Source organism: Mesorhizobium sp. LCM 4577 (assembly GCF_001854795.2).
Taxonomy (GTDB): Bacteria; Pseudomonadota; Alphaproteobacteria; order Rhizobiales; family Rhizobiaceae; genus Mesorhizobium; species Mesorhizobium plurifarium.
The window spans coordinates 170371-283514 of the sequence record NZ_MDDU01000001.1; the positions used below are offsets into that span (position 1 = coordinate 170371).

Consider the following 113144-nt stretch of genomic DNA (forward strand, 5'->3'; position numbering starts at 1 on the left):
GCGGTCGCTGATCAGGCGATCGACCTTGTCGAAGAAGCGACGATGGTTGCCGAGCCCGGTCAACGAATCCGTAAAGGCCAGATCCGTGTTTTCCTTGCCTGGCTGACCGGTGCCAAACGTCGTTTGCATCATGTCCCTGTTCTTACGGCGGTATTTCTCTTCACACTGGCAGCAAAGCGTTTAGGAAAAGTATCGAGAAAATCGATTTTCCGAAGGTCCCCAAAAAAGGTCGCGCTTCGAACCTCCTCACGCGGTTATTCGCGGAACCCGCCGCGCACTTTTCCTGGAATTGCTCTTAGCCGGCTTGCCTGACGCGATAGAGGGAGACCGGGCTCTCTTTCTCGCTGATCGGCTCGAGCCAGTCCGGCACCCTGCCGCGCAGCAGGTCGGCCAGGAAGCCCTGCGGCGCCTTTCGGGTCAGGATCACGGTCTCGACATTGCCGGGGCAGACGGCGACAAGGCCGACACGATGCGCCTCGACGATTGCGCGCGCGTCATCGGCCGAGCCGAGAAAGGCGTCCAGCGCCAGGAGATTGCCGGCGACATTGCGGTGATAGGGGCCGGCGAAGACGCGATGGCTGCTATAGGCCAGCACCGGCGCTCCGAGATTGGAGATCGCCAGCACGGTGGTATCGGCCATGCCGCCGAGCGGCGCGAAACTGGCCTTCTTCTCGCAGGTCGTGTCCGCGGCCCCGCCGTCGCCGACGGGTTTGCCTTTATCCAACGCCACAGAGGCGGCCGCGGCGACGCCTGTCCAGACCGGGTTGATCGAGACCAGCCAGACGGCTGCAAGGCGCAGCGCCACGCCGAGCGAGGAGCTGGTTTCGGCTCGCGCCCGCCATTTGGCGATCCAGGCCGACAGCGGGATGACCGCGAAGGCGATCGAGAAGGTAGTGGCGCGCACCTGCCAGGCGCCGACCGCGAAAGCGATGGCCAGCAGTGCCGTGACGAGGCTGTCCTGCCGCCGCCAGCCGCCGCGGCGCAGACGCAGCGCCATCAGGATGATCGCCACCAGCGGCGTCGCATAGCGCGCCGCGACGCGCGCCGGATCGCGGACGATGAGCGTGAGCAGCGACTGGGCCTCGTCGACATGGTCAAGCCACAGCTCCTTGAGGCGCGGGTCGAGGGAGCCATAGGGCGCGGAGAGGCATTGCGGGAAGAACACCGCAACGACCAGGCCGAGAACCGCCCCCAGCACGGCGAGCGACCCCAGCCGGCGCCGCCAGCTGCCTACGGCGGGCTCGATGGAGGCGATGGCTGCCAGCCCCGCGCCGGCAGTGGCCGCGACGATGAACTGCGCGACCGAGAAGGCATCGCACTGCGCCGCGCCCCATGCGGAAGGCGGAACCGTCGTGACGAAGACAACCGCCGCGATGCCGGCGAAACCGAGGCCGAAATCCCGGGCGATCGTCCGCTCGCCGTCCGGATCGGCGACGAACAGCAGCGCCACGCAAAGGCCGATGGTGGCGACATAAGGCACGGTTTCCATGCCGACGGCGAGCGTCAGCGCGGCGCAGAGGCCGGACAACAGCGCGGCCCGGCGCCGCGCGGGCGCTTCGAGCAGCAAAGCGAGGCTCGCCATGGTGAGCATCAGCTGGACGTTGTGGTGGTCGAGCGCGCCGGGGTCGTAGATGCCGATGAAGTAATAGCCGGCGGCGCCGACCAGGATGGCGGGCAGCACCGCGCCACCGCCGCCGAAGCTGCGCGCGGCGCGGGCGGTGAAGAACAAGGTCGACCAGAAGAGCAGCGCCGGCCACAGCACCTCCGCCACGTCCTCGCCGAGCGGCCTGCTGCCGGTGAGCGCCGAGGCGGCAAGCGCGATCACGGCGATCGGCGCGTCGACCAGCCGCGACCAGTGCATGACGAAGCCGCCTTCCATCCCCATCCGGTACTGGTGCAGGTCGAACCAGCCCTGGCCCGCCAGCAGGTCGCGGACCTCGACGAGGCGCAGCAGATTGTCGTTGTCGCCGCCTGCATCGGTCAATTGGCCGAAGCCTGTCCACGCGTCGAAGGCGAAGGCGAGCAGGGCCGCCAGCAGCGCCAGCGCCAGATCGGACTTCCAGGTGGCGGCGCCGTTCTCGGCTGTGCCCATTTGCCGTGGCCTTTGAAGGAGAGGATCGGTTTAAACCTAGCCTTAACGGCTTCAATAAATAGTAAAACGGCTCGACGGGGCCGGCATGAGAGACGGTCGGAGGCTGGGTCGGGCGCCCGGAGACAGACATGCCGCATGCAGTCCGCCACGAGCCGGTCATCGCCGTGCTCCTGCCTTGCTACAATGAGGAGCTGACGATCGGCGAGGTCGTGCGGCGCTTCCGTGAGACGCTGCCTTCGGCCGCGATCTATGTCTACGACAACAACTCCAAGGACCTCACGGCGCTGAAGGCCCGCGCCGCCGGCGCCATCGTCGTGCGCGAGCCGCGTCAGGGCAAAGGCAATGTGGTGCGGCGCATGTTCGCCGACATCGACGCCGACATCTATGTGATGGCCGACGGCGACGGCACCTACGCGCCGGAGGATGCGCCGCAGCTGATCAACGTCCTGCAGACCGAACGCTCCGACATGGTGGTGGGCACCAGGCGCGGCGTGACCGACGATGCCGGCCGCAACGGCCACGCCTTCGGCAACCGCGTCTTCAACCGCCTCTACAAGGGCCTGTTCGGGACCGACTTCACCGATATCTTCTCCGGCTACCGGGTGTTTTCGCGCCGCTTCGTCAAGAGTTTCCCAGCCGTTTCCGGCGGCTTCGAGATCGAGACCGAGATGTCGGTGCATGCCTCGCAGCTGAAACTGCCGGTGAGCGAGATGGCGCTCGATTACGGCCGCCGCCCGGAGGGCTCGTCGTCGAAACTGTCGACCTTCCGCGACGGCGCCAGGATCCTGTGGATGTTCGCCATGCTGGTGAAGGAGACGCAGCCGCTGCGCTTCTTCGGCACCTTTGCGCTGTTCTTCCTGGCCGCCAGCATCGGCCTGATGATCCCGGTGCTGGTCGAATTCGCCGAGACGGGGCTCGTGCCGCGCATGCCGACCTGGGTGCTGTCGATCGGCATGCTGCTTCTGGCCATGCTCTCGATGATGACCGGCTTCATCCTCGATTCGGTGTCGCGCGGCCGGGCCGAGCAGAAGCGCATCTTCTATTTGTCGATTTCCTCCGGCCGTGCCGAGCGCCAGGCAGCCGGGCAGGCCTTGCCGAAGAGCGAGCCGGGCAAGGCCCCACGGGCGGCTTAGAGCATGATCCCGAAAAGTGGGAACCGGTTTTCGGAGAAGATCATGCTCCAACAACGAGTTAGATCGTGAGGGCGATCCAAGGAAAACGCCATCACGATCTAGTGGGCCGCCTCTTCCGCTTCGCCGTCGCCGGCGGCATCGGTTTCGCCRCCGACGCGGCGGCGCTCTGGCTGCTGCTTGCCACCACGCCGCTCGGCCCGCTCTTGGCGCGCGTGCTGTCGATCGGCTTCGCGCTCTGCGTCACCTGGCAGATCAACCGCCACCTGACCTTCGCGCCGTCGAGCCGGGGCCTCGCGGAGGAAGGCGCCCGCTATGGCGGCGTCGGCATCGCCACCAGCATCGTCAATTACCTGGTCTATTGYGCCATCCTGCTCGCGCTGCCGGCGCTGCCGCCGCTGGCGGCGCTCGCCATCGCCTCGATCGTCGCGATGACGCTGTCCTTCCTGGGCTATTCCAGGCTGGTCTTCGACCGCTGAGACCGTTTGGAAATTCTACTCTGGCGGCCATCTGATGGCGTTTTCTGCGCTTCCGGTGCTCACGGACCAAAAGTCCGCTGCGCTCCGGTTCTCGAAACCACCACCATATGACTCGCCAGAGCGAATTTCGAAGCAGTCTCTGAGCGTCTGCACCAAGCGAGCACGATTGGCAGACGCCGCCAATTTCCTTATATCGGCGGCTGAGTTCGCCGGAGACCCGAGATGCCGCTGAAAATCGCTGTCCAGATGGACCATGTCTCCACCGTGTCGATCGCCGGCGACACGAGCTTCGCGCTGTCGCTGGAGGCCCAGCGGCGCGGCCACAAGCTCTTCCATTACACGCCCGACCGGCTGTCGATGYGGGACGGCAAGGTGTTCGCGCGCATCGAGGAGATGCAGGTGCGCGACGAGAAGGGCAACCACTATTCGCTCGGCGAGAAAGTGCGCACCGACCTTTCCGAGATGGACGTGGTGCTGCTGCGGCAGGACCCGCCCTTCGACATGAACTACATCACCACCACGCACATATTGGAGCGCATCCATCCCAAGACGCTGGTGGTCAACGATCCGGCCTGGGTGCGCAACAGTCCGGAAAAGATCTTCGTCACCGAGTTCCCGGACCTAATGCCGGAGACGCTGATCACCAAGGACCCTCAGGAGGTGGCCGCCTTCCGCAAGGAATTCGGCGACATCATCGTCAAGCCGCTCTACGGCAATGGCGGCGCCGGCATCTTCCATCTGCACGAGGCCGACCGCAACCTCGCCTCGCTGCTCGAGATGTTCGGCCAGCTGTTCCGCGAGCCCTATATCGTGCAGCGCTACCTCAAGGACGTGCGCAAGGGCGACAAGCGCATCATCCTGATCGACGGCGAGCCGGTGGGCGCCATCAACCGCGTGCCGGCCGAGCACGATTCCCGCTCCAACATGCATGTCGGCGGCCGCGCCGAGAAGACCGAGCTGACGGAGCGCGAGCGCGAGATCTGCGCCCGCATCGGACCGGCGCTGAAGGAACGCGGTTTCATCCTCGTCGGCATCGACGTGATCGGCGACTACATGACCGAGATCAACGTCACCTCGCCGACCGGCGTGCGCGAAGTGCAGCGCTTCGGCGGCGCGGATATCGCGGCCCTGTTCTGGGATTGCGTGGAAGGGAAGCGGGGGTAATTCTCGCCACGACGCCCGTTGCATGAGCGGGAACGATGTTCCCGTAATGTTCTTGCCTCGGCCGCAAAACTGTGGTTGTCTGGCGTGAGGTCTTGCGCGGGCTGATGGCAGCGTCGCGGGGAACTGCATCCGGGGGCGCGGGAAACATGGTGGCGCGGGTTCGCACGGTGGCTTTCCAGGGCATCGAGGCCTTGCCGGTCGATGTCCAGGTGATGGTCGGGCCGGGCAAGGTCGGCATGCAGATGGTAAGGCGGATTAATTTCTATTTGCCGACATAGCCCGTGATGCGGTCGAGTTGAGCTGAGAACTGAATCCACCTACATGAGGCGCGATGAATTCAGCCGCCCCAAAACCTCTCGCATATTCGTACATCCGGATGTCGACCGACATCCAATTGAAAGGCGACAGTCTTCGAAGGCAGGAACAAGCGTCCAAGAGATATGCCGAGCAGAATGATCTGCAACTCGTCGAAGACTTTAAGCTGGAAGATATCGGAGTCTCGGCGTTCAAAGGCGCCAACGTGGCATCCGGGGCATTGGGCAAATTCCTGGCGTTGGTCAAGAGCGGCGGGATAGCACAAGGGTCTTACCTGCTGGTCGAATCCCTTGATAGAATTAGCCGACAGCAGATTCTTGATTCCGTTCCCGTGTTCTTCGACATCATCAAGAACGGCATCAACGTCGTGACGCTGGCCGACAATCACGTTTATCGGGCAGGGGACACCAATCTAAACGACGTGATCTATTCGGTCATTGTTCTAGGCCGCGCCTACGAGGAATCCAAAACGAAAAGCATRCGCGTGGGGGAAGCGTGGAAGAATAAGCGGAACAACGCCGGTCACCGAAAACTGACAAAGGTCGCACCCGCATGGCTGGTGTTGCGAGAGGACCGGTCGAGCTTCGACGTGGTCCCGGAACGGGTGGACGTTGTTCGGCAAATTTTTCAGTTGGCGGATGCCGGCCACGGTTCATTTGTGATTGCACGTCGGCTTAACCAATCAAGCGTGCCGACATTCACGAAATCCAATGGTTGGCACGAGTCCTACGTTACCAAAATCCTGAATAATCGGGCCGTACTCGGTGAATTCCAACCGCACCGATACAATGAACATGGGGATCGCGTGCCGTCCGGAGACCCGGTACCCGGCTATTTTCCCGATATCATCGACGAGGATCAGTTTCTCCGAATACAGGCTTCTCGGCGAAGGAGGCTCGTGGAGGGTGCGGGTCGGAAAGGCCCGGAATATAGAAACCTGTTCACCAAAATCGCCAAGTGCCATTACTGCGGAGCACCGATGAGGTTCGTCCACAAAGGACGGCCCCCGAAGGGATCTCAAGGGCTTAAATGCACAAACGCCGTTCGGAACCTGGGTTGTGACAGCTCTAGCTGGAAATACTCCGATTTCGAGACGTCATTTCTGTTTTTCGTGAAGGAAATCGACCTTAGCGCTACTCTACAGGCGGCGGCCGAGAATTCCGAACGTTCATCAATCGAGCAGCAAATCATTGCCGCCGAGGAGAAGCTGCTGCAACTCAAAGAGAAGCAAGACGCAATCTTCGAGTTGGTGGCAACTCCGGGCTCTTCAGCCACATTCGTCAAGGCAAAGCTCGATCAGTGCGCGGACGAAATAGCGGCGGCTGACCGGCTGATAGGCGAACTACGAGAACGACTCGTCGCAATTCAGCCCCTGCCCTCGATTTCACCATCCGAGTTGCGGTCACAGATCGACGCGCTGCAGGATATGTCTGCTCCGGATATATTCGAGCGACGCGCAGTCGTCGCGAACCGGCTGAGATCGATCGTCAGTTCGCTGCGTGTAGCCGTCAGTGGCAATCAGCCTAACCTGCGGAAACTCGCACAGGCCTTGCAGGAGCAGGGCCTTGATCCGGAATATCAAGAACGGCTTCTCGCCCACATGGAAAGCACGGAGTTGGCGTCGCAGGGGTACAATCGCACCTTCAACGTCATGCTTGCAGATGGCGTTAGGCGCCTCGTTGTAGTCAAATCTGACGATCCATCCGACTTTGTCGCGGAGGTTGTAATCGACAAGACCGGCATGGTCTCCGGTAGTGATCACAGCGGGAGGTCATTGGACTTTTTCAATGAATGGCGCAGGGATTCGGCAGCTTGGGACGCTGTTTTTGACGAGCCTTCAGGGACACAGTAGGCAAGGTTTTCTCACCCAACCGCAGCAGGGTGGGATTTCGACGCTATAAATAGTCGGACCGGTTATCCGGCTATCTCAGTCAGAACCTTCAGAACCGCCCTTCTCCTTTTCCCCATTTTTTCATTTTTTCCCATCCGACAACGGTTTTTGAACCGTGCCGACGGCGATCCTCGCACGATTTCAAACGCCCAAACCCATTTCCCCGCCGATTTTCGGCGGGTTTATATCCTATTGAAAGAAGGCCAATCGCATGCACCAGACGTTCTCAACGCCCTCTCACACGACCATCACGAACCAGTACGCATCTTGGTTTGATGACACGATCAATCAGTTCGCAGAAACCCATAAAAGCAGGTTCGAATCGATCTCGATGTTCAAGAACCGGAACGGGCGATTCATCACGATCTCTTTCGACCACAACCGTCGCAATCAGCGGCAAGAAGATGCCGCGTTGTTCGACGGTCACGGTGTGAAATCCGAGCTGGACACGTTCACCGACGTATACAACGCGCTCTGTCGTGAGCTGATCAACCGCAATTACCATCGCCCTTCGTTCGATCGTCTAAAGCCGCTGGCAATCGGTTGCCTGGATATGAATGGTTCGAGATATTGGAGATCGATGGGAGCGCTAGAAAACCCACACATTCATTCGATCTGGGTTTTCACCGACGAGATCAGAGATCGGTTCGAAAAACTAGTAGCCGACTATTCCCGATTTCAAGGCATCAAAAATCGGTTTTCGATTAGGGAGATCGATATCCAGCCACTCAACCATGACCATCGAAATTCGACGGGTGAGGGTCGTGCAACCTCGTACATGGCAAAATTCATGGGGCACAATAATCGACAGCTTCTAGTAGGTGACGATTTCAGAATGTTGCCGATCAACCGAACTCAAGTGATTGTGCAATGACGTAGCCGTGATCGGTGACCTCAATCGTCGTCTTCGTCGTCCGGTTCATCATCTCCATCGTCGGGTTCTTCCTCCTCACCGTCGACGCTGACAATTTCGATCCAATCCCAATTTTTGGCCTTGATCTCTGCGGAGAGGCGTTCCGCCATCGGTATTGCAACTCGATATCCTGGCTTTAGCAGGTCAACGAGATCGCCAACCTTGGCTATTTCGGCCGTGAAGCCAAATTCGAACGTCCTGGTCTGAATTCCACGCATATTCGAAGCAGTTACCTGAATGTCGATAGCAAACGGGCCTTCGCTGTAAGGATCAATCGCCGCAATCCCTTCGAACTCCCAACTGCGACCATGCCTGAAATCAGCACAATGAAGCTCAATGACTGGGGATCGATTCGGACCGACGGCAAACTGCATCTCATGCCTACCAATAATCGATGGCCGAATGGAATTTGCATGAAACCCAATGCCACCGAGGATGCGCGATTTGGGCCTAGGAGCAGCTGGTCCAAAAATCGGGTAGTGCGTGAACCGATTGTGAAGGGTACCGCCTCTGCCAGAAAGAGTGAGAACCAAGCTCTCGGCCTGCAAGGTTCCGACATTCTTCAGGCAGAAAGAGAATGGGACCTGGCCGTAGTGGACTTCAAGAAGCCGATGGACCGAGGCGGCATATGCAGGAATAATCTTGGTCCGATAGTTGCGGTATCGATCACCATAGCTGTAGTCGCGGTGGAAGTTGAACGGCGAGTCGTCTTCTTGACTTGGGTTGTGCCGGATGACATGGGAGGCGATCGCCTTCCGGGCATCATTGGGCAGTGGTTCGATGCGGTAGATCGTCTGAGGCTGAGCCAGGCCAAATTGCAGGGAAACGTCGATCGACGGCTGAGATTGCTCCAACTCGCGCACTCGCGCCTTTAGCCGGACAACCTCTTTGTCGCTTGGGCTAGGCTCGGGCTCTAGCAACCAATGATCCGGCATCCTCCAGGATTTCAGTGCGTGGCGAGATGCGATCGCTATAGGGTTTGTGTCGTACGTCAGCAGCAGCTTGCGTTCGTCAGGTACGTCTCTGGCGTTAAGAACCTGGGCGACCACGCGATCGTCGCCCCCTTCTGGATCGAGATCGTCATATTGATCCCAATCGATCCGCTTATGACGGGCAATAGCAAGGTCGACCGCTGGAGAACTGTCGACGATCCTATGAGGTGCTGCGGTTTCAGCGGCAGGGGAAATTAGGCGATTAAATGCTCTGGCCCGCTTACCAAGTCGCCCATCACGTTTCCGCTTGTCGATCTCGGTATTAACCTGTGGAACGACCAGAACGAGGATAGGCCCTTGACCGTCCAACTCGCTCCACGGCAGCGTTTCCAGCGGTTTACCCTCAAGGGCAACCATGCTGTCGATGAAGACAACGGTGGAATACTTCGTGTGATCGAACGCTGATTCCATAACGAGGCAGGATAGCTGCCCACGAAACCCGTACCAACGCCCTTGGTCGTTACGCCGGCCGAAATTTTCGCCCCCAGGGGGCTTGCAACACGCCTTTACCGCACCCATTTGACCGCCACAGCGACAGAATGGCTCGTGGCAATGTATCAATGGGAGGACTTCAGCATATGGCGGCGTGCTGGCAAGGAAATCTGTCCAAGAGCCAAGTGCTCGCAGATCATCCTTCAAGCAATCAAGCCAAGCCATACTTGCCGAAGTCTCCCAATTTCATGACTCGCAATTCGATCGAAAACTTAGGGCGCCGCTTGTCCAGCGGCTCGTTATGTCGATCGAATTGGAGACATCATGGAAAATCTGGGCTCAGTCGCGCAGGTCGAGGCGGAAGCAGAACTTCAGCCTAACTACAACACCCACTATCAAGCTGCTCCTGATCAGAGGCGGACGGTCAGGCGAGGGACAGCGAACGAGCAAAGTTATTTCTCGACCATCGATCCTGACGATCAGCCCGTTACGGTCACAATCCGACCTGAAAACATCCAATTTCCACCCAAGCGCAAAGGCGGTCAGAAAAAGCCGCCCGTGACAGCGCATCTGATTATCGGGTTCGACACCGAATATCAGTCCCGAGAGCCCGTTGGTCCAACCAAGGACGAGGCGCGGGGTGCAAAGAACGAAATTCTCTCCTATCAGTTCTGCACCAGGCTGATCTCACAAGGCCATCAGGACGAAACACCGGTCCAATCGTGCGGGATTATTATTCCACAGGAGGGACAACGGTGGCTGCTGAGAAATTTCATTGCGGCAGCTATCGGTACGTTCATCACCGAACATCCTGATCAAAAGGTCCCGACCGACATCTATCTGGTGGGGCACTTCACCCGAGCCGACTTGCCGATGTTCGAGGAATTTGCCGATGAGGCAAAGCTCACGATGAGCAACGTGCGCAGCACGCTCGTCTCGATCGACCGCGCTATTCCAATGGAGTTGGTCGACGTGCAAGGTCAGGAGATCGCGGAATTCAAGATCAGGCTGAGGGACACGATCCTTCTGGCTCCTGCCAACGCGAAGCAGCTTGCAGATGTCGGCAAGATGCTCGGCTTCAACAAGATCGAGCTGGCAACCACTGCCGCACAAGAGCGAGAAATCAAGAAGCGGATGAAACAGTTCCGGTCAGAAAACTGGCCGATGTTTCGGGAATACGCGATTCGAGATGCGGAAATCTGCACGCAATACGCCGAACAGCTGATCCGCCAATATGACAATCTGTTCGGGAAGTTCGCGATGCCGCTAACACTGACCTCATTCGGTTCTAAGCTCGCGATCGCGCAGTGGGAGAACAAGGGGTGGAAGCCGGATGACGTGTTGGGCCGCGAAGAGAAAAAGATCCAGTCATTCAGCAAAAAGCTCGGCTATTCGGTCACCAAAACGATCCATCCTCATCAGGAACTCGTCCACTACGAACTGGACTTCGTGTCGGAGGCTTATCACGGCGGCCGTAACGAGCAGTTCATGTACGGGATCTGCGATGAGGGTATTTGGCGGGATCACGATCTAAGCTCGGCCTATCCAACGGCGATGACGCTTCTGTGCAAACCGATCTGGGAGAAGATCGAGGGGGACGTCGCAATCGATCAGATCGGTATGCTGGACCTTGCCTACRCATCGGTTGACTTCGAATTTCCACAATCCGTCCGGTTTCCCACCCTGCCAGTCAGGACAGCCAACGGCATCATTTTCCCGCGAAAGGGACGTGCATGTTGCGCGGCTCCTGAACTGGCTCTGGCGAGGCAGCTCGGGGCAAAGCTGGAACTTCGTCGTTCTGTCAGGGTGCCTGTCGAACAAGGTGTCGGGGTTTTTACCGACTTCATCAACGACTGCATCAGCCGCAGGAAGGAATTCGACAAGGGCACATTCGGCAACCTGTTCTGGAAGGAGGTCGGCAACAGCACCTATGGCAAGACGGCACAGGGGTTGCGGAAGAAGCGGGTCTACGACCTTCGCGGTGATGACATGGTCGAATTGCCAGAGAGCGAGCTAACGCAGCCGTTCTTCGCCGCGTTCATCACGTCATACACGCGGGCCGTGCTCGGCGAAGTCCTCAACAGGTTTCCTGACATCGTACAGGTTTTCAGCGTGACGACTGACGGTTTCCTGTCAAACGCCAACGACGCCGACCTGGAACACGCTACAGCAGGCCCGATCTTCAAGTCCTTTAGGCAAGCCAAGTTGAAGCTTGGACGCGACGACCCGCCAATGGAGGTTAAGCACACGATCCGCCAACCTATTGGCTGGAGAACCAGAGGGTCGGCTACGCTGAAGCTCGGTGAAGGGACCGAGAACAACATCGTCTTGCAGAAGGGTGGTATCAAGCTGGACACGCGGGACCTCAAGCAAGATGAGGAAAACGCACAGATTGTCGAACTATTTTTCAACCGGACGGCCGGTCAGCAACTGAGATACGAATCCGGCGTCGGCCTGAAGGAAATGATCCGGTTCGGCGCCGATTTCGTGATGAGGACAGTGACCAAACGCCTGTCGATGGAATTCGACTGGAAGCGAAGGCCAATCAACCTTCTGGACAGATCGGTCGAATTCCAGGGGCAGACTCACACCCACCTGTCGTTCTCTACGGTACCGCTCGAGGATTTCGACGAATTCCAGAACGTTCGGGAAGCGTGGAATAAATGGGCCACGAATCCTTTCAGGATTCTCAGGTCCGTTCCGGACCTGAGAGCTTTCCAGCATTTTCTGGAGACCAAGCGAAAGACCAGCGATTCGGTGATGCGGTATTCCGGCAAAACCGATGGAGACCTAAAGCGAGCAAAACGGGACCTGACGCGGGCGTTTAAACACTACCAGGCAGGATTCGACCTGGTATTGAAACGAATGGGCAAAATTCGGCACAACAGGTTCTGCGAAATCCTCAATGAGGTGGGAATTCCTTGTCAGCTATCCGACCTGGACAACGCAAAGCGGAACACATTCGAACCTCACCAATGGATCGAAAGTGATAGGTCGGTCGCAGCCTTGATCAGGTTGAAAGAGGAATATTTTTGGGAACTTGATATAGACATGTTTCTGGCCCGGAAAACCCCGGACGAAATTTCGAAGGCCATCACCGTCTCACAACACTTTCATCACAATCGACAGGCCATCGAAATTCCGCCCGGGCTTCCCCGGGCAATATGAATGGGTTTTAAAATATTTAAAAAAACGGACAAAAGCGGGAATGGGGGTAATGGGATTTAATTTTTTAAATTATTCATATATTCAAGACAGCATCCCTTCGGGATGACCATCGTTTTCCGTAATTGTTTCTTCTCCCACACCCATATAAATCTTTTACGGGATTCCCCTTTTCGGAAATCGCCAGTCTCTCGACAGTATCCCAACGCTGCATCGAATTTCGATAATTGCCGACGACGTAATCTACCGGAGCCAAGCTATCCCCACGTTGGGATCGCAGGATTTCGCTATAAAGGTATCTCAACGGGGTTGGGTTGCTTTCTCCGTAATTGTTACTTTCCTTACCCACACCCGCATAGGTCTCTTACGGAACTTTGTCGCTGACACAGGCAGCTCGCAATATATGAGGGACGGGTCGGAACCGTCATCTGATGTCTATATCCTAACTGACGTCGCATTTCCGTAATTGTTCAATGGGTTACATCATGCTTACTGCACTTCTTTGACGTACGGATGACGCTACTTCGTATCTTTTTAGCAACACCGAAGAATTTAGCGGAAATAATACTTGAACCATCGAAATGTAAAAGCCATCTCCAGCGCGGGCGGCGCATTGAGCGGCCGCGCGAGCGACGGAGATTACAATGACGGAAGCTGAACTGAGTGACATCCCATTGGACGATTTGGTGCACGAACTTGGCCGGCGGGTGGGAGAAGAGGAAAACGCGGATATCTATTTGTATTTCGGTGACATCGATGATGAAGGATTTCGCCAATTGCACTCCAAATCCCGGGAGGGCCGGCATTCTCGGGCTATTCTCATTCTGACCACAAATGGTGGAGATGCGTCGGTCGCCTATCGAATCGCGCGGCAGTTCCACCAACGTTATGAACGTTTCACCATCTACGTTCCAAACTATTGCAGGAGCGCAGGCACTATTCTGGCGCTTGGGGCGCACGACCTGATTATGAATTCCGATGCCCTTCTTGGTCCAATCGACCCCCAGCTGCGAAAGCGCGACGAGATTTGCACGACAGAGTCGGCTCTTTCTTCCCGAGCGACACTGAATGCCCTGGGCGAGATGGCCTACGGGGTCTTCGAGCCGATGGTCGTCAATCTAATCACCAAGAGCGAAGCAGGATTGAGTTTCGAGCTTAGCAGTCAGGTATGCGCGGATTTCACCTCCCGCCTGATGTCGGGTTTGGTTTCGAAACTGGACCCAACGGTGTTCGGTAGACACAAACGCGCTATTGATACGGCGATTGAATACGGGAAGCGTCTGGCTGAAGTCTCCGGCAACGCGCCCCAGGAAGCGGTGGAGCAACTGGCGACGGCCTACCCTGATTGTCGTTTTGCGATCGATTTCGCCGAGGCCGCTAAATTGTTCCGCAACGTGTCAGAGCCGTCGGAGCTTTTGAGGATGTTTGCTGCGGCCGAGCAAATCGAAGACGATGTAGATCCCCACGAGCAGGCTGCCGATGAAAGTTACGACGGCGCCCAATCCGATGATGAGGAGGATCAGCCTGCTGAGGACCAGGGCCCTACGTATCATTGACGTCCAAGGGCACAATCGCGTTGACCTGTCCAGCCATCTAAAGGGACGCCGTTGTCGATCATCAAAGAAAGGAGATCGCAATGGCATTCGAAGGACTGAAACTGGTCGCCGCCCCGAAGCAGCTTCCCAACGATCCGGCATCTAAGCGTCGGCAGCGATTGATCATGCAGATCGACCATCAGCTTTATATGGCTGAGCCGGAGAACGTCGGCCGGAAATTCCGTGGTCGTTGGTGGACTGTCGATCTCGATGGAAAGCCGATCCTCGCGATCAAGTACGGCAAGGTCCCTCTGGAACTTGCCAAGGGCAAGCACGCGATCGCATGCGCGGATATGCCGGCTGTCGTCGATGCGCTGAAGAAGGCACGCGAAGCCGCGATCGAGGGCACGTTCGACGGCCAACTGGCAACCGCGTCGGAACAGGTCCGAGCACGGTTCAAGAAGGGCCGCTGACTGAAATTTCCGAAGAGCGACACCCTATCCCGTCTGCAACGGCGGGATAGGGCCACCTAGCCCCTCTTTTTCCGACCTGCCTTCAACGTAGCGGGCATCTGCTCGCTGGGATCAGGCTCTCGGAACAGCTGCCCGATGTGAATCTCAAGCGCCGCCGCGATCTTTTCTAGTGTTATGATGGTCGGGTTACGCGCTCCGCGTTCCAAATACCCGACATAGGCCCGCTCAACGCCCGCTGTCAGGGCCAGGTCATCCTGTGAGATGCCTCGCTCAACCCTCAAGCGCCGTAGATTCCAGGCGACCAGTGACTGCACTTCCATTTTCAGGAAGCAATCAGTTGCCCTCGCCAGAAACCACGTAATATAAGACCATGATTAGGGTCGAGGAGCTTATCTCCTCGGGGTGCCAGACTTGTCGGGGGAATAATGGACGAGACCGCTTCGCCGGCTGCTACGATCGACTGCCCGTATTGCGCGGAGCCGATCAATCCGAAGTCCAAGAAGTGCAAGCATTGCGGAGAAATCCTCGATCCACAGATGCGCGAAATCGAGCTTCTGAAAACCCAGCGCAACAACCCCCAGGTGTTCATGAACGCCGGCGGTGCAGCAGCCGCGGCTGCAACCGGAATTAGCGGTCCGGTCAGACGGTTCCCGCACTGGATTCACATCCTTCTGGTTATCCTGTCCGGTGGGCTTTGGATACCGATCTACCTGTTGATGTACCTGTTTCGGAACAAGCGGTACTACTATTGAGGGGACGACCAATGAGCACTGTATCGCGAAAAGCCTTTAGTCGGCGCCTTCCTCAAATCGCCATGATCGCAATCGCAATCTCAATGCCGGCGCCTGCATTCGCGGATAGCAGTTTTCGTGGGTTCACGGTTTCAGACAGTCCTGACCAGGTGGATAAGATCGCGAAGGACGACGGGATGACCGTGAAATGGGGGGCTCCTGTGTTTGACCCTGATGGTAACGGGAGGCTCGCGACGCTCAAGGATGGCGACAATGCCTGCGGATGGATCACATTCAACGGCGATCAGAAGATCGAGTCGATGTTATTCGGAGAATGCTTCTTCGGCGGCGAGGGGTTGGGGCTGCGCACGGTTGCCCAGGAATTCGTCAATAAGTTCGGCGGTCCTGCTGAAATGGAGGTGATCTCCGACCCGATGTGCAAGGATGCCGAGCCATTTCGGTTTAAGGGTAGGACATCTGAAGGCGAGCAGTTCCGGATCGAACAGAGCTGCGGCAACTGGAAGCTTGAGGTCACCGTCGAAATCACGCCGGGACCGGGGAAGGGCCTTAAGTTCTAAGGACCCCGTACCGGAACACGAATACGGGCAATGCCCGGCACGGAGACTTCGGGCTGAGTTCACCAATTTCCCAACATTGAATCGACAGCCGTTCGCTATTCGCGCTAGACGTGTGGCCGGGGTTATTCTGGGGCCATGTTTCGCGTCTTTTCCGTCTGCGTATCGCTGTTTTTTGCATTGGCTGTGCTGGGTACATCGGCGGCCCGCGCTGGCCTGCAATTCGAGGGCGGGCAGGTCACCGGTGGCTTTCACTACGTTGTCGTCTCGGGTCAGTTCGCTTTTCAGGACGACCTGGCTGGTTTCGAAAACCTCGTCCGTGCCAACGGAGCAGTTGCCGTCACGTTCAAGTCTCCTGGCGGCAACATCTACAAGGCGATCGAGCTTGGCCGGCTTATCCGCCGATTGGGCCTTAGCACGATCCAGTTCAGAGCAGGCGAGTGTGCCTCGGCTTGCTCCCTCGCTTTCCTCGGGGGCGTGCTGCGTTATGCCGATCCCGGATCAATAGGCGTTCACAAATCGTCGTTTCAGGGCGATACTGCCCTAAGCACCCAGGATGCAGTCTCCGCCGTTCAGCAGATCACCGCCGACGTTATCACCTACATGATCGAAATGGGCGTTGATCCCGCCCTGCTTCAGCTGTCGCTGCAATACGACAGCAACGACATTCGCTATCTGTCGATGAGTGAGATGGTGAAGTACCGCGTTGTCACGTCCTCGCCCGGCGGCGATCAACCGGCTGTGGCGAGTCATGCACCGTCCTACACTCGACCTCCGCCTCAACCTGCCCCGCCGACCGTTGCCTCGCAACCTCCGCCAACAGCAAATCCGTCGCTGTCAATTCCGGATGCCCGTTCGGGTCGCATCGGTCATCCCAAGGGTTCTGCACCGCTAAAGGCACTACCAGAGCCGAGGTCAACGAATGTAGCCGTGCTGAGAAACGGCGCCGCAGTCTCGATCATCGGCAACACGGGCCGTTGGTATCGCGTTCAGGTCGGAAACAAGATCGGCTACATGCACGATACCTGGGTGCATGTCGATCAATATGACGGTGGCCCATTTGGTCGGCGGCACATCCAGGTCAAGAGCTTCGACAACTACGCCGAGGCCGAGGCCTACGTGCGCTCCGCATCAATTCCTCTGTCTGCCTACCTCGCCAACAATGGATGGTTTGCGATCACGCTGAGTGACACCTATGACGAGGCGATGGCTAAAGGCCTTGTCAGGGAGATGAAGGCGAGAGGCGCAATCCCAGATGACGCCTATTCGACGTTCGGCAATACCTACGTTCGCAAGGTATGCTGCCAATAGCTGAAGGCCGGCTACCTACCGACGGCTTGCGCTTTGCAGAAGTTCGCAAAGGCTGGTGACTGCCTCGTCAATGCCTCGCTCGTCGCGCTTGTAGAACACTCGGATTCCAACCCTCGTCGCCGAAACCAACTTGGCCTGTGTCAGCCACCGCATGTGCAGGCTGACTGACTCCTGCGTGAGGCCGAGACGCCCGCAGATCAGCTTGTTGGTTAGGCCGGTCTGTCGTGCGTCGGGAACATCGGGAAAATACAGCTCGGGCCAGTTGAGAAAGTCGAGGATCTTCAGCCTGCTTTCACAAGCCAACGCCTTGATGACACGAGCGTCCATTGCCGTTCTCCATCAGTTCATCCGATGGGCGGCGCTATCCTCAGGCTAGCGTTTATCGGCAACGGCATTCCTTTCCCGCATCGGCTAGCTCCCCGGGCGGTTAAGCAAATTTGATGTCGAAAGTGCCTTCACTTCTCATCGCGACCTTTGCGGGCAAACCCGGGATGCCCGCTGGAAATTGATAGTCGTAGTCAATCGCAAACGTGCCGCGAAAGTGATTGCCATCGATAAAACCGAGGGCTTCGGTGTAGCATAAAGTTGTCACATCAAAGGGCATCACCCCTGCCGGACTTAAGAGCGTTTTGGGAAACGTCGTCCCGGCCTTGAAGCTAACATTCAATAAGTTCTGCATTAGGGTCGGATTCTCGACGTCGGAGGATATGAACTCCTCAGACGTGTTGAACACCAATGGTGAGAATCCCATCGCTTTGTGAAGGTCATCCATCGCGGCAAAAGCGGACCTTACCTCCACCTCGGCAGAAATTAGCCCATCTTCCCTACGAAAAACCCTGTCTCCAACGACAGCATTTCGCAGGCCGTCCATGTTTATGTTCAAGGGGATGGTGGCGACGTTCTTTTCGTAGATCACCTCGCCACCTAAAATCACCGCACTTGACCCCATGCCGTGTGCTAGCGGTTTCCCGAGGTCAATCTCAACGTTTGCCTTCTTTTTCATCGCATCTGGGCCCAATAGATTGCGCAGCATGGGCAGCAACTGATCGGTTTCTTCCTTCAGCCATTTGACCACCGGCGTATCTGGTTTTCCCACTCGATATACCCGGAACTCTCGGCCGTTCGTCAGCATGTAGAACTCAGCGGCGATTTCTGGATGCGTAGCGTAGGTGTGGGCTTGCTGACTATCCTCAAGCGAAAGAGCAACAGACGGACGCTTAGCCTCAACAACCCAGCGAGCATAGGAAACGACTTCACATATAAAGTCGGGCCGCCCTCGCAGCAGCGGATCTTTCTTCGTATCTTTGTGACCCAGAAAGACCCGATCATACTGTAGTGGAATCTGGCTTCGCAAATTTGCGACTTCGCTACCTTGCCGATATCCTAATGCCCGACAAAGCGGACGAACAAGTTCGCCTGCTACGTCGTCTTCATTCATCGTGGCGATATCGTGCTCTGCGAAAATGCTTCCTTGCGGCACGGCTTCCATCGGCATTCCCAAAATGAGTCGTCCCACCCAACTTAAGACTAAGCTGTTACGGGAGCTACGCGTTCGTGTTGCACCCCACAGTTGGTTTTACGCCCTGCGTGATTCACCCGTCCCCATCGGCAGCGGTTGTCTAAGGCGATTTTTCTGACGAAGCCGGGCTATCAGGGGGTAGCCACTATGCATCACAGTCGAATCGACCCGCAGCTCAGCCGCAAGCGGTCGGTGAACTCGATCGTCGACTTGGTGGCGCGCCAAGACAGCATGCAAATTCAGTCAATTTGGYCGAAGGATCGCGTTTGCGAATACCTCCTCGCCTCTGACAGTCGGCGGCATACCTGGCATGCTTGGCTAGCCGTTCACGGCGCCGCCATTCGGGATGCAGCCGAAACGTACCGGCATCTCACCTTCACCAAGTCCCGACAGATTCTGGCGGATGCATTCGGCTCCTGCCCTGCTGGAATGGTCTCGGCACTCGGCAAATTCGGACCGTTTGCGAGGCAAAAACATGCTTACTTCGCACTCCACCAAGTGCTTTCGGCAGGTGGATCACTGGCAAATCACATGTATCAGTCGGCGAAAATCGACGATGAGGTCCTTGTCTCGCTCGCGTCAGCTACCGCTTTTTCGGCGTCGAACCGCGTCGTTCGGGCGCTACTGAAGCGCAGCATCCCCGCCCCGGTAATGGTCGAGCTGCTATGGGTGATCTCAAGATTGGCAACCATGTACGACGAACGGCAACTCGTCCGGTGTGTTGTTGAGGGTCGTCAACCGGCAGCTATCCTGGCGAATTTGTTCGGTTTGGCCCCATTTCCTGCGCCACCGTTTGGGCAAATCGGCGGATTGATCCCGATACTCACGGCTGAGGAGCTGCGGAAAACAGGAAAGCAATTTGGCAACTGCCTGAAAGGCGGAGAGGAACTAGCCTATGCGCTGACGTCCGTCCTTGCCGGCCAGCGCTATTTTTATCGCTGGGACGGTGATCACCCGACGCTCCTCTCGTTCTGCAGATGTGGGCCAGCAGGTTGGGTTTTGGCCGAACGTTCAGGTCTACGAAATGCCCGCGTAGCGGAAGCCACGATCAACCGAATTGCGGAAGTGCTGACCGGCGTCCCGAATGTCTTCGTCGGCAAGAGCGGCGCCGGGATGCTAGAGTGGATCTGCTCGCGGTAGGCACAACGGCCATTGCGTCCACTGTTGATTAGCTTTTCGCCAAAAGCTACGAAGGTCCGATTGCTTCGAAGGAGAACGCCTTGGCCGACGACACCTTGAATTTGATCGAGTTAACCGCAGAGATCGTGTCTGCCTACGTCGGCAACAACGCGGTGCCGGTTGCCTCACTACCGGACCTGATCCAGAGCGTGAATTCGTCTCTTTCGAAAATTGGCCAGCCTGCTGAGCCGGAGAAGGTGGCCCTTACGCCCGCAGTCAATCCGAAGCGGTCGGTCTTCCCCGACTACATCATCTGCCTCGAGGAGGGGAAGAAGTTCAAATCGCTGAAGCGCCACCTGACGACCCACTACAATCTGACGCCCGAACAGTACCGTGAGAAGTGGGGCTTGGCTCGCGACTATCCAATGGTGGCTCCAAACTACGCTGCTCAGCGATCCGCATTGGCAAAGGCGAGCGGGCTTGGGCGGAAGACGGCGGCTAAGCCGGTCAAGAAGGCCAGTGTGAAGCGCAAGGGCGGCTAATTTGGGAGGGGGCATCACCCGGCGGCGTCAGTACTGTTGAGACTGCACATCCTGATCAACCAGCCTCCGCCTGGCTGACGCTCAAAGACACTCAGGGACGTGCCGTTGCCGACTGCCTCCCCTTCTGAGTAGGCGGCCAGCGTCCAGTCAAGGTTTTCCGAACTGCCCGCTTCGATCGCTTGGAGGGTCTTGTTGGGTCCGGTTGCGAAACACTCCTGAGGAGCCTTGATTTCCGCCTGCCGGGCTCGTCGGAACAAAGGCCCATATGGGCGGTTAGGGGGCCTGCGGTCATCTCCGCTCTGGTTGTCTCGTTGCGCCAGTCCGTCGCCGTTCCCTTCCGGCGACGGACTGTGTTTTCCGTCTCGCATTCAGGCGCGGAAAGACGCATGGTTGCCATATCCGTTAACCATTGGCTTAGGGCGGCGACTGCACCGCAAGGGGGTCCGAGTATGTCCGAACTCCTGTACCCACGCACGTACCAATGCTGGTACCACGCGAAACTGATTGCTCAGGCCCACGTTACCATCCAGCTCTCCATCAAGAAGTTGCGAGAGACCGAGCAACTGGTCGATCCCTATCGATTGAGCCCATACCTGACGAAAAATGCAGTGGCTATGGAATGGACGGAGCGCGGTTGGCGCGTCACCGTAAGCGAGTACGGCGTGGGCACGGTGGCTCGCACATTCAGGGATCGCTTGTCAGCCTTCAACTTCGCCGAAAGCAATGTGATGCGGCTTGGTCTCGATAAGATGACTGCATCTGGACGGCAATAGGAGCCCGCACCGCGGGGATCGATGCGGGCTCCCGTCGGGGAAAATGCCAAACCCGACACGACGCGTACTGGGGTTTTGGGAGGGGAATGCGTCGCGGCGACCGAACCTGCTCCTTACGGACTTGTTCCAAGAAAAAACCCGGTCAGAAGCCGACGAGGCTCGCCAATTCATTCCCCTGGAACGAATCCGACCGGGACGTGGAACCAATTCCACACGCCAAAGTTAGGAAGCGCTACCGGGGATTCTGCCCATGCTTCTGGCTCTGGACGATGCGATCTCAACCGCCGTTTTGGCTGGTAGAGACGCGGACGCGGAAATCTTCGGCGTGATCGATCTCACCAGCAAAATCGAAAGCCGAATCGGCGCCATCAGCTTGGGGCGCGCTATCCAGTTCGTTGCCAACGCTTCGGTGCTTGGCTACGACGTTCGCGGCGCCATGGTTCTCTACGGGCCGCCAGGCACACCAAGCCTCCGGAAACGGGACTGCGACCGCCTGTGGGCGCAATACGGGGGCGCGTTGCTCCAAGCGTAGACAAACCGCTTCCTTGCTGAATCCATCCGCACATTAGCGCGTTTGCAAAATAAAGCCGGCCGTGTCATTTTCCCCTTGGGGAGTGGGGACAATGTACAGGCGAATTGTATTTTGCCTTTCGGCGTCGCTGGCAATATCCGGCTGCGCCGCTGACTATCTCAACAACTATGACACCATGATGTTGGCGTCGGGCGATGCCAACAATGCGAACCGCCTTTTGCAGACGGTCGATCCTTTCAACCCCAACAGTAACAACACCCACATCGAAGGGGACGGGCAGCGCAGCGCTGGTGTCGCAATGCGATATCTCGGAATTCCAAGGGCACCGTCGGCTCAGGCATCCGGTGCGAACTCTGGCGGCGGAGGCGGAGACTCAGGCAATCATCCGTGCGATCTGCGCACCCAGGTTGATAGCTTGGGGCGGCCCTGCGGTGGACGTGCCGCCGAAGCGAAACCAGGCGGCCGAACCGGACACGAGGCGGACTAGCGATGGTGTTCCGATTGGGTTCCCGTCATCGCCGGCCACGCAATGCGGTGCCGCGACGCCTGATCTTCTTCACCGTTGTCGCGGCCGCCGCGCTTGCTGCAGTGACTGCGATGAAGCACCCCGACGATCTACACGAGATCAATCTGCAGAACTTGGCCGGCACCAAGCCGGATGCGATCACCGGCGTCGCCTCCGTCATCGATGGCGATACGATCGAGGTGCACGGTCAGCGTATCCGCTTCAACGGCACCGATGCACCCGAGAGTCGCCAATATTGCGACGACGCCAAGGGTTTCGAATATCCCTGTGGCCGGCGATCGGCTGAAGCGCTGGACAAGTTCCTTGCCGCATCGAGGCCGGTGCAATGTACGTTCGTGACTTGGGATCGCTATCACCGCTTCGTCGGCGACTGCCGGCGAGCTGACGGCACCAGCGTGGCGGCGTGGATGGTCGAGCATGGCCAGGCACTGGATTGGCCCCGATACAGCAATGGTGCCTATGCTGCGCAGCAGGCCAAGGCAAAAGCAGCAAAGGTCGGTCTATGGGTCGGCCAATTCGACGCGCCGTGGGATTGGCGCACGTCGCATCCCGATGGAGCGGCGCCGTCGCGCCAGCCACTGGGGATGATCGGTCGTAAGCTGGTCGTGCAGAGCGGCGGCTATTCATGTGAGCCGCGGCGGTACTGCTCGCAAATCGGTTCGTGCGACGAAGCCCAATGGTATTTGCAAAACTGCTCTTGGGGCGGGAAGCTAGATCGGGATGGAGACGGGGTGGCATGCGAAAGACTGTGCTGAAATGTGCCTTGGCATGTTGCTTGGCATCTTCGCAGTGCCTTGCTGGCACGCCAAAAGGGGAATGTCCGAATCTCTGGAAAATGTATGGACTGTTTATGAGAGCCTCTTTGATCTGCAACTTCCCGGAATCTAATGCGATCAGAAAGACACTGGGTCTGTTGAAGAAGGATTGCCCCAATTCAACACAGGCACTCGCACGCCGCTACATGACTGATGGATTTCGCGAATTTGATAAAGACATGGCCGCCAAAGGTCACCCCAAAGCCTGCGGTGATATGTTCACTTTGATGGACACTGTTGGAGGCTGAGAAGCCAAGACCGATCCTGCAACTGCCGCGACCTTCGAGAGACAATCAGGTTAGATCGTTCGGACTTGAAGAGAGAGCCGTGACGAGGTTCTTGACAGATTGTGGGAAATACCTGTTGCCGCCTGGTGTGACGATACCGGCCTCATTCAGGTGGCGGGCCAGTTCTGAGTAAGACATAGACGCCCAGCTCTCAGGCAAGAGGCCTCGCATTTGGCTCGCAAAGTTCGCTGCCCTCGCCCTATTTACCATAGCCAGCACGCGCCCGTTCTTTCCAAGCACAACTCCCCTGCGCTTAGCTTGTGCCAATGCAGCCTTGGTTCGTTCTGAAATCAGCCGACGTTCTTCCTGGGCGAGAGCGGCAAAGATGTGCAACTGAAAGTCCGTCGCATTCGGCATTTCGACGATCACAAGGCGGACTCCCTTCTCCATCATCGCTGAAATGAAGCTTACGCGTCTCGAAAAGCGGTCCAAACGGGCGATTAGCAGGGAAGCTCCGGCCGTTTTCGCGGCATTTATCGCTTTTGCAAGTTCAATTCGTCGATCGTTTCTGCCTGATTCCACCTCAACAAATTCTCCGACCAGCTCGCCATGAGCACCGGCAAATTGCCGGACCATCTGCTGCTGAGCCTCTAATCCGAGACCGGATCGAGCCTGCTTTTTGGTCGAAACGCGATAATAGCCGACGTATTTCATGGGGCTCCGTCAAACATAAACGCTGGTTTATGTTTTAAGGGCTCCTCCCTAAATGCGGTCCGAGACAACGGCGCCTGGTCCCCTGGAGGAAAGCTGACGTGATATCGAGAGAAGTGCTGTACCAGCTGGTCTGGTCCGAGCCCATGACGAAAGTCGCCGAGCGATTCGAGGTTTCGGGCAGCTATCTGGCTCGTGTCTGCACAGCTCTGAACGTTCCTCGACCTGAGCGAGGATATTGGTCGAAGCTCGCCGTTGGAAAGGCTCCCAAGCCAGCACCATTGCCGGAAGCTCGACCCGGAGACCAGACATCCTGGTCGAAGGATGGCGAGCTTCAGGTGCCACCAAAGCCGCGGCTACCGCCTCGGCGCCGATTGGACACCCCGGTACGCATTTCCAGGACGAAGATTCATGGGCTGATCCGTGGGGTCAAAGAGCATTTTGAGAACAGCAGGCCTGTGGACGAAGGAGCTTATCTAAGGCCGTTCAAGAAGCTTCTGGTAGACGTCACAACATCCAAGGCCTGTCTCGATAAGGCACTCGACTTCGCCAATGACCTGTTCAATGCCTTCGAGTCTGTCGGACATAGGGTCGTAATTGCCCCACCGGACGAGCCTTTGCGCGGGGAAACTCCTGACGAACGCGAGGTCCGCAGCAAGGAGCGGAACCCCTACTACCATAGCCGTCTCTGGTCCCCTAACCGACCAACGGTCGTCTACATTGGCAGCATGGCCATCGGACTTTCGGTCGTTGAGATGTCAGAGGATGTCCTGATGCGCTACGTCAATGGCAGATACATTCGGGATGCCGATTACGTTCCGCCGATGCGTTCTCGCGACTACACGTGGACCACTACCAGGACCCTGCCCACTGGCAGGTTGAGATTGATCGCATACTCTCCCTATTGGCGGGTTACCTGGTCTGCAGACTGGCAGGAAACAAAACAGAAATCGCTTCGCCCATCGGTAAAGTCGATTGTGCAGTCAGTTGAGGAGGCTGCGGTCGATTTAGTTGGCAAGCTGGAGGAGGCTGATCGACAGGCCAAAATCGAACGCATCGAAAGAGAGGCCGCTGAAGAACGGCGACGCCGAGAGGAGGATCGCCGTCGCGTCGAACAGTCAATTCAGGACAGCCAAGACCATCTGGGCAAGGTCATCCAGCAATGGTCACACGTGATGAGCATTGAACGCTTCCTTGCGGGCGTGGAACAGCGCGCACACGAACTACCTGGCGATGATCGAGGTGCCGTGCTGGAACGGTTGAGGCTTGCGCGCAACTTCCTGGGAACCCAGGATCCCCTTGATTTCTTCCGATCCTGGAAGACGCCGCAGGAGCGGTATCGGCCGAAGTATCCGAGTGTGGGTTCGGACGAGACCTAGCGCACGCGCGGCGTCGATTCTCGACCTTCATGCCAAAGAACTTAGATTCGTGCCTGACTGCGCAAGGATTCGACTGCCGATCGGATGGCGTCATCTTTCGGCTGCACGCTACCCCATTCTTTCCAGAAATCACGTGTGGCGCTATCTGGTGTGACCTTGGGCACGTCTAGTTTAATGCGCGTTGGCAGAAGCACGGCATCGCCCAACAGCAAGGCTTCGCCGGTGTCTAGAAGTGGCATTATGCTGGTTAATCCCGCCAGGGAATCAGGCATGAGCCGCTTTATCACGCCTTGGTCCGTCTCGTTCGTCAATCGCAAAGCTAGGAAGTTATTGCACTGGCTAAGGATCGTACGGCTTACATCCGAGGGTCGCTGGCTGACAACGAGCAGCGAGAAGCCGTATTTTCGACCTTCTTTTGCAATCCGTTCGAATGAACCGAGCGCTTGCCGCTGCACCGCATCCGCATCATCTCGGACAGGCAGATAAAGATGAGCCTCATCACACAGTAGCGTGACTGGCGTGCGGTTGTTGGGACTCATCCAGAACTGAACGTCGTATAGCAGTCGAGCCAAAGTTCCTGTCACAACAGGAAGCACGTCCGCCGGGACCTCGGAGAAATCAATTACCTTGATACCGGCCCCACCGTTGGAAGTGAGGAGTTTAAGCGCTTGGTCTGCCAGCCAGTCATATGACATCGCCTCGGCGGGTGGAGCGAACATGAACCCATATCGTCTATCATCTAGCTTCGCTTCCAGCCTTGACAGGAAACGAGTGAGTTTGTCCTCCCACTCCCCTTTGACGGGGCCATTCTTACCCATGCCCTTCGTAGTGTTGTCGTTTTCGAGGAGCTTTACGAGCTTTCGCACGTCGTAGGGTATGGGCGAGTCAACTGTGAAGGTCTTTTTTACTGCGTCTCGCTTCTCCATCTCCAACGTTGCACCCTTCAGGTTTCTCACGTGCAACGTGAATCGAGAAGCTTGATTTGGCGCGTTCTGGTCGCTTCGGTCCAGAATCATTGACAGCATTTCATCGCGATTCAGCAGCCAATATGGGAGGAAAAGCACCTCATCTCCGGGTTTCTCCAGGTCGCCAGGTCCGGCGATGCGGAATTGCTGCGCAAATCCGCCCACCTTCTTGTCGGCCAATGGGGCGTACTCACCATGCATATCGAACACGATGATGTTCGGATATTTCAGTTTGGCGGCTCGCTCCAGAATTAGAGCGACAGCCCAACTCTTGCCTGACCCGGTGCTACCCAAAATGGCCGCATGGCGCTGAAAGAATTTGTCGCCGCTCGCGATAGCGTCCGCTGATCGATCCGCGACAAACGTCCCAAGCTTCAAGCGCTCGTCTTCTGAAAATCCCGCACCAAGGATGCCCATAAATCGTTGAAGGTTCACCCCTTCGATCACGAAGGCGTCACGATCGATCTGAGGGAAGCTATCAGCCCCGCGTTTAAAGGTGTTGGTTTTTGCTCCTTCGACGGTACGAAACGTGCCAATGAGCACCGCTTGAATGAGATCTGTCGGTACTGCAGCCAGTAACACACCATCTTCACCTGCATCGTCGAGGTCCGGAAGTTCATCTCGCACAGTTCGAGTGACGCGCTCCGTTATCGCGATAAGATATTCCCGCTCGGTTGCGCCTCGAATTGCCACGAGTTGACCGATACCGATCCGAGTAAGGAGCACAGAGTTGGTCACATCGATCGCAACCCGGCTGGTGTCGACCGACGCCACGCGACCGACCTTGTCGTCGTCAGAGAACTGCAGTGCGGCTTCCGTCATGGTTCGAGCACCTCTGAAATAAAAGCAGTGAGATCCCACAGTTCTAAATCCGGAATGAAGTGCTTCGTCTTGTTGACGAAGACCGATGAGCCGTCCTTGCCGGCAACGGACCCGTGCTGGATAGCGATGACGTTGGCACAGTCTTGCGCCAGCTTCCGGGCGTTATCCGAGAGGGTATGGGTGAGGAGGAGTGTGGGAAGGCCACCTCTGATCCGAGGCGTCAGATGGGTCTCGAGATGATCATCGTTGAACCCATAGCCCAGGACGAGAAAGCGACTAGCTTTGTCGATCGCACCGTTCGCGCGCTCTCGATGCCGGTCAAATGGGCTCTCGTACCCATTACGGAATTTGTTTAATCCCGGCGTTATGATCAGGCGTGGCAGTGGCAGATCGCCTGCATAGCTAACTGGCTTTCCTTCGCGACTGTACCAGTCCAAGCTTCCATGCGGTTTGAAAACGTTGACTCGCTGCCGATACCGATACTGGACGCTTTTACCCTTAAGCGTCACTTCTCTACAAAAGCTTAGCCGGCTTTCTTGCTCGTTTAGATGGCCGGCAAACTGTCCGACAAAGAGCGTATCGACGCCGAGACCAGCCTCCTCAGAAGCGATCTCTATTAGCCGGTCATAGTTCGTGGTAATGACCGGAACACCAGTCGCAGGCTTCAGCAGATGTTTCAGGAGTCTCGTAAATCGCAACGTCCGCGTTCTATCAAAAACTTCGGTAACAATCTCACGCTCCCTAAGTGCGATTAGCTCCGCCGTTTTCGCGACAATCGCAGCCTCCAGGGTGGCGCTGGGAGGCTTAGCAATGAGAGCGGCCTCCAAACCATTCGCTGCAATCATCGGCGACAAGTCCGCCCACAACGCCTTGTCGTCGTCCAAGAGACTAGCCTCGATCGTCGCTTGAAGATGGTCCGCTAAGGCACCCATGCCTGGAAGGCCCTCTGCACACGAGAGGCCCGATCCCACAACAGTTACCAGCCCGTCAGTGAAATGGCGCTGAAGCAGCGATTTTAACTCGTCCAGTTCCAAATGCCCCCCGACTACGTTCCCATCCCAAATAAACCCATCACTACTTGGGAGTGGAAGTTCCGCTATTCAAGGTTAAAAGTAAGCGCAAGCTTGGTCTGGCGCGGGCCAGTGACCTTTTTTTTGGGGGGCATACGAGAACACGCGCTGATGGCAGGCCAAGGGGTAGGCTTCTGGGGTAAAGCCGTCGAGGCGTTGCACTTACCCCAAGCAGGGATTGCCGAACTGCGGCTGCTGGCCTGTACTGGGGCGTCAAGCCGGTGTCATGAGCGTCTCGGCCCGGCGAGTGTAGTTCACCCCTAACGACGGGTGATTCTATCAGGAGCGGTGAGCCCGGCCACGGGGTATGACTACGCAGGGCTGCCTCTGGATGGGGGCGACGGTTTCGCTATGTGTGCGGCGCTCCCTGGGGTACTTGTGGGTTGGGGATCGAATCGTCCTGATTGGATACGACGCAACTAATAGCCTCGCGCTTGAAGCGATATAAGTACGAGGAATATTTGGGGGGCAATTTTGACTTCGAAGACCGATAAACTGGAGGCCTTTCAGAAATACGTTTCCCTTCTGAAAGGGGACGAAAAGGGGGAGGCGCAGGTATTCTGCGACCGCCTTTTCCAAGGCTTCGGGCACGAAGGCTATAAGGAAGCCGGGGCCGAGCTTGAGTACCGCATCAAGAAGAATTCCAGCGGTGGCAGAAGCTTCGCCGATCTCGTCTGGAAGCCCCGCGTCCTGATTGAGATGAAGAAGCGCGGCGAGAACCTATACGCGCACTACAAGCAGGCCTTCGAATACTGGATTCACGCTGTCCCGAACCGGCCGCGATATGTCGTCCTGTGCAACTTCGATGAGTTCTGGATATACGATTTCGACAAGCAGATCGACGAACCTGTCGATATCGTAAAAGTCGCCGACCTGGCCTTGCGGCACACCGCGCTTAATTTCCTGTTTCCGGACGGCCCGCCGCCAATCTTCAAAAACGACTTGGAGGAGGTTTCACGCGAGGCTGCGGACAAAGTCGCAGGATTGTTCAACCGGCTTGTAGCAAGGGGCATTGAGCGCGGCAAGGCGCAGCGCTTCGTCCTTCAGCTGGTTGTCGCGATGTTCAGCGAAGACATTGGCCTTCTACCTGCGGGAACGGTGCTGCGTCTCGCCGATGACTGCCTGAACAAAGGCCAAAGCTCCTACGATTTGTTCGGCGGCTTATTCACCCAGATGAACACGTCAAAGCCGGCTACCGGTGGCCGCTTTAAGGACGTACCGTATTTCAACGGGGGTGTCTTCCAGAACGTGGAGCCGATCGAACTGACGCCCGACGAGCTACTGTTGATCGCCAGCGATAAGAAGGGCGACGAGGGGGCTGCACGGAAAAACTGGTCGAAGGTTAATCCAGCGATCTTCGGAACAATCTTCCAGCAAAGCATGGACGCCAAGGAACGCCATGCTTACGGCGCCCATTTTACGTCCGAAGCCGACATAATGCGCATCGTCATTCCGACGATCACAAGGCCGTGGCAGGAAAAGATCGAAGCGGCCGGCAACATGAAAGACCTTCTCGCCCTGCGCGGCGAACTCATGAAATTCAGGATTCTGGATCCCGCCTGCGGCAGCGGCAATTTTCTCTATGTGGCCTATCGCGAACTGGTGCGCATCGAAATCGCGCTGATGACCAAGCTCAAAGCGACCGTCAGCGACAAGAGCTTCGCGGAACACGCGAAGACTGTCTCCCTAATCAGCCCGCGCCAATTCTATGGGCTTGACCGTGACTCCTTCGGCGTCGAGCTGGCGAAAGTCACTCTGATGCTGGCTAAGAAACTCGCGCTGGACGAGGCGATAGAGGTCATGGAACGTGACCAAATCGAGTTGTCGCTTCACGGCGACGACGCCCTGCCCCTAGACAACCTCGACGCCAACGTTGTGTGCGACGACGCGCTCTTCTGTGATTGGCCGGAAGTCGATGCAATCATCGGAAACCCGCCGTATCAGTCAAAGAACAAGATCATCGACGAATTAGGGCGGGCTTACGTGAACCGCGTGCGCCGTGCCTACCCAGGCGTTCCCGGTCGCGCCGACTACTGTGTGTACTGGTTCAGGAAAGCGCACGATCACCTCAAGCCAGGGCAGCGAGCGGGCCTTGTGGGGACCAACACTATACGGCAGAACTACTCTCGTATCGGGGGGTTGGACTACGTCGTGTATAATGGCGGCACGATTGTCGAGGCGGTTTCAACCCAGGTCTGGTCAGGCGACGCTGTCGTTCACGTGTCGATCGCCAATTGGTTGAAGGGACCGCTAAAGGGTAAAAAGACGATATTCCGGCAGGTTGGCGACAGGCTAGATTCCCCGTGGGAGATGAAGGCTCTGGACAAGATAGGTCCTTCGCTATCCTTCGAGCTTGATGTCAGCATCGCCCAACCGATCAAGGCGAACTCGTCATCGACAGCCTGCTACCAGGGGCAGACGCATGGACATGAAGGATTCCTGCTGAGCGCAGCAGAGGCGGCAAACCTCGCCAAGCGTGACACCGGTGTCGCGAAATACATCCACCCTTTCCTAATAACCGACGATCTGATCGGTACACTCGACGGCTTGCCATCCCGTTACGTGATCGACTTCGAAGAAATGGAGCTGATAGAGGTCCAGAAGAAATACAGCCATGCGGCAAAGCTGCTCGAAACCCGGGTGCTGGCTGATCGCATGAAGGCGGCCGCGAAAGAGAAGGAGCGAAACGACGAAGCGCTTGCTGACGACGAAGACGCCAAAACGGCCAAGGATCATGAGAACGCGCTAAAATACTGGTGGCGCCTGTTTAGGCGCCGTAGTGAGTTACTGTCACACATTGAAACTTTGGACCGCTATATCGTTTGCGGCCGGGTGACCAAGCGCCCGATATTCGCGTTCATCGATCCGCGCATACGGCCTAATGACTCTTTGACCGCCTTTCCCCTCGACGACGATTACTCGTTCGGAATCTTGCAATCGAGTATCCATTGGCGGTGGTTCGTAGCCCGGTGCTCTACTTTGAAGAGTGACCCCCGCTATACTTCGAATACGGTATTCGACTCTTTCCCCTGGCCGCAGAAGCCGACGACGGCAACCGTCAAAGCCGTCGCCCAGGCCGCCAAGGCGTTACGAGAATGCCGGCTGAAGCAGCAGGCCAGTCATGAGCTTACACTGCGCGAACTCTACCGAAGCCTTGACCTACCCGGCGCGTCAGCCCTGAAAGACAGTCTGACGAAGCTTGATGACGCCGTCCGGAAAGCCTTCGGCATGACGAAATCCGAAGACCCACTTGGTTTCCTCCTCGACCTGAATGGCACATTGGTGAAGCGCGAGGCCGCGGGCGAAGCGGTAATCGGCCCTGGCATCCCGCCCGGTATCTCAAGGAAAGTCGCCCGTCTGAGCAGCGATTTTATCAGCCTGCCGTGACTTCCGGGGCGGCTAGGCCGCGCTGGTTCCGATCATTGAAGAGTAACCTGCCCACCTTCGGATTGACCAGTTTTCGAAGGATCGTCGGCGCAAAGCCACTCGGTTTTGATACAGGCGATCGCGGGACTGGAGCATGACGCGACGCCCTGGCTGATTTTGCAGATGCTGCATCCGTCGTTGAATTGTTGGCAGGTCGGATTTTCCCGAATCTTCTCCGCAAGCGTGCCCGTGGCAGAAGCCTGTCCCGCGAAAAGCACCGAAACCGCCATTGCTGCCAGTAATATTCGCATGGGTTCTCCAAGCTCCAGGTGTCCATTTGGCGCACAGTATCGTTCCAACTGTATGCCCTGTCGACGTGGTCCAAGATGATAAACCTTACCCCGATCGACCTGCCGGCAATTGAAGCTTATCGGACAGTTTTGGCAGTGATCATTGTATCAAGGTCCGGTACCAAGCCAGTGCGGCGCCTGCGTGGGCCGGCTATCCAGGCATTGGATCAAGACCCCGACATCAATTGATCGTATGCGCGGTGTCGTCGCCGATGAGGTTCGACGGCAAGCAAGGCCGGGGAACTTCCTGAACACCCGGAGCCAGTAGGCAACACGATTGCGTCAGTTCACCGTGCTAAATTCGGACTATTGGTTCAACGTGCGTGGTGCGCAGATGCTCTATTACGTCATTTGCAACGATGAGGATTGGCGACATTCTTTTGCCAATCCCGTCCTAGCAGAAGCTGAAAGCGAGGCCGCACGGCGCGCGTTGGACGGGCATAGAGTCAAGATCGAGACTTGGCCCGTAGGCGTTCTCGTATCGCAGCCCAATGTGATTCGGGAATTCAACGCAGAATGAGCTTCCGTAAAGCAACAATGCCCTTGTAAAAGAAAAAGCGGCACCGTATTTGTGTGTTGCTGTCGGCGATAGCCCGCAACTCATCTTGCATGTTACCCTGATTAATCCTTCGGGACGACCTTGTGTGACCTGTATCGAGACCCATCGGGTTCTCTCAGTTGACAACTCCAACGCGACGGAGTTGCTGGTTGCCGGCGGCTAGCAATGGAGGTGAGCATGCGGAAAAAATCCACACTCGCTGACCTTGCTTGCAAGTATCTGCCGCTGGTAATCGGGCTCGTTGAGCTCGCGAACCATGTGTTGGAACTTGTGAGCAAGGTCGTCAACTATGTCCGTTCGGTTCCACAGTTTCGACTATTCCTATCTCCGAAAAGGGAAGCCGGTCTTTGTGCCTAGCCCTCGCGGCAAGGAAATCGGCTACGACATCAAGGGCAAGGTCGAAGAAGCGTTTTCGTTCGACCCTTTCGTTTATCACTTTCGGCCCGGTGGACATGTTGGGGCGCTTCACGCGCATCGGAACCGGGCGATCTTCTCCCGCGTCGATATAGAAACGTTCTTCTACGGCATCGGAAGAAATCGCGTCGTCCGCGCTTTGCGTGACATTGGGATTGAGCGTGCGAACCACTATGCGCGGTGGTCTACGGTCAAAAGTCCTTACGGGGAACCGAACTATGCCTTGCCCTACGGCTTCGTCCAGTCGCCGATCCTTGCAAGCCTTGTTTTGATGACATCGCCCGTCGGCAACTACCTTCGCGACCTGCCGAACGATCTAACGAAGTCGGTCTACATGGACGACATAGCGCTGTCCGGGGACAGCCTTGAGGCCGTCACTGTTGCGTTCAATGGACTGCTAGCGGTGCTTGAGCAGTCCGGTTTCCAGATCAATTCGGAAAAGACGCGCCAACCCGGCCCGGCGATGGACATTTTTAATTGCGATCTAGCACCCGGCGAGGCCGTGGTGCGCGAGGATCGAAAGGCCGAGTTTTATGACGGCGATCCGTCCGCTGCGAGCGCAGCGGCGTTCGAGAGATATTGCGGCACCGTCGARCAAGGCAATGCGCCGCCTCCGGTCGTCTCCAATGATCCGGTTTTATGACCCGGAAAAGTGTTTCGGTTGCGATTTCTGCGTTTCATCTAAGCTATTGTGTTTTTGTATAAAATAGATTCGGCTGTGCGCCATTGAACCCCAGCGTCTCGATTGGGAATCTCCCTGCTGGGACCGATCGTGTTGCCGAGGCTTCGAAGGCCTGGGACGGAAGCTGGCGGTGCGCGATGGTAAGGACATCGATCAGCCTCGACTCGAAGTGTAATTATTCCACTTCATGATCCAGATCGTCGGCCTGCCGGACAAGGCGGTGGCCGAAAGCCGCGAGCGCGTGCAGGCAGCGCTCCATGCATCCGGCCTGTCGATGCCGTCGAAGAAGGTGACGGTGAACCTCGCGCCGGCCGATCTCCCCAAGGAAGGCAGCCATTACGACCTGCCGATCGCGCTCGGCCTGATGGCGGCGCTTGGCGCCATTCCGGGCGACATGCTGGCCGGCTATGTGGTGCTTGGCGAATTGTCGCTCGACGGCACGATCGCGGGCGTGGCCGGCGCGCTGCCGGCGGCCATCGGCGCCAATGCGGAGAACAAGGGCCTGATCTGCCCCTTCGCCTGCGGGCCGGAGGCGGCCTGGGCCGGCAAGGATTTCGACATCCTTGCGCCGCGCAGCCTGATCGCCATCGCCAACCATTTTCGCGGCACGCAGGTGCTGTCGCGGCCCGAGGCCGGCATCCAGCTGGCGGCGCGCGATCTTCCCGACCTCGCCGACATCAAGGGCCAGGAAAGCGCCAAGCGGGCGCTGGAGGTGGCGGCCGCCGGCGGGCACAATCTCCTGATGGTCGGGCCGCCCGGCGCCGGCAAGTCGATGCTGGCGCAGCGGCTGCCCTCGATCCTGCCGCCGCTGGCGCCCAAGGAGCTGCTCGAAGTCTCGATGATCGCGTCCGTCGCCGGCGAGCTCGGCGAAGGCAAGCTCACCGACCGGCGGCCGTTCCGCGCCCCGCATCACTCCGCTTCGATGGCGGCGATGGTCGGCGGCGGCCTGCGCGCGCGTCCAGGCGAAGCCTCGCTCGCCCATCACGGCGTGCTGTTCCTCGACGAATTGCCGGAATTTTCACCGCAGACGCTGGACGCGTTGCGCCAGCCGCTGGAGACGGGCGACTGCATGATCGCGCGCGCCAACCACCGCGTCACCTATCCGGCGCGCATCCAACTGGTGGCCGCGATGAATCCGTGCCGCTGCGGCATGTCGGGCGAGCCCGGCTATCGCTGCCTGCGCGGCGACCGTTGCCGCACCGAGTACCAGGCGCGCATTTCCGGTCCGATGCTCGACCGCATCGACCTTCGGATCGAGGTGCCGGCGGTCTCGGCAAGCGACCTGATCCGGCCGGACAAGGCCGAGACGAGCGCCGCGGTGGCGCAGCGCGTGGCGCGTGCGCGCACCATCCAGCGCGAACGGCTGGAACGGCTGGGGGCTGCCGCCACCACCAACGCGCATTGCCCGCCTTCGATCATCGAGGAGGTCGCCAAGCCCGATGCCGCCGGCCTGACGCTGCTCAAGGACGCCAGCGAAAAGCTCGGCTTCTCGGCGCGGGCCTATCACCGCGTCTTGAAGGTGGCGCGCACGCTGGCCGACCTCGACGCCAGCGAAACCGTCGGCCGCATCCATCTCGCCGAGGCGATTTCCTATCGCATGAGCGCGGAGCGGATGGCGCAGGCGGCTTGATCGCGCAATCACCCAGGCGCTGTCAGAGTGACGAGCCTCACGCTCCCGTCAGCGCACCATGGACGAGCGCGCGCAGCTCCTTGCGCACCGGAATAGCGCTCGAAGGCAGCAGTTGCGTGAAGAGAATGACCACCATGTCGTCGACCGGACTCACCCAGAAGAAGGTGCCTGCCGCCCCGCCCCAGCCATAATCGCCCGCTTGCGCCGAAATTTGCGCCTTGGCCGGATCGAGGACGACGGAGCCCAACAGACCGAACCCGACGCCGTCAAACTGAGTCTCGGCCCAAACCTCGGTTGCCAACGAAGCAAGATCGCCCGGCAGATGATTGCATGCCGCCAATCTCAGAGTGCGGGAACTGAGGATGCGCTCGCCGTTCAGCTCACCTCCAGCACGCAGCATTTCGGCAAACCGCCAGTAATCGTCGATGGTTCCGACGAGCCCACCGCCGCCGCAAAACGTATCAACCTTGCCTTGCCGCCATGCCGAAACCTCTGGCGCTTCGTTCAAGGCCATGCCGGCCGCGGTCACCTCATACATCGGGGGAAAGCGGCCGATCCCGGTGTCCGGTACGGAGAAGCCGGTGTCGGCCATGCCGAGGGGCTCAAAAATGCGCTTCGCAAAGTACTTGTCGAGCGTCAGTCCGGAAACGACTTCCACGATGCGGCCGATGACATCGGACCCCGCGCTGTATTGCCACCGCGTGCCGGGCTCCCATTCCAATGGTAGCTCGGCGATCCTGCGCACCATCTTGTCGAGCCCGCCATAGTCCTTGGCGAGGCCGAGCGCTTCCTTGGCATAGGCCTCACCAAGCAGGCGCGGGCCGGTAAAGAGGCTCAGGCCCGATGTGTGGGTCAGCAGATGATGGATCGTCGGCCTCGTTTTGACGGGCACCGTCTGGTCGAGCGAGGTTGCGCCCGGTATCAAAAGCTGCATGTCCTTGAATTCCGGCAGGTAGACTTCGACCGGATCGTCGAGATGCACGCGCGCCTCCTCGTACAGCATCAACAGCGCGACGGCGGTGACCGCTTTGGTCATCGAGTAGATGCGGGCGATGAGGTCACGTTGCCAAGGCCGCCTGGCTTCGACGTCGGCGTATCCGGCGCAGTCGAAAAAGGCGAGCTTTCCGTGGCGGGCGATGAGCACGGCGCCACCAGGCCAGCGCCCGGTGTCGGCATAGCGCTGCATCCACCGCTTCAGTCGCTTCAGCCGCGTCGTGTCGAAGCCGAGATCCGCGGGGTCGCGAACTGGTTCGCCGCCAAATTGACTCATCGCACCAATGTCCCCTCGCAATGGAAGGCCTTTTGTGAAGCGCCTCAGTTTGAAAGCGATGCGGTGGTTCGCGGCGCGAAGAAACATGTCCATCGCATCCGCAATTTGCCGACGCGGTACGTCGGATAGAGATTTTCACAGATATGGTACTTGTCGTCGGGAGCCGATTGGACGCGATCTCGTGGGACAAACCATTCGCCCGTCGGCGGGTCATTGCGGGCATAGGGCTGCGGTTGCCTGACGTAATAGCCCTCCGGCGTCGATCTGACATCGCTTGACGTGACAGGATGACAATCGTGACCGCCGCAGCATTCGAGATGGAGAACCGGGTCGGTTTTGCCCGAATACCAGCTGTGGGCGTTGGCGTGGCTGGCCGAAACAAGACATACCCAGGCTAGATGCCCCAGAAACCGGCCCATGGATTTGCGCCCTCTCGCCTTTGCTTATATCATATTAGCATAATCTAATCTATTGGCTGAGGTCGCATAACTTGGCGCATAGGTCTGACTGAAACCGAGTCCGATCAGGCCGCGCGCGTCGCCTGTGCAATCAACGGCGGTCGCGGCGTAATCCATCTTAGGTCGCGGTCGAACCGTCCCGCACCAATCCTTCCATTGTTCACGTCAGTCGGTTGCGGGGATCAGCTTCTGCAATGTCGGCGCCAGGATCATGCCGAAGGTCAGGACATCGCCATAGGCCCGCGCGGAAATCATCGCCCCGTGCACGGTCGCCATGAAGGCTTCCGCTTCGGCGCGCGGCGCGGCGGCGATCGTCAATGTCCCCTGCGCGGCGCCGCGCTCGAAGACGCGGGTCAGCCACCCCGAGAGAAACTGAAAATAGGCCCGGACCTCCACGGCCACCTCAGGCGGAAGGGCCGGAAGTTCGCTGGCGAGCAAGGCGCAGACGCAGATCGGCCTGCTCGCGTCCTTGATGCACTGCGCCCAGAAGCCGGTATAGGTTCGCAGCAACTCGGCCGGCCCGGGCACATTGCGTTCCAGTTCCGTCATGCCCGTGACGGCGTCCTCGAGATAGCGCCTGACCAGGGTCTGCACGAGGTCGACCTTGCTCGGAAAATGATGATGGATGCTGGCCTTGCGGATACCGACCACCTCGGCGATATCGGCGTAGCTGAAGCCGTTATAGCCGCCGGCGACGATGAAGCGTCGCGCGGCGGCCAGTATGTCATCGGCGGTATTCGAAGGGGCAGTGTTCGAGGGCTTATCCATGGACATGCCTAACCTCCAGCGTCGGAAATCTCAACGCGCGGCTTGCGGCGACTTGGCGAGGATATCGCTGACCGAAAGCCACACGGCGGACACCAGGAAGTAGAAGGCGCCGAAAGCGGCATAGGGCGCCACGTTGGCGATGCCGATTGCCTCCGTGCCGCCCGCCATCCTGACGAAGAATAGGCCGGCCAGCGCCGACTGGGCGCCGCTCAGGATCATCGCCCACTGAGCGCCATTGGTCTTCCAGCGACGCAGCGCGGTGAGCAGCTGAAACGCTCCGGAGATCGCGGCCCAGACGCCATAGACCGCGAGCACCGCGTTCATGCTGTGGCCAAGCGCGATGGCGACCGCGATCGCGGTGAGGATGCTGACGACGAAATTGAGCAGCTGCGACCGGTTGCGGCCGAGACCGCCGCTGCGCTTCGCGTCGACATAGTTGGCGAGCGCGTCCCAGGCGGGGTAAGCCACCAGCATGACCGCGGCGAGCGTCGGAACCGTCCCGGCGACGGTGAAGGTCGCTAGGACCCAGGCCGCCGATACGGCAAAGCGCAGATAATAGTAGCTTTTGAGCCAAGCGTTCGAAGACGGGGCGCGGCTGTGATCGTTCATTTGTCCAGACATGGTCGGATCTCTCGTTTAGTTTGCCTACCAACTAGTAGGTAGATTTCTAACTGTCAAGGCATCCTGGGCCGGCCGGCGATCACCTTGACATCTCATCTATGTGATCGGCGCACTTGCCGGCTGGCGACGGCCGTTTTCCCCGCCTGGCGCGCGGGCGCGAACCGCCATAGGCTTGTGTCGAAGTGAATTAATAGAGGAGGCGAAGGGTATGTTCAGGAAAGGGATCGTCGTGGCTGCCGCGGCGTTGATATTGGGCAGTGTTTTGCACGCTTCAGCCGCAGGTCAAGGAGGGCATGGCGCACGGAACCATGTTGTAAAACATGGCTCCGGAACCCATAAGGTCAAACAAGGCATACGAAAGCCTGCCGTAAAAGCTGGCGGCAAGAGTCGGAAGTTGACTGCATCTCACCTAGCGCAGCCCAACAACAACGTTGCCGTGGGCGGGCCTTATGTCGGTTTGAAATACATCGGAAACGTTCCATGACGAGCCGCTGCCGTTCAGGCGATCGGCCGCCGGCGCCTACCGCAGGCGCTCCCGTGCCTTCAGCTCCAGCCGCCGCGCGTGCAGCACCGGCTCCGTATAGCCGTTGGGTTGGCTGGTCCCCTTGAACACCAGGTCGCAGGCGGCCTGGAAGGCGATGGAATTGTCGAAGTCCGGCGCCATCGGGCGGTAGAGCGGGTCGCCGACATTCTGGCGGTCGACGATCGCCGCCATGCGCTGCAGCGAATCCCGGACCTGGATTTCCGAGCACACCTTGTGGCGCAGCCAGTTGGCGATGTGCTGCGAGGAGATGCGCAGCGTGGCGCGGTCCTCCATCAGGCCGACATCGTTGATGTCGGGCACTTTCGAGCAGCCGACGCCCTGGTCGATCCAGCGCACGACATAGCCGAGGATGCCTTGCGCGTTGTTGTCGAGCTCGCGCTGGATCTCGTCCGGCGTCCAGTTCGGCCGCCTTGCTACCGGCACCGACAGAATGTCGTCGAGCTTGGCCTTCGGCCGGCTCTTCAGCGCCGCTTGGACTGCGTGCACGTCGACCTTGTGATAATGCGTGGCGTGCAGCGTCGCGGCCGTCGGCGAGGGCACCCAGGCGGTGTTGGCGCCGGCCTTGGGATGCGCGATCTTCTCAGCCAGCATCGCCGCCATCAGGTCCGGCATCGCCCACATGCCCTTGCCGATCTGGGCATGGCCGGCGAGCCCGCATTCGAGCCCCGTGTCGACGTTCCACGCCTCATAGGCGGAAATCCAGGCGGCCTGCTTCATGTCGCCCTTGCGGATCATCGGGCCGGCTTCCATCGAGGTGTGGATCTCGTCGCCGGTGCGGTCGAGGAAGCCGGTGTTGATGAACACGACGCGCTCGCGCGCCGCGCGGATCGCCTCCTTGAGGTTGACGGTGGTGCGCCGCTCCTCGTCCATGATACCCATCTTGATGGTGTTCCTGGCCATGCCGAGCAGCGCTTCGACGCGGTCGAAGATCTCGACGGCGAAGGCGACCTCTTCGGGCCCGTGCATCTTCGGTTTCACCACATACATCGAGCCGGCGCGGGAATTGGCGCGGCGGCCATTCTCGCCGACATCGTGCAGCGCGATCAGCGCGGTGACCGCGGCATCCATGATGCCCTCCGGCACCTCGTTGCCGTCGCGATCGACAATCGCCGGATTGGTCATCAGGTGGCCGACATTGCGCACCAGCATCAACGAGCGCCCCGGCAAAAGCAGCTGGCCGCCGTTCGGCGCCGTGTAGCGGCGGTCGGGATTGAGCTTGCGGACAAAAGTCTTGCCACCCTTGGTGATCTCTTCGGCGAGATCGCCCTTCATCAGGCCGAGCCAGTTGCGGTAGACGACGACCTTGTCCTCGGCATCGACGGCTGCGACCGAATCCTCGCAGTCCTGGATGGTGGTCAAGGCCGATTCCAGGATGACCTCGGCGATGCCGGCCGGATCGGTCTTGCCGATCTGGTTGGCGCGGTCGATCACGATCTCGATATGCAGGCCGTTCTTCACCAGAAGCACGGCTTCCGGCGTGGCGGCATCGCCGCGATAGCCGGCGAACTGTTTTGGGTCGGCCAGCGTCGTGGCGCCGGCGCCCTCGCCGGCTTTCAGCGCGCCGTTCGCCACCGAGAGCCCGTTGACGCCGGCCCATTTGCCGGTGGTCAGCGGCACCGATTGGTCGAAGAAATCCTTCGCCCAGGCGATCACCCTGGCGCCGCGCGCCGGATTGAAACCCTTGCCCTTCTCAGCGCCGCCGGTCTCGGGAATGGCGTCGGTGCCGTAGAGCGCGTCATAGAGCGAGCCCCAACGGGCGTTGGCGGCATTGAGCGCATAGCGCGCATTCATCACCGGTACGACCAGCTGCGGCCCCGCGACGACGGCGATCTCGGGATCGACATTGACCGTCGAGACGCTGAAGGCCGGGCCTTCCGGCACCAGATAGCCGATCTCTTTCAGGAAGCCTTTGTAAGCCTCCATGTCGATCGGCGCGCCGTTCTCGCGGTACCAGCCGTCGAGCTTTTCCTGCATGGCGTCGCGCCTGGCGAGCAGCGCGCGGTTCTTCGGCGCGAGGTCGTGGACGATCGCCGAAAAGCCTTCCCAGAATTTTTCCGGGTCGATGCCGGTGCCGGGCGTGGCTTCTTCGGCCACGAAGTCATGGAGCTCCCGGGCAATCCGCAACCCGGCGATCTCGATGCGGTCGGTCATCTGCACGTCTCCAGATATAGCTTTGCCGGGGCCTTTGGCATGTTTGGGGTTGCGGGGTCAATTCGGCTTAGGGTGTAGGAGGCGCGGCCTTCCCCTTCTCCCCTTGTGGGAGAAGGTGTCGCCGAAGGCGACGGATGAGGGATGCTCCAGGGAAAACCAACGCCTCACTCCGCTGGAACACCCCTCATCCGTCTCGGCGCTGCGCGCCGATCCACCTTCTCCCACAAGGGGAGAAGGGGGAAGCCGCCCTCACACCGCGATCCTTGGCCGTCCCGACGCCACGGCCACCACATGCGCCTCGATGAACATGCGCTGGCCCTCGATGGTCGAGACCTTGAACTCGGTGGCGACGTCGATCTCGGCGCTGTCGGTGCCCGCATCTTTCGCGCGTTCGGCCGCGATCTGCCGCACATCGGCTTCGGCCGCTTCGATTGCCTTCTCCTCCTCGGTGAAGTCGCGCACCGTCTGGCCGGAGGCGAGGCGGAACAGGCCTTCCTTGGGCTGGCTGACGCGGGCTTCGGCCGAGACGCGCACCTGGCCGACCACGGCGCCGAGCGCGTTGGCGACGTCGGTGTCCTCCGGCACGATGCAGCCATTGCCGACCAGCGGCGGCAGGCCGGCATAGTGCAGCGGCGCCGAAGCGCCGAGGCCGATGACCGGGCGGTCGAGCGCAACGGTGAAGCGGGCGATGCCGGGATGCGCGTCGACCGCGCGCTGCACCAGCGCATGCGCGACGGTGGCCGCGCCGTCCAGCCCGTCCTCGGCGAAGGCGGTTTCGAGGATATATTCGGCCGACCAGCGGGTCAGCGTCGTCAGCACGCGCTGCGAAATCTCCTCCGGCGTCGCCGCGATCGTCTGGCCGCGGCCGTCGCGCCGTCGGGCGAAAAGCTCGGCGCCGAGGCGCGCGGTGGCGGCATCCCAGTTCGACTGCTTGCCCARCACATGGGCGGCATCCGACGGCGTGAAGCCCGAGATATGCACCAGGCCCCGCGCCACCAGCCGGTTCAGCGTGGCGTTCTGCGCGTTCGACGACAGCAGCCGGTCGAGCGCCAGTGGGGTGGCGCCGATCGTCTCGTAGAGTTTCGCTTCCGGCCCGGTGAGGCCGGCGGCGAGCCGGTCCGGAACGCCAGTGCGCAAGGCGAAGCGCCCGTCCATGCGGCCTGGGTTCGGCGCACGCAACTGCCGCTCCAACTCGGATGTCACCGCCTCGCCATGCACCAGGCCGGACAGCGCCAGCGGCACCAGGCGGCGCGGCCCGAGCAGGATCTTCGGGTCGAGCGCGCCGTCTTCCAGCGTGACTTCCGAGTCGCCGCCGAGGCCGAAGGTGCGCATCGCGACCGCCTCCACCATGGTGCGGAAGCCGCCGACGGTGGCGCCTTCCGGATCGAGGCGCGGGCGGCCGCCGTCGAGCACGGCGACGTCGGTGGTGGTGCCGCCGATGTCCGAGACCATGGCGTCGTCCAGCCCGGTCATGTGGCGGGCGCCGACGAGAGAGGCGGCGGGGCCGGACAAAATGGTCTCGATCGGCCGCTGGCGGGCGAAGGCCGCCGAGACCAGGGCGCCGTCGCCGCGCACCACCATCAGCGGTGCCGCGATGCCGCGCTTGGCGAGGAACCCTTCGGTCGCGGCGACCAGCCGGTCGATCATCGAGATCAGCCTTGCGTTGAGCAGCGTGGTGAGCGCGCGGCGCGGGCCGCCGAGCTTGGCCGAAAGCTCGTGGCTGGCGGTGACCGGCAGGCCCGTGATGTCGCGAATTAGGTTTCGCGCGGCCAGCTCATGCGCCGGGTTGCGGGTGGCGAAATAGGCGCAGACGGCGAAGCCCGACACCGAGCCGCCCAGCTCGGGGAGCGCCGCCTCCAGGCCGGAAAGGTCGAGCTTCGCCGAATTGCCATGCACGTCATGGCCGCCGGGGCAGAACACCACCGGGTCGGTGCCGAGCGCGATCTTGAGGCCATCGCGGGCAAGGTCGGCCTCGGAAAAGCCGATCATGACCAGCGCCACGCGCCCACCCTGGCCCTCGACCAGCGCGTTGGTGGCGAGCGTCGTCGACATCGAGACGAGTTTTATCGAGGCAGGATCGCTCCGTGATTTCTCCAGCACCGCATCCACCGCGCCGGATATGCCGCCGGCGAGATCGTGGCGCGTGGTCAGCGACTTCGCCTTGGCCAGCACCTTGCCTTTAGGCCCGCCCTCCTCGGACCACAGCACCGCATCGGTGTAGGTGCCGCCGGTGTCGATGCCGAGGAAGAGAGGGTGAGGCTTGGCGGTCATTTTTGCGGGCAGTCCGGGTCGAGGGCTTGTTGCGAAGCCCTTAGCCGATACCGGCTGGCGGATAAAGGCGGGAGGGGTAGGCCAGGGAGGTTAGCCAATCTCCCCCCTCGTGGGGGAGATGCCCGGCAGGGCAGAGGGGGGCGCTGTCCCGCCGACCTAATCGCGCTATTCGGATGGACTTCCGAGCCCGGTCACGATCACGATATGCTGGCAAACATTATCGATGTCCCGAATGACATCGTCGTTCCAGAATCGCAAAACGGTCCAGCCATCTTTCTCCAGCCGCGCTGTCCGCGCCTCATCGCCTGCAACGGCATCAGCTTCTCCGTGCTGAGATCCGTCGACCTCAACGACGAGCTTCTTCTGCGGACAAGCGAAGTCTACGATATATCCGGCGATCGGAAACTGGCGCCGGAAGCCTAGGCCCATCAACCGATGGGCACGAAGCTCGTTCCAAAGCTTCAACTCGGCTGCTGTCATTACCTTGCGCATTGATCTGGCGTTGGCGCGGTGTTTTGGGGGCAGCGGTGTATGGGGCATTTGTATCGCTCGGTGATTGTTAAGGTTCGCGCTCTACGGCGCCCCCCTCTGTCCTGCCGGACATCTCCCCCACGAGGGGGGAGATTGGCAGCTTCGACGCCTACCCCTCGAACCCCACCCGCTTATGGCTCCCATCGCAAAACGGCTTGTTCGCCGAATGCCCGCAGCGGCACAGGAACACCTTGGTCGTGCGCGCGATCGTATGCCCCGTGCCGGTGACGATCTCGGCATTGCCTTCGACCTTCAGCGGGCCGTTGACCGTGGGCGTGACCTTGAGCGGGCCGTCCCGCGCTTCCAGCACCTGCGCTTCCTTCAGCGGCGGCTCGCCGGTGGCGGTGAAGCCTCCCTTGATGTGGCTGTTGTCGCAGAACGGCTTGTTCTGCGACAGGCCGCAGCGGCAGAGCGTGGCGCGGAACAAGGTTTCGTCACCCAGCACGATCTCGGCATGCACCGCCAGCGGGCCGTTCTCGCGCACCCGCACAGTGTTGACCACCGGCGGCTTCTCCTGTGGCCCGCCATCCTTGCGGTTGTAGGTGATGGCGCCCGACGGGCAATTCTGCGCCAGCGCCACCACCTGCTCGACGCTGGCCGCCTCCGGATGGATCCACTCGCCCGGCGCGTTGGGCACGAAGACATGCGGGTTGCCGAGCACGCAATTGCGCGAATGGATGCAGCGCTTGCCGCTGAAGGAAACGTCGATCTTCTCGCCTTCGACCGTGCCTGCCATTTGGGTGGGGTCTCCTGTTGCTGGGTGACGCAAGGCTAGGGCGGCGGCGCGAAGGGCGTCAAGCTGGCTGCAAGCGCAGCCTTGGGAGACAGGGGTTCCTCGCCCCACAAAGTGGGTACAAAGTGGGGAGAGGTGGCTCGGCGAAGCCGAGCCGGAGAGGGGAGCACCCTACGAAGGCCCCCTCTCCGTCCGCTTCGCGGCCACCTCTCCCCCATTTCATGGGGGCGAGGAACCCAAGCACGCAGAAGTCGCTGGAAGAAGCGCTCACTCCGCCAGGTCCACCGTCTCGGTCGAATGCTCGGTGCAGATGAAGCAGCAGGTGTCGCAGGGCTGGTCGTTGTCGGGGCCGACGCCGGCGGTGACGGAATCGTCGCCGTTCACCCAGGCGCCCCAGCAGATGCGCTCGCCGGGCTCGCAGGAGATCGGCACGGATTTTCGCGCCTTCGGCCGGATGAGGAACACCTTGTCGCCGCCCGGCCAGACTTTCTGGCTGTCGCGGCTGAACAGCTCCAGCGCCACGCCGTCGGAACGCTGGTTGCGCACGAACACCGACATGTCGGCGGCGAAGGCCGGCGTGGTGAGGAGAAGGAAGGCGAGCAGAGCGCGAATCATGGCGAGGTCCCCCGGGGGAGTAGAGCACGGGAGGCATCTGGAAGCACCCTCACCCGGATTGCCAGCCGAATTGCGAAGGGCAATTCGGGGCAATCCGACCTCTCCCCAAGGGGAGAGGAGGGCGCCGGCGCCTCCGCTGTCCTCTTCTCCCCTCGGGGAGAAGGTGGCCGCGAAGCGGCCGGATGAGGGGGCCTCGCTACCGCCTCACCACCACATGCGGCGCGAATGTCTTCACCGCATCCACCAGGTCCTGCCCCCGCGCATCCAGCGAGGAGATCTCCATATGCACGATGTTCCGGCCGAAAGGCATCAGGCCGAAGGCGTTTGCGGAGGAGTAGCGGATCGCGTCGGGCGGCTCCTCGGTGAGCTCGAAATTGAGCATCGCCGCGCCCTTGCCGCCGGCGGCAAGCCGCACGCTGCGCACCGTGCTCCACGGCACCAGCACGTCGCCGGCGCGAGTATCGCGGAAACCTTGGCTGTCCAGCACCACCTTGACCGACGTGTCGAAGGCGCCGCGCGCGATGAAAGCGCCGAGCGCGAGACAGGCGGCGGCGAGCAGCGCGATCCACAGCACATGCCCGCCATCCGCGCCCGAGGCCACGCCCTGCAGCGCGCCGAAGCCGAAGATGCCGCCGATCAGGAACGGTCCGACGGCGGGCAGGATCTTTCCCGACGGGCTGTTGCGGAGTTCGAGCGGCGCGGCCATGGCCTTGCCACTCAACGCTCCGCCTTCAGAAGAGTCCAGATCCAGCCGATGAAGGTCAGCACCAGGAACGGATAGCCGAGCGCAGGCAAGGGCGACGACGTGGGCAGCAGCGGCGCGCCCCACAGGATCATCAGGACCGAGACGGCGAAGAGCGCGGTGGCGACGAAGGCCGTGAACCGCATCCAGAGCGCGAAAGTGGCCGGCGCGCTGACCATCACCAGCCCCGCCGCCCACAGCGCAATGCCGCCGGCATAGGAAGGCACGGAGGCCTGCAAGCCCGCCGCGTTGCCGGCCAGAAGCAGGCTTTCGCGGGCGAGGAAAGTCAGGAACCCGGCCGCGACGAGATCATTGCCGAGCCGCTGGTATTTCATGGTGAGCAGCGCCGCCGCGACGACGACGCCCACGCCGTCGATGGTCCACAGCGTCTCGCGCAGCGCGTCGCTGGCAACGAAAGTGCCCGCCATGCCCAAAGCGCCGCCGATGGCGAGGCCGATCGCGGCGACGGTATCCGAGGTGGAGCGCATGTGGTGTCTCCCCAAGCCGGGGAGAGGATACAACGCGGTGGTCCAATCTAGAAGGGACAAGCCAACTTGCCGGGACGGCCGGGGTTTGCGCGTTGAACACCTTACCGCCTCTATCGGGCGTCCGCAGTGCAGCTCTCTCCAAATCCGCCCGCACTTGCTCTCCAAAAGCAGAGCCGACATACTTCTCGACTACCATTCACGCCTGCTTGTCGAAGGAGCTCTGCCTCGTGGATTTAATACTCGCACCTCTGACGATGCTGAACAAAATCGGCGAAGACATATATTCTGCCTTAAAGGGCACCGTGTCTTATGGTGTCTCAAGGCTAATTTCGGAGCTAGAACTCGGACTCACCCGTTATCTCACTGACAAATACGCCAGGCTCTCAAAGACCAAAACCCTTCTTTCACCACTGACCCCAATTTTCCTTGAGGATATCTTCGTCGAGYCATCTTTTAGTTCTCGCGACAACAAGTTTGAGTTTCGGTCAATATATGAGTTACTTAACAGAGAGCGGCTCATTTGCTTTAGTGCGATTGCCGGGCAGGGTAAATCGTCGCTGGCGAAGTATCTTTTTTGCTCATTCTGCAGAGTGAACCACGGCCTTATCCCTGTTTTTGTCGAGCTACGGGACTTGGACGGACCACAACCTGACCTAGAAGCATTCGCGCTTTCGGAGCTGCGGTCTTCTTCCGCCTTCATTACAGCCGACGTTTTTGCAAACCTCCAAAAGAGTGGTCGATTTGTCTACATCCTCGATGGGTACGACGAAATAAAGCCGGACCTGCGAAGCCTTATTGCGCGCAATATCGTTGGACTTTCCAGAAAATATGATCAGCTAAAAATGATACTTACCAGCCGACCTACCCCTGACTTTACGGGATGGCACGACCTTTTCAACTATACGATTGACCCTTTTGACGAAAGAAAGATGCGATCGTTGATCGATCGATCACCTATAAGCGACACAATTAAAACTCAGTTTCTTGAAAAGCTAAATGACCTCCTAGAAACCCATCTTCCTTTTCTTGAGAACCCTTTGCTCCTAAATATGACCATACGCACGTTTATGAGCGGCGGGGAAATACCGGAGAAGATGCATCTCTTCTATCGTAAGGCCTTTGAAACCTTACGAAAGGATCATGATGACATGAAGTTTATGTACACAAGATCCTATCATTCGGGTCTCGCGGAAGACGACTTCATTCGACTTTGGCGAGCATTCTGCTTCTTTTCATACAATGAAAATACCTACAAATTCAGCAACGACGAAATCAGGAACTTTATCGCTAAATCGGTTAGTTTCTGTGACTTTTCGTGTTCGGTTGACAAGATCCTAATGGATTTCGTTGAGTCAGTGTCTCTAATTATCAAGGACGGTGACGAATATTATTTTTTACATCGCTCGTTCCAAGAGTATTTTTCTGCGGTTTTTCTTCGAAGTGAGGAGCTAAATGATAAGTGGTCATTGGTCGAGCATTTCGTTTACAGAGATGATGATGAAGAAGTAATCCCGCTGATGTTCTCAATCGACCCGATTTACTTGGAGGAAACATACCTAGAGAAAAAGCTGCATGAGGTTATCGACGAGATAGCGGCTATCTCGAACGTATATGACGCACTTTCGCTATTCTATCTCGGGCTGACGCTTACGCCAATAGGTAGTGAAGGCGCCCTTGATATTTCCTTCTTAATTAACAAGGGGGATGGGACGCCAAAACATTGGGCTTTTTGGTACCTGCTTCGTAGAATCTACAAGAGATGGCATGAGCCCGATCTAATAGCCGACTTGCAGAAAATAAGCCCTAACGTTAAGAAGCGCTACACCTTTGAGTTCGGTGAAAGAGACGGTGGTAGTAAGCAGAAATTGGCTATTTTCACAAGACTTAGGGATGACATAGTGTCATTCATGACTAGGACCAAGAATGACATCTCGCAGAGAAGAGAGAGAAGAAACGCGGTTCTCTCTCTTGTGAGGTAGTCAACCCACCCCTCAATCCCCCATCTTAAGCGCCTGGATAAACGCCTCCTGCGGGATATCCACCTTGCCGAACTGGCGCATCCGCTTCTTGCCCTCTTTCTGCTTGTCGAGCAGCTTGCGCTTGCGGGTCACGTCGCCGCCGTAGCATTTGGCGGTGACGTCCTTGCGCAGCGCCGAGACGGTCTCGCGGGCGATGATGCGGCCGCCGATGGCGGCCTGGATCGGGATCTTGAAGAGATGCTGCGGGATCAGCTCCTTCAGCTTCTCGCACATGGCGCGGCCGCGCTTTTCGGCGGCCGAGCGGTGCACCAGCATCGAGAGCGCGTCGACCGGCTCGTCATTGACCAGGATCGACATCTTCACCAGGTCGCCCTCGCGATAGTCGGTCAAATGATAGTCGAAGGAGGCGTAGCCCTTGGAGATCGACTTCAGCCGGTCGTAGAAATCGAACACCACTTCGTTGAGCGGCAGGTCGTAGGTCAGCATGGCGCGTTTGCCGACATAGGAGAGATCGGCCTGGATGCCGCGCCTGTCCTGGCAAAGCTTCAGGATGCCGCCGAGATAGTCGTCGGGCGTCAGGATCGTGGCGCGGATCCACGGCTCCTCGATCGAGGCGATCTTGACCACGTCGGGCATGTCGGCCGGGTTGTGCAGCTCCTTCACCGTGCCGTCGATGAGGTTCATGCGGTAGACGACGGATGGCGCCGTGGCGATGAGGTCGAGGTTGAACTCGCGCTCCAGCCGCTCCTGGATGATCTCCAGATGCAAAAGCCCGAGAAAGCCGCAGCGGAAGCCGAAGCCGAGCGCGGCGGAGGTTTCCATCTCGAAGGAGAAGCTGGCGTCGTTGAGGCGCAATTTRCCGACGGCGGCGCGCAGGTCCTCGAAATCGGCGGCGTCGACCGGGAACAGGCCGCAGAACACAACCGGCTGCGCCGGCTTGAAGCCGGGCAGCGCCTTTTGCGTCGGGCGGCGGTCCTCGGTGATGGTGTCGCCGACGCGGGTGTCGGCCACTTCCTTGATCGAGCCGGTGAAGAAGCCGAACTCGCCGGGGCCGAGCTCGTCGACATTGACGCGGGCCGGCTTGAAGACGCCGGTACGCTCGACGAGATATTTCGCGCCGGTGCCCATCATGCGGATGGTCTGGCCCTTCTTCATCACGCCGTCGATGATGCGCACCAGCACGATGACGCCGAGATAGGCGTCGTACCAGCTGTCGACCAGCATGGCCTTCAAGGGCGCGTTGATGTCGCCCTCGCGCGGCGGCGGCAGCTGGTGGACGATCRCCTCCAGCACGTCCGGTACGCCAAGCCCGGTCTTGGCCGAGATCAGCACGGCGTTGGAGGCGTCGAGGCCGATCACCTCCTCCACCTGCTCGCGGATGCGCTCGGGCTCGGCCGCCGGCAGGTCGACCTTGTTCAGCACCACGACGATCTCGTGGTTGTTGTCGATGGCCTGGTAGACATTGGCGAGCGTCTGCGCCTCGACGCCCTGGGAAGCGTCGACCACCAGCAGCGAGCCCTCGCAGGCGGCGAGCGAACGCGACACCTCATAGGCGAAGTCGACATGCCCGGGCGTGTCGATGAGGTTCAGCACGTAATCCTCGCCGTTCTTGGCGCGGTAGTTGAGCCTCACCGTCTGGGCCTTGATGGTGATGCCGCGCTCGCGCTCGATATCCATCGAGTCCAGCACCTGCTCCTTCATGTCGCGCTCCTCCAGCGCGCCGGTGAGCTGGATCAGCCGGTCGGCAAGCGTGGATTTGCCATGGTCGATATGGGCGACGATGGAGAAATTGCGGATGTGGTCGAGCGGCGTCGTCATGCGGCGCGCTTTAGCAGGGGCGGGGGAAGCGGGCAAGCGGCGGGGGTTAGCTGATCTCCCCCCTTGCGGGGGAGATGGCCGGCAGGCCAGAGGGGGTGTGACGGATCGCGGCGTTGATTCCATGGTTTTCGAGCTTTTCAGGGCCAGGGGAATGTCCGGGCGTGGGTGCTCGTGTCGGTTGAATGTCGGCGGGACAGCACCCCCCTCTGCCCTGCCGGGCGTCTCCCCCGCAAGGGGGGAGATCGGCTGTACTTCACGTCCCGCTCACGAAATATTCAAAACCGCTTAAATATTCATGCACCGCTTTGGCGCATGCTTCGCGCCCGACCAACTTGCTGCCCAAGACGACGAAGGCCTGAAATGTCCCGTTCCGCTCGAAAGTTCAGCCTGGCCGCGGTGGCCAGCCCGTTGAGGCGATTTCTCGCCCGCCGCGACGGCTCGATGATGCCGATGATGGTGCTGCTGACGATCCCCCTGGTGGCGGCAGTCGGCTTTTCGGTCGACTACACCTCGGCGGTGACGACGCGAAGCGACATGCAGAACGCGCTCGATGCCGCGATCATCTCGATCACCACGCTGCCGACCACGACATCGCTGTCCGACCGCCAGACGGCGCTGCAGCAGGCCTATGCGGCCAATAGCGGGCAGGGCACGGCGACGCTGACCGGCGTCAATGTCGATGCTGCYGGCACGGCGACCTTCACCGCCAAGGCGGGCTACCTGATGCCGACCGACTTTATGCAGGTCGCCCGTATCGACACGGTGCCGGTCGGCGTCGGCTCGTCGGTGCGCAAGACGCCGGCGCTGGTGCAGACCACCTTCAGGGTGACGAAGGTGTCGGGCTACTGGGCAAAGACCATGATCCTGTGGGGCACCAAGTTCGGCGATACCACCGCCCAGAAGCTGATGACGATCACCTATGCCTATAATGGCTATGGCGATCCGAAGGGCTACGGCACCACGACCGTGAACACGGTCAACGGCTCCACCTCCACCACGGTGCAGAAGCAGGCCTGCACCACCGGCACGCGGAAGAGCCTGCAGAAATCCGTGCCGGCCGGAACGGCGATCCAGACCGACCAGTACGGCACGACCTATTACTGCGTCGATACCTTCTATCCCGCCAATGGCGCCGGCGCGGTGATCGACGTCAGCCAGATGGATCAGCTCTATCTCGAGATGGACGTGCCGTCGGGCAAACCAGCCGTGCTCAAATCGAACGATCCCACCACCTCGAACCGCCTCTTCATCGGCACCAGCCCGACCAACCTGGCCGAAGTGGCGACCGGCCAGAAGGTCGACATCTTCACCGCCGTCCCCTGCGGCCAGGCCGGCTACCAGGGCTGGGAAGACGGCGGCTCGCCCGTGCCGGAAGCCTATACCGACGCCGACTTCTTCTACACCGTGCAAGGCAAATGCGACTACAACCAGCGCCCGTCGGAGACGGTGCTGACGCAGTGACGGCGCCTCTCCTTCCCCCCTTGTGGGGGGAAGGTGGCCGCGAAGCGGCCGGATGAGGGGTGTTCCAGCGGAGTGAGGCGTTGGCGTTCCCTGGAGCACCCCTCATCCGTCTCGGCGCTGCGCGCCGAGCCACCTTCTCCCACAAGGGGAGAAGGGAGAACTCCCACATCACAAACCGGTGAAGCTGTAACGAACCCCTCCACCCCGGCGAAATCGGAGCATGACCCGCTACGGAGATTGCTTCCCATGACCGGATTGAAGACAAGCCTGCTCGCCGGCGCGATGTTTGCCGCCACGCTCGGCGCCGCGTTCGCACAGCCGCTGACCGTGGTCGAGCTGTTCACCAGCCAGGGCTGCTCGTCCTGCCCCCCGGCCAACGCCAACCTGATCAAGGTCAAGGACCAGCCGGGCGTCCTGGCGCTGTCGTTCAACGTCACCTATTGGGACTATCTCGGCTGGAAGGACACGTTCGGCCGCAAGGAATTCACCGACCGCCAGGTAACCTACGAGCCATCGCTCGGCCGTGACGGACCGTTCACGCCGCAAGTGGTGGTGAACGGCAGAAGCGACGGCGTGGGCGCGGCTCCCGGCGAGATCCAGAAGCTGATCGCCAAGAGTCTGATCAACAAGGGAGGCGGCCGCACCCAGGGGCCGGAGCTTTCGCTCGGCCACGGCAAGGTCAGCATCGGCGCCGGCAAGGCGCCGGGCGGCGGCGCCGACATCTGGCTGGTTCGCTACACGAGAGGCGTCGTCGAGGTGCCGGTGGCGCGCGGCGAAAACACCGGCCGCACGCTGCCGCACGCCAATGTCGTGCATGCGCTCACCAAGCTCGGCAGCTGGAACGGCGCGGCCACCACGCTGCCGCTGCCGGCGGCCTCGGGCGGCTTGAGCACTGCAGTGCTGGTGCAGGCGCCTGGCGGCGGACCGATCCTGGCCGCCGCCGCCAACTGATTTTTCACCCCTTTCGCGCGGCGCCGCAGAAGGCGGCAACGCATCACCTGGCTCGCAGTCGCGCGCCATAACCCAAGGAGTACGACCCATGACCAAGTTCCTCACGCTTCCGGCGCTGGCCTTCGCGCTTTCCGCCTCGGTCTTCGTTGCCGGCGCCCGCGCCGACGACGCGACCAACGCGATGAAGCCCGCCAACGCGATGGCGACCGACGCCATGAAGCCGGCGACGGACGCGATGAAGCCGGCCGACGCCATGAAGCCCGACGCGATGAGCACCGAGGCGATGAAGCCGGCAACGGATGCGATGAAGCCGGCGGATGCGATGAAGCCGGCAACCGACGCGATGAAGCCGGCGGATAGCACCGCTCAGTGAGGTGAGCTTGCGATCCGTCGCGTCGCCAGCCTGCGAGGCAATCGCATGGGGCGGCGCAGCCCCCTCTCCGTCTCGGCGCTGCGCGCCGATCCACCTCTCCCCCGCCTTTGGCGGGGGCGAGGAAACGCTCATCGCCGAGGGCGCGGCCTCCGCAAGCCTGGGTTCCTCGCCCCCGCAAAGCGGGGGAGAGGTGGCTCGGCGAAGCCGAGACGGAGAGGGGGAGCGCCGTCGGCGGTTACACGCCGCCGCACGGCAAAGTGAGAACCCCACCAGGGCTTCGATCGTATATATTGGAGCAACAACAGGAGATCAGGACATGAACGGCATCAAGACAAAAGCCGCGCGGCCATTCTTCACCCGCGGCGCGCTCGCAGCGCTTGGTCTCGCGGCGGTCGCCGCGGCCGTCTTCTGGCAGAGCCCGGCGCGCTCGGCCGAGGACGCGGTGGTGATCCCGCCGCCGGCTCTGGACGAGAAGGCGGCGGTCGGCACCGAGAAGGCGATCTTCGCCGGCGGCTGCTTCTGGGGCGTGCAGGGCGTATTCCAGCACGTCAAGGGCGTCAGCAAGGCGGTGTCCGGCTATACCGGCGGCAGCGCCGAGAACGCCGTCTACGAAGTGGTCGRCACCGGCCGCACCGGGCATGYCGAATCCGTCGAGATCACCTACGACCCGTCGAAGGTCACCTACGGCCAGCTGCTGCAGGTCTATTTCTCGGTCGCGCATAACCCCACGCAGCTCAACTACCAGGGGCCGGACCAGGGCACGCAGTACCGTTCGACGATCTTCGCCGAGAATGACGAGCAGAAGAAGGTGGCCGAGAGCTACATCGCCCAGCTCGACAAGGCCAAGGTGTTTTCCAAGCCGATCGTCACCACGCTCGAAACCGGCAAGACCTTTTATCCGGCCGAGGACTACCATCAGGATTTCCTGACGCTGAACCCGACCTATCCCTATATCGTCTACAACGACCTGCCCAAGATCGAGAATCTGAAGTCGCTGTTCCCCAAGCTGTACAGCGAGAAGCCGGTGCTTGTGCTGGCCTCCAGCAAGAGCTGAGAGACCGTTTGGAAATTCTACTCCGGCGGCCATCTGCTGGCGGTTTCTGCGCTTCCGGTGCTCACGGACTGATGTCCGCTCCGCTCCGGTTCTCGAAACCACCACCATATGACTCGCCGGAGCGAATTTCGAAACGTCTCCGGGCCCGGTGGCTTCGTCATCCACGGGCGGAGCAAGGAGCGAAGCGACGCGCGCAGACCCGAGGATCATGCCGTGACTTCGACGCGCCGCAACGGTGCAGAATTCTGCTCCGCTGCACGCTTTGGTCAGCGTCCTGGCATGGATTCCAGGGTCTCCGCGACGCCGCTTCCGCTCCTTGCTCCGCCCTGGAATGACGACGTTCGGGCGGCTTCAGCCAATCCCCGGCGTTTGCGCCGATTTCACGGACAGGAACGGTGAAAATCTGCCCACCGACAAACGGCGTCGCTCGCACTTTTCCTGGAGTGCTCCAGGCCCGTCTGCCGTTTGAACCCATGGCCCCCGAAACCATCCGCCTTTATTTTGCTGGCAAACAAAAACACAGTGTGAAGCAGTTCATAGAATTGTACTTGACACTGCAAAACATTGACACCCGATCTTCTGCCGCCACATAATCGTCGCCGTCACCCTTTTCGAAAATTTTCTTTCAACTGATCCGGGGTTTTGCTCCGGCGCGGTGTTTTGTTGGCTGCATCGATGGGCCCGACATGTCGGCGCCGTATCGGGAGGAACGACAGATGGGGAGGAACGACAGATGGCCGTCGCGATAAAGGTTTCCGTCTACACCAATGGCGACGACGCCTTCGTCGCCTGGGCGCCCAGCGACTTCATCGCCGGATGCCGCGGCTTCCTGCTCGAGCGCGGCCGCAAGGCCGGCGCGAGCGAGAAGATCGAGCCGGTGGAGAACCGCGTCGGCTTCACCAAGGACAAGCCGAAATCCGGCGATCACAGGCCGTCGGACGTCTGGCCGTTCCAGCGCTTCAACTGGACCGACCATGCCGCCGATGTCGGCAATGTCGTGCGCTACCGGGTCACCGCGATGATGAGCGCAGGTCCCGGCAAGCCGCTGACCAAGGGCGTTTCCAGCGACTGGACGGACTGGAAGACGCTTGCGACCGACGCCGGCGGCGGTTTCTCCTGCTACTTCAACCGCGGGCTGGTGCTGTCGCAGTTCGTCGCCCGCTACATGGCCAAGAACAAGCTCTCGCCGGCGGCCTTCAAGAAGAGCCTGCAGACCAATGGCGACGCGAAATTCCGCGCTTTCCTGGAAGGCGATCTCGGCCTGCGCATGGTCGGGCTGACGCAAGGCGCCGGCGACGAATTGCATGCCGCGCTCTACGAGCTCGGCGACGCGACGCTGGAGACGGCGCTGATCGGGCTCGGGCCGCGGCTCCATCTCATCCTCGCCAACGGCTCCGACAAAAAAGGCGACGGCAACAAGGACGCGCGTAAGAACCTCAACGACCATGGCGTCGCGACCATCGACCGGATGCTGAAATCGAAAGGCCTCGGCCACAACAAATTCGTCGTCGTGTCGGAAGACGGCGAGCCGAAGAAGGTGTGGACCGGCAGCACCAACTGGAGCACGACGGGCCTCTGCACGCAGGTCAACAACGGCCTGCTGATCGAGGACGCGGCGGTGGCGGCGCATTTCCGCAAGCATTGGGACCTGCTCAGGGACGCCTCGCCGCCGAAGACCGACCCGGCCAACTTCACGCCGGCGCTGATGGCGGACAACGATGCGCCGAAGACCTTCACGGTCGGCACCGCCAAGACGACCGTGTGGTTTACCCGCACCTCGGACGGCGCCGACATGACGGCGCTGCGCGACGTCATCACCTCGGCCAAGCAGGCGGTGCTGTTTTTGATGTTCACGCCGGGCAAGCAGGGGCTGCACACGCTGGCCGGCCAGCGCGCCCGGAAAAGGGCATGTATGTGCGCGGCGTGGTCTCGACGCTGAGCGCGGACGAGGGCGGCACCGAGCAGAACTTCCTCGACATCGACCTGGTGAGCAGCGACCGCAAATTCACGCCGGACCGCTATGCGGTGGCGCAGCCGCAAGGCCTCGACGCGCCGCTCGGGCCGTGGATCGCCGAGGTTAACCGCCGCACCTTCCTGTCGCAGATCGGCCACGCCATCGTGCACTCGAAGATCCTGGTGACCGACCCGCATTCAGCCGATTGCGTGGTGGTGACCGGCAGCCACAATTTCTCGGCGCCGGCGAGCGAGAAGAACGACGAGAACCTGGTGATCGTGCGCGGCCACGGCAAGCTCGCCGCCGCCTATGCCACCTATGCCATGTCGGTCTACAGCCACTACCGCTACCGCTCCTACATCCGCGAGATGCGAGCCCAGGGCAAGACGCCGTGGAGCTACCTCGACGACGACGATCAATGGCTGAAGACGGAGCTCGGGACCAAGGCGCAGGAGATCGCCTTCTGGACGGCTTGAGTCCCTTCTCCCCGTTTCAACGGGGAGAAGGTGCCCGAAGGGCGGATGAGGGGCAGCGCCGGCGTTTGCGGTTGGCGCGCCTAGGGGATGGATAATCGCATAGGGCGCTCCCCCTCTCCGTCTCGGCTTCGCCGAGCCACCTCTCCCCCGCCTTTGGCGGGGGCGAGGAACCCAAGCTTTCCGAGGCCGCGCCCTTCGCGATTGATATTTCCTCGCCCCACGAAAGTGGGGAGAGGTGGCTCGGCGAAGCCGAGACGGAGAGGGGGCTGGCGCTGACGTAAGCGATTGCACTGCTGCAACCGGGACCTTCAGTCAGGCTTCCACTGTCCAGAACTGTCAGCAGGGCGGCGATTCACGGTTGCACCTTGCGGCATCCGACCTATATCAGATCACCTTTTCCAGCCGGCCGTATTTCAGCATGTCATCCATCATCTCGATCTCCGGTGTCACGAAAACCTATGCCACCGGCTTCAAGGCGCTGAAGGAAATCAATCTCGACATCGAGCGCGGCGAGATATTCGCGCTGCTCGGGCCGAACGGCGCCGGCAAGACGACGCTGATCTCGATCGTTTGCGGCATCGTCAACCGCTCGTCGGGCACGGTCACGGTGGATGGCCACGACATCGGCCGGGATTACCGCGCGGCGCGCAGCCTGATCGGGCTGGTGCCGCAGGAACTGACCATCGACGCCTTCGAGACCGTCTGGGCGACGGTGAACTACAGCCGCGGCCTGTTCGGCAAGGCGCCCAACAAGGACTTCGTCGAGAAGGTGCTGCGCGACCTCTCGCTGTGGGACAAGAAGGATTCCAAGGCGATCACGCTGTCCGGCGGCATGAAACGCCGGCTGATGATCGCCAAGGCGCTGTCGCACGAGCCGCGCGTTTTGTTCCTCGACGAGCCGACGGCCGGCGTCGACGTCGAGCTGCGCCAGGACATGTGGGCGATGGTCAGGCGCCTGCGCGAGGACGGCGTCACCATCATCCTCACCACGCATTACATCGAGGAAGCCGAGGCGATGGCCGACCGTGTCGGCGTCATCAACAAGGGCGAGATCATCCTGGTCGAAGGCAAGGCAGAGCTGATGCGCAAGCTCGGCCGCAAGCAGATGACGCTGGAGCTGCGCGCGCCGCTGTCGGCCGTTCCGGACGGGCTTTCCCGCTATGCATTGGAGCTGTCCGCCGACGGCAACCAGCTCACCTACATCTATGACAACCAGAGCGACCGTCCGGGCGTCGCTTCGCTGATCCGCGACCTCGAGGCCGCCGGAATCCAGTTCCGCGATCTCGACACCAAGAACAGCTCGCTCGAAGAGATCTTCGTCAATCTCCTGAGGCAAGAGCCATGAACCTGCGCGCTGCCCCTAATTTTCGTGCGGCCCCTAATTTTCGCGCAGTATGGGCGATCTACCGGGTGGAGATGGCGCGCGCCTTCCGCACGGTGCTGCAGAGCATCATCTCGCCGGTCATCTCGACCTCGCTTTATTTCGTCGTCTTCGGCTCGGCCATCGGCTCGCGCATCAACGAGATCGACGGCATCGCCTATGGCGCCTTCATCGTGCCGGGCCTGATGATGCTGTCGCTGTTGACGCAGTCGATCTCCAACGCCTCCTTCGCCATCTACTTCCCGAAATTCGTTGGCTCGATCTATGAGCTTCTGTCGGCGCCGGTCTCTTATCTCGAGATCATCATCGCCTATGTCGGCGGTGCCGCGACCAAGTCGATCATGCTCGGCCTGATCATCCTCGCCACCGCGGCGCTGTTCGTGCCGCTGAGGATCGAGCACCCGTTCTGGATGATCGCCTTCCTGGTGCTGACGGCGGTGACCTTCAGCCTGTTCGGCTTCATCATCGGCATCTGGGCGAAGACCTTCGAGCAGCTGCAGCTGGTGCCGCTCCTGATCGTCACGCCGCTCACCTTCCTCGGCGGCAGCTTCTATTCGATCCACATGCTGCCCGGCATTTGGAAGACGGTCACCCTGTTCAACCCGGTCGTCTACCTGATCAGCGGGTTCCGCTGGAGTTTTTACGGCAAGGCCGACGTCTCGGTCGGCGTCAGCCTCGGCATGACGCTGGTGTTTTTGGCGATCTGCATCGCCATCGTCGCCTGGATCTTCAGGACCGGGTATCGGTTGAGGAACTGACGGGACCGACGCTCGTCGTCGCTGTGGTTCCAGGAAAATCCGAAATGCTGGCGGGACAGCACCCCCCTCTGCCCTGCCGGGCATCTCCCCCGCAAGGGGGGAGATCGGATGTTGCCCCGCTTTCGCCAATCGCCGGTGTTGCAGGAAGAGCACGGCCGCCGAAGCTGCCAATCTCCCCCCTTGCGGGGGAGATGTCCGGCAGGACAGAGGGGGGTGTGAAGGATCGCGGCGCCTAGTGATCTTCTCTTGGTAGCTCCGCTCAAATCGCCTTCAGCAGGCGCAGCAGCCCCAGCATCTCCGCGAAAGTCCCTTTGCGGAAGGCGATATAGGTCGGCTCCTCGACCCCGTGGAAGCGGCGTTTGAAGGCTGCCTGGCCCTGCAGGTTGAAGCGCGAGCGGTTGACCCAGGGCGAGTTGTAGGCGCGCTGGAAGGCGCCGCGCCAGAAGCCCGATTCGGCAAAGCCGCTGGGCTCGATGCCGAACAGCGGCGAGAGGCCGAGCGTCACCTCGGAGATGCCTTCCTCGCGAAAACGGTCGACGGCGAATTTGGTCAGGCCGATCTCGGCGTGCGGCGTCGCATCGACCTGCTTGCGCTTGAAGGATGTGGTGTAGCCGATGACCTTGCCGTCCCGGAACAGCGGGTCGAAGTCGAGGATGGCGAGAAGCCGGCCTTCGGGGCTGTGCAGGAGGAAGCGGCGCATGTCGGCGCCGAGCTCTTCGGAAAAGCGGCGGTTGAGGAAGCCCATCTCCCAGCGCTTGATGATGCGCTCCTTGCGCCAGTCGGCGGAAAGCTGGATGATCTCCTCTTGCAGTCCGTCGCCTCTGTCCTCGGCGATGACAAAACCCTTCTTCGTCAGCCAGCGTTCGGAATAGCGCACGGTCTCGTTGCGCTTGCCGGAAAAATCATGTGCCGGCAAAAGCAGCCTGGTGTCGATGCCGAGGCGATTGACCATGTAGCCAAGGCCGGCGAGCACCTTGGCCGTCTCGGCGCCGATCTGGACGAACCATGGTCCGCCGGCGGCTTCGACGAAGCGCTTGATGTAGAACGCGCGATCCGCCGGATCGACCACCGGATCGCCCAGCGCGAAATGGCGGCTCATCTTGGTGCCGAAGGCGATGTAGCCGTCGCCGTCGCTGAAATAGGACAGCTTCTGTTGCACGGCCGTTGAATAGGCGAGCGAGAAATCACCGTAATGGCGCACCAGCGCCAGGCGCTCGTCATCCGTCAACTCGCGCCGCGGCACCTTGGGTGCCACGGCGTCGAGAAGCCTGTCGAAATAGATGCGCAGGGGCGCCATGAGCTCCGCGTGCCAAGAAGTGATGACCTGCCGCCCTCAGGTCGCGAATCGCTGGCGACCGCTGCCGGCCACGTCGCGTCTGCGCGATATAGGGTGCAATTGGCGGCGAATGAAGGGCAAACGTCGCAAAGCGCCGCTATCGCCCATCGGCTGCCGCGACGGAGACGAAAAGATCGGCTTGATATTTCCATGCAATGTTATATATCAAGTTATAGATTTATGGCGGGCCAACCATGGAAGACATTCTTCGATCCCTCGGCTTTCTCTGCCTCGGCAGCCGGATGAAGCGCATAGGCGAGCAATTGCAGGCCGACACGCAGCGCGTGCTCGACCGCCTGGACATGCGCATCCAGTCGAGCCAATACCCGCTGCTCGCCGCGCTCGACAGGCTGGGCCCGCTGCCGGTCGGCGAGCTGGCGCAATCCTTGGGTGTCGCGCAACCGGGCGTGACGCGCAGCGTGGCGCTGCTTGTCGAGCTGGGGCTTGTCGAGGTCAATCCCTCGGAAGAAGACCAGCGGCGCAGGATCGTTTCGCTGAGCCGCGACGGCCGGCGGCTGGTCGACCAGGCGAAGCGCGACATCTGGCCAGGCATCGAAAATGCCGTGGCGGATTTGTGCGCAGATCTTTCCGGGCCGCTGCTCGGCCAGCTTGCGGCAATAGAGGACCGGCTGGCGGCGACGCCGCTCCATCGCCGCGCCGAAAACGCCAGGGTGGTCGCGCCGTGAGACATGTTCTCGACCGCCCTGTGTGGAGCGCGCTTACGACGCGGCAACGGACTTTCGCGGAGGGTGGCGATCTCGCGCGCCGATACCGGCCTTCGATCATCCCGTTCGCCGCCACGGCAACGGACGATTCGGAAAGCCTGCACGCGCTCGGAAGGCTGGTTTCCGCCGGCGAGACCGTCATCCTGGCTCAGGCCGAGAACATTGTCCTGCCGCCGGCGCTTGTGGCGACGATGACCGCTGATGCCGTGCAGATGATTGCCGGGCAAGGCTTGCGGACGGTCGCCGACCATCGGATCGAGCAACTGACGCGGCAGGACGCCGCCGAGATGCTTGCGCTTGCCTCGCTGACGAAGCCTGGCCCGTTCACGCTGGAGGCCTTGAGCCTCGGCGAATTCTGGGGCGTGAAGATCGACGGCAGGCTGGCCGCGATGGCCGGCGAGCGCATGAAGCAGCCCGGCTATTCGGAACTCAGCGGCGTCTGCTCGCATCCGGATTTTCGCGGCGGCGGTCTCGCCCGGTTATTGTCGCTGTTTGTGGCCAACCGCATCGTCGCGCGCGGCGAGGTGCCTTATCTGCACGCCTTTGCCAACAATGCCGCGGCGATAAAGCTCTACGAGTCGATCGGCTTCCGGCTGCGCAGCGGGATGAACATCGCGATGGTTCAGCGGGCGGGATGAGACGCGGGGTCGGGGAGGCTCCGCCAATCCCCGACGCCAAGTCCTTGTCCGCAGGCTAAACCGCGATCTTGCCGCCGCCCTGCTTCGTAATCGCAACCACCGACGGCCGCACCGGCATGTCCGGCTTGAAGTCCGGCCAGCGGGTCGAGGGATCCTCGTAATAGGACGGGCGGCCGAACCCTTCCCAGTCCTCGCCGCCGTCGCCCGGATGCTGGACGGCGACGAAAGCCGTCTGGTCGTCAGGCGAAAACAGCGGGCCGCACATTTCGGCACCGATCGGCACGCGGAAGAACAGTTTTGAGGTCGCCCGCGCCGCTCCTTCCGTATCGACCGCCCAGAGGCCGTCCGTGCGGCCGGTTGCCTTCGGCCCCTGACCGTCGGTGGCGACCCACAGGCGCCCGGCGGAATCGACGGCGCAATTGTCCGGCATGCCGAACCAGCCATGCGCGGTGGTCGCGGTCGAGAAGGTGGCGCCGACATCGGCAACGGAAGGATCGCCGCATTTCAACAGCACTTCCCACTTGCCCTTGGTGCCAGCGAAGTCGCCGCCGTCCTCGACGATCTCGATGATGTGGCCGAAGGCATTCTCGGCGCGCGGGTTGGCGGCGTCGACCTGATCGGCCTTGCGCTTGGAATTGTTGGTCAGCATGACATAGACCTTGCCGTTGCCGGCATTGGGCTGGATGTCCTCCGGCCGGTCCATCTTGGTCGCGCCGAGCAGGTCGGCGGCGCGCCGCGTCTCGATCAGCACATCGGCCTGGGACGCAAAGCCGTTCTCCGCCGTCAGCGGGCCTTGCCCGAACACGATCGGCATCCATTCGACCGAACCGTCCTCGGCGAACTTCGCCACATGAAGCGTGCCGTCGTCGAGCAGGTTCATGTTGGCCGCGCGGTCATCGGCATTGAACTTACCGGCGGTGACGAATTTGTAGACATAGTCGAAGCGCTCGTCGTCGCCGAGATAGAAGACGACGCGGCCGTCCTTGGCGACGATCGATTCCGCGCCCTCATGCTTGAAGCGGCCCATGGCGGTGCGCTTCCTCGGCACCGAAGCCGGATCGTTGACGTCGACCTCGACGATCCAGCCGAACCGGTTCGGCTCGTTCGGCTCCTTGGCGAGGTTGAAGCGATCGTAATGCGCGCCCCATTCATAGGCGCCTTCCGGGATGCCGAGGCGCTTGTAGTTGGCGGCTTCCTTGTGGCCCTCGGGCAATTCGCCCGAGAAATAGCCGTGGATGTTTTCCTCGGCCATCACATAGGTGCCCCAGGGCGTGACGCCGCCGGCGCAATTGTTGAGGGTGCCGATGACCTTGGCGCCGGACGGATCGGCATTGGTCTTGACGCGGTCGTGACCGGCAACCGGGCCGGAGAGCGCCATCTCCGTGGTCGACATGATGCGGCGGTTGAGCTTGCCGTCGCGCACCACCTGCCATTTGCCGTCCTGCTTGCGGATCTCGACGATGGTGCCGCCATGCGCGGCCATCTCGACATCGACCTGCTCCTTCGAGAGCGGCGCCACCTCGGCGGCCTTCTTGCCGTCCTTCTCGACGATCGAAACGATGCCCGGGAACATCAGATGCGGGTTGGTGTATTCGTGGTTGACGACCAAAAGGCCATGTTCGGCGGAGCCGTCGATCGGGATATAGCCGACATAGTCGTTGTTGTAGCCGAACTGCCTGGCCTGGGCCTCAGCCGACTGCTTCAGCGGATCGAACTCGGGTGAATCGGCAAACAGCGGATCGCCCCAGGGCAGCAGCACGTCGGCATCGTAGCCCGGCGCGACATGGTGCTTGTCGTCGATGCCGGCCTCGAGCTCGTCGAACTTGAAGGCCGAAGCCTCGGCGGCGCGCGCCTCGTCGGCGGCGATCAGCGCCAGCGGGCTGACGGTGGCGGCGATGGCCGAGACGGCCAGCGAACCCATGAGAAAACCACGGCGCGAGAAGCGCGCGGCGATGATCTCACCCATTGTGCGGTTGTCGGTCGGGTTGACGGGCGGGCCGTCATTGTCCTCGAGCTGGCTGCTGCGGAAACGGGTCTCAGGGGTCGCGGTCATGGTGTTCCTCTGGCTTCTTGAGGTGGCTGGGATTTGACCTTTCGACCCCTAAAGCGCGCCGATCACATTTTCGTGACATCGCTTCGGCATAGCCCTCGGCGGTTGGCGAAGCCGTCGATGTCGGCCCCTTTCTCCTCGTACCGTGGCCAACTATGCACACATCTTCTGTTAGTGGCGTGACTGATCGGGCCGCCGCTCGATTGCCACGTGGTTCCCCCAATCCGTCGCTGCTTCGCAGCGCCACCTTTCCCCCCTCCGGAGGGAAAGGAAGGGAGCCTTTCCTCTACCCCGTCGATCGGGGGAGAGGTGGCTCGGCGAAGCCGAGACGGAGTGGGGGTCGACGAGCGCTCCATTGGACAATGCATGCGCCAAGCTGCCATGCACGCTATAGTCAAAGACCAGTTGCTCGGGAGAAGGGGGCTTGCCGCAGCCTTCGCCCTTGTCCCCACACCGCCAGCTTGACGGCCTCGTCCGCTTCGGAAACAAGGGCTGCGGCCGGCGTGGCGAACGGCGCTTCCAAAAGGGGATGGCAAGTGAGTTTCTGGGGACTGGCGCAGCTCTGCATTTCGACCGTGATGTTCGTGCTGGCGGCGATGGCGGCCAAGCAATGGGGGTTGGCGCCGAGCCTCGCCAAGCTGCTTTTGACGTTGGCGCTCTATACGGCCGGCAATCTGGTCATGCTGAGGCTGGTGCGCGAATTCGGCATGTCGGTGTCGTTCAGCCTGTCGGCGGTGATCCAGCTTGTCGCGGTCAATGTCGTGGCGCTCGCTTTCTTCGGCGAACGGCTCAATGCCTTGCAGGCGACCGGCATGGTGCTGGCGATCGCCGCCGTCGCCCTGATCACGCTCGGGCCCTATATGCAGCGGCTGTAGCGGGATCAAAGGCTCGCATGAAACCGATCGCCAACGCGCTGCTCAACAAGTTGGAATTTCCGGTGCTGCTGGCCGGGCTGGTGATTGCGGGCGGGCTATGGGGCCTGGTGGAACTGATCGAGCTGGCCCGCGCCACGACCCCGCACGCCTTCGACACGGAAATCCTGCTCGCCTTCCGGCATGCCGGGCAGCCGGATAGTCCGATCGGCCCGTCCTGGCTGGAAGGCGCGGTGCGCGACGTCACCGCGCTCGGCAGCACCGTCGTGCTGGTGCTCATCACGACCGCGACCATCGTCTATCTCCTCTTGATCCGCAGACCTACGACGGCGCTGTTCATGTTCGCGGCGGTGGCGGGCGGGCAAGTGCTCTCCAGCCTGCTCAAGTTCGAGGTCGACCGGCCGCGGCCCGACCTCGTTTCGCATCTCGTCAACGAGACGTCGCTGTCCTTCCCAAGCGGCCACGCGATGCTCTCGGCCGTGACCTATCTGACGCTTGGCTCATTGGCCGCGCGCTTCCTGCCGGACCGCAGGACGAAGATCTTCGTGCTCGGCCTCGCCGTGCTCACCACCGTGCTGGTCGGCACCAGCCGCGTCTATCTCGGCGTGCACTGGCCCTCCGACGTGCTTGCCGGCTGGTGCGCGGGCTTTGCCTGGGCCATGCTGTGCTGGCTTGCGGCGCGCTTGCTGCAACGGCGCAAAGTGGTGGCCGACAGCGACTAGGTGATGGCAAAAGCGTATAAAATGATGCTTGAGGCATTGTAATATCTACAATACACATCTTTCGTGGATTCAGGGACAGGTTCTGGCCGATGATCACTGCCGCACAGATGCGCGCCGCGCGGGCGTTGACAGGCATCGACCAGAAGACGCTCGCCGAGCGCGCCGGGGTCTCGCTGCCGACGATCCAGCGCATGGAAGCGAGCGGCGGCGTCGTCCGGGGCGTGGTCGACACCCTGATGAAGGTCATCCAGGCGCTCGACGAGGCGGGTGTCGAGTTGATCGGCGAGAACCAGGCCAGCGAGCGCGGCGGCAGGGGCGTGCGCCTCAAGGCAACCCCGGCGCAGAACCCGCAAGGCTAGAGCGTTTTCGCCGTTTCACGGAAACGGTGAAACGCCCTATCTGGTTGTTTTTACGCAATTCCGGACGGAAAACCGCTCACGCTTTTCCTGGAATTGCTCTGAGCGGCGTCACTCACATCGCCGCTTCGATCGGTTCAGCAAGCTTTGGATTGGCGCGCGCGGCGATCAGGCATCCGGCGACGATAAGGCCTGCCCCCGCCAGCGTGGTCCAGGCCACCTTCTCGCCGAAGAAGAACCAGCCAAGCGCGATCGCCCAGATGAAGGCCGAGTATTCGGTCGGGATCAGATATTGCGCTTCGRCACGCGCATAGGACCAGCTCATCAGGAATTGTCCGGCRAGCGAAAGCAGCGCCACCCCGGCCAAGGGAAGCCAGAGATCGCTCGGCAGCGCGATCGCGAGCCACGGTGCTGCGAGGCCGAGGATGATCGCGACGAAGAGGTTCTGGAACAGCATGATCTCGACCGGCCTGGCCAGCAGCGCCTGTTGCCGGGAGAGGATCAGATTGTAGGCATAGAACACTGTCGATACGAGCACCGCGGCCGTGCCGAGCAGGGCATCCTGCGAATGGCTTGCCGCCCCGAACTGGCCGGCCAGGATGATCGCGACGCCCGCCATGCCGGCCAGCGACGCCCAGACCGCCTGCCGCCTTATGCGTTCGCCCAGCAGCAATGCGGCGAGGAAAAGCGCAAACAGCGGCGCGACGAAGCTCAACCCGATCGCCTCGGCGATCGGCAGCCTGGCCAGGCCCCAGAAGAACAAGACCAGGACGACGCCGACGATCCCGGCCCGCAGCGCATGCAGGCCCAGCACCGGAAGGGCGGGCTTCGAACGTGACCCCGCCGACCATGCCGCGCCCGCGACCAAGGTGGCAACCACGCTCCGCCACAACAGCGTGTTGTAGACGCCGACCGCGATGGCGAGCGACTTCATGGCCGCGTCCATCCCGGACAGCAGGAAGATCGCCAGCGCGCATATGAGCACGGGGATCGTCGGGGCGCCGGTCAGGTTTGGTGTCTTCGCGGCTTCGCTCATTGCGGCCGGATATCCCGGTGCGGACGGCGCAACCAGATGGCAGCGCCGCCGATGTGACGGTCCAAGCGCGATCGGGGGCGGCGACAAATTTCGCCTTGCCGCTGCAGTGCCGAGATCCGAGACGCTGGCGGGACAGCACCCCCTCYGTCCTGCCGGACATCTCCCCCGCAAGGGGGGAGATCAAATGTCGCGTAGGCTTTCGCCAATCGCCAACGTCGTAAAAGGGTGCCGTCGGCGAAACTGCCAATCTCCCCCCTTGCGGGGGAGATGCCCGGCAGGGCAGAGGGGGGTGTGAAGGATCGCGGCGCTATTCACTTCGGCCTGGCTCAATCCAGCGTCAGCGCCACGACCTCCCCTTCGCCCATCAGCGGCACGAAGATCTTTTCACCATCCGTGCCTATATCGGCGCTGCCCGGCTTGAACTGCGCCACGGCCGTCGGCGCGCCGCCGGGCTTGTAGCTGTAGAGCGTGCCGGTCATGTAGGCGGTGGCGTAGATGGTTTCGCCCATGGCGATGACGCCGTCGAGGTCGGCGAAGTTTTGAGCGCCCGGCAGCGGCGTGACCTTCTTCGTGGCAAGATCGACCGACAGCAGGCCGCCAGGTTTGGCGGTGCTGAAATCGGTCTTGTTGATGCCCGCGCCCCAGGAGGCGACGATCAGCCTGTCGCCATCGGCGAACACGCCGTTGGGCGAGGCGAGCAGCGCATCCTTGACGAACGGCTCCGGCCTGTCGCCGTCGATGCGGTAGATCGTGTCGGCCAGCATGTCGCTGACATAGACCTTGCCCGCGCTGTCCTCAGTCATATCGTTGAGGAACACCGCGCCGGGCACATCGATGGTCTCGACCAGTCTGCCGCTGGCAAGATCGACGACGCGGACCTTGGTGATGTCGGCGGCGTAGAGCCTATCTTCGGAAATTGCCATGCCCTTGGGCGCGTCCATGCCGTCTACCCAGTGGCGGGCGATGATCTTGCCGTCCATCGACAGGAGCGACAGGTAGCCATTGCCGTCCGCCGCGCCGGGATTGCCGACGATGTTCGAGACGACGATGCGGTTATGGGCGGCATCGACAAGCGCCGATTCCGGCTGCTCGAAACCGGTGGCGCGCCAGAGCTCGCCGGCCTGCGCGGCCGGAGCCGCCGCTATGCCGGCGACGGCGATGACGGTCGAAGCTATGAAGGTCTTCATGATGCTCTCCTGTGGTGATGGGGGAGAGCTAGATTTTTCGATACTTTTCGGAAAGATGGATCGACGCTAGTATCAAAAACCGATACGAATTCGCGCGAATGAGGTGCATTCCATGAACGGGCCGATCTTCGAGGCGCTGAAACGGACGCTGAAGGCCAAGGGCCTGACCTACCGGACGCTGGCCGAGCGCATGGGTGTTTCCGAGCCGACGGTGAAGCGCATCTTCCATGAGCGAAACTGCAAGCTCGACCGGCTGATGGAGATCTGCGCAGCGGCCGATGTCGAGCTGGAGAACGTGCTCGGCGCGATGAATCGCGGGCCGGGTCCCGCCAACCGCGTCTCGCCCGAGATCGAGCGCCGCTTGGCGGCGCGGCCGGCGCTGCTCTTCGTCTTCATCATGCTGTCGGAGAAATTCACGGCCGAAGGCATCATGCGCTCGCAAGGTCTGAGCGAGGCCTCGATGTTCCTCTATCTGCGCGACCTCGAGGAGCTGGGCCTTGTGGCGCTGGGGCGCGGCCTGTCGGCGAGGCTGCTGGTCGACACGCCGATCCAGTGGGATTTCGAGGGGCCGCTGAAGCCGCATTTCGAGATGACCAACAAGAACTTCGTCGGCTGGGCGCTCGGCCATATGGAAGAGGGCGCGACCTTCATCAGCTTTTCCAGGCGCATGCGGCCGCAAACCGCGGAGATGCTGCGCCGCGAAGCCGAGGACCTCGCCGAACGCGCCAGGCTGCTTGCGCATCACGACCAGCACACCACGCCCGAGGATCAGTTGGTCGGCTACAAATGGACCTTTGCCTTCGGCGCAACGCCGTTTCCGGCGATCATGCCGATCGGGCCGCACCCGAGGGATGCGGGTGCAAGGGCGGCGAAGGAAAGACGGGCGCTGCCGGCGTAGCTCCTCCTTCTCCCCTTGTTGTGGGAGAAGGTGGATCGGCGCGCAGCGCCGAGACGGATGAGGGGTGTTCCAGCTTGGCCGAAGCGCTCGTCCAAAACCGCAATCGCCAACGCCTCATTCCCTGGAGCACCCCTCATCCGGCCGCTTCGCGGCCACCTTCTCCCGCAAGGGGAGAAGGTAAGGCTGGCGTCACGCCGCTTTCGCTTCTTCCTGGGGTGCGGCGAGATCGCCGCGCGCCTTGCGGGCGAGCCTCTTGGCCGAGCGCTTGGGGCTGTCGCCGAACAGTTCGGCGGCATCGGCAAGGCAGGCCTTGGTCAGGCTCTTTTCTGAGCGCTTCAAGAGCTTGCGCAGAAGCTTCGTCTCGTCGGCGGGGCCGAGCGGCTCGCCTTCGGCGTCGAGCAGGGCGCGCATGACGAAGACGTCGTGCAGTTCGCCGAGCAGTTCGCCGAGCCTGTCGACCGCCTTGCGGCGCGCCTTGATCGGCGTCGGCCACAAGCGGCCGAGCAGCGACAGATGCATGGAATGCGTCTTGGCCGCCTTGCGCAGATCGTGAAAATCGTCGGCCTCGCCGCGCGCATCCGCCTTGTCCAGCGCCTTCTTCGCGCGGCGCAAGGTGGCGCGGGCGCCTTCGGCCAGGATATCGGCCGCCTGTTCCGGCTGATCGGGCAGGGCCAGCCTGTCGGTGCGCTCCAGGCCTTCGTGGCACGCGGCGATGGCCGCACTGATGGCGGCGTCGAGGCCGGGACCAGCATGGAGCTCGTGCTGGCGCAGCACCAGCCGCTCGCGTACGGCGTCCAGACCGCCGCCCGCGGATTGTTCCGGAAAGGCGTCAGCCAGGCGGTCGACAGTCTCGATCAAGGCAGTCGCCTCGCGCGGTCCGGCAAGCAGCGCCGACACCTGCTTGTAGCATTCGTTCTCGGTCTGGCAGAACGGTTCGTCCCCGGAACGAACCAGGCGCAGCAAGGCGCGCACACTCTTCAGACGCTTGCGGCATTTATGCAGCCCCTGCTCCGGCTTCTCGCGAGCCGCCTCAAGATGGCCGATTGCCTTGCCGATCTCGTCGGCCAATATGCGCCTGACCTCGCCGGTCAGCGGCAGGCGCGGATCGATGCGGAAGCTCATGCGGCGATCTCCGGAATCCCCCCGAGGGCCAGCGACGCGTTGTAGAATCTCGACTCGCCGGTGACCTCGCGACCGAGCCAGTCGGGCAGCATTTCGTCAGATACGTCCTCCGGCGTCTCCAGCTCCGCGATCACCAACCCCGCGAGCTTTCCGCCGAAAACATCGACTTCATAGAGATAGCCGCGGTGTCTAACATGGTGGCGTGTCTTCTCGATGACACGTCCGATGGCAAAGGCCATCAGTTCCTGGGCTTCGGCAAGCGGGATGGAATATTCGAATTCGTCGCGCTCGCGCGCCCTGACGCCGAACTTCAGCGTCAGCTTGGCGGAGCGCCCGTCGCTGATGCGCACACGCACCGTGCGGCCGGGCTGRGCGGCGACGTAGAACTGGCGAATGCGGATCTCCGCCTCGACCTCGTCGCGCCATGCCGGACCGGAGACCAGGAACTTACGCTCGACTTCCTTGCCCATGGCCGCGCACTAAAGCCTGTGGGGGTCGAGAAGGCAAGCCGACTCAGAGGTCAAATTTGACTTTAATCAATCGATTGATTAAAGTTTCTGATATGAAGAGGCAACCGGATCCAAAAAGGCAACAGCGCGAAGCGACCACCGCCGAGCAGACGCGAATGGCGTTGGTGCACGCGGCGCTCAAACTGTTCGGACGGCAGGGTTTCGACGGTACCTCGACGCGTGAGATCGCGGCGGAAGCCAAGGCCAATATCGGCTCGATCGCCTATCATTTCGGCGGCAAGGAGGGCCTGCGCGCCGCCGCCGCTGACTTTATCGTCGAAACCATCCAGGGCATCGCCGGCCAGGCGCTGGGCGCAACCCAGGCGGCCGCCCCGGCAACCCCCGAAGCCGCACGGGCCCAGCTTTTCGCCGCCCTCGAGCGGATGGTGGGTTTCGTCGTGGTCAGCCCGCAGGCCGGCGAGATCGTACAATTCGTACTCCGCGAGCTCTCGCATCCGACTGCCGCGCTCGACCGCATCTATGCCGGCGTGTTCGAGCCGACACACCGGCGGCTGTGCCAAATCTGGGAGCAGGCGACCGGCGAGCCGGCCGAGAGCGAGGCGACCAAGCTCACCGTCTTCACCATGATCGGCCAGGTCATCTATTTCCGCATCGGCCGCGAGGCGGTGATGCGCCGCATGGGCTGGCGCGAGATCGGCAATGAGGAGGCCGCCAAGGTGGTGGCGGCCACGACCGGCAATCTCAGGGCAATGCTGGCGTCACGCGATGCACGCGCCGGCAAGAAGGACAAATCATGAGCTTTCTCTGTTCGCTGCCGCTCGCGGCCCAGCTGTTCGGCGCCTGCGCGCCGGCGGCGCCCTTGGCTGTCGGCTATGTCGAGGGCGAATATGTGCTGATGGCGCCGATCGAAGTGGCCCAGGTGGCGACGGTGACGGTCAGGCGCGGCGACCGCGTCGAGACCGGCACGGCGGTGGCGACGCTGGAAGACGCCGACGCCAGGATCGAGGTGGCGCAGGCCGAGGCCGCGCTGGCGCAGGCCCAGGCGCAGCTTGCCGACCTGCAGGTCGGCAAGCGTCCCGAGGAGATCGCCGTGCTCAAGGCCGAGGTCGACATGGCCAAAGCCCAGGCCGCCGACGCCAAGCGCAAATATGACCGCGCCAGCGACCTCTATAAGCGCGGCACCGGCACCCAGGCCGATTACGACACTGCCTCGGCCTCACTGGAAACCGCCAATGCTCAGGTCGGCCAGGCGGAGGCCAATCTCGCCGTCGGCAATCTGCCGGCGCGGCCCGAAACCATCAAGGCCGCCGACAACCAGGTCAAGCAGGCGCAATCGAGCTTGCGGCAGGCCGAGTGGCGGCTGTCGAAGCGGGTGYTGACGGCGCCGTCGCCCGGCCGCGTCAACGACGTCATCCGCAATCCCGGCGACACCGCCGGACCGACCTCGCCGGTGATCTCGATGCTGCCGGACGGCGCCGTGAAGCTCAGCGTCTATGTGCCGGAAAGCGCGTTTTCGTCGGTCAAGGTCGGCACCGAGCTCAACGTCCATTGCGACGGCTGCGGGGCGGGGCTGAAGGCGCGCGTCAGCTATGTCTCGCCCGATCCGGAATTCACGCCGCCGGTGATCTACTCGCTCGAAAACCGGCAGAAGCTGGTCTATCTCGTCGAGGCCCGGCCGGAGGGCGATGCGGGACCCTTGCAGCCCGGCCAGATCGTCGATGTCGATCTCGCGGATATCGGGCAATGAACGTCATCGACGTCCGCGGCCTGGTCAAGCGCTTCGGCGACAAGACCGTCGTCGACCATGTGACGATGACGGTCGCCGAAGGCGAGATCGTCGGCTTCCTCGGGCCGAACGGCTCGGGCAAGACGACGACCATCCGCATCATGTGCGGACTGCTCACGCCGGACGAGGGCGAAGGCACGGTGCTTGGCTTCGACATCCTTACCGACGCGCTCAGGATCAAGCGCGAGGTCGGCTACATGACGCAGAAATTCTCGTTCTACGAGGATCTGACGATCGGCGAGAACCTCGAATTCGTGGCGCGGCTCTACCGGCTGAAGCCGGTAGAGCAACATGTGGCGAGGACGCTGGAAGAACTCGGCCTGGCCAGCCGCCGCAACCAGCTGGCCGGCACGCTTTCCGGCGGCTGGAAACAGCGGCTGGCCTTGGCCGCCTGCATCATGCACAAGCCGAAGCTGCTTCTGCTCGACGAGCCGACGGCGGGCGTCGATCCGAAGGCGCGGCGCGAGTTCTGGGACGAGATCCATCGGCTGGCCGGCGGCGGGCTGACCGTTCTCGTCTCCACCCATTACATGGACGAGGCCGAGCGCTGCCACCGCATCAGCTACATCTCCTACGGCAAGATGCTCGCCACCRGCACGGTGGACGAGGTGGTGAAGAATGCCGGGCTGACCACCTTCGTGCTGCAGGGGCCGAAGCTCGACCAGGTGGCCGAGGCGCTGCAGGGACGGCCGGGCGTCGACCAGGTGGCGCCGTTCGGCGCGACGCTGCATGTCGTCGGCTCCGACAACGCGGCGCTCGAGAAGGCGCTCGCCGATGTCGAGAAGGAGCACAAGGACGTGACGGTGACGCCGGGCGAGACCAGCCTGGAGGATGTGTTCATCCAGTTCATGTCCGGCTCGAAGGACAACATGGCATGAACGCGGTCTTCTCCTTCGCCAGGCTGGGCGCGCTGCTCATCAAGGAGTTCATCCAGATGCGGCGCGACCGCATCACCTTCGCCATGATGCTGGGTGTGCCGCTGATGCAGCTCGTGCTGTTCGGCTTTGCGATCAACAACGACCCGAAGAGCCTGCCGGCGGCGCTGGTGGCGACCAGCAGCGGTCCCTACACGCGGGCGATGGTCTCGGCGCTGCAGACCACCGGCTACTACCGCTTCGACCATGTGGCGCAAAGTGCGGCGGAAGCCGAATTCCTGATGGCKCGCGGCGATGTCTCCTTCGTCGTCACCATTCCCGCCGATTTCGCGCGCCGCGTCGAGCGCGGCGACAATCCGCAGATACTGATCGAGGCCGACGCCACCGACCCGTCCGTTGCCAGCGGCGCCATCTCGACGCTCGGCACCGTGGCCAGCCAGGCGCTGCTCAGGGCTCAGGGCACCCAGGACGCGGCCAGGGAAGCGGCGCGCGGCCAGCTCGATGTCGTCGTGCACCGGCGCTACAATCCGGAAGGCGTCTCGCAATACAACATCGTGCCCGGCCTGCTCGGCGTCATCCTGCAGATGACCATGGTGATGATGACGGCAATGGCGCTGACCCGGGAAACCGAGCGCGGCACGATGGAAAACCTGCTCGCGATGCCGTCAAGCCCGCTGGAGATCATGCTGGGCAAGGTGCTGCCTTACCTCGTGGTCGGCGCCGTGCAGGTGGTGGTGGTGCTGGTGGCGGCGAAGCTCCTGTTCGGCATCCCCTTCGTCGGCAGCCTGACGCTGCTGCTCTCCTCGGTGCTGGTCTTCGTGCTTTCGCTGGTGCTGCTCGGCTATACGATCTCGACCATGGCCCGCTCGCAGATGCAGGCGATGCAGCTCACCTTCTTCTTTTTCCTGCCATCGCTGCTGCTCTCCGGCTTCATGTTCCCCTATCGCGGCATGCCGGGCTGGGCGCAGACTTTCGGCGAGATTTTCCCGCTGACGCATTTTTTGCGCATCACGCGGGCGGTGATGCTGAAGGGCGCCGAGCTGCCCGCGGTGGCGACGGAAATCGGCTGGCTGGTGGTGTTCGTGGCGCTGTTTGCAGGTGTGGCGCTGGTGCGGTTCAGGCGCACGCTGGATTGAGCAAAGCATGGCGGAAAGTTTTTGACGCTGGCGGGACAGCACCCCCCTCTGCCCTGCCGGGCATCTCCCCCGCAAGGGGGGAGATTGGCAGCATCGGCCGCGCCGCTCTTTCTGCAACGTTGGTGATTGGCGAAATCGGGGGCGACAGCTGATCTCCCCCCTTGCGGGGGAGATGTCCGGCAGGACAGAGGGGGGTGTGAAGGATCGCGACGTTTTCTTGCTTGCGCCGCAGCGCCTACGCCGCCGCCATGATCTCCGCATAGGTCCCGAAATCGACGTTGCCGCCCGACAGCACCACGGCGACGCACTTGCCGGCGAGGTCGATCTCGCCGGATGAGAGCGCGGCCAGCGCGACGCAGCCGCCCGGCTCGACCACCAGCTTCAGATACGCCATGGCGTCGCGCATCGCCTGGGCGGCGGCCTTGTCGGAGACGGCAATGGCGCCGGCGAGATTGCGGCGGTTGATCTCGAAGGTGATGGCGCCGGGCTCGGTGGTGAGCAGCGCATCGCAGATCGAGGAGTGGCCGGGCTCGTTCGCGACCCGCTCGCCCTTGGCCAGCGAGCGGCGCGTGTCGTCGAAATGCTCGGGCTCGACCGCCCAGACGGCGGTGCGCGGCGAGGCGTCCTTGACCGCGACGGAGATGCCGCTCGACAGGCCGCCGCCGCCGCAAGGCACGACGACGGCGTCGAGCGCCGCGCCGAGCGCCTTCGCCTGCTTCATCAGCTCCAGGCCGATTGTGCCCTGGCCGGCGATGATAGCCGGATCGTCGAAGGGCGGCACCAGCACCATGCCCTTCTCGACATAGGGGCGCACGACCGCCATGCGGTCGTCCTTGAAGCGGTCGAACGGCACCACTTCCGCCCCCATCTTGCGGACATTGCCGACTTTCAGCGCTGGCGCGTCGGCCGGCATGGCGATCACCGCCTTGACGCCGAACATGGCGGCTGAGGCCGCTACGCCCTGCGCATGGTTGCCGGAAGAGAAGGCCACGACGCCACGGCCGCGCTCCTCCTCGCTGAGCGACGACAGCTTGTTATAGGCGCCGCGGATCTTGAAGGAGCCGGTGCGCTGCAGCGTCTCGGGCTTGAACAGGATGCGGCCGCCATGGCGCCTGTTGAGCTCCGGCGATTCGATCAGCGGCGTTTCGACGATCAGGCCGGAAAGCCGCTCGGCGGCGGCGCGGATGTCTGAGATGCCGGGCAGGGTGGTCATGGGCGAGGGCCTTGCGGGAACGGGATCGCCCATGGTGCACGCAAAAGACCGTGGCGCGCCAACGAAAAAATGTCATGGAGACAAGGTTGGCGACGGTGACGCCGTCGGCTACTCGTCGCCTTCGACGACCCGCAGCCTGAGTTGGCCGGTCTTCGAATCGGCCACCCGCGCGCCGGCATCGGCCTTTGGCGCCGCACTTCGCGCGGCCTCGGTTTCGCCCTCGGCGAATTCCAGCGCCTCGATCTTCTGGCCGCGTTTGGTCACCTTCGATGTCGACACCAGGATGTCGTCTATGTCCCGCGCCGCCTGGCCGAAATGCGTCTGCAGCCGCCGCACCCGTTCGTCGACCCGCGCCACATCCTCCATCAGCCGGATGACCTCGCCCTGGATCAGATGCGCCTGCTCGCGCATGCGGGCATCCTTGAGGATCGCCTGGATCACCTGGATCGACAGCATCAGCAGCGACGGCGAGACGATGACGACGCGGGCGCGATGCGCCTTCTGCACCACTGTCTCGAAATTCTCGTGGATCTCGGCGAACACCGATTCCGACGGCACGAACATGAAGGCGGTGTCCTGCGTCTCGCCCTGGATCAGGTATTTTTCGGCGATATCGCGGATGTGCACCTCGATGTCGCGCCGGAACGCCTGCGCCGCAACCTTCTGCATGTCGGCGCCTTCGGCGGCGCGGATGGCGTTCCAGGCTTCCAGCGGGAACTTGGCGTCGATGGCCAGCATCGGCGCGCCGTTCGGCATCCGCACCAGGCAGTCGGGCCGGCTGCCGTTGGAAAGGCTTGCCTGGAATTCATAGGTGCCGTGCGGCAGGCCATCGGCGACGATCGCCTCCATGCGCGATTGGCCGAAGGCGCCGCGCGTCTGCTTGTTGGAGAGGATCGCCTGCAACTGCACGACCTGGCCGGCCAGGGACTGGATATTGCCCTGCGCGGTGTCGATCACCGCCAGCCGCTCCTGCAGCTTGGCCAGGCTCTCATGCGTCGACTTGGTCTGTTCGGCCATGGTCTGGCCGAGGCGCCCGGTCATGGCGTCGAGCCGTTGTCCGAGCGACTGGGTGAGCTCGGCCTGCCGCGCCCCGAACACCTCGGCGATGGCGCCCATGCGCCCCTGCATCTCGGCCTGCGCCTGCAGGACGTCGGCGATGCGCGCCTCGGTGTCGCGGGCGTGGTCGGCCGCTTCCGCCGCGGCAGCCGCGCGCGCTGTGGCCGCGCGCCACAAGGCGATGACCAGCGCCGCGAAGAGAACGACGAACAGGACGAGGGTGAAAGCGAGCGCGTGGCCGAGCGTGATCGTGGAGGCGCCGAGCCGCGCGACCGGTTGCGAAAGGATGGAGGTCATGTCGTTCATATGCGCAGCATAACCGATTCGGCCTCCTGGCACAGATCAAAACGTGAACAGGTCGAAGCTGTCCCGGTTGACGCTAGTCAAGCGAGGTCTTAGGTGAGACGCCATGTCGATCAAGCCGCTCATCATCCTTCCCGATCCCGTCCTGCGCCAGGTTTCCAAGCCGGTGGAACGCGTCGATGCCGATCTGCGCAAGCTAGCCGACGACATGCTGGAGACCATGTATGACGCCCCGGGCATCGGGCTGGCGGCGATCCAGGTCGGCGAACCCCGGCGGCTGCTGGTCATCGACCTCGCCAAGGAAGGCGAGGAGCCTCAGCCGCATGTCTTCATCAATCCGGAGGTGCTGGAGAGTTCCGACCAGCGTTCCGTCTACGAGGAAGGCTGCCTTTCGATCCCCGACTATTACGCCGAGGTCGAGCGCCCGGCCTCGGTGCGGGTGAAATATCTCGACCGCGACGGCAAGCTGCAGGAAATGCGGGCGGAAGGCCTGATGGCCACCTGCCTGCAGCACGAGATCGACCATCTCAACGGCGTGCTGTTCATCGACCACATCTCGAAGCTGAAGCGCGACATGGTGGTGCGGAAATTCAAGAAGCTCGCCAAGGACAAGGCGCCGGGCAAGATGGTGGGTTAGGGGCCGTTTCGGCCACGCGAGCACCTGACCCTAGCCGCAAAACAGGATCGCAGCACCTCATGCCGCTTCGCGTCATCTTCATGGGCACGCCGGATTTCTCCGTGCCGACCTTGCGCGCCATCGCCGAGGCCGGCCACGAGATCGCGGCCGTCTACACGCAGCCCCCGCGCGCAGCCGGTCGGCGCGGGCTGGAATTGACGCCGTCCCCGGTGCAGCGCGAAGCCGAGCGGCTGGGGCTCGAGGTGCGCACGCCGACATCGCTGAAAAGCGAGGCCGAGCAGCAGGCTTTTGCCGGCTTGCAGGCCGATGTCGCGGTCGTCGTCGCCTATGGATTGCTGCTGCCGAAAGCGGTCCTGGAGGCGACAAGGCTCGGCTGTCTCAATGGCCACGCCTCGCTTTTGCCACGCTGGCGTGGTGCTGCTCCCATCCAGCGCGCGATCATGGCCGGCGATAGCGAAACCGGTATGATGGTCATGAAGATGGAAGAGGGTTTGGACACCGGACCGGTGGCATTGGTTGAAAAATGCGCCATCGCACCCGATATGACGGCCGGCGAATTGCATGACCGCCTGATGGCTCAGGGCGCATCGTTGATGGTCGAGGCGCTCGCGCAGCTGGGGATAAATTGTCTGACATTTACCCCGCAGGCGGCGGAAGGGGTGACCTACGCCCGAAAGATCGATAAATCGGAGACACGCGTAGACTGGACGCGGCCTTCTGGCGAAGTCCACAATCACATTCGCGGCCTCTCGCCCTTCCCGGGCGCGTGGTGCGAGGTCGAAATTGGCGGCCGCATGGAGCGGCTGAAACTGCTTCGCTCGACGCTCTCGGATGGCGTCGGCGAGTCGGGAGGAATTCTCGATGACCGGCTGACGGTCGCCTGCGGGTCGGGCGCGGTCAGGCTGGTCGAAGTTCAACGGGCGGGCGGAAAGCCTGCCGCCGCGCAGGAGTTTCTGCGCGGAGCCAAGATCGAAAAAGGAACGAAACTCACATGAGCATGATGTCGATACGCGCGGCGACGCCGCGGGATCGCGAGGCGATCCGCCTCGTCGAAGAGCATGCCTTTGGCCAGCAGGCGGAAGCCGGCCTGGTCGACGCATTGGTTACCGGCGGCGACGCCGTTGTCGAGCTGGTGGCGGAAGAAGACGGCCAGGTCGTCGGCCACATCCTGTTCTCCAGGCTTTACGTGCAGAATGGCGGCAAGCGTTTCGCGGCCGTCGCGCTGGCGCCGCTGGCGGTCGAGCCCTCCTTCCACGGCACCGGCATCGGCGGCGCGCTGATCCGCGAGGCGCATATCCGCCTCAAGGAGGCCGGCGAGACGCTGGCCGTGGTCCTGGGCGATCCGGTCTATTACGGCCGCTTCGGTTATACCCATGCCCGCGCTGCCGGATTCGAGAGCGAGTATCAGGGCGAAGCGCTGCAGGCCCTGGCCTGGGCCGACGCGCCCGAGACCGGCAGGCTTGTCTACGCTTCGGCCTTCACCGCGCTCGCTGCTTAGGCGAGCGCGGATCGACCGCAGAACATGCCGCGTTTTCGGCTCGATATCGAATATGACGGCAGCCAGTTCGCGGGCTGGCAGCATCAGGCCGACCAGCCCTCGGTGCAGCAGGCGATCGAGCAGGCGATCGAGAAGTTCTGCGGTGAAGGCCTAAGGATACGTGCCGCCGGCCGCACCGATGCCGGCGTGCACGCCACCGCCCAGGTGGCGCATGTCGATCTCGCCAAGGCGTGGCCGGGCGACAAGGTGCGCGATGCGGTGAATGCCCATCTGCAGGCGACCGGCGCGCGCGTCGCCATCCTGAAAGCGGCTGTCGTCGCCGACGATTTCGACGCGCGCTTTTCCGCCACCGGCCGCCACTATCTCTATCGCATCTTGAACCGTCGCGCGCCTCCGGCGCTGGAAAAGGGCAAGGTCTGGTGGGTGCCGAAGCGGCTCGATGCCGAGGCCATGCATGAGGCGGCCAAGGTGCTGCTTGGAAAGCATGACTTCACCACCTTCCGCTCCACCCAGTGCCAGGCCGAAAGCCCGGTCCGCACGCTCGACCGCCTCGACGTCGGCCGCGATGGCGATTTCATCGAGGTGCGGACCTCGGCGCGCTCCTTCCTGCACAACCAGGTTCGCTCGATGGTCGGCTCGCTGAGGCGCGTCGGCGACGGCTCCTGGGGCGCCGCCGATCTCAGGGCGGCGCTCGAAGCGCGCGACCGCGCCGCCTGCGGCCAGGTGGCGCCGCCGGACGGGCTTTTTCTCGTCGGAGTGGACTATCCCGAGGCGTCCGGCAAATCCGCTACCGACACCTAACCCGTCGGGCTGTCCGGTATGTCTATGCCGAGCAGCGCCTGCAGGCCGAACAGGACGAGCAGCGAGGCGATGAACATGCCGACGAACACGGCCGTGCCCACCGCGGCGCCCTTGCCGATGGTTGCGTTGGTCATGCGCCAGGTCAACACCATCGACAGGGCGAACAGAACCAGCGACACCAGGCTGGTGATCTCGCTGCTGGAGGGGAGGAAGAGCCTGAGCAGCGCGGAGGGCAGCATCAGCCAGGCGATGATCGCCGACGTCCAGTTGGAGGCGACGACATAATGGACGAAGYGGCCGCCGATGCCGGCACGCGGCGCGACCAGCGCCAGCGCCACCAGCGGCAGCACCCAGGAGCCGAGATCGACCGTCGCCAGCCGGATCAGCATGCCGAGGCGTCCAGCGAAGGCGTCCGGGTCGCCGATCTCGTTGGCGATCCCGACCCAGCCGACGATCAGCGCCGGGGCCGCCACGATGATGGCGAAAAAGGAATTCCAGAAACCGTCCGCCGAAAGGTCGAGCAGGCGCAACCCGTCGGCCTTACCGAACATCAGCCGCCAGGCGCCGGCCAGCGAAGCGTAGGTTTCGTCCGCCGAAAGCATGGTCACGAAAGGCCCTGTCCGAACCAGTCTTCGATGAAGCGTTCGTAGATTTGCGTCAGCGTCTCTAGATCGGCAAGGGCGACGCGCTCGTCGACCATATGCATGGTCTTGCCGACCAGGCCGAACTCGACCACCGGGCAATAATCCTTGATGAAGCGCGCGTCAGACGTGCCGCCGGAGGTGGAGAGCGCCGGCGTCTTGCCGACCACCGCCTTGACCGAGCTGCTCAGCGTGTCGATCAGCCTGTCGTCGCGGGTCAGGAAGACATGGCTCGGCCGGTCGCGCCAGACGAGCTCGTAGTCGACCGGCGTCTTCTTGCCCGGCCGGTACTTCTTGCGTCCGGCGGCCTGGTCGAGCCGGTTGTGGATCTCGGCCTGCACCGATTCGGCGTCCCAGGTGTCGTTGAAGCGGATGTTGAAGGTGGCGGTCGCCTTGGCCGGGATGACGTTGGTCGCCGGATTGCCGACATCGATCGACGTCACTTCCAGATTGGTCGGCTGGAAATCCCTGGTTCCCTTGTCGAACACCGGATGGAGCAGCGCGTCGACGAGGCTCATCAGCCCGCGCACCGGGTTGTCGGCAAGCTGCGGATAGGCGGCATGGCCCTGGCGCCCGTTCACGGTCACGCTCCCCGACAGCGAACCGCGCCGGCCGATCTTGATCATGTCGCCGAGCGCGTCCGGATTGGTCGGCTCGCCGACGATCGAGGCGTCCCACTTCTCGCCCTTGGCCGCCGCCCAGTCGAGCAGCTTGGTGGTGCCGTTGATGGCCGGTCCTTCCTCGTCGCCGGTGATGAGCAGCGAGACGGAGCCTTTCGGGCCGCCATTTTTCTCGACATGGCGCGCCACCGCGGCGACGAAGCAGGCGATGCCGCCCTTCATGTCGACGGCGCCCCGGCCATACATCTCGCCATTGGCGATTTCGGCGGCGAAGGGCGGGTGCGTCCAGGCCGCCTCGTCGCCCACCGGCACGACGTCGGTATGGCCGGCAAACATCAGATGCGGGCCGTTGCCCGAGCGCCGCGCATAGAGGTTTTCGATGTCCGGCGTGCCGTCTTCCGAGAAGACCGGGCGTTCGACCGAGAAGCCGAGGGGCGTCAGCATGCCTTCCAGCGCGGCAAGCGCGCCGCCTTCGGCGGGCGTCACGGAAGGACAGTGGATCAGGGCGGCAAGATTCGCGGCGGGATCGGTCGGCAATGTCATGGGCAAAGCGATAGTCGAAAGCGTCTGTCGTGTCACGGTGGCAGATGATCGCCGGTCATGCCGCCGACAATATGGTTTTCATGGCGTATAAATGCATGTCGCCCAGAAGTGTGCGGCGGTTCTGGGAGAACGACATGCATCATCATAGCAAGTCGTGGGCCAAGCGAGGACGAATGCATGGCCAGTGAAACAAGCGTCATTGCGATAGCCGGCGCCGGCAGTATTGGATGCTATGTCGGCGGCTGCCTGGCTCTCGCCGGACGCGAAGTGGTTTTCCTCGGTCGCGGCCGCATCGTCGAGGCGCTGCGCGAAAGCGGGTTGCGCATCAGCGATCTCGATGGCCGCGACCGTCGCCCCGCGGCGCAGGCGACTGCCGTCACCGACGATCCGGCGGCGGCGCTGCCCGACGCGGATGTCATCCTGGTGACGGTCAAGAGCGGCGCGACCGCGGAGATGGGCAGGCTGATCGGCGCCCATGGGCGCCCGGATGCGGTGGTGGTCAGCCTGCAGAATGGTGTCGACAATGCCGACAGGTTGYGCGCCGCGCTCCCGGGACGGCGGGTGCTGACCGGCATGGTGATGTTCAACGTCGTCCAATCTGCGGACGGCGAGCCGCCGTTCCACGTGCATCGCGCCAGCCAGGGCGAGGTGATGATCGATGCCGGCGTCGACGGGCTCGTCGATCTGCTCGACGTCGATGGGCTCGCCGTCGAAGCGCGCGCCGACATGAAGGCGGTGCAGTGGGGCAAATTGCTGATGAACCTCAACAATGCGCTGGTGGCGCTCTCCGACCTGCCGCTGGCAAGGCAATTGGCCGACCGAAGCTGGCGCGGCATCCTCGCCGCTGAGATCGACGAGGCGCTCGCCGCGATGAAGGCCGCAGGCATCGCGCCGGCGCGCATCACCGGCCTGCCGCCGGCGCTGCTGCCGAAAGTGCTGCGGCTTCCCGACTGGCTGTTCGGCCTCCTGGCGCGCCGCATGCTGGCGATCGACCCTCAGGCGCGCTCGTCGATGTGGGACGATCTCAAGCGCGGCCGCCCGACCGAGATCGAGGAATTGCAGGGCGCCATCATTCGACTGGCCAGGCAAACCGGCACTCCGACGCCGGTCAACGAACGCGTCGCCGCGCTTATACGTCAGGCGGAAGCGGAAAAGCGCGGTCCGCCGAAGCTGATGGCGCGGAACGTCAACGGCGGTCCTTGATCAGCGTGATCTTCTGCCAGATCTTGCGCGACAGGTTGGAGCTCAGATTCTCGATATCGTTGACACCGTCGATGACGACGTCGTCATTGACCGATTGCGCGAACAGCGCCGCGATCTTGCCGGCGATCGACAGCATCTCCGAGCAATAGTCGAGATAGCGCGCAAGGTCGGCGGCATTGGTGATGCGCTGCGGCGAGTGCGCGGTCGGCTTGAAGTCGGCCGCCAGCGCCGCCGGGTCCTTGGTCAGCTGGTGCATGTCGATGACATGGATCAGCGAGCGCAGTCCGTGCAACTGGCGGAACACCTTCTTGCGCTTGATGCGCTCCTCGGTGCGGACCAGCGCCAGCAACCCGAGCACGGCAAGGATGACGGTGGTGATCGTCGCCTCGATGCCTTGCATCGACTGCGCGGCGTCGTCGGCGCCGGAGATGCGGTCGAGCGGCAGGATCGTGCCGACGAACAGGAACACCGCCACGCCGGCGACGAAGGCGGCGATGATGACGCCGCGCAGCCACCAGATCGGCGCCTCCAGTTCCTTGGCAGCCCTGGCCAGGTCCCGCGACAGCGACACCAGCTCGGCCGAGACGCCGCGCAGGCCGGCTTCCGGAAAGCGTTCGCCGATCCGCCCCTCCAGCCTTTCGGCCGTCTCGATGATCAGTTGCGGATCGAGCGTGCGGTAGCGCATGGCCGTGTCAGCTATCGCCCGGCGCGTTGGTGCGCCTGCCGTAGCGATTCGGCCCGGGATCGCTGCGGAAACAGGCGAGGATGACGAGCAGGATGGGCCCGATGATGAGCGAGATCAGCGCAAAATAGGTCGGCTTGCCGAAATCATGGAAGCGCTTTGCCGTTACGGCGAAGGTGGCCCAGGCCGAGATCAGCAGCACCCCCCAGCAGACCATGGCCCAGTTCTGGCTGGCGGCGGTGTTCAGCTCAACCCGCGCGAACTGGTAGAACGGGAAAAACTGGACAAGCACCAGCAAGACCCCGGCCAGCGCATAGGCGACCGGGCTCAGCCGCCCCGAAAGACTGAAGAACACCCAGAGGAATTGCGATCTTTCAGACAATCGCGCCCGCTCCGTCAAAGCATGACTCCCGAAAGTGGGAACCGGTTTCGGGACAAAGACATGCGCAAGATCAAAACCTAAAGCGCAGGGGGCGAATCTGAAAGATCGCGACGCGCTTTAGGCAGGATCAATCGCGCAGCAATTCGTTGATCGAGGTCTTGGAACGGGTCTTGGCGTCGACGCGCTTGACGATCACGGCGCAGTAGAGGCTCGGACCCGGTTCGCCATTCGGCAGCGGCTTGCCCGGCAGYGATCCGGCGACCACCACCGAGTTTGCCGGCACTTCGCCGTAGAAAACCTCGCCGGTGGCGCGGTCGACGATCTTGGTCGACTGGCCGATGAACACGCCCATGCCGAGCACCGAGCCTTCGCGCACGATGCAGCCTTCGACCACTTCGGAGCGCGCGCCGATGAAGCAATTGTCCTCGATGATGGTCGGGCCGGCCTGCATCGGCTCCAGCACGCCGCCGATGCCGACGCCGCCGGAAAGATGCACGTTCTTGCCGATCTGGGCGCAGGAGCCGACCGAGGCCCAGGTGTCGACCATGGTGCCCGAATCGACATAGGCGCCGACATTGACGAAGGACGGCATCAGCACGGCGCCCGGCGCGACATAGGCCGAGCGGCGCACCACCGAGGACGGCACGGCGCGGAAGCCGGCCTTCTCGAAATCGACCGCGCTCCAGCCGTCGAACTTGGACGGCACCTTGTCCCACCACACGGCCTCGCCCGGGCCGCCCTTGATGATCTCCATCGGGTTCAGCCGGAACGAGAGCAGCACCGCCTTCTTCAGCCACTGGTTGACATGCCACTTGCCGTCGTCCCGCCGTTCGGCGACGCGGGCGACGCCGCGATCGAGAAGGTCGAGCGCCTCCTGGATGGCGACGCGCGTCTCGCCGCGCGTCGCGGTCGAAATCGCGTCGCGCCCCTCGAAGGCCTTTTCGATGGTCTCCTCGAGGCTCGCCAGATCGGGCTTCGACATGATTTCGCTCCATTACCAAGCTGTTAAGGCGCTCAGCCTTAACCTGTTTAAAAGTCGCGCGGACCCTATGTTAAGGCTTAATGGGGGTCAATCGCGCCAGCGTCACGGGACGGCGCAAGTAAGGGAATTGGACGGGTGGATTCGATGACTCCCATGGAAAAGGCAGGGTGGACGCCGCTGCCGCATTCGGACGAGGACCTGGAGCGCTCGAAAAGCGTGCCGGATACCCCGCAGACACGTGCCGAAACCTACCGGCTGGCCTGGAACGATCCCGACTTCATGACGCGGCGCGAATTGCGCGCCGTGCGGCTCCAGCTCGAGCTGCTGAAGCCGGAGATGATCCTGGCCGAACGCGGCATCCGCTCGACCGTCATCCTGTTCGGCGGCGCCCGCCTGCCGGAGCCGGGCGGCGAGGCCTGGGCGGCGAAGAACGAGACGCAGAAGAAGAACCTCGAGGCCAACAGCAAATATTACGAGGAAGCGCGCAAATTCGCCCGTCTGTGCTCGCGCCAGTCGGCCACCTCCTATTATCGCGAGTATGTCGTCGTCACCGGCGGTGGGCCTGGCGTCATGGAGGCCGGCAACCGCGGCGCCGACGACGTCGGCGCCCCGTCCATCGGCTTGAACATCGTGCTGCCGCACGAGCAGGCGCCCAACGCCTATGTCACGCCGGAGCTCTGCTTCAACTTCCACTACTTCGCCATCCGCAAGATGCATTTCGTCATGCGCGCCAAGGCGGTCGCGGTGTTCCCGGGCGGCTTCGGCACGATGGACGAGTTCTTCGAGACGCTGACGCTCATCCAGACCGGGCGCATGGAGCGCGTGCCGGTCATCCTGTTCGGCAAGGCGTTCTGGCAAAGGGCGATCGATCTCGATTTCCTCGCCGAGCAGGGCACGATCTCGCCTGGAGATCAGGACATCATCGATTTCGTCGACACGGCGGACGAGGCCTGGGACATCATCCGCCGCTTCTACAAGTTGGGGGAGTAGGAACTGAGGAACTGAAGAACTGAGGAACTGAAGAAATGAAGAAATGAAGAACGATTCGGACGCCCTTTTTCTTCAATTCTCCAATTCCTCAATTCTTCAATTCCTCAGTTCCTCAGTTCTTCAGTTCCCGGGACGGCACGGCCCGCCTATATCGGCAGCTCAGCCAGCCAGCCGTTCAGATGCGCGAAGCGCACGATGGCCGCCCGCGAGTGCAGCTCGWGCTTCTCGGTTGCCCTGGTGCGATAGGTCTCGATCGTCTTTATGCTGAGGTTGAGCCGGGACGAGATTTCCTTGTTGCTATAGCCGAGCGCCACCAGCTGGATGACCGACCGTTCCCGTTCGCTGAGATTGCCGGGATCGCCCTGCGGGGCGCTGCGCGGGCTCAATATGCGCGCCGCAAGCGCCGGATCGACATAATTGTCGCCGGCCAATACGCAGCGAATGGCCTGCAGCAGGTCCGTCGCGGTCGACCGCTTGACCACGAAGCCGCGTCCGCCGGCCGCCAGCACCTGGCGCAGGCAGCCGGGGTCCTCATGCGCCGTCAGCGCTATGCAGCTGATCTCGGGAAAGCGCTCGCCGAGCTGCTCGATCAGCGTGACCCCGTTGACGCCCGGAAGCGAAATGTCGACCACGGCGACATCGGGCAGCGTCTTGCCGATCCCCTCAAGGGCATCTTCGGCATTCCTGGCAAGCCCGACGATCGTCAGGTCGTCCTGGCTGTTGATCATTGCCCCTACCCCGGACAGGATGATCGGGTGGTCGTCGACCACGAATATCCGCCTGCAGTGCACCTTAACCTCCATCAGTCTGTCAAAGGCCCTGTCACGCGGAAAGGGTCCCTCTTGTCCTTGATGGTCTAGGCAACTGCCCCGCCTGGCGCGGGACGCCCGTATGTCTCAACAAGCCTTAACGGCCGCAACGGGTAAGCCATCCCCCGCCTAACCCAATGATGCCGGATTGTAAGCCGTGGCGTAATGTCCGGGATGTGCAGCGCTTCACTTAGATGAATTTCTGCGAAAACTGCACGGCAGTTTTCCATCCGGAACCACGCAAAAACAAACACTTGCCGGAAGCTCGAACAGGCCAATGGCCGCCGCCRCCATTTCCCCGCCTGATCGCATTGTCGCTGAAAAGCGCTGCCGTTCATCCCCCCTTCAACCTGCCAAAGGCACGTCCGCGTAAACGGTGGTCCCCTTCGTCATGGCGGTTTCGATGGTCAATTCGCCTCCCACCAGCGCGAGGCGCTCCCGCATCCCGGCAAGCCCCAGATGGCCCGGGCCAGGTTCGGCGCCGCCGTCAAAGCCGCGGCCATCATCCTCGATCGTCAGGCGCATCCGGTCGTCGTGGATGTGCGCCGTCACGCTGACGCGGCTCGGCTGGGCATGCTTGCCGACATTGGTGAGGGCCTCTTGCGCAATGCGGTAAAGAGTCAGGGCGATTTCACGAGGAAGCGGACTCGAAAGGGCTTCGAGATCCACGTCGCAGGAAATGCCAAGCTGCGCGCAAAGCATGGTGGCCAGATCCTCGACCGAGGCGCGAAGTCCAAGCCGGTCAAGATCCGCGGGCCGCAGACTCCAGGCCGCGTCATGCACCTTGGCGCTCAACTGGTCGACGAGCACGGTGGCGCGCGCGAGGCGATCGTCCAGTTCCCGGGAGCCTGCACGGACGTTGTGCAACTCCAGCGCGATGCTGGCCAGCATCTGGCCCAGATCGTCATGCAGCTCGCGCGACAGACGCAGGCGCTGTTCTTCTTGCACGGCGATCAAACGCCGCGCCAGTTTACGGCGCAGGGCCTTGTCGTCCTTGCCTATGGTCATACCCGCCCACATCAACCCTTCTCTTCCCATTGCCGTCGCGGGGGTCGCAAGCCACCCGCCGGTCGGCGAGAAAAGGCATGAATGTGCGCGCAATATACACCCGGCATATGCCTTTATGCCTGTCAGTTTTTTCCCCATCCCTTCAACTTTTCCTGACACCGGGATCAGAAGAAAAACCGACGGCACCTGCCGATCAGCCCGAATTCATCGGCGCTGTTTCAGCGTGCATCCTTGAAGCGTCCTCCCGGTCATCTTGAATTGGCCGGGAAGCTCAACGCAAACCAAGGAGAACGTCATGAGAAAGATCATCCTGGCCGCGGCCGTCCTGTCGGCTCTGACCGGTTCGGCATCCGCATTTTCGGTCGGTAGCGGCAACGGTAACGGCAACGGCAATGTCGGCGTCGGYAACGGCAATGGCAACGGCAATGCCAACACCGGCGCCKTCAACGGCAACTTCAACGGCAACGGCAATTTCGGCCTCGGCAACGGCAACGGCAACGGCAACGCCAATATGGGCGCCTTCAACGGCAACTATAACGGCAACCTCAATGCCGGCGCCGCCAACGGCAATGGCAACGGCAACGGCAATTTCGGCCTCGGAAACGGCAACATCAACGGCAACGGCAACTTCGGCATCAGCAACGGCAATGCCAACGGCAATGGCAACTGGGGCGCCGGCAACGGCAACGGAAACGGCAACGGCAATCACTAGCGCCGTCCAACCGCCAGCGTCGCCAAGCTTCGGTTTGGCAAGACGCTGATGGCTCTGGGACCGCCGAGCCAAGCGCCCGTCCCCCGCGCAAGGCTATCGCGAATATCGCCGGCGGTCCCAGTCCTTTTCGAAGCCCAATCTTTTTTGAAGCAGGTCCCGATTTCAAGCCCAATTCAAAAACCAAGCCATGGAAGGAGTCCGCAGATGAAACGCTACGTCATACCGGTGCTAAGCCTGGGGCCGGCGCTATGCCTGGGATTGTTGAGCGCAACCGCGGCGAAGGCTGACACCGCGACGGGCAGCCAGGCCTTCGGCATGTCGGCCGTCCAGGGAGCGGTCGGCAAATACGGCCAGGCCATCGGCGCCAACGTCAGGAGCATGGACCCGCTCGGAAATTTCGGCGRCAATGTCGGCTACAAGAACAGCGGCACCGGCAACGTCGGCGCCTTCAACAGCGGAACCGGCAATGTCGGCGCCTTCAACGGCAACAACAACACCTCGCCGACAAGCGGCAACGGCAACATCGGCGCCTTCAACGGCAACTCCAACACCGGCCAATACAACGGCAACAGCAACATCGGCGCCGGCAACGGCAACTTCAACGGCGGCTCGTTCAACGGCAACGGCAATGTCGGCGCCTTCAACGGCAACCACAACGGCCGGGGAAACCACTGATGACCGGCTTGAGATCACCTGCGTCCGTTCGGCCTCGCAAGCGCCGGGTTGCGGCGAGGCTGCTTGATGGCAACGGCCTTGCGCTCGGCACGCTGCTTGCCGCGTTCTTGGCCGCCGATGCCTCGACGCTGGTCAGGATTTCCGACCTTCCGATCGGCGCAGGCGTCACCAACGGCCTTGGCAATACCGGGAATTTCAACGGCAGCGGGAATACCGGCAACTTCAACGGCAACGGCAACAGCGGCAATTTCAACGGCAATGGCAATGCCGGGAGCTTCAGCGGCAATTTCAACGGCGGCAGCTTCAACGGCAACGCCAATTGCGGCAATGGCCATGGCAACGGCTATTCGTCCGACGGCAATGGCAACGGCCAGGCAGCCGCAGGCAATCCGGGCCTGTGCCGGTTTTTGAAGGAGCTGAACGGCCGGCTGGGACTGCCGCCCGGCACGATTCCGGATTTCGACTAGTCTAGCGCGTGTCGCCCAGGCTTCCGCCAAGGCATGCCGCCAGCCAACGCAAACAGAACTCAGGCCACCACGTCGACGATCGCGGTCAGGAAGGCAGCGAGGTCGTCGGTGACGAAATCGACGTCGTCCTCGTTTGCCGGGTCGCGTTCCCAGATCTCCGAGAAGGTCGGCTCGAAATTGCGCGGCACCACCAGCACGGTCGTCATGCCAAGCGTTTTCGGCACGGCCAGATTGCGCGCCAGATCCTCGAACATCACCGCATTGTGTCCGGTCACCGAGTGCAATTCGGCAAAACGCTCATAGGTCTGGCGCTCCGGCTTGGGGTTCAGCCCGGCCGCGACGATGTCGAAGATGTCGTCGAAATGTTCCAGTATGCCGAGCTGGCGCGCGGTGCGCTCGGCATKCCTGCGGTCGCCATTGGTGAAGAYGAATTTGCGCCCGGGAAGCTGGCGGATCGCCGCGCCCAGCACCGGATCCGGCACCAGCCGCGAATAGTCGATGTCGTGAACCCTCTCGAGGAAATCGTCGGGGTCGATGCCGTGCCGCTTCATCAGCCCGTTCAGCGTCGTGCCGTATTCCAGGTAAAGCTCCTTCTGCAGCTTGCGCGCCTCCTCGCGCGAAAGCGTCAGCAGCTCGCCGACATAGGCGGTCATCTTCACGTCGATCTGCGCGAACAGGTTCGAGTGATGCGGATAGAGCGTGTTGTCGAGGTCGAACACCCAGTCCGTGACATGGGCGAAGCGGGCGGGATCGGGTGTCGTTGTCATGGGTTTCTTATGGCATGCCGGGGCTGATTTTATCCACAACTTATGCGCGTCACGAAGTGTGAAAATGGCGTCTCATTTCAAATTTTAAAAGTCTCGGAAAGGTCGCCTTTAACGCTTGCTGGCACAGAAGCTCTCCGTTGGGAGCAAATGATGAGTCGCATATTTCTGAAGGCCGCTGCCGTGGCGTTCGCCTCGGTCGCTGTCTCGCTGTTGTTGACGATGATTGTGGTTCCGGCAATGGGCTTTCCGATGAGCCGCACCGTCTGGCTGGCTTCGACGGTCTGCCCGCTCGTGCTCGCCTGGGCCGCCAGCGCCGGCAGCTTCTGGCACAGCGACCGGTTGCAGAACGCCCATCGCGAGCTTGCCCGGGCCCATGCGCAGCTCGCGGCGGCGCACCGGCGCCTGTCGGAAAAGGCAAGCCGCGACGACATGACCGGCATGCTCAACCGGGAAACCTTCTTTGCCGCGCTCGACGGGTCGCGGCGCAAGAGCGATCGCGGCGCGCTGCTGATCATCGACGCCGATCACTTCAAGAGGATCAATGACAGCTACGGTCATCTGACGGGGGACGAAGCGCTGCTTCTGATCGCCGGCGCTATCGAACGCGGCATCCGCAGCGGCGACGTGCTCGGCCGCATCGGCGGCGAGGAGTTCGCGGCTTTCCTGGTCGGCGCCAGCGAAGCGGAAGCCAAGCATGTCGCCGAGCGCATCCGCCGCGAGGTCGAGCTGATCCGTTTCCGCCCCGTCGATGAACGCACCGTGCCGCTCACCGTCTCGATCGGCGGCATAAGCTGCGGCGAGAGCGCGACCGTTTCCGATCTGATGCGCGCCGCCGATCGCAGGCTTTACGAGGCCAAGAACCGCGGCCGCAATCTTTCGATCCTCGACCGCGAGCTTCCGGAAGCGGCTTGAAGCTTCGCCGCAGGCGTCACGCATGTCGCCAAAAGTGCGCAGCGGTTTTGGGACAATGACATGCGTCAAAACAAGGACTCAAAAGCGTGGCGCCTGAGTCGGGTCCAGCGCGACCCGCTTTAGGAAAGCCCTAACCATGTCCAGATTCAACCGCACTAAACTTCCTCGTGTAACGCGGTTTTCGCCTGGCTTTGGCACGAAACTGGCCTCCTCGGCGGCATGTGTGCCGTTCAGGAACGGCATGCGTGGATCGAGGCCCTATCGAGAGGCGTGTCATGAGCAGGTTCATAAGCAAAATGTCGCGCCGCGCGATCGTTCAGGCGCTGATCGCGCTGCCCGCGCTGTCGCTGTTCCGCAACCAGGCGGCCTCTGCCAACCCTGGCGAGATCGACCCCGATGAAATCGTCGAGATCAATGGCTGGATCCTGCGGCGGAGCGACCTCGCATGATCTTCGACAGCCACGAAGCCTATAGGCAGGCCGGCTTCAAACCCAAGGCCTGCATCCTCGGCTCCGGTCCCGCCGGCACGACGATCGCCAGGAAACTCGGCGCCGCCGGCATCCCGGTCGTCGTGCTGGAGGCGGGCTCGCGCGAATTCAGCGACGAGTCGCAGGATTTCTACCGCGGCAAGACGGTCGGCGATTTCTACTTCGACCTCGACATCACCAGGCTGCGCTTCATGGGCGGCTCGTCCAACCACTGGGCCGGCTGGTGCCGCGTGCTCGACAGCCAAGATTTCGAGCCCAAGGCTTKGGCGCCGGACACCGGCTGGCCGATCAGCCGCGCCGACATCGAGCCCTATCTTGGCGAAGTCCATGACATCCTCGAGCTTCCCGACTTCCGCCCCGATGTGCCGATTTCGGACGACATACGCTGGGTGCAGTTGATCAAGAGCCCCGCGGTTCGTTTCGGCGAGAAATTCGCCGACGAGCTCGACAAGAACAAAAACATTGCCGTCGTGCTCAACACTTATGCCACCGAGCTTATCGGCGACGGCAGGCGCGTCACCGGCGCAAAGCTGTGGTCGAACGGACAGGACGCCGGCACCTTTACGGCGGACTATTTCGTCACCTGCACCGGCGGGCTGGAGAACTCACGGCTGCTGTTGTGGTCCAACGAGCGCTCGAATGGCGGCGTGGTTCCGAATGCGGCAGCGCTCGGTCGCTACTGGATGGAACATCCGACCTTCCAGGGCGGCAACGCCATTCTTGCCAACTATTCGGAGTTCGAGGTCGACGCGTCGAACGAAGCCTTCTTCTCGCCGACGCTTGCCGCGATGGAGCGGCTGCAGATCATGAATTTCGGCGTCCGCCTGATCGAGAGCCCCTATCCCAATGTCAAGAAGCTGATCGCCGATCTTGCCTGCACCGCGCCGAACATGGCGGAGTGGATGTCGACCCAGCTGGACCAGAGGCTGCGTTGCGCCGCCCAGCTCTACGTTGCCTGGGAGCAGGCGCCGCTCGCCTCGAACCAGATCGAGCTGTCGAAGACCGACGTCGATCACGCCGGCGTGCCGCGCATCGAACTGCGCTGGAAGAAGTCGCCGCTCGAGCGCCGCACCCTGCTGGAGGGCCTCAGGCTGTTCGGCACCACCTTGGCTCAGAAGAATCTCGGCCGTGTCCGCATCGACGAGTGGATCAGCAATGGCGGCGATTATCCGACCAACGAGGAGACGGCGGGCCACCATCATATGGGCGGCACCCGTATGGGCTCCGATGTCTTGAAGAGCGTCGTCGACGCCAATTGCAAGGTGCATGGCATGGACAATCTCTATGTCGGCGGCTCCTCGGTGTTCTGCACGTCGGGTCAGTGCAACCCAACCACCACCATCACCGCGCTCGCCTGCCGCCTGGGCGAGCATCTGAGCAAGGTGATCGCCGTCTGATCTCAAAAACGCCGGCGGCGCCGGCGCCTAGAGCCGGATGATTTCAGGTCTGTTCGACCTGAAATCTGAATCCGGCTCTAAATCAAAAGGATAGAGCATGATGTCGCCCGAAAACCGTCTCACACTTTTCGGCATCATGCTCTGGAGTGGCAACCGGCGCCGCCCTGGCGCGCCTTTTGCGGGAAATTGCGAGCTCGCTTACAGTCCGTAGACGGCGACGCGCACCAGCACGGCCGCGGCGGCAAGCGCCACCAGCAGGATGCCGAGGCCGATGGGCGAGCCCCAGCCATACCATTCCATCGCCAGCTTGGCGTATTTGTATTCCTCCTCGTTCGAGAGAGGGGTGCGCTGTTGAATCAGGCTCATTGTTCACTCCTTGTCGGCGACTTTGCCCTTGTCTTGCAAAAGGCGTCATCRCATATTGATACGATAATCTGAATGTTCGACAAATTGATAGTTAGATGATCGAAATAAATTCGTCAAGCACCAAGCGCGATGAAATGATCCGGGACGTCGGGCTCGCTGTCATGCGCTGGCAGGACGCCACCCAGGCTTATGACGAAGCGGTGGGCGCGCGGCTCGGGCTGATCGCGGCCGAGCGGCATTGCCTCAGCCTGCTTTATGCCGGACCGCAATCGGCGGGCGCCGTGGCGGCGGCGWCGGGACTGACGCCGGCGGCGGTGACGGCCCTGATCGACCGGCTGGAGGCGCGCGGCTABGTTACCCGGACCCGCAGCCTGGAGGACAGGCGCAAGGTGGTGATCGAGGCGACCGACCTGACCAGGGAATTGTCGGAGCGCTACTACGGCGCGATCGCGCGGGAGGGCGAGAAGGTGGTGGCGAGCTTCAGCGATGCGGAGCTCGCGACCGTGCTGCGCTTCATCAACGCCGCGCTCGACCTGCAGAGCGAGCAGCTGACCAGGATCAAGGCCGAGCCCGATAAGGCATAACGAGAGGTTTTAGCGCAGGATTTTGAAAGGTTGCCGTTTGTCGACGGGCACGATTTTCACCGTTCCGTGAAATCGCTGCAAACACTGGGGGATGGCTAAAGCCTTCCAACGTCGTCATTCCAGGGCGGAGCAGCCGCGAAGCGGCGTCGCGGAGACCCTGGAATCCATTCCGTGACTTTGATCGAAGAACGTTGCGGAGCAGAATTCTGCACCGCAGCAGCGCTCACGCGTCACGGAATGGATCCTCGGGTCTGCGCGCGTCGCTTCGCTCCTTGCTCCGCCCGTGGATGACGATCGCGATGGGTGTTTCGGCCAACCGTCAAGGCATGCCGCCCGCCGACGCAAAACATAGCCAACCGTCAAAATCCCAGTGCTGGGGAGCTAATTGCAAAAGGTCAAAGCGGTCCAGTTACCTTCCGGCAACTGAACCGCCCTGATTGTCGGTTGGRCGAAAACCGACTTCACACCGTTGCCGGGTCGAGCGCCGGCTGACCCTTGAACCGTGAGACGATGCCGGCGAGGTCGCCCTTGGCGAAAGCATCGCGCAGCGCATCGAAGGACGGCAGCACGAAATAGGCGCGCTGGAACTTGTCGATCTCATAGCCGGTGCGCATCACCGTCTCGAGGTCGAACGGCACATGGTGGGCGTCCTTGCTCTCGACCGCGAATTGCAGCTCGGTGAAGGACGACATCAGCCCGGCGCCGAAGGCTTTCACAGGCTGGCCGGGCTCCTGGATGAGGCCGTATTCGGCGCTGTACCAGTAGAGCCTCGTGATCATCTCGTCGCCGCCGAGCGCGATCATGTCCTCGGCCTTCTGGCCATACATCTGCATGAAATCGGCGAACACCGGCTGGGTCAGGATCGGCACATGGCCGAAGAAGTCGTGGAACATGTCCGGCTCGACGATGTAGTCGAGCTCTTTTTTCGTCCGCAGCCAGTTGGTGACCGGAAAGCGCCGGTTGGCGAGATGGTCGAAGAACGGGCCGGCTGGGATCAGGCCCGGCACCGCGACGATCTCCCATCCGGTCAGCCTGGTGAGCTTCTCGCTGACCTCGTCGAAATCGGGAATCCGGTCGAGCAGGCCGAGTGCGGCGACGCCATCCAGATAGGAATGGTGCGCGAGCTTCTTGGTCAGTTTCGTCTGGCGGTCGCATAGCGTGCGCCACACCGCCTGTTCCTCGGCCGAATAATCGTAGCCTTGCGCTACGGTGAAGTYGCTGCGGCACACCGAATAGTCGCCRCGAAGGCCCTGCGCCGCGCATTCGGCGGCGTAATCGGCAACGCTGATCGTCATCGTATCCTCCTCAAGATCATGATCCGCGGATTGTGGAAGTGAGTGTAGGAGCGATCGCTGAGGCAAATCAGCCTGATTTGTAGCTTGTCTGCTGATTTTGAGGTAAAATCACTCAGACCCATGCGAGACCGAGAAAATATGCCTCAATTCGACGATTTCGAGATCAAGATGCTCGACATCCTGCAGCGCGACGGCCGCAAGCCCGTCTCGGAGCTGGCCCAGGAGATCGGCCTGTCGACCACGCCTTGCGCGCGCCGCTTCGAGGCCTTGCAGGAAACCGGCATCATCAAGGGCTTTGCCGCCGTGCTCAGCCGCCGCGCCGTGGGCCTCACCGTCGAGGTGTTCATCCAGGTGCGGCTGGTCAGCCACAGCGACGGCTCGCCGGAAAGCTTCATCGCCGCCGTGCAGCGCATGGACGAGGTCTCGTCCTGCTGGACGATGACCGGCGATCACGATTTCCTGCTGCATGTCATGGTGCCGTCGGTGGACGATTTGAACGCCTTCGTCATGCATCGGCTGATGCGGCTGCCCGGCGTGCGCGACGTCCACACGCAACTCGTGCTGCAGAACATCAAGGGCCCCGGCCACGTGCCGCTGAGCCATCTGCGGCGCTAGCTACGGACCCTATCGGGCGATTTCTCCGGAAAAGCTGCGGGGAAACTGCTGAACCGCGCCAAGGCGGCTTCGACATCGGTGGCTAGCACAAGCGGACCAACATGGAGGTCCGCCTTGAACATCGTGCTGATCAATCCGCCGCATACCGCCATCGGCAGCCGTGTGCCCGACGATCATTTGCCGCCGCTTGGGCTGCTGTCGATCGGCGGTCCGCTGATCGATTCCGGCCATCGGGTGCGCCTCGTCGACGCCGAATTCGGGCCGATGCCGCTTGGCACGCTGGTAGGTGAGGCCCTGAGCGGCGATCCGGACTTCATCCTGATCGGCCATTCCGGGTCGAACTCGGCGCATCCGACGTCCTTGCGGATCGCCGAAATGATCAAGGCCCGCGCACCACGCGTCATCGCCATCTATGGCGGCGTCTTCCCGACCTATCATTGGCGCGACATCCTGGCGGCGACCGACGTCTTCGATTTCATCGTGCGCGGCGAGGGCGAGGCGACCGCGACGGCGCTGGTCGAGGCGATCGAGATGCGCCAGCCGGTGGCAAGCGTCGCCGGCATCGCCTATCGCGACGACCTCGGCCACCCGGTCGCGACGCAGCCGGCCATGACGCTCGCCGATCTCGACGCCTGGCGCGTCGGCTGGGAGCTGATCGACCATCGCCGCTATTCCTATTGGGGCGGCAAGCGGGCCGTGGTCATGCAGTTCTCGCGCGGCTGCCCGCATCTGTGCAACTACTGCGGCCAGCGCGGCTTCTGGACCCGCTGGCGCCATCGCGACCCGGTCAGCTTCGCCAAGGAGATCGCCTGGCTGCATCGCGAGCATGGCGTCGAGCTGATCAACCTCGCGGACGAGAACCCGACCTCCTCGAAGAAGGCCTGGCGCGCCTTTCTCGACGCCATGATCGCCGAGAACGTGCCGGTTCTGATCGTTGGCTCGACCCGCGCCGACGACATCGTGCGCGACGCCGATATCCTGCACCTCTACCGCAAGGCCGGCGTTATCCGCTGGCTGCTCGGCATGGAGAACACCGACGAGGAGACGCTGTCGCTGATCCGCAAGGGCGGCAGCACCAAATCCGACCGCGAAGCGATCCGGCTGCTCAGGCGGCACGGCATCCTGTCGATGGCGACCTGGGTGGCCGGCTTCGAGGACGAGACCCTGCGCGATCTCTGGCGCGGCTTCCGCCAGCTCATCGCCTATGATCCCGACCAGATCCAGGCGCTCTATGTCACGCCGCATCGCTGGACGCCGTTCTTCCGCATCGCTGCCGACCGCAAGGTGATCCAGAAGGACGTGCGCCTCTGGGACTACAAGCACCAGGTTCTGGCGATGACCCGGCTGAAGCCGTGGGTGCTGTTCTTCGCCGTCAAGCTGATCGAGGTCGCCGTGCAGTCGCGGCCGAAGGCGCTGGCGCGCATCCTGTTCCATCCCGATCCGCAGCAGCGCCATTCGATGCGCTGGTACACGAAGATGGGTCGCCGCGTCTGGTTCCGCGAAGTCTGGGGTTTTCTCGCCCGCGACCGGCGCGTCACGGATGGCCCGACGCTCGCCGAGTTCTGGGGCGCGCCGCAGGACGCCGAGGAGGAATCGATGATCGCTAGGCGCCCGGCGCGAAAGCCGGTCGTGATCGTTGAAGATCAGAGAAGATTAGCCGGCTGAATATGGCAGGTCGCCGAAACGGTGAACTGCCCTTTCTACGGCACGATCAATGTGCCGGCGCCGTGCTCGGTGAAGAGCTCGAGCAGCACCGAATGCGGCGTCTTGCCGTTGAGGATGACGACGCCCTCGACGCCGCGCTCGATCGCCTCGATGCAGGTCTCGACCTTCGGGATCATGCCGCCCGACACGGTGCCGTCCTTGATCAGCGCCTTGGCCTCGGCGACGGTCAGCTCGTCGATCAGCTTCTTGTTCTTGTCGAGCACGCCGGGCACGTCGGTGAGGAAGAGCAGGCGCGAGGCGCGGCAGGCGCCGGCAATCGCCCCGGCAAACGTGTCGGCGTTGATGTTGTAGGTGTGACCATCGCGGCCCGGCGCGACCGGCGCCAGCACCGGGATCATCTCCGAGCGGGCGAGAAGGTCGAGCAGCGTGCGGTCGACCTCGACCGGCTCGCCGACGAAACCCAGATCGAGCACCCGCTCGATGTTGGAATCCGGGTCGATCATGGTCTTGCGCGCCTTCTCGGCGAACACCATGTTGCCGTCCTTGCCGCAGAGTCCGATCGCCCATTCGCCCTCGGCGTTGATCAGCGCCACGATCTCCTTGTTGATCGAGCCGRCCAGCACCATCTCGACAATCTCGACCGTCTTCTGGTCGGTGACGCGCAAGCCGCCCTCGAACTTGGATTCGATGCCCATCTTGGTGAGCATCGCGCCGATCTGCGGCCCGCCGCCATGCACGACGATGGGGTTGACGCCGGACTGTTTCAGCAGCGCGATGTCGCGGGCGAAGGCCTTGCCGAGCTCGGTGTCGCCCATGGCATGGCCGCCATATTTCACCACCACCGTCTTGTTCTCGTAGCGCTGCATGTAAGGCAGCGCGCGCGAGAGCAGCGCGGCCTGCATTTCGGCGTTGGCGGCGACGTCCGTCATCGATGTGATCCCAGCTAGCGTGAATGGCGGCCTCTTAGCGGGAATTGCCGCAGGCCGCAAACGGCTTTGCGGTCACAAAGATGAAATCATGCGCTGACCAAGCCATGTAACCACATATGGCAGCGCTAGCCCCCTCTCCGGCCGCTTCGCGGCTCACTTTGTGGGCCCCGGCATGCACACATTTCCAAGCGGCTGGTCTTTGGCGATAGCGTGCATGGCTGCTTGGCGCATGCATTGTCCCATGTAGCGCTGGTCGACCCCCACTCCGTCTCGGCTTCGCCGAGCCACCTCTCCCCCGATCGACGGGGTAGAGGAAGGGCGCCAAGCTTTTTGCCGCCAACGCTCCTCCAGCAAGGCTCCCTTCCTTTCCCTCCGGAGGGCGGGAAAGGTGGCGCTGCGAAGCAGCGACGGATTGGGGGAACCACGTGGCAATCAAGCCGAGGCCCGATCAGGCGCGCCAGTCACAGAAGATGTGGGCGTGGGGGAGAGGTGGCTCGGCGAAGCCGAGACGGAGAGGGGAACGCCCTATGCGATTTAAGCCGGCACTTTGAGCGGTGCCCGCCGTCCCAGCCATCCCGAAAGCTTCTCCATCTGCGCGGCGAAGGACAGCAGCGTCTCCTCGTCGCCGGGGCGTCCCGCCGCCTGGATGCCGAGCGGCAGGCCGGTTTCGGTGACATGCACCGGCAGCGCGATCGACGGCTGGCCGCTGACATTCTGGATCGCCGGCCAGTGGGTGAACCACAGGCTCTTGTCCATCAGCTGGCCGAAGAACGACTTGACCTTGAGCAGGCTCGTCAGATGCAATTTGTCGAGCACGTTCTCGAGGAACTCGTCGGCGCCCTTGGGGTCCATCGAGCCGCAGGCCAAAGGCGGATGCGCGATGATCGGCATCAGCACGGCGTCGAAACGCGCCGTCTCCTCGATCAGTTGCCGTGCCGTGGCGTTGAGCCGCTGCACGCTCTCATAGACTTCGCCGGCGGACAGCATTTCACCGAGGCGGGTCAGCACACGGGTCGCGCGCTCGACGTCGCCGGTCACCGGCCGGCCGACACGCTGCGCTTCGGCCCGCATCGTGCCGGCGACGGCCGAGGCGACACTCCGGCAGAAATCGGCGATGAAGTCGCGGCCGATGAAAGGCAGCTCAATCTCCTCCACCGTGTGGCCGCCTTCGCGCGCCAACGCCACCGCGGTGTCGAGCGCCGCGAGCGTCTCGGCCGAGATCGGCAGGCCGAGCGGCGACTTGCGGTAGACGGCGAGGCTGAGCTTGCCCGGGTCTCGCGCCGCGGCGACCGCGAAGAAACCTTGCGGGGCGCGCGCCGCGTAGGGCGAGAGCGGATCGGCGCCATGGGTGAGGTCGAGCAGCAGCGCGGTATCGCGCACCGAGCGGCTGACGGCGTGATCGACGACCATGCCATACCAGCTTTCGCTGACGAGCGGCGTCAGCGGCACGCGGCCGCGCGAGGTCTTCAGGCCGACCAGCCCACTGCAGGCGGAGGGCACGCGGATCGAGCCGCCGCCGTCGGACGCATGCGCCGCCGGCACCACGCCCGCCGCCACCAGCGCGGCGGCGCCGCCGGACGAGCCGCCCGTGGTATGGCCGGTGTTCCAGGGATTGCGGGTGATGCCGAAGCGGGCCGACTCCGTCATCAGCCTCAGCCCATGCTCGGGCGAGGTGCTGGTGGCGATCGGGATCAGGCCGGCGGCGAGATAGCGCTCGACCATCACCGAGTTGAAATCGGCTGTGAACGGTGGGATGCGGCTGCCGCCATGGATCGGCACGCCCTTGAGGCCGATGCCGAGATCCTTGAGCGCGAAGGGCACGCCAGCCAGCGGCAGCGTGCGGTCGACGGTCTTGGCCCGCGCCCGCRCGGCGTCGTAAAGCGGCGTAGCGATGGCGTTGATGTCGGGCCTTGTCGCCTCGGCGCGCGCGATCGCCGCGTCGACCAGCTCCGGCGGCGCGATTTCCCCTTTGTGGACGAGCTCGGCAAGTCCGGTCGCATCCTGTTCCCAAAGCACGCGCTCGATCGACATCGCCGCCCCCCCCTCTTTTGCCAAAATCTATCGCATGAAGCTGCAAATCGAAATCGGGATTCGATAGAACTCACGGTACGGCAATCTTCGGCGGACTGGTCGGCCCGTTGCAATTAAATCGCAATCTTCTAATTTGCCGCCATGGGGCCTCAGGACATCAGCAAGCTGATCGTCCGGACTTCGATGAAGGACCGGGCTGCGTTCGATCTGCTCTACAAGCAGACCAGCGGGAAACTTTTCGGCGTTTGCCTTCGTGTCTTGAGGGACCGGGGTGATGCGGAAGAAGCGCTGCAGGAAGTCTTCGTCAAGATCTGGACGAAAGCGGACCGTTTCGCGGTTTCCGATCTGAGCCCGATTTCCTGGCTGGTGGCCATCGCGCGCAACCATGCGATCGATCGCATCAGGGCGCGGCGCAGTCCTTCCGCCAATATCGACGCAGCTCTCGACGTCGCCGATCCGACGCCGGGACCTGAGGCCATGGCTGTCGCGGGCGGCGAGACCGAACGCATCCACCATTGCCTTGACGAGTTGGAGAAAGACCGGGCGGCGGCCGTCCGGGGCGCCTATCTGAGCGGCGAAAGCTATGCCGAGCTGGCGGAGCGCTTCAAGGTTCCGCTGAACACGATGCGCACCTGGCTGCGGCGAAGCCTGCTCAAACTGAGGGAATGCCTGGAAAGATGACGCTGGCGGAAGACAACGGACCGGAACGCGGAGGCGACGACCTGCTCGCCGCCGAATACGTTCTCGGCGTCCTGCCAGCCGACGAGCGGCAGATCGCGTCCCGTCGCATCGACACCGAGACGGCCCTTGCCCGCCTGGTCGATGCCTGGGAGGTGCACTTTGCGCCGATGGCCGCTGCCTACGCCGCGGTCGAGCCGCCGGCTTCGGTCAAGGCGGCGATCGACCGCCGCCTGTTCGCATCGTCCGCTTCCACATCCGGCGCGCCGAGTGGTAGCCTGTGGACGAGCCTTGCCTTCTGGCGCGGCCTCGCCGCCGCCGCGATTGCGGCTTTGGCCGTCTATGTCGCCCTGCCTTACGTCAATCCGCCGGTCCGCCCGCCCGAGACCAGGCTGGTGGCGTCTTTGGCCGCCGACAACAGCAACGTCAAATACCTTGCCGTCTATGACGCCGCCCGCCATGAAGTCGGCCTGTCGCTGGTCTCCGGCGAGCGCGGCGCCGGCAAGGATTTCGAGCTGTGGATGATCGAAGGCAAAAACGCGCCGGTCTCGATGGGCGTCATCCCGGCCGGCCAGACCGCGCGCATGCCGGTCGCGCCCGCCGTCCAGCAGAAACTCGCGCAAGGCGCCGTGCTCGCCGTCAGCCTCGAGCCTTCGGGCGGTTCGCCGACCGGCCAGCCGACCGGTCCGGTCGTCGCCGCGGGTGACCTGAAGGGCATCTGATCCCAGGCGACGCGGTTCCAAAGAAGAAAAAAAGGGTTTTATCTCTCACCTATGGCGGATGAGAAAAGTCCTATGCCGTCACGGATAGCGCAGGTGAAATAAATCGAGCAAGAAAAAAATCTCGCAACGGTCGTGAAACTTACTTTTTTCGAGCCCGTATCTCCTCGCGTTCCCAAGGATGGGAAGAAAAACCCGAGGAGACTGACACCATGCGTAAACTCGCCACCCTTTTGCTTGCCTCCGCGCTCGGCTTTTCCGCGCTCGGCGCCGTCGCCTACGCCGCCAATCCGATGGTCGGCGGGGCACCGATGTATGCCAAGAAGAACATCATCGAGAACGCCGTCAATTCGAAGGACCACACCACGCTGGTCGCCGCGGTCAAGGCCGCCGGCCTTGTCGACACGCTCCAGGGCGCCGGCCCCTTCACTGTCTTCGCGCCGACCAATGAGGCCTTCGCGGCGCTGCCTGCCGGCACGGTCGACACTCTGCTCAAGCCCGAGAACAAGGACAAGCTGACCAAGGTGCTGACCTGCCACGTCATCGCCGCCAAGGCGCTGGCCGCCGATGTCGCCAAGATGGCCAAGGCCGATGGCGGCGCGCACCAGGTCAAGACCGTCGGCGGCTGCGAGCTGACGTTGAAAGCCGAGAAGGGCAAGGTCACCGTCACCGACGAGAACGGCAATGTCGCCCACGTCACAATCGCCGATGTCCGCCAGTCCAACGGCGTCATCCACGTCATCGACAAGGTTCTCTTGCCGAAGATGTAACAAAGCGGGCCGAAGATGTAACAAAGCGGACCTGGCCGGCGAAGACATGGCTGAGCGCCGGCCGCGACATCCAAGATCCGCGCCGCCGACAAGGGTGTGCTCCGCGCTGTCCCGTAAGGGCGGCGCGGAGCAGCATCCGAGCAAGAACGGACAGAGCGTCACCGGCTTTTGATTTCCGGGCGGCGCTCTATCTTGGCAAAATGCGTCAGGAGGAACGGCCATGAACCGTCGCGATTTTCTCTGGAGCGGGGCAGCCGCCACCGCTCTCATCGTCGGATCCGCAGCGATGCTGCGCGCCGGCGGGCCTAAGCCAGCCTTGGCCGCCGAGACCTTCGAGGTCACCAAGACCGATGCCGAGTGGCATGCCATCCTGTCGGACGAAGCCTTCGACGTGCTGCGCAAGCAGGGCACGGAATATCCAGGCACCAGCCCGCTGCTCAACGAGCATCGCAAGGGCATCTTCGCCTGCGCCGGCTGCGACCTGCCGGTCTATTCGTCGGAAACCAAGTTCGATTCCGGCACCGGCTGGCCGAGCTTCTATCAGGAGATCGCCAACTCCATCGGCAAGACCGTGGACAATTCGCTCGGCATGACTCGCACCGAGGTGCATTGCCGGCGCTGCGGCGGCCATCTCGGCCATGTCTTCGACGACGGCCCGCCGCCCACCGGCCTGCGCCATTGCATCAACGGCGTGGCGCTGAGCTTCAAGCCGGCCTCTGCTTAACCGATTTCTCTCCAAAAAGAATGACCCCGGAAATCGTCGCCGATTTCCGGGGTCACGCGTTGAGGAGGCCAGGCGGGGGTTCCGGCTCCTCAATGGCCTCCGCCGCCACCGCCGCCCTGCTGCGCCGGCTTGTTGATGAACAGCACGAAGAATCCGAGCGAGGCGAACAGCACCGTCAGCATCATGAACACGTCCATGAAGGACAAAAGCGCCGCCTGTTGATGAGCCATGCCGGACAGTTTCGAGATCGCGGCGCTCGTGGCGTCGAGGCCGGCGGTCTGCTCGAAGGTCAGCGTCATGTTCTGCAGCTTGGTCTGTGCGGCCTGGCTGCCCCACTGCACATGCTCGGAAAGCCGCGCATAGTGGAAGGCGTTGCGGTCGATCAGCACCGTGTTGATCAGCGCGAGGCCGACCGCGCCGCCGAGATTGCGGGTCAGGTTGAACAGGCCCGACGCGTTCTTCAGCCGTTCCGGCGGCAAGGTGCCGAGCGCAATGTTGTTGATCGGCACCATGCACAGCATCATCGAGCAGCCGCGCAGGATCTGCGGGATCAAGAGCTCATAGAAATCCCAGTCGGCGGTGAGATGCGTCATCCACCAGGTGCCGGTGGCGAAGCCGACGAAGCCGATCATCATCATCAGCCGGAGGTCGATCTTGTTCGACAGGATGCCGGCGACTGGCGCGGTGAAGAACATCGCCAGGCCGCTGACGAACAGCGCCTCGCCGATCATCATCGAATCGTAGCCGCGGATGCGCCCGAGGAACACCGGATAGAGATAGGTGAGCYCGTAAAGGCCGATGCCGACGACGAAGGAGAACAGCGAGCCGAAGGCGAAGTTCACGTTGCTGAAGGCCCTGAGGTCGACGATCGGCTCCTCGGCGGTGAAGACGCGCCAGAAGAAGATGACGGCGCCGATGGTCATGATGATGGCGCAGGCAAACACCGCCGGCTCCTGCAGCCAGTCATGGTTCGGACCTTCCTCCAGCACATATTCCATACAGCCGAGGAACGCGGCCATGCCGATCAGGCCCCACCAGTCGAACTTGGAGAACAGTTTCAGGTTGGGCTTGTCGAAATCGATCAGCGCCCAGGCGGCAGTCGCCACCAAAATGCCGGGCACGACATTGATCAGGAACAGCCAGTGCCAGGACATGGCGTGGCTGATATAGCCGCCCACCGTCGGGCCGATCGTCGGCGCCAGCGTCGCCACCAGGCCGATCATCGGCGAGACGACGGCGCGCTTGGAGGGCGGGAAGATGGTGAAGGCGGCCGCGAACACGCTGGGGATCATGCCGCCGCCGATGAAACCCTGGATGGCGCGGTAGACGATCATCTGGTCGATATTGGTGGCGGTGGCGGCGAGCGCGCTGGCGGCGGTGAAGCCGGCGGCCGCTGTGGTGAACAGCACGCGCGTCGACAGCATGCGGCTGAGGAAGCCCGACAGCGGGATCATCACCACCTCGGCGATCAGATAGGCGGTCTGCACCCACGGGATCTCGTCGGAGCTGGCGCTCAGGCCAGCCTGGATTTCCGACAGCGAGGCCGAGACGATCTGGATGTCGAGGATCGCCATGAACATGCCGAACACCATCGCCAGGAAGGCGACGACGCGGCGCACAGGCATATGGTCCGCGGGCAGGGCCGGCGCGGCGGCTGCCGGACGTCCGGGCATTGCCCCTGCTGTAATGGTTGCGGTTGCCATCTCATGGCCTCCCTAAGCAATTATCGAGAACAGGTGCGTGGCTGTCCCGAATTGCGGCGAAACAGATAGTCGGAGCGGGTCTGCCGCTCGGAAGCAGGCTGGGCGGYCCGGCGCTCGATTGGCCACCGAACCGCCCCCCGATCAGTTGGTCGTCGAGGCCGGCGCGGTGCGGCTGTCGACCGCGACGACGACGCTGAGGCCCGCGCGCAGCTTGCCGGTCTTCAAGACGTCGGCCGGCACGTCGATGCGCACGGGCACGCGCTGCACCACCTTGGTGAAGTTGCCGGTGGCGTTTTCCGGCGGCAGCAGCGAGAACACCGCGCCCGAAGCCGGCGCCAGCGAGGAGACCGTGCCTTCGAAGCTCTGGCCATCGATCGCATCGACGGTGATGCGGACCTTCTCGCCGGGCACCATGCGGCCGAGCTGCGTCTCCTTGAAGTTGCCGACGATGTAGAGCTTGTCCATCGGCACGACGACGGCGAGCTTCTGTCCAGGGCTGACGAGGTCGCCCTGCTCGACCGAGCGGTTGCCGACGACGCCGTCATAAGGCGCCTTCAGCACGGTGAAGGACAGGTCGCGCTGGGCCTTGTCGCGGGTGAGCTGCAGCGAGGCGAGCGTCGAGGCCGATTCCGCGCGCTGGGCTTCCAGCACGCCGATATTGGCCTGCGCCGCGGCGATCTGCGCATCGGCGCCGACAAGCGCCGCCTTGGCCTGGTCGAGCGCGGTCTGCGCGTCGTCGAGCTGCGCCTGCGTGCCGACATGGGTCTTGAGCAGCTGCGCGGCACGCAGCTGGGCGCGGCCGGCATTGTCGGCGGCGGCCTGGTCCGCGACCTTCTGGGCCTCGGCCTGCGAAAGCGAGGCCTGCGCCGCCTTGGTCTGCGCGTCGATGCGGTCGAGCGTCTTCGCCAACGTGGCGATCTGCGCCTCGGCCTGGGCGACCGCGATCTTGTAGTCGCCATTGTCGATGACGAACAGCGGATCGCCGGCCTTGACCCTTTGGTTCTCGCTCACCAGCACCTTGTCGATATAGCCGGATATTTTCGGCGACACGAACGACATATCGGCCTGGACATAGGCGTCGTCGGTGGAGATCATGAACCGGCCGTCGGTCCAGTAGTTATATCCATAGTAGGAACCGGCGCCGAGCAGGGCCAGGCCGATGATCGGCAAAAGGAAAGAGCGCACCGAACGCTTCTTCTTGGCGGGTGCTTCGGCCGCGGGCGCAGCAACCGGGGCGGCGGGCTGGACAGGGATTTCCGGCGCTTCGGTCGACGGTTGGGCCTTGGCGTTGGGAAAGGTGCGGACTTCGGCGGTGGCGGGCGCGTTGGAGGACATGGGTATCTCTCTGGATGTCAGTCAGACTGAACCGTTCGGTTCGAATTGGTGATTGACATAGCGCGGAAAGAGGACCATATCAAGAGGAAATCGAACCGAGTGGTTCGAAATATTTTCTAAGGAACGACTTCCATGGTCGAAACGACAGCCGATAGCGATCTGCTCGACTTACGCAAGGGCCGTCCGGCCGCCGGACAGGACCCGGTCAAGCGCGCCCAGATCATCGAAGGCGCGCGCCGCGTCTTCATAGACAAGGGTTTTGAAGCCGCCTCGATGAATGACATCACGCGCGAGGCCGGCGTCTCCAAGGGCACGATCTACGTCTATTTCGAAAACAAGGAAGAGCTGTTCGAAGCTCTCATCGAGGAAGAGCGCGGCACCATCTTCAAGAACTTGTATGAGGTGCTCGACCATTTCGATGACCTGCGCAAGACGCTGGTCAAGTTCGGCATGGGGCTCTCCGCCAAGATCACCTCGGCCAAGGTCATCCAGGCCCAGCGCACCGTGGTCGGCGCCGCCGACCGGATTCCCGAGCTTGGCGCGCGCTTCTACGAGCGCGGTCCGAAGCGCGGCCACGACAAGGTCATGGCCTTCCTCAACCAAGCCGTCGAGCGCGGCCTGCTCGAGATCGACGATGTCGACCTTGCCGCCTATCAGTTCACCGAACTCTGCCTCGCCGGCCTGTTTCGCCAGTGCATCTTTTCCTACCGCACCAAGGCGCCGACCCAGGCCGAGATCGAGCGTGTGGTGACGTCCGGCGTCGACGTGTTCCTCAAGGCCTACGCCACGGAAAAATTCCTCGCCGAGGAAAAGGCGTTGCAATCGGCCTGACCGTTCGCGCGCGCTGGCTCCCAAAGCGCGCGAAGCGCGGCTGAAGGCCGCGGCGCGTCTTTGAAGGCGCGGGCATGACGGCTGAACGCGACGTCGCCGAGGTCGGCCGCTGGCCTCCTCAAGACCTCCCTCCCAAAATGTCGATTGGCCTCGTCCGGCAGGCGCTGTCGGAAGGACCTGTTAACCATCGCTTCCTATGTCTCGGGAGACGTTCAATCGGCGAGTCTCGAGAATGACATCCATGCGTTTTCCCCGTGCCAACCTTTCCGGCGCTTCCGCCTATCAGGGCGACGACGATCACCGCGCGGAGGATGTCGGACGCCGGGGCGGGGTTCCGCAGCCGCAAACGGGGCAGGTCGTGACGTTGCGATCCTCGATTCAGGGCGAATCGAACGCCGCTCGCGGCGCATCGGCCGAATCGGCCGATGGCGGCGAGTTCAGCCGCCCGGCATGGCAGGATTATTTCTTCCTCGCGCCCAATGTGCGGTTCACCCGCACGCCGGACACCGACCTCGCCCGGCGAACCGCCCCGCAGGAAGACGCCGCGCCAGGCAAGGCGCCTGCGGTTCAGCCCGTCCGGCCCGCGCCTCCGGCTCCGGCGCCTGCCAATCCAGTTCGGGCTATTCCCGCTGCGACTGAGGCTCGCGCTGCGGCGCCGGCACGGATCAAACCGGTCCACGCACCTTCCACGGCGGCCCCAGCCACCGTCCCGGTTCCTCCGGCCGCGCCGACTCAGGCTGCCGCCGCTTCGACGCCAAAACCGCGCCCGAGCGGACTGCGCTGGTCCTATCTTTCCGATCATGCCTTCTTCGAATTCGGCATGCCTTTCCTCGCCGAGCGCCTGGCGCGGGCGCGTTTGAGCGAAACCGGTCAGGCGGCCGCCGTTCCGGCGCAACCATCGGTCAAACCGATGCCGGCGCAGCGTCCGGCGGCCCAGCCAAGTCAGTCCCATGTCCCCTTCATGAGCGAGGCGACGTCGTTTTACCGGGTCATCGAATGGCGCTCTAGCGCAACGAACGCCGGCCCTGCCCCGACGCCGGCCCCCGCGTCCGTCCAACTGACGCTTGTCGAGTCCGTGCCGGTTTCCGCGCCCTCAAGCGCAAGATCGCCGAGGCAGGCGCCTTCGCTGCCCATGGCCGGCGAAGTCGCGCCGCTGTCCGCGATGGCCGGCTACGAGCTTCCCTCCGAAGACCTTCTGCAGCTGCCGCCGGAGGGCCAGGGCTTCTACATGTCGCAGGAGCGCATGGAGCAGAATGCCGATCTGCTCGAAAGCGTGCTGGAGGATTTCGGCGTCAAGGGCGAGATCATCCATGTCCGGCCTGGGCCGGTCGTCACGCTCTACGAGTTCGAGCCGGCGCCGGGCGTCAAATCCAGCCGCGTCATCGGCCTGGCCGACGACATCGCCCGCTCGATGTCGGCTATCTCGGCGCGCGTCGCCGTGGTGCCGGGCCGCAATGTCATCGGCATCGAGCTGCCCAACGAGACGCGCGAGACGGTCTATTTCCGCGAGCTGATCGGATCGGCCGGCTTCCGCAACACGTCCTGCAAGCTGGCGCTCGGCCTCGGCAAGACGATCGGCGGCGAACCGGTCATCGCCGAGCTCGCCAAGATGCCGCATCTGCTGGTGGCGGGCACCACCGGTTCCGGCAAGTCGGTCGCCATCAACACCATGATCCTGTCGCTGCTCTACCGGATGAAGCCGGAGGAATGCCGCCTCATCATGGTCGATCCCAAGATGCTGGAGCTCTCCGTCTATGACGGCATCCCACATCTTTTGACGCCGGTCGTCACCGATCCCAAGAAGGCGGTCACAGCGCTCAAATGGGCGGTGCGCGAGATGGAGGACCGCTACCGCAAGATGGCGCGCCTCGGCGTGCGCAACATCGACGGCTACAACCAGCGCGCTGGCTGCGCCCGCGACAAGGGTGAGGTCGTGACCATGCAGGTGCAGGTGGGCTTCGAGAAGGGCACCGGCGAGCCGCTGTTCGAGGAACGCTCGATCGACCTCGCGCCCATGCCCTACATCGTCATCATCGTCGACGAGATGGCCGACCTGATGATGGTGGCCGGCAAGGAGATCGAAGGCGCCATCCAGCGCCTGGCGCAGATGGCGCGCGCCGCCGGCATCCATCTGATCATGGCCACCCAGCGCCCGTCGGTCGATGTCATCACCGGCACCATCAAGGCAAATTTCCCGACGCGCATCTCCTTCCAGGTAACGTCCAAGATCGACAGCCGCACCATCCTCGGCGAGCAGGGCGCGGAACAGCTGCTCGGCCAGGGCGACATGCTGCACATGGCCGGCGGCGGGCGCATTTCGCGCGTGCACGGCCCCTTCGTTTCCGACCTGGAGGTCGAGCACGTCGTGGCGCATCTGAAAGCGCAGGGACGTCCCGAATATCTCGATACCGTCACCGCCGACGAGGAAGAGGCAGAGGAAGCAGCCRACACCGGTCCGGTCTTCGACAAAAGCGCGATCGCCGAGGAGGACGGCGACGCCCTTTACGAGGAAGCCGTCAAGGTGGTCAAGCGCGACAAGAAATGCTCGACCTCCTACATCCAGCGCCGCCTCGGCGTCGGCTACAACCGCGCCGCTTCATTGGTCGAGCGCATGGAGAAGGAAGGTCTGGTCGGCGCGCCCAACCATGTCGGCAAGCGCGAGATCCTCACCGGCCGGCGCGACCGCGAGCCGGAGCGGGACGAGATGGACTGAGCGGGCCGCGCCAGGGCGACAACTGCCTCAACCGCCGTTCGCCACCAGGGCGATGGCCGCGCGCAGCTCGTCCAGGCCCGCCGCTTTCTCCGAAGATGTGGCCAGCACCACCGGAAACGCCGCCGGCCGCTTCTTGATCCTGGCCAGCGTCTCCTCGATCAGCCTCGGCACGCCGGCGGCCTTGATCTTGTCGGTCTTGGTCAGCACCACCTGGTAGGACACCGCCGCCTTGTCGAGCAGGGTCAGCACCTCCTCGTCCTTGGCCTTGATGCCGTGGCGCGCGTCGATCAGCACATAGACGCGCTTCAGCGTCACGCGGCCCTGCAGATATTCGTAGATGAGTTTCGTCCACTCATCGACCTTGTCCTTCGGCGCGCTGGCGTAGCCGTAGCCCGGCATGTCGACCAGCGCCATCGGCGGCAGGTCGGCGCCTTCGCCGGAAAATCCGTCGGGCACGAAATAGTTGAGCTCCTGCGTGCGGCCCGGTGTGTTCGAGGTCCGCGCCAGGCCCTTGTGCCCGACCAGCGCGTTGATCAGCGACGACTTGCCGACATTGGAACGGCCGGCGAAGGCGATCTCCGGCGGGCCTTCGGGCGGCAGGAACTTCATCGACGGCACGCCGCGGATGAAGACCCAGCCGCGGGTGAACAGCTCCGGGCTGATCGCCGTCTCGTTCGTGCTGTTGTTGGGCGCGTTCAAACCGCTGCCTCCAGTTTTGCAATGTCGGCGCCGCGAATGGCGTTGAGATTGCGGCTGATCTTGTCGACCGGCCAGTCCCACCACGCGGCCTTCAAAAGCCGCCGCACCGTGAATTCGTCGAAGCGCATCTTCACTATCCTTGCCGCATTGCCGGCCACGATCGCATAAGGCGGCACGTCGTGCGTGACAACCGATTTCGCCGCCACGATGGCCCCATTGCCGATCCTGACGCCCGGCATGATCACCGCATCCATGCCGATCCACACGTCATTTTCGACGACGGTGTCGCCGCGGATCTCCTTCGACCAGGTTTCAGGATCAAAACCGTCCTCCCAGCCATGGCCGAAGATGTTGAACGGATAGGTCGAGAAGCCGGACATCGCGTGGTTGGCGCCATTCATGATGAAGCGCGCGCCTTCGGCGATGGCGCAGAATTTGCCGATCACCAGCCGGTCACCGATGAAGTCGTAGTGATGCAGCACGCATTTTTCGGCGAATTTATCGGGACCCTCGGGGTCGTCATAATAGGTGAAGTCGCCGATCTCGATGTTGGGCGACGTCACCAGCCCTTTCAGGAAGCCGACGCGCGGATGCATCGCGATCGGATGCTTGATGTTGGGATTGGGCCCGGTCATCGCCCCCCTCCATGGTTCACAGGCATGTTCGGGCGCAGCCGGCGGCGCCCGCGCGCGATCAAACTAACGTGATCTGGCCGCGGCACCAACCGCTCAGTGGTTGCCGCGGCAGATCACGATCGGGTTGGAAAGGGCGCTGTCGAAGCCGCTGCCCTGATAGACCTGGACATTCGCCGCCCCTGGCGGCAGCGAGAAGCTGCCTTCGACGATTTTCTGCTCGCCCGCCGTCGTGTGCAGGGCCCAGCTGAAGGTGCAGAATTGCGGCGGCGCCTTGGGTTGCACGTGGCTGCAATTGAGCTGCGCGCCTCCAAGCATTGCCGCTCCGCCGCAGCTCACCGCATCCTTCGCGGCGGCCGGAAGAGCGTATCCCACGAGCAGCGCCAGCATGGCGATCTTGAGCCGATTCATCGTCTGGTCCTTGCCCTGACCCCAAGCCGGTCGGGCCGGGTTCTGGCCTATGCGATATTTTTACCAAGCGCCTTAGTCGGTCTTGCGCTCCACGTCCAGCAGGATTATGTGCATGATGATAATAAGCATGCTCACGAAAGTTTGTCCGCCCGTTCCGAAGTCCTCACATGTCCACCTCGCCCAATATCAGCTTTGTGCTGCACGATGTCGCGCGCCTGCTCAGGAAACGTTTCGAGCAGCGCTCGCGCGCCTTTGGACTGACCCGCGCGCAATGGCAGGTGCTGTCCTATCTCTCGCGGCAGGAAGGCATCCATCAGAACAAGCTGGCCGACCTCATCGAGATCATGCCGATCACGCTCGCAAGGTTGCTCGACAAGATGGAGGCGGGCGGCTTCATCGAGCGCCGGCCCGATCCGGCCGATCGCCGGGCGTGGCTTATCTATCCGACCCCGAAGGCGCATCCGCTCATCGAAGTGATGCGCAGCAATGGCCAAAAGACGCGTGGCGAGGCCTTTGCCGGCCTGTCCGCGGACGCGCAGCAGCAGCTGCTGCAAACCCTTTGCCTGATTAAATCCAATCTGCTCGAGGCCTGCGCCCAGCCGGCCGTCGACCGGGAGAAAGTCCATGTCTGAAGGAACCTCACCCAGAAAGCCCGCCGGCGAGGAAAGCGAAAGAGCAAGCGACCAGGTCATTCGCCTGGACAGCCAGCGCGAGCAAAGGCGCGGCAACCCGCCTGTCGTCGAAGACGATGAGCTGGAAGCGCTTGTGGCGCCGGAGCCGGCGACGCTCGAGGCGCCATCGGCCCAGCCGAAACCGGCTTCCGTCACGGTGGCTCCGCCCGCTCCCGTCAAGCCGCGCCGCAGCCTGACGCGGCCGGTCCTGTTTGCGCTGCTGCCTATCGCGCTGGTGGCCGGCGGCTACTACTACGTCGTCGGCGGTCAGATCATGACCACCGACAACGCCTACATCCAGGCACAGTCGCTCGGCGTTTCCACCGATGTCTCCGGCACCGTGCAGGAGATCGACGTGCACGACAACCAGGCGGTGAAGAAGGGCGATGTGCTCTTCCGCCTGCGGCCGGCCTCCTTCGAGACCGCGCTCGCCGGCGCCAAGGCGCAACTCGGCACGGTGCGCAACCAGGTGCTGACGCTGCAGGCGAGCTACCAGCAGTCGCTCGCTGCGATCGACCAGGCGCAGGCGGACATCCCCTATTACGAGTCAGCCTTCCAGCGTCAGCAGGACCTGCTCAAGACCTCGACCGCTTCCAAGGCGACCTTCGACAGCGCCCAGCACGACCTCATAGCGGCCCGCCAGAAGGTAACGGTCGCCAAGGCGCAGGCGCAGGCGATGCTTGCCCAGCTCGGCGGCGACGCCAGCCAGCCGGTCGAGCAGAATCCCTTCTACCTGCAGGCCCAGTCGGCGGTGGACGACGCGCAGCGCAACCTCGCCGACTCCGTCGTCAAGGCGCCGTTCGACGGCATCGTCACCAATGTCGACGCGCTGCAGGTCGGCAAGTACCTGCCGGCCTCGCAGCCGGCCTTCAGCCTGGTGTCGTCGACCGACATCTGGATCGCGGCCGAGCCCAAGGAAACCGAGCTCACCTATGTGCGTCCCGGCCAGAAGGCGACGATCAGCATCGACGGCTATCCGGGCGAGGTCTGGCACGGCACCGTCGGCTCGATCAGCCCGGCTTCGTCATCCAGCTTCTCGCTGCTGCCGGCGCAGAACACCAGCGGCAACTGGGTCAAGGTCGTGCAGCGCATCCCGATGCGCGTGACGATCGACGATCCGGACGGCAAGCCGCCGCTGCGCGGCGGCATGAGCGCGGTCGTCAGCATCGACACCGGCCATGC

110 protein-coding genes and 2 pseudogenes (2 of these 112 only partly in view) are annotated in these 113144 nt (G+C 62.4%); 66 read left to right on the plus strand and 46 right to left on the minus strand.

Annotated features, from left to right (window positions below; translation table 11 throughout):
• Positions 1-129, minus strand: the start of a protein-coding gene (locus tag LCM4577_RS00845) for a bifunctional diguanylate cyclase/phosphodiesterase (protein ID WP_071069832.1). Its footprint begins 1221 nt before the window's first position; the window shows 129 of its 1350 coding nt (coding positions 1-129); the start codon lies at positions 127-129; its stop codon lies beyond the left edge, outside the window.
• 166 nt (positions 130-295) lie between these two features.
• The gene (locus LCM4577_RS00850; protein ID WP_071069059.1) at positions 296-2092 is read right to left on the minus strand and encodes a polysaccharide biosynthesis protein GtrA; all 1797 of its coding nucleotides are present in this window, start codon (positions 2090-2092) and stop codon (positions 296-298) included.
• Positions 2093-2220: 128 nt separating this feature from the next.
• Here LCM4577_RS00850 and LCM4577_RS00855 point away from each other — a divergent pair, with 128 nt between their 5' ends.
• The 6 genes and pseudogenes from LCM4577_RS00855 (at position 2221) to LCM4577_RS00880 (ending at position 7945) form a co-directional block, all read left to right on the plus strand.
• Positions 2221-3225, plus strand: coding sequence for a glycosyltransferase (locus LCM4577_RS00855; RefSeq protein WP_040986469.1), 1005 nt, complete (start codon positions 2221-2223; stop codon positions 3223-3225).
• Positions 3226-3290: 65 nt separating this feature from the next.
• Positions 3291-3701 (plus strand): GtrA family protein, encoded by a 411-nt coding sequence (locus tag LCM4577_RS00860; RefSeq protein WP_371410018.1) that lies wholly within the window; start codon positions 3291-3293, stop codon positions 3699-3701.
• Positions 3702-3923: 222 nt separating this feature from the next.
• Positions 3924-4865 carry a glutathione synthase gene (gshB, locus tag LCM4577_RS00865; RefSeq protein WP_071069063.1) on the plus strand — a complete coding sequence of 314 codons (942 nt, stop codon included), beginning with the start codon at positions 3924-3926 and terminating at the stop codon, positions 4863-4865.
• A gap of 146 nt (positions 4866-5011) precedes the next feature.
• Positions 5012-5113, plus strand: a pseudogene (locus LCM4577_RS00870) (ATP-binding protein); the annotation flags it as partial.
• Positions 5114-5196: 83 nt separating this feature from the next.
• Positions 5197-7032: a recombinase family protein gene (locus tag LCM4577_RS00875; protein WP_071069065.1), complete on the plus strand. Its 1836-nt coding sequence runs from the start codon at positions 5197-5199 to the stop codon at positions 7030-7032.
• A 250-nt stretch (positions 7033-7282) separates the two neighbouring features.
• Complete coding sequence (locus LCM4577_RS00880) at positions 7283-7945, plus strand: hypothetical protein (protein ID WP_071069067.1); 663 nt, start codon at positions 7283-7285, stop codon at positions 7943-7945.
• A gap of 20 nt (positions 7946-7965) precedes the next feature.
• On the opposite strand, the gene LCM4577_RS00885 is transcribed toward LCM4577_RS00880, so the two are convergent.
• The gene (locus tag LCM4577_RS00885; RefSeq protein WP_071069069.1) at positions 7966-9387 is read right to left on the minus strand and encodes a hypothetical protein; all 1422 of its coding nucleotides are present in this window, start codon (positions 9385-9387) and stop codon (positions 7966-7968) included.
• 345 nt (positions 9388-9732) lie between these two features.
• On the opposite strand from LCM4577_RS00885, the gene LCM4577_RS00890 reads away from it, so the two are divergent.
• The 3 genes from LCM4577_RS00890 to LCM4577_RS00900 all read left to right on the plus strand — a co-directional run bounded on the left by LCM4577_RS00890 (position 9733) and on the right by LCM4577_RS00900 (position 14581).
• Positions 9733-12576 carry a DNA polymerase gene (locus LCM4577_RS00890; protein ID WP_116389946.1) on the plus strand — a complete coding sequence of 948 codons (2844 nt, stop codon included), beginning with the start codon at positions 9733-9735 and terminating at the stop codon, positions 12574-12576.
• A 641-nt stretch (positions 12577-13217) separates the two neighbouring features.
• Positions 13218-14129 carry an SDH family Clp fold serine proteinase gene (locus LCM4577_RS00895; protein ID WP_071069071.1) on the plus strand — a complete coding sequence of 304 codons (912 nt, stop codon included), beginning with the start codon at positions 13218-13220 and terminating at the stop codon, positions 14127-14129.
• Between the two features lie 80 nt (positions 14130-14209).
• Positions 14210-14581: a hypothetical protein gene (locus LCM4577_RS00900; RefSeq protein WP_071069073.1), complete on the plus strand. Its 372-nt coding sequence runs from the start codon at positions 14210-14212 to the stop codon at positions 14579-14581.
• 56 nt (positions 14582-14637) lie between these two features.
• Here LCM4577_RS00900 and LCM4577_RS00905 read toward each other — a convergent pair whose 3' ends face one another.
• The gene (locus tag LCM4577_RS00905) at positions 14638-14901 is read right to left on the minus strand and encodes a helix-turn-helix domain-containing protein (RefSeq protein ID WP_071069075.1); all 264 of its coding nucleotides are present in this window, start codon (positions 14899-14901) and stop codon (positions 14638-14640) included.
• A 105-nt stretch (positions 14902-15006) separates the two neighbouring features.
• Between LCM4577_RS00905 and LCM4577_RS00910 the strand changes: the two genes are divergently transcribed.
• The 3 genes from LCM4577_RS00910 to LCM4577_RS00920 all read left to right on the plus strand — a co-directional run bounded on the left by LCM4577_RS00910 (position 15007) and on the right by LCM4577_RS00920 (position 17198).
• The gene (locus LCM4577_RS00910) at positions 15007-15333 is read left to right on the plus strand and encodes a hypothetical protein (protein WP_071069077.1); all 327 of its coding nucleotides are present in this window, start codon (positions 15007-15009) and stop codon (positions 15331-15333) included.
• An 11-nt stretch (positions 15334-15344) separates the two neighbouring features.
• Positions 15345-15890 carry a hypothetical protein gene (locus LCM4577_RS00915; protein WP_131803397.1) on the plus strand — a complete coding sequence of 182 codons (546 nt, stop codon included), beginning with the start codon at positions 15345-15347 and terminating at the stop codon, positions 15888-15890.
• A 135-nt stretch (positions 15891-16025) separates the two neighbouring features.
• On the plus strand, positions 16026-17198 hold the full coding sequence (locus LCM4577_RS00920; RefSeq protein WP_071069081.1) for an SH3 domain-containing protein: 1173 nt from the start codon (positions 16026-16028) through the stop codon (positions 17196-17198).
• Positions 17199-17213: 15 nt separating this feature from the next.
• Here the strand turns inward: LCM4577_RS00920 and LCM4577_RS00925 are convergent, their stop codons facing one another.
• Positions 17214-17525 carry a helix-turn-helix transcriptional regulator gene (locus tag LCM4577_RS00925; RefSeq protein WP_071069083.1) on the minus strand — a complete coding sequence of 104 codons (312 nt, stop codon included), beginning with the start codon at positions 17523-17525 and terminating at the stop codon, positions 17214-17216.
• Positions 17526-17625: 100 nt separating this feature from the next.
• Positions 17626-18687 (minus strand): type I restriction enzyme HsdR N-terminal domain-containing protein, encoded by a 1062-nt coding sequence (locus tag LCM4577_RS00930; protein ID WP_071069836.1) that lies wholly within the window; start codon positions 18685-18687, stop codon positions 17626-17628.
• Positions 18688-18864: 177 nt separating this feature from the next.
• On the opposite strand from LCM4577_RS00930, the gene LCM4577_RS00935 reads away from it, so the two are divergent.
• The 7 genes from LCM4577_RS00935 to LCM4577_RS00965 all read left to right on the plus strand — a co-directional run bounded on the left by LCM4577_RS00935 (position 18865) and on the right by LCM4577_RS00965 (position 23272).
• The gene (locus LCM4577_RS00935) at positions 18865-19857 is read left to right on the plus strand and encodes a hypothetical protein (RefSeq protein WP_131803399.1); all 993 of its coding nucleotides are present in this window, start codon (positions 18865-18867) and stop codon (positions 19855-19857) included.
• Between the two features lie 80 nt (positions 19858-19937).
• Positions 19938-20378, plus strand: coding sequence for a MucR family transcriptional regulator (locus LCM4577_RS00940; protein WP_071069087.1), 441 nt, complete (start codon positions 19938-19940; stop codon positions 20376-20378).
• Positions 20379-20827: 449 nt separating this feature from the next.
• A complete protein-coding gene (locus LCM4577_RS00945; RefSeq protein ID WP_131803401.1) occupies positions 20828-21151 on the plus strand; it encodes a hypothetical protein in 324 nt (107 codons plus the stop codon).
• Between the two features lie 250 nt (positions 21152-21401).
• A complete protein-coding gene (locus LCM4577_RS00950) occupies positions 21402-21683 on the plus strand; it encodes a hypothetical protein (RefSeq protein WP_071069089.1) in 282 nt (93 codons plus the stop codon).
• A 91-nt stretch (positions 21684-21774) separates the two neighbouring features.
• On the plus strand, positions 21775-22170 hold the full coding sequence (locus LCM4577_RS00955) for a hypothetical protein (protein ID WP_083354628.1): 396 nt from the start codon (positions 21775-21777) through the stop codon (positions 22168-22170).
• A 2-nt stretch (positions 22171-22172) separates the two neighbouring features.
• Positions 22173-22964, plus strand: a complete 792-nt coding sequence (locus tag LCM4577_RS00960; RefSeq protein ID WP_083354594.1) for a thermonuclease family protein — start codon at positions 22173-22175, stop codon at positions 22962-22964.
• Entirely contained in the window at positions 22946-23272 is a 327-nt protein-coding gene (locus LCM4577_RS00965; protein ID WP_131803402.1) for a hypothetical protein, read from the plus strand. The genes LCM4577_RS00960 and LCM4577_RS00965 overlap by 19 nt, the downstream gene beginning before the upstream one ends.
• A gap of 45 nt (positions 23273-23317) precedes the next feature.
• Here LCM4577_RS00965 and LCM4577_RS00970 read toward each other — a convergent pair whose 3' ends face one another.
• Positions 23318-23965, minus strand: a complete 648-nt coding sequence (locus LCM4577_RS00970; RefSeq protein ID WP_071069090.1) for a recombinase family protein — start codon at positions 23963-23965, stop codon at positions 23318-23320.
• 143 nt (positions 23966-24108) lie between these two features.
• Here LCM4577_RS00970 and LCM4577_RS00975 point away from each other — a divergent pair, with 143 nt between their 5' ends.
• Positions 24109-25341, plus strand: a complete 1233-nt coding sequence (locus LCM4577_RS00975; protein WP_131803404.1) for a hypothetical protein — start codon at positions 24109-24111, stop codon at positions 25339-25341.
• A gap of 41 nt (positions 25342-25382) precedes the next feature.
• On the opposite strand, the gene LCM4577_RS00980 is transcribed toward LCM4577_RS00975, so the two are convergent.
• Together LCM4577_RS00980 and LCM4577_RS00985 are read right to left on the minus strand one after the other, a co-directional pair.
• Complete coding sequence (locus LCM4577_RS00980; RefSeq protein WP_071069094.1) at positions 25383-27128, minus strand: ATP-binding protein; 1746 nt, start codon at positions 27126-27128, stop codon at positions 25383-25385.
• Positions 27125-28162 carry an SIR2 family protein gene (locus LCM4577_RS00985; RefSeq protein WP_071069095.1) on the minus strand — a complete coding sequence of 346 codons (1038 nt, stop codon included), beginning with the start codon at positions 28160-28162 and terminating at the stop codon, positions 27125-27127. The genes LCM4577_RS00980 and LCM4577_RS00985 overlap by 4 nt, the downstream gene beginning before the upstream one ends.
• 510 nt (positions 28163-28672) lie before the next feature.
• Between LCM4577_RS00985 and LCM4577_RS00990 the strand changes: the two genes are divergently transcribed.
• A complete protein-coding gene (locus LCM4577_RS00990; RefSeq protein WP_071069097.1) occupies positions 28673-31585 on the plus strand; it encodes a DNA methyltransferase in 2913 nt (970 codons plus the stop codon).
• A 32-nt stretch (positions 31586-31617) separates the two neighbouring features.
• Here the strand turns inward: LCM4577_RS00990 and LCM4577_RS00995 are convergent, their stop codons facing one another.
• Positions 31618-31875 (minus strand): hypothetical protein, encoded by a 258-nt coding sequence (locus tag LCM4577_RS00995; RefSeq protein WP_131803406.1) that lies wholly within the window; start codon positions 31873-31875, stop codon positions 31618-31620.
• A gap of 316 nt (positions 31876-32191) precedes the next feature.
• Here LCM4577_RS00995 and LCM4577_RS01000 point away from each other — a divergent pair, with 316 nt between their 5' ends.
• The 3 genes and pseudogenes from LCM4577_RS01000 to LCM4577_RS01010 all read left to right on the plus strand — a co-directional run.
• Entirely contained in the window at positions 32192-32434 is a 243-nt protein-coding gene (locus LCM4577_RS01000) for a hypothetical protein (protein ID WP_131803408.1), read from the plus strand.
• A 328-nt stretch (positions 32435-32762) separates the two neighbouring features.
• Positions 32763-33530, plus strand: a complete 768-nt coding sequence (locus tag LCM4577_RS01005; protein WP_071069099.1) for a reverse transcriptase domain-containing protein — start codon at positions 32763-32765, stop codon at positions 33528-33530.
• 229 nt (positions 33531-33759) lie between these two features.
• A pseudogene (locus LCM4577_RS01010) lies at positions 33760-35199 on the plus strand (YifB family Mg chelatase-like AAA ATPase); the annotation flags it as partial.
• A gap of 37 nt (positions 35200-35236) precedes the next feature.
• On the opposite strand, the gene LCM4577_RS01015 reads toward LCM4577_RS01010, so the two are convergent.
• The 10 genes from LCM4577_RS01015 to LCM4577_RS01060 all read right to left on the minus strand — a co-directional run bounded on the left by LCM4577_RS01015 (position 35237) and on the right by LCM4577_RS01060 (position 46391).
• Positions 35237-36556 carry a serine hydrolase gene (locus LCM4577_RS01015; RefSeq protein ID WP_244508187.1) on the minus strand — a complete coding sequence of 440 codons (1320 nt, stop codon included), beginning with the start codon at positions 36554-36556 and terminating at the stop codon, positions 35237-35239.
• 536 nt (positions 36557-37092) lie between these two features.
• Positions 37093-37701: a TetR/AcrR family transcriptional regulator gene (locus LCM4577_RS01020; protein ID WP_244508188.1), complete on the minus strand. Its 609-nt coding sequence runs from the start codon at positions 37699-37701 to the stop codon at positions 37093-37095.
• Between the two features lie 24 nt (positions 37702-37725).
• The gene (locus LCM4577_RS01025; protein ID WP_071069101.1) at positions 37726-38316 is read right to left on the minus strand and encodes a DUF308 domain-containing protein; all 591 of its coding nucleotides are present in this window, start codon (positions 38314-38316) and stop codon (positions 37726-37728) included.
• A gap of 520 nt (positions 38317-38836) precedes the next feature.
• The gene (locus tag LCM4577_RS01030; RefSeq protein ID WP_071069102.1) at positions 38837-41011 is read right to left on the minus strand and encodes a malate synthase G; all 2175 of its coding nucleotides are present in this window, start codon (positions 41009-41011) and stop codon (positions 38837-38839) included.
• Between the two features lie 249 nt (positions 41012-41260).
• Complete coding sequence (locus LCM4577_RS01035) at positions 41261-43282, minus strand: hydantoinase/oxoprolinase family protein (protein WP_071069104.1); 2022 nt, start codon at positions 43280-43282, stop codon at positions 41261-41263.
• Between the two features lie 165 nt (positions 43283-43447).
• Positions 43448-43822 carry an endonuclease domain-containing protein gene (locus LCM4577_RS01040; RefSeq protein ID WP_083354596.1) on the minus strand — a complete coding sequence of 125 codons (375 nt, stop codon included), beginning with the start codon at positions 43820-43822 and terminating at the stop codon, positions 43448-43450.
• Positions 43823-43922: 100 nt separating this feature from the next.
• Complete coding sequence (locus LCM4577_RS01045; protein WP_071069108.1) at positions 43923-44549, minus strand: CDGSH iron-sulfur domain-containing protein; 627 nt, start codon at positions 44547-44549, stop codon at positions 43923-43925.
• Positions 44550-44813: 264 nt separating this feature from the next.
• The gene (locus LCM4577_RS01050; protein WP_040986485.1) at positions 44814-45161 is read right to left on the minus strand and encodes a hypothetical protein; all 348 of its coding nucleotides are present in this window, start codon (positions 45159-45161) and stop codon (positions 44814-44816) included.
• 196 nt (positions 45162-45357) lie between these two features.
• Positions 45358-45882, minus strand: coding sequence for a hypothetical protein (locus LCM4577_RS01055; protein ID WP_131803410.1), 525 nt, complete (start codon positions 45880-45882; stop codon positions 45358-45360).
• Positions 45879-46391: a hypothetical protein gene (locus LCM4577_RS01060; RefSeq protein WP_071069111.1), complete on the minus strand. Its 513-nt coding sequence runs from the start codon at positions 46389-46391 to the stop codon at positions 45879-45881. Before LCM4577_RS01060 ends, LCM4577_RS01055 begins: the two co-directional genes overlap by 4 nt.
• Positions 46392-46597: 206 nt before the next feature.
• Here LCM4577_RS01060 and LCM4577_RS01065 point away from each other — a divergent pair, with 206 nt between their 5' ends.
• A complete protein-coding gene (locus LCM4577_RS01065; protein ID WP_071069113.1) occupies positions 46598-48370 on the plus strand; it encodes a hypothetical protein in 1773 nt (590 codons plus the stop codon).
• A 12-nt stretch (positions 48371-48382) separates the two neighbouring features.
• Here LCM4577_RS01065 and lepA read toward each other — a convergent pair whose 3' ends face one another.
• On the minus strand, positions 48383-50188 hold the full coding sequence (gene lepA, locus LCM4577_RS01070) for a translation elongation factor 4 (RefSeq protein ID WP_071069115.1): 1806 nt from the start codon (positions 50186-50188) through the stop codon (positions 48383-48385).
• Between the two features lie 360 nt (positions 50189-50548).
• Here lepA and LCM4577_RS01075 point away from each other — a divergent pair, with 360 nt between their 5' ends.
• The 8 genes from LCM4577_RS01075 to LCM4577_RS01110 all read left to right on the plus strand — a co-directional run bounded on the left by LCM4577_RS01075 (position 50549) and on the right by LCM4577_RS01110 (position 58596).
• Positions 50549-51649, plus strand: a complete 1101-nt coding sequence (locus tag LCM4577_RS01075) for a TadE/TadG family type IV pilus assembly protein (protein ID WP_244508189.1) — start codon at positions 50549-50551, stop codon at positions 51647-51649.
• Between the two features lie 246 nt (positions 51650-51895).
• Positions 51896-52600: a thioredoxin family protein gene (locus LCM4577_RS01080; RefSeq protein ID WP_071069117.1), complete on the plus strand. Its 705-nt coding sequence runs from the start codon at positions 51896-51898 to the stop codon at positions 52598-52600.
• A gap of 88 nt (positions 52601-52688) precedes the next feature.
• Complete coding sequence (locus tag LCM4577_RS01085) at positions 52689-52973, plus strand: hypothetical protein (protein WP_071031779.1); 285 nt, start codon at positions 52689-52691, stop codon at positions 52971-52973.
• Positions 52974-53289: 316 nt separating this feature from the next.
• The gene (msrA, locus tag LCM4577_RS01090) at positions 53290-54027 is read left to right on the plus strand and encodes a peptide-methionine (S)-S-oxide reductase MsrA (protein WP_071069119.1); all 738 of its coding nucleotides are present in this window, start codon (positions 53290-53292) and stop codon (positions 54025-54027) included.
• Positions 54028-54760: 733 nt separating this feature from the next.
• Positions 54761-55966: a phospholipase D-like domain-containing protein gene (locus tag LCM4577_RS01095; RefSeq protein ID WP_071069121.1), complete on the plus strand. Its 1206-nt coding sequence runs from the start codon at positions 54761-54763 to the stop codon at positions 55964-55966.
• Positions 55936-56457 carry a phospholipase D-like domain-containing protein gene (locus LCM4577_RS01100; protein ID WP_071031782.1) on the plus strand — a complete coding sequence of 174 codons (522 nt, stop codon included), beginning with the start codon at positions 55936-55938 and terminating at the stop codon, positions 56455-56457. Before LCM4577_RS01095 ends, LCM4577_RS01100 begins: the two co-directional genes overlap by 31 nt.
• A 418-nt stretch (positions 56458-56875) precedes the next feature.
• Entirely contained in the window at positions 56876-57802 is a 927-nt protein-coding gene (locus LCM4577_RS01105) for an ABC transporter ATP-binding protein (RefSeq protein WP_071069842.1), read from the plus strand.
• Positions 57799-58596, plus strand: a complete 798-nt coding sequence (locus LCM4577_RS01110; RefSeq protein WP_052468974.1) for an ABC transporter permease — start codon at positions 57799-57801, stop codon at positions 58594-58596. The genes LCM4577_RS01105 and LCM4577_RS01110 overlap by 4 nt, the downstream gene beginning before the upstream one ends.
• 259 nt (positions 58597-58855) lie before the next feature.
• Here the strand turns inward: LCM4577_RS01110 and LCM4577_RS01115 are convergent, their stop codons facing one another.
• Complete coding sequence (locus LCM4577_RS01115; protein WP_041012305.1) at positions 58856-59893, minus strand: phosphatidylglycerol lysyltransferase domain-containing protein; 1038 nt, start codon at positions 59891-59893, stop codon at positions 58856-58858.
• A gap of 233 nt (positions 59894-60126) precedes the next feature.
• Here LCM4577_RS01115 and LCM4577_RS01120 point away from each other — a divergent pair, with 233 nt between their 5' ends.
• Positions 60127-60618, plus strand: coding sequence for a MarR family winged helix-turn-helix transcriptional regulator (locus tag LCM4577_RS01120; protein ID WP_071069123.1), 492 nt, complete (start codon positions 60127-60129; stop codon positions 60616-60618).
• Complete coding sequence (locus LCM4577_RS01125) at positions 60615-61295, plus strand: GNAT family N-acetyltransferase (RefSeq protein WP_071069125.1); 681 nt, start codon at positions 60615-60617, stop codon at positions 61293-61295. Before LCM4577_RS01120 ends, LCM4577_RS01125 begins: the two co-directional genes overlap by 4 nt.
• A gap of 55 nt (positions 61296-61350) precedes the next feature.
• On the opposite strand, the gene LCM4577_RS01130 is transcribed toward LCM4577_RS01125, so the two are convergent.
• Complete coding sequence (locus tag LCM4577_RS01130) at positions 61351-63348, minus strand: PhoX family phosphatase (protein WP_071069127.1); 1998 nt, start codon at positions 63346-63348, stop codon at positions 61351-61353.
• Between the two features lie 533 nt (positions 63349-63881).
• On the opposite strand from LCM4577_RS01130, the gene LCM4577_RS01135 reads away from it, so the two are divergent.
• The 3 genes from LCM4577_RS01135 (at position 63882) to LCM4577_RS01145 (ending at position 65298) form a co-directional block, all read left to right on the plus strand.
• On the plus strand, positions 63882-64220 hold the full coding sequence (locus tag LCM4577_RS01135; RefSeq protein ID WP_040984852.1) for a hypothetical protein: 339 nt from the start codon (positions 63882-63884) through the stop codon (positions 64218-64220).
• 17 nt (positions 64221-64237) lie between these two features.
• Positions 64238-64939, plus strand: a complete 702-nt coding sequence (locus tag LCM4577_RS01140; RefSeq protein WP_071069129.1) for a phosphatase PAP2 family protein — start codon at positions 64238-64240, stop codon at positions 64937-64939.
• Between the two features lie 89 nt (positions 64940-65028).
• Positions 65029-65298 carry a helix-turn-helix domain-containing protein gene (locus tag LCM4577_RS01145; protein WP_040984856.1) on the plus strand — a complete coding sequence of 90 codons (270 nt, stop codon included), beginning with the start codon at positions 65029-65031 and terminating at the stop codon, positions 65296-65298.
• Between the two features lie 112 nt (positions 65299-65410).
• On the opposite strand, the gene LCM4577_RS01150 is transcribed toward LCM4577_RS01145, so the two are convergent.
• Together LCM4577_RS01150 and LCM4577_RS01155 are read right to left on the minus strand one after the other, a co-directional pair.
• Positions 65411-66331: a DMT family transporter gene (locus LCM4577_RS01150; protein WP_071069131.1), complete on the minus strand. Its 921-nt coding sequence runs from the start codon at positions 66329-66331 to the stop codon at positions 65411-65413.
• A gap of 326 nt (positions 66332-66657) precedes the next feature.
• Positions 66658-67518, minus strand: a complete 861-nt coding sequence (locus LCM4577_RS01155; protein ID WP_071031790.1) for an SMP-30/gluconolactonase/LRE family protein — start codon at positions 67516-67518, stop codon at positions 66658-66660.
• A 112-nt stretch (positions 67519-67630) separates the two neighbouring features.
• Here LCM4577_RS01155 and LCM4577_RS01160 point away from each other — a divergent pair, with 112 nt between their 5' ends.
• Positions 67631-68416, plus strand: coding sequence for a helix-turn-helix transcriptional regulator (locus tag LCM4577_RS01160; protein WP_071031791.1), 786 nt, complete (start codon positions 67631-67633; stop codon positions 68414-68416).
• 189 nt (positions 68417-68605) lie between these two features.
• On the opposite strand, the gene LCM4577_RS01165 is transcribed toward LCM4577_RS01160, so the two are convergent.
• On the minus strand, positions 68606-69538 hold the full coding sequence (locus LCM4577_RS01165; RefSeq protein ID WP_071069133.1) for a CHAD domain-containing protein: 933 nt from the start codon (positions 69536-69538) through the stop codon (positions 68606-68608).
• Positions 69535-70008, minus strand: a complete 474-nt coding sequence (locus LCM4577_RS01170) for a CYTH domain-containing protein (RefSeq protein ID WP_040984866.1) — start codon at positions 70006-70008, stop codon at positions 69535-69537. Before LCM4577_RS01170 ends, LCM4577_RS01165 begins: the two co-directional genes overlap by 4 nt.
• A 92-nt stretch (positions 70009-70100) precedes the next feature.
• On the opposite strand from LCM4577_RS01170, the gene LCM4577_RS01175 reads away from it, so the two are divergent.
• The 4 genes from LCM4577_RS01175 to LCM4577_RS01190 are packed head-to-tail and all read left to right on the plus strand — an operon-like array spanning position 70101 to position 73805.
• On the plus strand, positions 70101-70805 hold the full coding sequence (locus tag LCM4577_RS01175) for a DUF1956 domain-containing protein (RefSeq protein WP_071069135.1): 705 nt from the start codon (positions 70101-70103) through the stop codon (positions 70803-70805).
• Positions 70802-71755 carry an HlyD family secretion protein gene (locus LCM4577_RS01180; protein WP_071069137.1) on the plus strand — a complete coding sequence of 318 codons (954 nt, stop codon included), beginning with the start codon at positions 70802-70804 and terminating at the stop codon, positions 71753-71755. Before LCM4577_RS01175 ends, LCM4577_RS01180 begins: the two co-directional genes overlap by 4 nt.
• Positions 71752-72672 carry an ABC transporter ATP-binding protein gene (locus LCM4577_RS01185; RefSeq protein ID WP_071069139.1) on the plus strand — a complete coding sequence of 307 codons (921 nt, stop codon included), beginning with the start codon at positions 71752-71754 and terminating at the stop codon, positions 72670-72672. Before LCM4577_RS01180 ends, LCM4577_RS01185 begins: the two co-directional genes overlap by 4 nt.
• Positions 72669-73805 carry an ABC transporter permease gene (locus LCM4577_RS01190; RefSeq protein ID WP_071069141.1) on the plus strand — a complete coding sequence of 379 codons (1137 nt, stop codon included), beginning with the start codon at positions 72669-72671 and terminating at the stop codon, positions 73803-73805. The genes LCM4577_RS01185 and LCM4577_RS01190 overlap by 4 nt, the downstream gene beginning before the upstream one ends.
• Positions 73806-74040: 235 nt before the next feature.
• Here LCM4577_RS01190 and LCM4577_RS01195 read toward each other — a convergent pair whose 3' ends face one another.
• Both LCM4577_RS01195 and LCM4577_RS01200 read right to left on the minus strand, forming a co-directional pair.
• Positions 74041-75018, minus strand: a complete 978-nt coding sequence (locus LCM4577_RS01195; protein WP_071031797.1) for a threonine/serine dehydratase — start codon at positions 75016-75018, stop codon at positions 74041-74043.
• A gap of 108 nt (positions 75019-75126) precedes the next feature.
• On the minus strand, positions 75127-76380 hold the full coding sequence (locus tag LCM4577_RS01200; RefSeq protein WP_071031798.1) for a DNA recombination protein RmuC: 1254 nt from the start codon (positions 76378-76380) through the stop codon (positions 75127-75129).
• A 103-nt stretch (positions 76381-76483) separates the two neighbouring features.
• Here LCM4577_RS01200 and def point away from each other — a divergent pair, with 103 nt between their 5' ends.
• Genes def through truA form a run of 4 tightly spaced genes read left to right on the plus strand, consistent with a single transcriptional unit; the run spans position 76484 to position 79313 of the window.
• Entirely contained in the window at positions 76484-77014 is a 531-nt protein-coding gene (def, locus tag LCM4577_RS01205) for a peptide deformylase (RefSeq protein WP_041003546.1), read from the plus strand.
• A 59-nt stretch (positions 77015-77073) separates the two neighbouring features.
• Positions 77074-78009: a methionyl-tRNA formyltransferase gene (fmt, locus tag LCM4577_RS01210; RefSeq protein WP_071031799.1), complete on the plus strand. Its 936-nt coding sequence runs from the start codon at positions 77074-77076 to the stop codon at positions 78007-78009.
• Positions 78006-78512, plus strand: coding sequence for a GNAT family N-acetyltransferase (locus LCM4577_RS01215; protein WP_040984877.1), 507 nt, complete (start codon positions 78006-78008; stop codon positions 78510-78512). Before fmt ends, LCM4577_RS01215 begins: the two co-directional genes overlap by 4 nt.
• Positions 78513-78536: 24 nt before the next feature.
• Positions 78537-79313 (plus strand): tRNA pseudouridine(38-40) synthase TruA, encoded by a 777-nt coding sequence (truA, locus tag LCM4577_RS01220; RefSeq protein WP_071069143.1) that lies wholly within the window; start codon positions 78537-78539, stop codon positions 79311-79313.
• Here the strand turns inward: truA and LCM4577_RS01225 are convergent.
• Together LCM4577_RS01225 and dapE are read right to left on the minus strand one after the other, a co-directional pair.
• On the minus strand, positions 79310-79915 hold the full coding sequence (locus tag LCM4577_RS01225) for a transporter (protein WP_071069145.1): 606 nt from the start codon (positions 79913-79915) through the stop codon (positions 79310-79312). The genes truA and LCM4577_RS01225 overlap by 4 nt on opposite strands.
• A gap of 2 nt (positions 79916-79917) precedes the next feature.
• Complete coding sequence (gene dapE / locus LCM4577_RS01230; protein WP_071069147.1) at positions 79918-81117, minus strand: succinyl-diaminopimelate desuccinylase; 1200 nt, start codon at positions 81115-81117, stop codon at positions 79918-79920.
• A 177-nt stretch (positions 81118-81294) separates the two neighbouring features.
• Between dapE and LCM4577_RS01235 the strand changes: the two genes are divergently transcribed.
• Entirely contained in the window at positions 81295-82320 is a 1026-nt protein-coding gene (locus LCM4577_RS01235) for a 2-dehydropantoate 2-reductase (RefSeq protein ID WP_071069149.1), read from the plus strand.
• Here LCM4577_RS01235 and LCM4577_RS01240 read toward each other — a convergent pair.
• The 3 genes from LCM4577_RS01240 to dapD form a co-directional block, all read right to left on the minus strand.
• Complete coding sequence (locus LCM4577_RS01240; RefSeq protein ID WP_071069151.1) at positions 82304-83005, minus strand: hypothetical protein; 702 nt, start codon at positions 83003-83005, stop codon at positions 82304-82306. The two genes, LCM4577_RS01235 and LCM4577_RS01240, sit on opposite strands and share 17 nt — an antisense overlap.
• Before the next feature lie 7 nt (positions 83006-83012).
• Complete coding sequence (locus LCM4577_RS01245) at positions 83013-83384, minus strand: DUF805 domain-containing protein (protein WP_071031805.1); 372 nt, start codon at positions 83382-83384, stop codon at positions 83013-83015.
• 127 nt (positions 83385-83511) lie between these two features.
• Positions 83512-84366, minus strand: a complete 855-nt coding sequence (gene dapD, locus LCM4577_RS01250) for a 2,3,4,5-tetrahydropyridine-2,6-dicarboxylate N-succinyltransferase (protein WP_071069153.1) — start codon at positions 84364-84366, stop codon at positions 83512-83514.
• A gap of 144 nt (positions 84367-84510) precedes the next feature.
• Between dapD and LCM4577_RS01255 the strand changes: the two genes are divergently transcribed.
• Positions 84511-85356 carry an LOG family protein gene (locus LCM4577_RS01255; protein ID WP_116389968.1) on the plus strand — a complete coding sequence of 282 codons (846 nt, stop codon included), beginning with the start codon at positions 84511-84513 and terminating at the stop codon, positions 85354-85356.
• Between the two features lie 146 nt (positions 85357-85502).
• Here the strand turns inward: LCM4577_RS01255 and LCM4577_RS01260 are convergent, their stop codons facing one another.
• Both LCM4577_RS01260 and LCM4577_RS01265 read right to left on the minus strand, forming a co-directional pair.
• Entirely contained in the window at positions 85503-86126 is a 624-nt protein-coding gene (locus LCM4577_RS01260; protein WP_244508190.1) for a response regulator transcription factor, read from the minus strand.
• 384 nt (positions 86127-86510) lie between these two features.
• The gene (locus LCM4577_RS01265) at positions 86511-87173 is read right to left on the minus strand and encodes a sensor histidine kinase (protein ID WP_052457863.1); all 663 of its coding nucleotides are present in this window, start codon (positions 87171-87173) and stop codon (positions 86511-86513) included.
• Positions 87174-87468: 295 nt separating this feature from the next.
• Here LCM4577_RS01265 and LCM4577_RS01270 point away from each other — a divergent pair, with 295 nt between their 5' ends.
• The 3 genes from LCM4577_RS01270 (at position 87469) to LCM4577_RS01280 (ending at position 89027) form a co-directional block, all read left to right on the plus strand.
• Entirely contained in the window at positions 87469-87885 is a 417-nt protein-coding gene (locus LCM4577_RS01270) for a hypothetical protein (protein WP_071069157.1), read from the plus strand.
• Positions 87886-88089: 204 nt separating this feature from the next.
• On the plus strand, positions 88090-88560 hold the full coding sequence (locus LCM4577_RS01275) for a hypothetical protein (protein WP_071069159.1): 471 nt from the start codon (positions 88090-88092) through the stop codon (positions 88558-88560).
• Positions 88560-89027 (plus strand): hypothetical protein, encoded by a 468-nt coding sequence (locus tag LCM4577_RS01280; RefSeq protein ID WP_071069161.1) that lies wholly within the window; start codon positions 88560-88562, stop codon positions 89025-89027. The genes LCM4577_RS01275 and LCM4577_RS01280 overlap by 1 nt, the downstream gene beginning before the upstream one ends.
• A gap of 59 nt (positions 89028-89086) precedes the next feature.
• Here LCM4577_RS01280 and LCM4577_RS01285 read toward each other — a convergent pair whose 3' ends face one another.
• Positions 89087-89794 carry a pyrimidine 5'-nucleotidase gene (locus LCM4577_RS01285; protein ID WP_071069162.1) on the minus strand — a complete coding sequence of 236 codons (708 nt, stop codon included), beginning with the start codon at positions 89792-89794 and terminating at the stop codon, positions 89087-89089.
• A 150-nt stretch (positions 89795-89944) separates the two neighbouring features.
• Here LCM4577_RS01285 and LCM4577_RS01290 point away from each other — a divergent pair, with 150 nt between their 5' ends.
• The 3 genes from LCM4577_RS01290 (at position 89945) to LCM4577_RS01300 (ending at position 92591) form a co-directional block, all read left to right on the plus strand.
• Positions 89945-90706 (plus strand): GGDEF domain-containing protein, encoded by a 762-nt coding sequence (locus LCM4577_RS01290; protein WP_040984907.1) that lies wholly within the window; start codon positions 89945-89947, stop codon positions 90704-90706.
• 275 nt (positions 90707-90981) lie between these two features.
• Positions 90982-91155: a hypothetical protein gene (locus LCM4577_RS01295; protein WP_198541013.1), complete on the plus strand. Its 174-nt coding sequence runs from the start codon at positions 90982-90984 to the stop codon at positions 91153-91155.
• Positions 91152-92591, plus strand: coding sequence for a GMC oxidoreductase (locus tag LCM4577_RS01300; protein ID WP_071069164.1), 1440 nt, complete (start codon positions 91152-91154; stop codon positions 92589-92591). Before LCM4577_RS01295 ends, LCM4577_RS01300 begins: the two co-directional genes overlap by 4 nt.
• A gap of 198 nt (positions 92592-92789) precedes the next feature.
• Here LCM4577_RS01300 and LCM4577_RS01305 read toward each other — a convergent pair whose 3' ends face one another.
• The gene (locus LCM4577_RS01305; RefSeq protein ID WP_181170310.1) at positions 92790-92957 is read right to left on the minus strand and encodes a hypothetical protein; all 168 of its coding nucleotides are present in this window, start codon (positions 92955-92957) and stop codon (positions 92790-92792) included.
• 95 nt (positions 92958-93052) lie between these two features.
• On the opposite strand from LCM4577_RS01305, the gene LCM4577_RS01310 reads away from it, so the two are divergent.
• Positions 93053-93541 (plus strand): MarR family winged helix-turn-helix transcriptional regulator, encoded by a 489-nt coding sequence (locus tag LCM4577_RS01310; protein WP_071069167.1) that lies wholly within the window; start codon positions 93053-93055, stop codon positions 93539-93541.
• A 461-nt stretch (positions 93542-94002) separates the two neighbouring features.
• On the opposite strand, the gene phhA is transcribed toward LCM4577_RS01310, so the two are convergent.
• The gene (gene phhA / locus LCM4577_RS01315) at positions 94003-94836 is read right to left on the minus strand and encodes a phenylalanine 4-monooxygenase (RefSeq protein WP_071069168.1); all 834 of its coding nucleotides are present in this window, start codon (positions 94834-94836) and stop codon (positions 94003-94005) included.
• Positions 94837-94974: 138 nt separating this feature from the next.
• Here phhA and LCM4577_RS01320 point away from each other — a divergent pair, with 138 nt between their 5' ends.
• A complete protein-coding gene (locus LCM4577_RS01320; protein WP_040984916.1) occupies positions 94975-95451 on the plus strand; it encodes an Lrp/AsnC family transcriptional regulator in 477 nt (158 codons plus the stop codon).
• A gap of 114 nt (positions 95452-95565) precedes the next feature.
• Positions 95566-97116, plus strand: coding sequence for a magnesium-protoporphyrin IX monomethyl ester anaerobic oxidative cyclase (gene bchE / locus LCM4577_RS01325; RefSeq protein ID WP_071069170.1), 1551 nt, complete (start codon positions 95566-95568; stop codon positions 97114-97116).
• A gap of 35 nt (positions 97117-97151) precedes the next feature.
• Here bchE and argB read toward each other — a convergent pair whose 3' ends face one another.
• Both argB and LCM4577_RS01335 read right to left on the minus strand, forming a co-directional pair.
• Complete coding sequence (gene argB, locus LCM4577_RS01330; RefSeq protein ID WP_071069172.1) at positions 97152-98045, minus strand: acetylglutamate kinase; 894 nt, start codon at positions 98043-98045, stop codon at positions 97152-97154.
• 534 nt (positions 98046-98579) lie between these two features.
• Positions 98580-100076 carry an amidase gene (locus tag LCM4577_RS01335; RefSeq protein ID WP_071069173.1) on the minus strand — a complete coding sequence of 499 codons (1497 nt, stop codon included), beginning with the start codon at positions 100074-100076 and terminating at the stop codon, positions 98580-98582.
• A gap of 141 nt (positions 100077-100217) precedes the next feature.
• On the opposite strand from LCM4577_RS01335, the gene LCM4577_RS01340 reads away from it, so the two are divergent.
• From LCM4577_RS01340 to msrB, 4 genes are all read left to right on the plus strand, one after another.
• Entirely contained in the window at positions 100218-100757 is a 540-nt protein-coding gene (locus LCM4577_RS01340; RefSeq protein WP_071031819.1) for a sigma-70 family RNA polymerase sigma factor, read from the plus strand.
• On the plus strand, positions 100754-101476 hold the full coding sequence (locus LCM4577_RS01345; protein WP_116389949.1) for an anti-sigma factor domain-containing protein: 723 nt from the start codon (positions 100754-100756) through the stop codon (positions 101474-101476). Before LCM4577_RS01340 ends, LCM4577_RS01345 begins: the two co-directional genes overlap by 4 nt.
• Before the next feature lie 209 nt (positions 101477-101685).
• A complete protein-coding gene (locus tag LCM4577_RS01350; RefSeq protein WP_071069175.1) occupies positions 101686-102243 on the plus strand; it encodes a fasciclin domain-containing protein in 558 nt (185 codons plus the stop codon).
• Between the two features lie 220 nt (positions 102244-102463).
• Complete coding sequence (msrB, locus tag LCM4577_RS01355; RefSeq protein WP_071069177.1) at positions 102464-102967, plus strand: peptide-methionine (R)-S-oxide reductase MsrB; 504 nt, start codon at positions 102464-102466, stop codon at positions 102965-102967.
• 89 nt (positions 102968-103056) lie between these two features.
• Here msrB and LCM4577_RS01360 read toward each other — a convergent pair whose 3' ends face one another.
• Together LCM4577_RS01360 and LCM4577_RS01365 are read right to left on the minus strand one after the other, a co-directional pair.
• The gene (locus tag LCM4577_RS01360) at positions 103057-104670 is read right to left on the minus strand and encodes a DHA2 family efflux MFS transporter permease subunit (protein WP_071069179.1); all 1614 of its coding nucleotides are present in this window, start codon (positions 104668-104670) and stop codon (positions 103057-103059) included.
• A 141-nt stretch (positions 104671-104811) separates the two neighbouring features.
• On the minus strand, positions 104812-106005 hold the full coding sequence (locus LCM4577_RS01365) for an HlyD family secretion protein (RefSeq protein WP_040984934.1): 1194 nt from the start codon (positions 106003-106005) through the stop codon (positions 104812-104814).
• Positions 106006-106137: 132 nt separating this feature from the next.
• Here LCM4577_RS01365 and LCM4577_RS01370 point away from each other — a divergent pair, with 132 nt between their 5' ends.
• Complete coding sequence (locus LCM4577_RS01370; protein ID WP_071031825.1) at positions 106138-106836, plus strand: TetR/AcrR family transcriptional regulator; 699 nt, start codon at positions 106138-106140, stop codon at positions 106834-106836.
• A 241-nt stretch (positions 106837-107077) separates the two neighbouring features.
• Positions 107078-109549, plus strand: coding sequence for a DNA translocase FtsK (locus LCM4577_RS01375; RefSeq protein ID WP_071069181.1), 2472 nt, complete (start codon positions 107078-107080; stop codon positions 109547-109549).
• Between the two features lie 27 nt (positions 109550-109576).
• Here the strand turns inward: LCM4577_RS01375 and yihA are convergent, their stop codons facing one another.
• The 3 genes from yihA to LCM4577_RS01390 all read right to left on the minus strand — a co-directional run bounded on the left by yihA (position 109577) and on the right by LCM4577_RS01390 (position 111291).
• Positions 109577-110248, minus strand: a complete 672-nt coding sequence (gene yihA, locus LCM4577_RS01380) for a ribosome biogenesis GTP-binding protein YihA/YsxC (RefSeq protein ID WP_052457865.1) — start codon at positions 110246-110248, stop codon at positions 109577-109579.
• Entirely contained in the window at positions 110245-110883 is a 639-nt protein-coding gene (locus tag LCM4577_RS01385; RefSeq protein ID WP_040984940.1) for a CatB-related O-acetyltransferase, read from the minus strand. The genes yihA and LCM4577_RS01385 overlap by 4 nt, the downstream gene beginning before the upstream one ends.
• Positions 110884-110976: 93 nt before the next feature.
• Positions 110977-111291, minus strand: a complete 315-nt coding sequence (locus LCM4577_RS01390) for a hypothetical protein (RefSeq protein WP_071069183.1) — start codon at positions 111289-111291, stop codon at positions 110977-110979.
• A gap of 167 nt (positions 111292-111458) precedes the next feature.
• Between LCM4577_RS01390 and LCM4577_RS01395 the strand changes: the two genes are divergently transcribed.
• Together LCM4577_RS01395 and LCM4577_RS01400 are read left to right on the plus strand one after the other, a co-directional pair.
• The gene (locus tag LCM4577_RS01395) at positions 111459-111923 is read left to right on the plus strand and encodes a MarR family winged helix-turn-helix transcriptional regulator (protein ID WP_071069185.1); all 465 of its coding nucleotides are present in this window, start codon (positions 111459-111461) and stop codon (positions 111921-111923) included.
• On the plus strand, positions 111916-113144 hold the 5' portion of the coding sequence (locus LCM4577_RS01400) for an HlyD family secretion protein (protein ID WP_071069188.1). 58 nt of this gene lie beyond the right edge of the window; only the first 1229 of its 1287 coding nucleotides appear in the window; the start codon lies at positions 111916-111918; its stop codon lies beyond the right edge, outside the window. Before LCM4577_RS01395 ends, LCM4577_RS01400 begins: the two co-directional genes overlap by 8 nt.

What these genes read in the sequence shown, in the direction of transcription:
- LCM4577_RS00950 (WP_071069089.1), top strand. Translation starts at nt 21,402, where the DNA reads ATGCTTCTGGCTCTGGACGATGCGATCTCAACCGCCGTTTTGGCTGGT.
- LCM4577_RS00910 (WP_071069077.1), top strand. Translation starts at nt 15,007, where the DNA reads ATGGACGAGACCGCTTCGCCGGCTGCTACGATCGACTGCCCGTATTGC.
- LCM4577_RS00885 (WP_071069069.1), bottom strand. Translation starts at nt 9,387, where the DNA reads ATGGAATCAGCGTTCGATCACACGAAGTATTCCACCGTTGTCTTCATC.
- LCM4577_RS01025 (WP_071069101.1), bottom strand. Translation starts at nt 38,316, where the DNA reads ATGTCTGGACAAATGAACGATCACAGCCGCGCCCCGTCTTCGAACGCT.
- LCM4577_RS01050 (WP_040986485.1), bottom strand. Translation starts at nt 45,161, where the DNA reads ATGATTCGCGCTCTGCTCGCCTTCCTTCTCCTCACCACGCCGGCCTTC.
- def (WP_041003546.1), top strand. Translation starts at nt 76,484, where the DNA reads ATGTCGATCAAGCCGCTCATCATCCTTCCCGATCCCGTCCTGCGCCAG.
- LCM4577_RS01045 (WP_071069108.1), bottom strand. Translation starts at nt 44,549, where the DNA reads ATGGCAGGCACGGTCGAAGGCGAGAAGATCGACGTTTCCTTCAGCGGC.
- LCM4577_RS01290 (WP_040984907.1), top strand. Translation starts at nt 89,945, where the DNA reads ATGAGTCGCATATTTCTGAAGGCCGCTGCCGTGGCGTTCGCCTCGGTC.
- LCM4577_RS01280 (WP_071069161.1), top strand. Translation starts at nt 88,560, where the DNA reads ATGACCGGCTTGAGATCACCTGCGTCCGTTCGGCCTCGCAAGCGCCGG.
- LCM4577_RS00980 (WP_071069094.1), bottom strand. Translation starts at nt 27,128, where the DNA reads ATGACGGAAGCCGCACTGCAGTTCTCTGACGACGACAAGGTCGGTCGC.
- LCM4577_RS01390 (WP_071069183.1), bottom strand. Translation starts at nt 111,291, where the DNA reads ATGAATCGGCTCAAGATCGCCATGCTGGCGCTGCTCGTGGGATACGCT.
- LCM4577_RS00955 (WP_083354628.1), top strand. Translation starts at nt 21,775, where the DNA reads ATGTACAGGCGAATTGTATTTTGCCTTTCGGCGTCGCTGGCAATATCC.
- LCM4577_RS01145 (WP_040984856.1), top strand. Translation starts at nt 65,029, where the DNA reads ATGATCACTGCCGCACAGATGCGCGCCGCGCGGGCGTTGACAGGCATC.
- LCM4577_RS00900 (WP_071069073.1), top strand. Translation starts at nt 14,210, where the DNA reads ATGGCATTCGAAGGACTGAAACTGGTCGCCGCCCCGAAGCAGCTTCCC.
- LCM4577_RS00925 (WP_071069083.1), bottom strand. Translation starts at nt 17,525, where the DNA reads ATGGACGCTCGTGTCATCAAGGCGTTGGCTTGTGAAAGCAGGCTGAAG.
- dapE (WP_071069147.1), bottom strand. Translation starts at nt 81,117, where the DNA reads ATGACATTGCCGACCGATCCCGCCGCGAATCTTGCCGCCCTGATCCAC.
- LCM4577_RS01320 (WP_040984916.1), top strand. Translation starts at nt 94,975, where the DNA reads ATGCCTCAATTCGACGATTTCGAGATCAAGATGCTCGACATCCTGCAG.
- LCM4577_RS01175 (WP_071069135.1), top strand. Translation starts at nt 70,101, where the DNA reads ATGAAGAGGCAACCGGATCCAAAAAGGCAACAGCGCGAAGCGACCACC.
- LCM4577_RS00945 (WP_131803401.1), top strand. Translation starts at nt 20,828, where the DNA reads ATGTCCGAACTCCTGTACCCACGCACGTACCAATGCTGGTACCACGCG.
- LCM4577_RS00960 (WP_083354594.1), top strand. Translation starts at nt 22,173, where the DNA reads ATGGTGTTCCGATTGGGTTCCCGTCATCGCCGGCCACGCAATGCGGTG.
- LCM4577_RS01095 (WP_071069121.1), top strand. Translation starts at nt 54,761, where the DNA reads ATGGCCGTCGCGATAAAGGTTTCCGTCTACACCAATGGCGACGACGCC.
- LCM4577_RS00975 (WP_131803404.1), top strand. Translation starts at nt 24,109, where the DNA reads ATGACGAAAGTCGCCGAGCGATTCGAGGTTTCGGGCAGCTATCTGGCT.
- LCM4577_RS01020 (WP_244508188.1), bottom strand. Translation starts at nt 37,701, where the DNA reads ATGTCCATGGATAAGCCCTCGAACACTGCCCCTTCGAATACCGCCGAT.
- LCM4577_RS01385 (WP_040984940.1), bottom strand. Translation starts at nt 110,883, where the DNA reads ATGACCGGGCCCAATCCCAACATCAAGCATCCGATCGCGATGCATCCG.
- LCM4577_RS00880 (WP_071069067.1), top strand. Translation starts at nt 7,283, where the DNA reads ATGCACCAGACGTTCTCAACGCCCTCTCACACGACCATCACGAACCAG.
- LCM4577_RS01040 (WP_083354596.1), bottom strand. Translation starts at nt 43,822, where the DNA reads ATGCCCCATACACCGCTGCCCCCAAAACACCGCGCCAACGCCAGATCA.
- LCM4577_RS01130 (WP_071069127.1), bottom strand. Translation starts at nt 63,348, where the DNA reads ATGACCGCGACCCCTGAGACCCGTTTCCGCAGCAGCCAGCTCGAGGAC.
- LCM4577_RS01345 (WP_116389949.1), top strand. Translation starts at nt 100,754, where the DNA reads ATGACGCTGGCGGAAGACAACGGACCGGAACGCGGAGGCGACGACCTG.
- LCM4577_RS01200 (WP_071031798.1), bottom strand. Translation starts at nt 76,380, where the DNA reads ATGAACGACATGACCTCCATCCTTTCGCAACCGGTCGCGCGGCTCGGC.
- LCM4577_RS01100 (WP_071031782.1), top strand. Translation starts at nt 55,936, where the DNA reads ATGTATGTGCGCGGCGTGGTCTCGACGCTGAGCGCGGACGAGGGCGGC.
- LCM4577_RS00970 (WP_071069090.1), bottom strand. Translation starts at nt 23,965, where the DNA reads ATGAAATACGTCGGCTATTATCGCGTTTCGACCAAAAAGCAGGCTCGA.
- LCM4577_RS01015 (WP_244508187.1), bottom strand. Translation starts at nt 36,556, where the DNA reads ATGTTTCTTCGCGCCGCGAACCACCGCATCGCTTTCAAACTGAGGCGC.
- LCM4577_RS00850 (WP_071069059.1), bottom strand. Translation starts at nt 2,092, where the DNA reads ATGGGCACAGCCGAGAACGGCGCCGCCACCTGGAAGTCCGATCTGGCG.
- LCM4577_RS01165 (WP_071069133.1), bottom strand. Translation starts at nt 69,538, where the DNA reads ATGAGCTTCCGCATCGATCCGCGCCTGCCGCTGACCGGCGAGGTCAGG.
- LCM4577_RS01365 (WP_040984934.1), bottom strand. Translation starts at nt 106,005, where the DNA reads ATGTCCTCCAACGCGCCCGCCACCGCCGAAGTCCGCACCTTTCCCAAC.
- LCM4577_RS01370 (WP_071031825.1), top strand. Translation starts at nt 106,138, where the DNA reads ATGGTCGAAACGACAGCCGATAGCGATCTGCTCGACTTACGCAAGGGC.
- LCM4577_RS01295 (WP_198541013.1), top strand. Translation starts at nt 90,982, where the DNA reads ATGAGCAGGTTCATAAGCAAAATGTCGCGCCGCGCGATCGTTCAGGCG.
- LCM4577_RS01395 (WP_071069185.1), top strand. Translation starts at nt 111,459, where the DNA reads ATGTCCACCTCGCCCAATATCAGCTTTGTGCTGCACGATGTCGCGCGC.
- LCM4577_RS01155 (WP_071031790.1), bottom strand. Translation starts at nt 67,518, where the DNA reads ATGAAGACCTTCATAGCTTCGACCGTCATCGCCGTCGCCGGCATAGCG.
- LCM4577_RS01140 (WP_071069129.1), top strand. Translation starts at nt 64,238, where the DNA reads ATGAAACCGATCGCCAACGCGCTGCTCAACAAGTTGGAATTTCCGGTG.
- LCM4577_RS01105 (WP_071069842.1), top strand. Translation starts at nt 56,876, where the DNA reads ATGTCATCCATCATCTCGATCTCCGGTGTCACGAAAACCTATGCCACC.
- fmt (WP_071031799.1), top strand. Translation starts at nt 77,074, where the DNA reads ATGCCGCTTCGCGTCATCTTCATGGGCACGCCGGATTTCTCCGTGCCG.
- LCM4577_RS01340 (WP_071031819.1), top strand. Translation starts at nt 100,218, where the DNA reads ATGGGGCCTCAGGACATCAGCAAGCTGATCGTCCGGACTTCGATGAAG.
- LCM4577_RS01240 (WP_071069151.1), bottom strand. Translation starts at nt 83,005, where the DNA reads ATGCGCTACCGCACGCTCGATCCGCAACTGATCATCGAGACGGCCGAA.
- LCM4577_RS00905 (WP_071069075.1), bottom strand. Translation starts at nt 14,901, where the DNA reads ATGGAAGTGCAGTCACTGGTCGCCTGGAATCTACGGCGCTTGAGGGTT.
- LCM4577_RS00920 (WP_071069081.1), top strand. Translation starts at nt 16,026, where the DNA reads ATGTTTCGCGTCTTTTCCGTCTGCGTATCGCTGTTTTTTGCATTGGCT.
- msrB (WP_071069177.1), top strand. Translation starts at nt 102,464, where the DNA reads ATGAACCGTCGCGATTTTCTCTGGAGCGGGGCAGCCGCCACCGCTCTC.
- LCM4577_RS01080 (WP_071069117.1), top strand. Translation starts at nt 51,896, where the DNA reads ATGACCGGATTGAAGACAAGCCTGCTCGCCGGCGCGATGTTTGCCGCC.
- LCM4577_RS00965 (WP_131803402.1), top strand. Translation starts at nt 22,946, where the DNA reads ATGCGAAAGACTGTGCTGAAATGTGCCTTGGCATGTTGCTTGGCATCT.
- LCM4577_RS01120 (WP_071069123.1), top strand. Translation starts at nt 60,127, where the DNA reads ATGGAAGACATTCTTCGATCCCTCGGCTTTCTCTGCCTCGGCAGCCGG.
- LCM4577_RS01215 (WP_040984877.1), top strand. Translation starts at nt 78,006, where the DNA reads ATGAGCATGATGTCGATACGCGCGGCGACGCCGCGGGATCGCGAGGCG.
- LCM4577_RS00855 (WP_040986469.1), top strand. Translation starts at nt 2,221, where the DNA reads ATGCCGCATGCAGTCCGCCACGAGCCGGTCATCGCCGTGCTCCTGCCT.
- LCM4577_RS01265 (WP_052457863.1), bottom strand. Translation starts at nt 87,173, where the DNA reads ATGACCATAGGCAAGGACGACAAGGCCCTGCGCCGTAAACTGGCGCGG.
- LCM4577_RS01030 (WP_071069102.1), bottom strand. Translation starts at nt 41,011, where the DNA reads ATGACCGACCGCATCGAGATCGCCGGGTTGCGGATTGCCCGGGAGCTC.
- LCM4577_RS00930 (WP_071069836.1), bottom strand. Translation starts at nt 18,687, where the DNA reads ATGGAAGCCGTGCCGCAAGGAAGCATTTTCGCAGAGCACGATATCGCC.
- LCM4577_RS01110 (WP_052468974.1), top strand. Translation starts at nt 57,799, where the DNA reads ATGAACCTGCGCGCTGCCCCTAATTTTCGTGCGGCCCCTAATTTTCGC.
- LCM4577_RS01255 (WP_116389968.1), top strand. Translation starts at nt 84,511, where the DNA reads ATGACTCCCATGGAAAAGGCAGGGTGGACGCCGCTGCCGCATTCGGAC.
- LCM4577_RS01195 (WP_071031797.1), bottom strand. Translation starts at nt 75,018, where the DNA reads ATGACCACCCTGCCCGGCATCTCAGACATCCGCGCCGCCGCCGAGCGG.
- LCM4577_RS00915 (WP_131803397.1), top strand. Translation starts at nt 15,345, where the DNA reads ATGAGCACTGTATCGCGAAAAGCCTTTAGTCGGCGCCTTCCTCAAATC.
- LCM4577_RS01060 (WP_071069111.1), bottom strand. Translation starts at nt 46,391, where the DNA reads ATGCGCTCCACCTCGGATACCGTCGCCGCGATCGGCCTCGCCATCGGC.
- truA (WP_071069143.1), top strand. Translation starts at nt 78,537, where the DNA reads ATGCCGCGTTTTCGGCTCGATATCGAATATGACGGCAGCCAGTTCGCG.
- LCM4577_RS01160 (WP_071031791.1), top strand. Translation starts at nt 67,631, where the DNA reads ATGAACGGGCCGATCTTCGAGGCGCTGAAACGGACGCTGAAGGCCAAG.
- LCM4577_RS01085 (WP_071031779.1), top strand. Translation starts at nt 52,689, where the DNA reads ATGACCAAGTTCCTCACGCTTCCGGCGCTGGCCTTCGCGCTTTCCGCC.
- LCM4577_RS01305 (WP_181170310.1), bottom strand. Translation starts at nt 92,957, where the DNA reads ATGAGCCTGATTCAACAGCGCACCCCTCTCTCGAACGAGGAGGAATAC.
- LCM4577_RS00995 (WP_131803406.1), bottom strand. Translation starts at nt 31,875, where the DNA reads ATGCGAATATTACTGGCAGCAATGGCGGTTTCGGTGCTTTTCGCGGGA.
- LCM4577_RS01350 (WP_071069175.1), top strand. Translation starts at nt 101,686, where the DNA reads ATGCGTAAACTCGCCACCCTTTTGCTTGCCTCCGCGCTCGGCTTTTCC.
- LCM4577_RS01115 (WP_041012305.1), bottom strand. Translation starts at nt 59,893, where the DNA reads ATGGCGCCCCTGCGCATCTATTTCGACAGGCTTCTCGACGCCGTGGCA.
- LCM4577_RS00895 (WP_071069071.1), top strand. Translation starts at nt 13,218, where the DNA reads ATGACGGAAGCTGAACTGAGTGACATCCCATTGGACGATTTGGTGCAC.